Origin of the sequence: Nocardia sp. GP40 (genome assembly GCF_050434125.1) — a bacterium.
GTDB lineage: Bacteria > Actinomycetota > Actinomycetes > Mycobacteriales > Mycobacteriaceae > Nocardia > Nocardia albiluteola.
The window spans coordinates 1-113,096 of record NZ_JBNPVW010000012.1 but is presented as its reverse complement, the minus strand read 5'-3'; the positions used below and the strand labels follow the sequence as shown (position 1 = coordinate 113,096).

At 68.0% G+C, this 113,096-nt stretch carries 106 protein-coding genes, 1 tRNA gene and 3 pseudogenes (1 of these 110 running past the window's edge); 54 read left to right on the top strand and 56 right to left on the bottom strand.

Annotated elements, in window-relative coordinates; translation table 11 throughout:
- Positions 1 to 375 carry the 5' portion of a nuclear transport factor 2 family protein gene (locus ABH933_RS31485; protein ID WP_429423484.1) on the bottom strand. Its footprint begins 48 nt before the window's first position, so the window shows 375 of its 423 coding nt (coding positions 1-375); the start codon lies at positions 373 to 375; the stop codon falls past the left edge of the window.
- Positions 376 to 454: 79 nt separating this feature from the next.
- On the opposite strand from ABH933_RS31485, the gene ABH933_RS31480 reads away from it, so the two are divergent.
- On the top strand, positions 455 to 1,054 hold the full coding sequence (locus tag ABH933_RS31480) for a TetR/AcrR family transcriptional regulator (RefSeq protein ID WP_429423332.1): 600 nt from the start codon (positions 455 to 457) through the stop codon (positions 1,052 to 1,054).
- Between the two features lie 105 nt (positions 1,055 to 1,159).
- Here ABH933_RS31480 and ABH933_RS31475 read toward each other — a convergent pair whose 3' ends face one another.
- The 8 genes from ABH933_RS31475 to xylA form a co-directional block, all read right to left on the bottom strand.
- Positions 1,160 to 2,746 carry an AMP-binding protein gene (locus ABH933_RS31475; protein WP_429423331.1) on the bottom strand — a complete coding sequence of 529 codons (1,587 nt, stop codon included), beginning with the start codon at positions 2,744 to 2,746 and terminating at the stop codon, positions 1,160 to 1,162.
- Between the two features lie 118 nt (positions 2,747 to 2,864).
- Positions 2,865 to 4,085 carry a cytochrome P450 family protein gene (locus ABH933_RS31470; RefSeq protein ID WP_429423330.1) on the bottom strand — a complete coding sequence of 407 codons (1,221 nt, stop codon included), beginning with the start codon at positions 4,083 to 4,085 and terminating at the stop codon, positions 2,865 to 2,867.
- On the bottom strand, positions 4,075 to 5,394 hold the full coding sequence (locus ABH933_RS31465; protein WP_429423328.1) for a cytochrome P450: 1,320 nt from the start codon (positions 5,392 to 5,394) through the stop codon (positions 4,075 to 4,077). The genes ABH933_RS31470 and ABH933_RS31465 overlap by 11 nt, the downstream gene beginning before the upstream one ends.
- Positions 5,391 to 6,005, bottom strand: a complete 615-nt coding sequence (locus tag ABH933_RS31460; protein ID WP_429423327.1) for a GTP-binding protein — start codon at positions 6,003 to 6,005, stop codon at positions 5,391 to 5,393. The genes ABH933_RS31465 and ABH933_RS31460 overlap by 4 nt, the downstream gene beginning before the upstream one ends.
- Positions 5,986 to 6,357, bottom strand: coding sequence for a DUF742 domain-containing protein (locus tag ABH933_RS31455; protein WP_215916774.1), 372 nt, complete (start codon positions 6,355 to 6,357; stop codon positions 5,986 to 5,988). Before ABH933_RS31455 ends, ABH933_RS31460 begins: the two co-directional genes overlap by 20 nt.
- A 61-nt stretch (positions 6,358 to 6,418) precedes the next feature.
- The gene (locus ABH933_RS31450) at positions 6,419 to 6,829 is read right to left on the bottom strand and encodes a roadblock/LC7 domain-containing protein (protein ID WP_215916773.1); all 411 of its coding nucleotides are present in this window, start codon (positions 6,827 to 6,829) and stop codon (positions 6,419 to 6,421) included.
- Positions 6,826 to 8,274, bottom strand: a complete 1,449-nt coding sequence (locus ABH933_RS31445; RefSeq protein WP_429423326.1) for a sensor histidine kinase — start codon at positions 8,272 to 8,274, stop codon at positions 6,826 to 6,828. The genes ABH933_RS31450 and ABH933_RS31445 overlap by 4 nt, the downstream gene beginning before the upstream one ends.
- Before the next feature lie 456 nt (positions 8,275 to 8,730).
- Positions 8,731 to 9,906, bottom strand: a complete 1,176-nt coding sequence (xylA, locus tag ABH933_RS31440) for a xylose isomerase (RefSeq protein WP_215916772.1) — start codon at positions 9,904 to 9,906, stop codon at positions 8,731 to 8,733.
- Between the two features lie 106 nt (positions 9,907 to 10,012).
- On the opposite strand from xylA, the gene ABH933_RS31435 reads away from it, so the two are divergent.
- From ABH933_RS31435 to ABH933_RS31415, 5 genes are all read left to right on the top strand, one after another.
- Positions 10,013 to 11,602, top strand: a complete 1,590-nt coding sequence (locus ABH933_RS31435) for an FGGY family carbohydrate kinase (protein WP_429423325.1) — start codon at positions 10,013 to 10,015, stop codon at positions 11,600 to 11,602.
- 130 nt (positions 11,603 to 11,732) lie between these two features.
- Positions 11,733 to 12,938 (top strand): ROK family protein, encoded by a 1,206-nt coding sequence (locus ABH933_RS31430; RefSeq protein ID WP_429423324.1) that lies wholly within the window; start codon positions 11,733 to 11,735, stop codon positions 12,936 to 12,938.
- Positions 12,939 to 13,088: 150 nt separating this feature from the next.
- Positions 13,089 to 13,511 carry a hypothetical protein gene (locus ABH933_RS31425; RefSeq protein WP_429423323.1) on the top strand — a complete coding sequence of 141 codons (423 nt, stop codon included), beginning with the start codon at positions 13,089 to 13,091 and terminating at the stop codon, positions 13,509 to 13,511.
- An 83-nt stretch (positions 13,512 to 13,594) separates the two neighbouring features.
- Positions 13,595 to 13,759 (top strand): hypothetical protein, encoded by a 165-nt coding sequence (locus tag ABH933_RS31420; RefSeq protein WP_429423322.1) that lies wholly within the window; start codon positions 13,595 to 13,597, stop codon positions 13,757 to 13,759.
- Positions 13,760 to 14,000: 241 nt separating this feature from the next.
- Positions 14,001 to 14,363, top strand: a complete 363-nt coding sequence (locus ABH933_RS31415; RefSeq protein WP_215916766.1) for a DUF1304 domain-containing protein — start codon at positions 14,001 to 14,003, stop codon at positions 14,361 to 14,363.
- Between the two features lie 9 nt (positions 14,364 to 14,372).
- Here the strand turns inward: ABH933_RS31415 and ABH933_RS31410 are convergent, their stop codons facing one another.
- From ABH933_RS31410 to ABH933_RS31390, 5 genes are all read right to left on the bottom strand, one after another.
- Positions 14,373 to 15,275 carry an NADP-dependent oxidoreductase gene (locus ABH933_RS31410; RefSeq protein ID WP_429423321.1) on the bottom strand — a complete coding sequence of 301 codons (903 nt, stop codon included), beginning with the start codon at positions 15,273 to 15,275 and terminating at the stop codon, positions 14,373 to 14,375.
- Positions 15,276 to 15,370: 95 nt separating this feature from the next.
- Positions 15,371 to 16,534 carry a lactate 2-monooxygenase gene (locus ABH933_RS31405; RefSeq protein ID WP_429423320.1) on the bottom strand — a complete coding sequence of 388 codons (1,164 nt, stop codon included), beginning with the start codon at positions 16,532 to 16,534 and terminating at the stop codon, positions 15,371 to 15,373.
- A 190-nt stretch (positions 16,535 to 16,724) separates the two neighbouring features.
- Positions 16,725 to 17,477 carry a glucose 1-dehydrogenase gene (locus ABH933_RS31400; RefSeq protein ID WP_215916763.1) on the bottom strand — a complete coding sequence of 251 codons (753 nt, stop codon included), beginning with the start codon at positions 17,475 to 17,477 and terminating at the stop codon, positions 16,725 to 16,727.
- Positions 17,478 to 17,549: 72 nt separating this feature from the next.
- Positions 17,550 to 18,746, bottom strand: a complete 1,197-nt coding sequence (locus ABH933_RS31395) for an NADH:flavin oxidoreductase (protein ID WP_429423319.1) — start codon at positions 18,744 to 18,746, stop codon at positions 17,550 to 17,552.
- Complete coding sequence (locus ABH933_RS31390) at positions 18,743 to 19,369, bottom strand: TetR family transcriptional regulator (RefSeq protein ID WP_429423318.1); 627 nt, start codon at positions 19,367 to 19,369, stop codon at positions 18,743 to 18,745. The genes ABH933_RS31395 and ABH933_RS31390 overlap by 4 nt, the downstream gene beginning before the upstream one ends.
- 159 nt (positions 19,370 to 19,528) lie before the next feature.
- Between ABH933_RS31390 and ABH933_RS31385 the strand changes: the two genes are divergently transcribed.
- Positions 19,529 to 20,395, top strand: a complete 867-nt coding sequence (locus ABH933_RS31385; RefSeq protein WP_429423483.1) for an alpha/beta fold hydrolase — start codon at positions 19,529 to 19,531, stop codon at positions 20,393 to 20,395.
- A gap of 117 nt (positions 20,396 to 20,512) precedes the next feature.
- On the opposite strand, the gene ABH933_RS31380 is transcribed toward ABH933_RS31385, so the two are convergent.
- The 6 genes from ABH933_RS31380 to ABH933_RS31355 form a co-directional block, all read right to left on the bottom strand.
- Positions 20,513 to 21,493, bottom strand: a complete 981-nt coding sequence (locus tag ABH933_RS31380) for a zinc-binding dehydrogenase (RefSeq protein ID WP_429423317.1) — start codon at positions 21,491 to 21,493, stop codon at positions 20,513 to 20,515.
- 271 nt (positions 21,494 to 21,764) lie between these two features.
- Positions 21,765 to 22,187, bottom strand: a complete 423-nt coding sequence (locus ABH933_RS31375; protein WP_215916759.1) for an organic hydroperoxide resistance protein — start codon at positions 22,185 to 22,187, stop codon at positions 21,765 to 21,767.
- A gap of 1 nt (position 22,188) precedes the next feature.
- Positions 22,189 to 22,635: a MarR family winged helix-turn-helix transcriptional regulator gene (locus ABH933_RS31370; protein WP_429423316.1), complete on the bottom strand. Its 447-nt coding sequence runs from the start codon at positions 22,633 to 22,635 to the stop codon at positions 22,189 to 22,191.
- A gap of 85 nt (positions 22,636 to 22,720) precedes the next feature.
- Positions 22,721 to 23,506: a hypothetical protein gene (locus tag ABH933_RS31365; RefSeq protein WP_429423315.1), complete on the bottom strand. Its 786-nt coding sequence runs from the start codon at positions 23,504 to 23,506 to the stop codon at positions 22,721 to 22,723.
- Between the two features lie 30 nt (positions 23,507 to 23,536).
- The gene (locus ABH933_RS31360) at positions 23,537 to 24,904 is read right to left on the bottom strand and encodes an ABC1 kinase family protein (protein WP_429423481.1); all 1,368 of its coding nucleotides are present in this window, start codon (positions 24,902 to 24,904) and stop codon (positions 23,537 to 23,539) included.
- A gap of 456 nt (positions 24,905 to 25,360) precedes the next feature.
- Positions 25,361 to 26,398: an alpha/beta hydrolase gene (locus tag ABH933_RS31355; RefSeq protein WP_429423314.1), complete on the bottom strand. Its 1,038-nt coding sequence runs from the start codon at positions 26,396 to 26,398 to the stop codon at positions 25,361 to 25,363.
- Between the two features lie 926 nt (positions 26,399 to 27,324).
- Here ABH933_RS31355 and ABH933_RS31350 point away from each other — a divergent pair.
- Positions 27,325 to 28,149 (top strand): hypothetical protein, encoded by an 825-nt coding sequence (locus ABH933_RS31350; protein ID WP_429423313.1) that lies wholly within the window; start codon positions 27,325 to 27,327, stop codon positions 28,147 to 28,149.
- A 398-nt stretch (positions 28,150 to 28,547) separates the two neighbouring features.
- A complete protein-coding gene (locus ABH933_RS31345; RefSeq protein WP_429423312.1) occupies positions 28,548 to 28,799 on the top strand; it encodes a hypothetical protein in 252 nt (83 codons plus the stop codon).
- A gap of 122 nt (positions 28,800 to 28,921) precedes the next feature.
- On the opposite strand, the gene ABH933_RS31340 is transcribed toward ABH933_RS31345, so the two are convergent.
- Positions 28,922 to 29,812 (bottom strand): helix-turn-helix domain-containing protein, encoded by an 891-nt coding sequence (locus ABH933_RS31340; protein WP_429423311.1) that lies wholly within the window; start codon positions 29,810 to 29,812, stop codon positions 28,922 to 28,924.
- A 120-nt stretch (positions 29,813 to 29,932) separates the two neighbouring features.
- Positions 29,933 to 30,559, bottom strand: coding sequence for a DUF397 domain-containing protein (locus tag ABH933_RS31335; RefSeq protein WP_429423480.1), 627 nt, complete (start codon positions 30,557 to 30,559; stop codon positions 29,933 to 29,935).
- Positions 30,560 to 30,597: 38 nt separating this feature from the next.
- Between ABH933_RS31335 and ABH933_RS31330 the strand changes: the two genes are divergently transcribed.
- From ABH933_RS31330 to ABH933_RS31315, 4 genes are all read left to right on the top strand, one after another.
- Positions 30,598 to 30,795 carry a hypothetical protein gene (locus tag ABH933_RS31330; protein WP_429423310.1) on the top strand — a complete coding sequence of 66 codons (198 nt, stop codon included), beginning with the start codon at positions 30,598 to 30,600 and terminating at the stop codon, positions 30,793 to 30,795.
- Positions 30,796 to 30,950: 155 nt separating this feature from the next.
- Positions 30,951 to 31,241 (top strand): hypothetical protein, encoded by a 291-nt coding sequence (locus ABH933_RS31325; protein WP_429423309.1) that lies wholly within the window; start codon positions 30,951 to 30,953, stop codon positions 31,239 to 31,241.
- 11 nt (positions 31,242 to 31,252) lie between these two features.
- Positions 31,253 to 31,855 (top strand): TetR/AcrR family transcriptional regulator, encoded by a 603-nt coding sequence (locus ABH933_RS31320; RefSeq protein ID WP_429423308.1) that lies wholly within the window; start codon positions 31,253 to 31,255, stop codon positions 31,853 to 31,855.
- A gap of 85 nt (positions 31,856 to 31,940) precedes the next feature.
- A complete protein-coding gene (locus tag ABH933_RS31315) occupies positions 31,941 to 32,606 on the top strand; it encodes a hypothetical protein (protein ID WP_429423307.1) in 666 nt (221 codons plus the stop codon).
- On the opposite strand, the gene ABH933_RS31310 is transcribed toward ABH933_RS31315, so the two are convergent.
- The 3 genes from ABH933_RS31310 to ABH933_RS31300 form a co-directional block, all read right to left on the bottom strand.
- Positions 32,607 to 33,506 (bottom strand): class I SAM-dependent methyltransferase, encoded by a 900-nt coding sequence (locus ABH933_RS31310; RefSeq protein WP_429423306.1) that lies wholly within the window; start codon positions 33,504 to 33,506, stop codon positions 32,607 to 32,609.
- A 16-nt stretch (positions 33,507 to 33,522) separates the two neighbouring features.
- Positions 33,523 to 34,737 (bottom strand): PucR family transcriptional regulator, encoded by a 1,215-nt coding sequence (locus ABH933_RS31305; RefSeq protein WP_429423305.1) that lies wholly within the window; start codon positions 34,735 to 34,737, stop codon positions 33,523 to 33,525.
- Between the two features lie 338 nt (positions 34,738 to 35,075).
- Positions 35,076 to 35,363 (bottom strand): hypothetical protein, encoded by a 288-nt coding sequence (locus ABH933_RS31300; RefSeq protein ID WP_429423304.1) that lies wholly within the window; start codon positions 35,361 to 35,363, stop codon positions 35,076 to 35,078.
- Between the two features lie 357 nt (positions 35,364 to 35,720).
- Between ABH933_RS31300 and ABH933_RS31295 the strand changes: the two are divergent.
- Together ABH933_RS31295 and ABH933_RS31290 are read left to right on the top strand one after the other, a co-directional pair.
- A pseudogene (locus ABH933_RS31295) lies at positions 35,721 to 36,190 on the top strand (hypothetical protein); the annotation flags it as partial.
- A 110-nt stretch (positions 36,191 to 36,300) separates the two neighbouring features.
- Entirely contained in the window at positions 36,301 to 37,038 is a 738-nt protein-coding gene (locus ABH933_RS31290; protein ID WP_429423303.1) for an ESX secretion-associated protein EspG, read from the top strand.
- Positions 37,039 to 37,319: 281 nt separating this feature from the next.
- On the opposite strand, the gene ABH933_RS31285 is transcribed toward ABH933_RS31290, so the two are convergent.
- Both ABH933_RS31285 and car read right to left on the bottom strand, forming a co-directional pair.
- A complete protein-coding gene (locus ABH933_RS31285; protein ID WP_429423302.1) occupies positions 37,320 to 38,057 on the bottom strand; it encodes a hypothetical protein in 738 nt (245 codons plus the stop codon).
- Positions 38,058 to 38,141: 84 nt separating this feature from the next.
- Positions 38,142 to 41,660, bottom strand: coding sequence for a carboxylic acid reductase (gene car / locus ABH933_RS31280; RefSeq protein ID WP_429423301.1), 3,519 nt, complete (start codon positions 41,658 to 41,660; stop codon positions 38,142 to 38,144).
- Positions 41,661 to 41,801: 141 nt separating this feature from the next.
- On the opposite strand from car, the pseudogene ABH933_RS31275 reads away from it, so the two are divergent.
- Positions 41,802 to 42,165: pseudogene (locus ABH933_RS31275) on the top strand (FAD-dependent oxidoreductase); the annotation flags it as partial.
- A gap of 199 nt (positions 42,166 to 42,364) precedes the next feature.
- Here ABH933_RS31275 and ABH933_RS31270 read toward each other — a convergent pair.
- Positions 42,365 to 42,838 (bottom strand): annotated as a pseudogene (locus ABH933_RS31270) (helix-turn-helix domain-containing protein); the annotation flags it as partial.
- A gap of 545 nt (positions 42,839 to 43,383) precedes the next feature.
- Here ABH933_RS31270 and ABH933_RS31265 point away from each other — a divergent pair.
- The gene (locus ABH933_RS31265; RefSeq protein WP_429423300.1) at positions 43,384 to 44,256 is read left to right on the top strand and encodes a hypothetical protein; all 873 of its coding nucleotides are present in this window, start codon (positions 43,384 to 43,386) and stop codon (positions 44,254 to 44,256) included.
- Between the two features lie 210 nt (positions 44,257 to 44,466).
- On the opposite strand, the gene ABH933_RS31260 is transcribed toward ABH933_RS31265, so the two are convergent.
- The 3 genes from ABH933_RS31260 to ABH933_RS31250 all read right to left on the bottom strand — a co-directional run bounded on the left by ABH933_RS31260 (position 44,467) and on the right by ABH933_RS31250 (position 49,561).
- Positions 44,467 to 45,726, bottom strand: a complete 1,260-nt coding sequence (locus ABH933_RS31260; RefSeq protein ID WP_429423299.1) for a cytochrome P450 — start codon at positions 45,724 to 45,726, stop codon at positions 44,467 to 44,469.
- A 255-nt stretch (positions 45,727 to 45,981) separates the two neighbouring features.
- A complete protein-coding gene (locus tag ABH933_RS31255) occupies positions 45,982 to 47,154 on the bottom strand; it encodes an aminoglycoside phosphotransferase family protein (protein ID WP_215919577.1) in 1,173 nt (390 codons plus the stop codon).
- A 241-nt stretch (positions 47,155 to 47,395) separates the two neighbouring features.
- On the bottom strand, positions 47,396 to 49,561 hold the full coding sequence (locus ABH933_RS31250; protein ID WP_429423298.1) for an acyltransferase family protein: 2,166 nt from the start codon (positions 49,559 to 49,561) through the stop codon (positions 47,396 to 47,398).
- Positions 49,562 to 49,611: 50 nt separating this feature from the next.
- Between ABH933_RS31250 and ABH933_RS31245 the strand changes: the two genes are divergently transcribed.
- Positions 49,612 to 49,869, top strand: coding sequence for a hypothetical protein (locus ABH933_RS31245; protein ID WP_429423297.1), 258 nt, complete (start codon positions 49,612 to 49,614; stop codon positions 49,867 to 49,869).
- A 20-nt stretch (positions 49,870 to 49,889) separates the two neighbouring features.
- Here ABH933_RS31245 and ABH933_RS31240 read toward each other — a convergent pair whose 3' ends face one another.
- From ABH933_RS31240 to ABH933_RS31215, 6 genes are all read right to left on the bottom strand, one after another.
- Positions 49,890 to 50,396, bottom strand: coding sequence for a nucleoside deaminase (locus ABH933_RS31240; RefSeq protein ID WP_429423296.1), 507 nt, complete (start codon positions 50,394 to 50,396; stop codon positions 49,890 to 49,892).
- Positions 50,393 to 51,481 carry a hypothetical protein gene (locus tag ABH933_RS31235; RefSeq protein WP_429423295.1) on the bottom strand — a complete coding sequence of 363 codons (1,089 nt, stop codon included), beginning with the start codon at positions 51,479 to 51,481 and terminating at the stop codon, positions 50,393 to 50,395. The genes ABH933_RS31240 and ABH933_RS31235 overlap by 4 nt, the downstream gene beginning before the upstream one ends.
- A gap of 47 nt (positions 51,482 to 51,528) precedes the next feature.
- The gene (locus tag ABH933_RS31230) at positions 51,529 to 52,500 is read right to left on the bottom strand and encodes an antibiotic biosynthesis monooxygenase (RefSeq protein WP_429423294.1); all 972 of its coding nucleotides are present in this window, start codon (positions 52,498 to 52,500) and stop codon (positions 51,529 to 51,531) included.
- A 16-nt stretch (positions 52,501 to 52,516) separates the two neighbouring features.
- Positions 52,517 to 55,231, bottom strand: a complete 2,715-nt coding sequence (locus ABH933_RS31225) for a molybdopterin-dependent oxidoreductase (RefSeq protein WP_429423293.1) — start codon at positions 55,229 to 55,231, stop codon at positions 52,517 to 52,519.
- Positions 55,228 to 56,049 (bottom strand): FAD binding domain-containing protein, encoded by an 822-nt coding sequence (locus ABH933_RS31220; RefSeq protein ID WP_429423292.1) that lies wholly within the window; start codon positions 56,047 to 56,049, stop codon positions 55,228 to 55,230. The genes ABH933_RS31225 and ABH933_RS31220 overlap by 4 nt, the downstream gene beginning before the upstream one ends.
- Positions 56,050 to 56,328: 279 nt before the next feature.
- On the bottom strand, positions 56,329 to 57,141 hold the full coding sequence (locus tag ABH933_RS31215; RefSeq protein ID WP_429423291.1) for a hypothetical protein: 813 nt from the start codon (positions 57,139 to 57,141) through the stop codon (positions 56,329 to 56,331).
- A 135-nt stretch (positions 57,142 to 57,276) separates the two neighbouring features.
- On the opposite strand from ABH933_RS31215, the gene ABH933_RS31210 reads away from it, so the two are divergent.
- The 4 genes from ABH933_RS31210 to ABH933_RS31195 all read left to right on the top strand — a co-directional run bounded on the left by ABH933_RS31210 (position 57,277) and on the right by ABH933_RS31195 (position 61,210).
- Positions 57,277 to 57,708 (top strand): VOC family protein, encoded by a 432-nt coding sequence (locus ABH933_RS31210; RefSeq protein WP_215919565.1) that lies wholly within the window; start codon positions 57,277 to 57,279, stop codon positions 57,706 to 57,708.
- A 399-nt stretch (positions 57,709 to 58,107) separates the two neighbouring features.
- Positions 58,108 to 59,412, top strand: coding sequence for an ABC transporter substrate-binding protein (locus tag ABH933_RS31205; protein ID WP_429423290.1), 1,305 nt, complete (start codon positions 58,108 to 58,110; stop codon positions 59,410 to 59,412).
- Entirely contained in the window at positions 59,409 to 60,362 is a 954-nt protein-coding gene (locus tag ABH933_RS31200; protein WP_429423289.1) for a carbohydrate ABC transporter permease, read from the top strand. Before ABH933_RS31205 ends, ABH933_RS31200 begins: the two co-directional genes overlap by 4 nt.
- 38 nt (positions 60,363 to 60,400) lie before the next feature.
- Positions 60,401 to 61,210, top strand: coding sequence for a carbohydrate ABC transporter permease (locus tag ABH933_RS31195; protein ID WP_429423479.1), 810 nt, complete (start codon positions 60,401 to 60,403; stop codon positions 61,208 to 61,210).
- 33 nt (positions 61,211 to 61,243) lie between these two features.
- On the opposite strand, the gene ABH933_RS31190 is transcribed toward ABH933_RS31195, so the two are convergent.
- Positions 61,244 to 62,023: an IclR family transcriptional regulator gene (locus ABH933_RS31190; protein WP_429423288.1), complete on the bottom strand. Its 780-nt coding sequence runs from the start codon at positions 62,021 to 62,023 to the stop codon at positions 61,244 to 61,246.
- Positions 62,024 to 62,191: 168 nt separating this feature from the next.
- Between ABH933_RS31190 and ABH933_RS31185 the strand changes: the two genes are divergently transcribed.
- Together ABH933_RS31185 and ABH933_RS31180 are read left to right on the top strand one after the other, a co-directional pair.
- The gene (locus ABH933_RS31185) at positions 62,192 to 62,938 is read left to right on the top strand and encodes a CoA transferase subunit A (protein ID WP_215919561.1); all 747 of its coding nucleotides are present in this window, start codon (positions 62,192 to 62,194) and stop codon (positions 62,936 to 62,938) included.
- Positions 62,935 to 63,606, top strand: coding sequence for a CoA transferase subunit B (locus ABH933_RS31180; protein ID WP_429423287.1), 672 nt, complete (start codon positions 62,935 to 62,937; stop codon positions 63,604 to 63,606). Before ABH933_RS31185 ends, ABH933_RS31180 begins: the two co-directional genes overlap by 4 nt.
- Before the next feature lie 404 nt (positions 63,607 to 64,010).
- Here ABH933_RS31180 and ABH933_RS31175 read toward each other — a convergent pair whose 3' ends face one another.
- On the bottom strand, positions 64,011 to 64,445 hold the full coding sequence (locus tag ABH933_RS31175) for a T6SS immunity protein Tdi1 domain-containing protein (RefSeq protein ID WP_429423286.1): 435 nt from the start codon (positions 64,443 to 64,445) through the stop codon (positions 64,011 to 64,013).
- A 110-nt stretch (positions 64,446 to 64,555) separates the two neighbouring features.
- Here ABH933_RS31175 and ABH933_RS31170 point away from each other — a divergent pair, with 110 nt between their 5' ends.
- Positions 64,556 to 65,377, top strand: a complete 822-nt coding sequence (locus ABH933_RS31170) for an LLM class flavin-dependent oxidoreductase (protein WP_429423285.1) — start codon at positions 64,556 to 64,558, stop codon at positions 65,375 to 65,377.
- Positions 65,378 to 65,871: 494 nt separating this feature from the next.
- Positions 65,872 to 67,869, top strand: a complete 1,998-nt coding sequence (locus tag ABH933_RS31165) for an APC family permease (protein ID WP_429423284.1) — start codon at positions 65,872 to 65,874, stop codon at positions 67,867 to 67,869.
- Positions 67,870 to 67,948: 79 nt separating this feature from the next.
- Here ABH933_RS31165 and ABH933_RS31160 read toward each other — a convergent pair whose 3' ends face one another.
- Both ABH933_RS31160 and ABH933_RS31155 read right to left on the bottom strand, forming a co-directional pair.
- On the bottom strand, positions 67,949 to 68,338 hold the full coding sequence (locus tag ABH933_RS31160; protein ID WP_429423283.1) for a hypothetical protein: 390 nt from the start codon (positions 68,336 to 68,338) through the stop codon (positions 67,949 to 67,951).
- A gap of 369 nt (positions 68,339 to 68,707) precedes the next feature.
- Positions 68,708 to 69,199 carry a MarR family winged helix-turn-helix transcriptional regulator gene (locus ABH933_RS31155; protein ID WP_429423282.1) on the bottom strand — a complete coding sequence of 164 codons (492 nt, stop codon included), beginning with the start codon at positions 69,197 to 69,199 and terminating at the stop codon, positions 68,708 to 68,710.
- A 156-nt stretch (positions 69,200 to 69,355) separates the two neighbouring features.
- Between ABH933_RS31155 and ABH933_RS31150 the strand changes: the two genes are divergently transcribed.
- Entirely contained in the window at positions 69,356 to 70,549 is a 1,194-nt protein-coding gene (locus tag ABH933_RS31150) for an MFS transporter (RefSeq protein ID WP_429423281.1), read from the top strand.
- A gap of 128 nt (positions 70,550 to 70,677) precedes the next feature.
- The gene (locus tag ABH933_RS31145; protein WP_429423280.1) at positions 70,678 to 72,036 is read left to right on the top strand and encodes a wax ester/triacylglycerol synthase domain-containing protein; all 1,359 of its coding nucleotides are present in this window, start codon (positions 70,678 to 70,680) and stop codon (positions 72,034 to 72,036) included.
- A 113-nt stretch (positions 72,037 to 72,149) separates the two neighbouring features.
- Here the strand turns inward: ABH933_RS31145 and ABH933_RS31140 are convergent, their stop codons facing one another.
- Together ABH933_RS31140 and ABH933_RS31135 are read right to left on the bottom strand one after the other, a co-directional pair.
- Positions 72,150 to 72,575, bottom strand: coding sequence for a pyridoxamine 5'-phosphate oxidase family protein (locus ABH933_RS31140; RefSeq protein ID WP_429423279.1), 426 nt, complete (start codon positions 72,573 to 72,575; stop codon positions 72,150 to 72,152).
- 9 nt (positions 72,576 to 72,584) lie between these two features.
- The gene (locus tag ABH933_RS31135) at positions 72,585 to 72,947 is read right to left on the bottom strand and encodes an ACT domain-containing protein (protein WP_429423278.1); all 363 of its coding nucleotides are present in this window, start codon (positions 72,945 to 72,947) and stop codon (positions 72,585 to 72,587) included.
- A 272-nt stretch (positions 72,948 to 73,219) separates the two neighbouring features.
- Between ABH933_RS31135 and ABH933_RS31130 the strand changes: the two genes are divergently transcribed.
- Complete coding sequence (locus ABH933_RS31130) at positions 73,220 to 73,621, top strand: hypothetical protein (protein WP_245401307.1); 402 nt, start codon at positions 73,220 to 73,222, stop codon at positions 73,619 to 73,621.
- 6 nt (positions 73,622 to 73,627) lie between these two features.
- Here the strand turns inward: ABH933_RS31130 and ABH933_RS31125 are convergent, their stop codons facing one another.
- Positions 73,628 to 74,236, bottom strand: a complete 609-nt coding sequence (locus ABH933_RS31125) for a QsdR family transcriptional regulator (RefSeq protein WP_215919531.1) — start codon at positions 74,234 to 74,236, stop codon at positions 73,628 to 73,630.
- Between the two features lie 158 nt (positions 74,237 to 74,394).
- Between ABH933_RS31125 and ABH933_RS31120 the strand changes: the two genes are divergently transcribed.
- Both ABH933_RS31120 and ABH933_RS31115 read left to right on the top strand, forming a co-directional pair.
- Complete coding sequence (locus ABH933_RS31120; RefSeq protein ID WP_215919530.1) at positions 74,395 to 75,543, top strand: acyl-CoA dehydrogenase family protein; 1,149 nt, start codon at positions 74,395 to 74,397, stop codon at positions 75,541 to 75,543.
- A 54-nt stretch (positions 75,544 to 75,597) separates the two neighbouring features.
- Positions 75,598 to 76,734 carry an acyl-CoA dehydrogenase family protein gene (locus ABH933_RS31115; protein WP_429423277.1) on the top strand — a complete coding sequence of 379 codons (1,137 nt, stop codon included), beginning with the start codon at positions 75,598 to 75,600 and terminating at the stop codon, positions 76,732 to 76,734.
- A gap of 116 nt (positions 76,735 to 76,850) precedes the next feature.
- Here ABH933_RS31115 and ABH933_RS31110 read toward each other — a convergent pair whose 3' ends face one another.
- The gene (locus tag ABH933_RS31110) at positions 76,851 to 77,201 is read right to left on the bottom strand and encodes a hypothetical protein (protein WP_429423276.1); all 351 of its coding nucleotides are present in this window, start codon (positions 77,199 to 77,201) and stop codon (positions 76,851 to 76,853) included.
- A 266-nt stretch (positions 77,202 to 77,467) separates the two neighbouring features.
- Here ABH933_RS31110 and ABH933_RS31105 point away from each other — a divergent pair, with 266 nt between their 5' ends.
- Positions 77,468 to 78,097, top strand: coding sequence for a LysE family translocator (locus tag ABH933_RS31105; RefSeq protein WP_429423275.1), 630 nt, complete (start codon positions 77,468 to 77,470; stop codon positions 78,095 to 78,097).
- Between the two features lie 27 nt (positions 78,098 to 78,124).
- Here the strand turns inward: ABH933_RS31105 and ABH933_RS31100 are convergent, their stop codons facing one another.
- The gene (locus ABH933_RS31100) at positions 78,125 to 79,546 is read right to left on the bottom strand and encodes an amino acid permease (protein WP_429423274.1); all 1,422 of its coding nucleotides are present in this window, start codon (positions 79,544 to 79,546) and stop codon (positions 78,125 to 78,127) included.
- Between the two features lie 155 nt (positions 79,547 to 79,701).
- Here ABH933_RS31100 and ABH933_RS31095 point away from each other — a divergent pair, with 155 nt between their 5' ends.
- Positions 79,702 to 81,078: an MFS transporter gene (locus tag ABH933_RS31095; protein ID WP_429423273.1), complete on the top strand. Its 1,377-nt coding sequence runs from the start codon at positions 79,702 to 79,704 to the stop codon at positions 81,076 to 81,078.
- Positions 81,068 to 81,484, top strand: coding sequence for a MarR family winged helix-turn-helix transcriptional regulator (locus tag ABH933_RS31090; RefSeq protein ID WP_429423271.1), 417 nt, complete (start codon positions 81,068 to 81,070; stop codon positions 81,482 to 81,484). Before ABH933_RS31095 ends, ABH933_RS31090 begins: the two co-directional genes overlap by 11 nt.
- Positions 81,485 to 81,634: 150 nt before the next feature.
- Here ABH933_RS31090 and ABH933_RS31085 read toward each other — a convergent pair whose 3' ends face one another.
- The gene (locus tag ABH933_RS31085; protein ID WP_429423270.1) at positions 81,635 to 83,083 is read right to left on the bottom strand and encodes an ammonium transporter; all 1,449 of its coding nucleotides are present in this window, start codon (positions 83,081 to 83,083) and stop codon (positions 81,635 to 81,637) included.
- 280 nt (positions 83,084 to 83,363) lie between these two features.
- Between ABH933_RS31085 and ABH933_RS31080 the strand changes: the two genes are divergently transcribed.
- Complete coding sequence (locus ABH933_RS31080; protein ID WP_429423269.1) at positions 83,364 to 84,278, top strand: dienelactone hydrolase family protein; 915 nt, start codon at positions 83,364 to 83,366, stop codon at positions 84,276 to 84,278.
- Between the two features lie 32 nt (positions 84,279 to 84,310).
- Here the strand turns inward: ABH933_RS31080 and ABH933_RS31075 are convergent, their stop codons facing one another.
- Entirely contained in the window at positions 84,311 to 84,814 is a 504-nt protein-coding gene (locus ABH933_RS31075; RefSeq protein ID WP_429423268.1) for a gluconokinase, read from the bottom strand.
- 78 nt (positions 84,815 to 84,892) lie between these two features.
- Here ABH933_RS31075 and ABH933_RS31070 point away from each other — a divergent pair, with 78 nt between their 5' ends.
- Positions 84,893 to 85,378: a universal stress protein gene (locus tag ABH933_RS31070; RefSeq protein ID WP_429423267.1), complete on the top strand. Its 486-nt coding sequence runs from the start codon at positions 84,893 to 84,895 to the stop codon at positions 85,376 to 85,378.
- 12 nt (positions 85,379 to 85,390) lie between these two features.
- Here ABH933_RS31070 and ABH933_RS31065 read toward each other — a convergent pair whose 3' ends face one another.
- From ABH933_RS31065 to ABH933_RS31050, 4 genes are all read right to left on the bottom strand, one after another.
- Entirely contained in the window at positions 85,391 to 85,870 is a 480-nt protein-coding gene (locus ABH933_RS31065; protein WP_429423266.1) for a nitroreductase family deazaflavin-dependent oxidoreductase, read from the bottom strand.
- 63 nt (positions 85,871 to 85,933) lie between these two features.
- Complete coding sequence (locus tag ABH933_RS31060) at positions 85,934 to 87,997, bottom strand: neutral/alkaline ceramidase (protein WP_429423265.1); 2,064 nt, start codon at positions 87,995 to 87,997, stop codon at positions 85,934 to 85,936.
- A 359-nt stretch (positions 87,998 to 88,356) separates the two neighbouring features.
- Positions 88,357 to 90,795, bottom strand: a complete 2,439-nt coding sequence (locus ABH933_RS31055) for a beta-glucosidase (protein WP_429423264.1) — start codon at positions 90,793 to 90,795, stop codon at positions 88,357 to 88,359.
- 83 nt (positions 90,796 to 90,878) lie between these two features.
- Positions 90,879 to 91,211, bottom strand: coding sequence for a hypothetical protein (locus ABH933_RS31050; RefSeq protein ID WP_429423263.1), 333 nt, complete (start codon positions 91,209 to 91,211; stop codon positions 90,879 to 90,881).
- Positions 91,212 to 91,305: 94 nt separating this feature from the next.
- Between ABH933_RS31050 and ABH933_RS31045 the strand changes: the two genes are divergently transcribed.
- Positions 91,306 to 92,325 (top strand): sigma-70 family RNA polymerase sigma factor, encoded by a 1,020-nt coding sequence (locus ABH933_RS31045; protein ID WP_429423262.1) that lies wholly within the window; start codon positions 91,306 to 91,308, stop codon positions 92,323 to 92,325.
- A 3-nt stretch (positions 92,326 to 92,328) separates the two neighbouring features.
- On the opposite strand, the gene ABH933_RS31040 is transcribed toward ABH933_RS31045, so the two are convergent.
- Positions 92,329 to 94,068 carry an amidohydrolase gene (locus ABH933_RS31040; protein WP_429423261.1) on the bottom strand — a complete coding sequence of 580 codons (1,740 nt, stop codon included), beginning with the start codon at positions 94,066 to 94,068 and terminating at the stop codon, positions 92,329 to 92,331.
- Positions 94,069 to 94,262: 194 nt separating this feature from the next.
- Between ABH933_RS31040 and ABH933_RS31035 the strand changes: the two genes are divergently transcribed.
- The 8 genes from ABH933_RS31035 to ABH933_RS31000 all read left to right on the top strand — a co-directional run bounded on the left by ABH933_RS31035 (position 94,263) and on the right by ABH933_RS31000 (position 102,434).
- A complete protein-coding gene (locus tag ABH933_RS31035) occupies positions 94,263 to 95,345 on the top strand; it encodes a MerR family transcriptional regulator (RefSeq protein ID WP_429423259.1) in 1,083 nt (360 codons plus the stop codon).
- Positions 95,346 to 95,604: 259 nt separating this feature from the next.
- A complete protein-coding gene (locus tag ABH933_RS31030) occupies positions 95,605 to 96,138 on the top strand; it encodes a hypothetical protein (protein ID WP_429423257.1) in 534 nt (177 codons plus the stop codon).
- Positions 96,139 to 96,224: 86 nt separating this feature from the next.
- The gene (locus ABH933_RS31025) at positions 96,225 to 97,556 is read left to right on the top strand and encodes a class I SAM-dependent methyltransferase (protein ID WP_429423255.1); all 1,332 of its coding nucleotides are present in this window, start codon (positions 96,225 to 96,227) and stop codon (positions 97,554 to 97,556) included.
- Positions 97,557 to 97,653: 97 nt separating this feature from the next.
- Positions 97,654 to 98,592: an alpha/beta fold hydrolase gene (locus ABH933_RS31020; protein WP_429423253.1), complete on the top strand. Its 939-nt coding sequence runs from the start codon at positions 97,654 to 97,656 to the stop codon at positions 98,590 to 98,592.
- Between the two features lie 106 nt (positions 98,593 to 98,698).
- Positions 98,699 to 99,928, top strand: a complete 1,230-nt coding sequence (locus tag ABH933_RS31015; RefSeq protein ID WP_429423250.1) for an acyl-CoA dehydrogenase family protein — start codon at positions 98,699 to 98,701, stop codon at positions 99,926 to 99,928.
- Positions 99,925 to 101,019: a phosphotransferase family protein gene (locus ABH933_RS31010; protein WP_429423248.1), complete on the top strand. Its 1,095-nt coding sequence runs from the start codon at positions 99,925 to 99,927 to the stop codon at positions 101,017 to 101,019. Before ABH933_RS31015 ends, ABH933_RS31010 begins: the two co-directional genes overlap by 4 nt.
- Positions 101,020 to 101,139: 120 nt before the next feature.
- The gene (locus ABH933_RS31005; RefSeq protein WP_429423246.1) at positions 101,140 to 101,967 is read left to right on the top strand and encodes a class I SAM-dependent methyltransferase; all 828 of its coding nucleotides are present in this window, start codon (positions 101,140 to 101,142) and stop codon (positions 101,965 to 101,967) included.
- Positions 101,964 to 102,434, top strand: a complete 471-nt coding sequence (locus ABH933_RS31000) for a MarR family winged helix-turn-helix transcriptional regulator (RefSeq protein WP_429423244.1) — start codon at positions 101,964 to 101,966, stop codon at positions 102,432 to 102,434. The genes ABH933_RS31005 and ABH933_RS31000 overlap by 4 nt, the downstream gene beginning before the upstream one ends.
- Before the next feature lie 144 nt (positions 102,435 to 102,578).
- On the opposite strand, the gene ABH933_RS30995 is transcribed toward ABH933_RS31000, so the two are convergent.
- A complete protein-coding gene (locus ABH933_RS30995) occupies positions 102,579 to 103,820 on the bottom strand; it encodes an MFS transporter (RefSeq protein WP_429423243.1) in 1,242 nt (413 codons plus the stop codon).
- A 91-nt stretch (positions 103,821 to 103,911) separates the two neighbouring features.
- Between ABH933_RS30995 and ABH933_RS30990 the strand changes: the two genes are divergently transcribed.
- From ABH933_RS30990 to ABH933_RS30980, 3 genes are all read left to right on the top strand, one after another.
- A complete protein-coding gene (locus tag ABH933_RS30990) occupies positions 103,912 to 104,772 on the top strand; it encodes a LysR family transcriptional regulator (RefSeq protein WP_429423241.1) in 861 nt (286 codons plus the stop codon).
- A gap of 73 nt (positions 104,773 to 104,845) precedes the next feature.
- Positions 104,846 to 105,409 carry a PASTA domain-containing protein gene (locus ABH933_RS30985; RefSeq protein ID WP_429423239.1) on the top strand — a complete coding sequence of 188 codons (564 nt, stop codon included), beginning with the start codon at positions 104,846 to 104,848 and terminating at the stop codon, positions 105,407 to 105,409.
- Between the two features lie 133 nt (positions 105,410 to 105,542).
- Positions 105,543 to 106,553 (top strand): hypothetical protein, encoded by a 1,011-nt coding sequence (locus ABH933_RS30980; RefSeq protein WP_429423237.1) that lies wholly within the window; start codon positions 105,543 to 105,545, stop codon positions 106,551 to 106,553.
- On the opposite strand, the gene ABH933_RS30975 is transcribed toward ABH933_RS30980, so the two are convergent.
- Positions 106,533 to 107,774, bottom strand: coding sequence for a kynureninase (locus ABH933_RS30975; protein WP_429423235.1), 1,242 nt, complete (start codon positions 107,772 to 107,774; stop codon positions 106,533 to 106,535). The genes ABH933_RS30980 and ABH933_RS30975 overlap by 21 nt on opposite strands.
- 157 nt (positions 107,775 to 107,931) lie before the next feature.
- On the opposite strand from ABH933_RS30975, the gene ABH933_RS30970 reads away from it, so the two are divergent.
- From ABH933_RS30970 to ABH933_RS30945, 6 genes are all read left to right on the top strand, one after another.
- Positions 107,932 to 108,798, top strand: a complete 867-nt coding sequence (locus tag ABH933_RS30970; RefSeq protein ID WP_429423233.1) for an LLM class F420-dependent oxidoreductase — start codon at positions 107,932 to 107,934, stop codon at positions 108,796 to 108,798.
- A 72-nt stretch (positions 108,799 to 108,870) separates the two neighbouring features.
- The gene (locus ABH933_RS30965; protein ID WP_429423231.1) at positions 108,871 to 109,656 is read left to right on the top strand and encodes a uracil-DNA glycosylase; all 786 of its coding nucleotides are present in this window, start codon (positions 108,871 to 108,873) and stop codon (positions 109,654 to 109,656) included.
- A gap of 440 nt (positions 109,657 to 110,096) precedes the next feature.
- On the top strand, positions 110,097 to 110,591 hold the full coding sequence (locus tag ABH933_RS30960; RefSeq protein WP_429423229.1) for a carboxymuconolactone decarboxylase family protein: 495 nt from the start codon (positions 110,097 to 110,099) through the stop codon (positions 110,589 to 110,591).
- A 132-nt stretch (positions 110,592 to 110,723) separates the two neighbouring features.
- Positions 110,724 to 110,936 carry a hypothetical protein gene (locus ABH933_RS30955; RefSeq protein WP_429423227.1) on the top strand — a complete coding sequence of 71 codons (213 nt, stop codon included), beginning with the start codon at positions 110,724 to 110,726 and terminating at the stop codon, positions 110,934 to 110,936.
- A gap of 123 nt (positions 110,937 to 111,059) precedes the next feature.
- The gene (locus ABH933_RS30950; RefSeq protein WP_429423225.1) at positions 111,060 to 111,482 is read left to right on the top strand and encodes a hypothetical protein; all 423 of its coding nucleotides are present in this window, start codon (positions 111,060 to 111,062) and stop codon (positions 111,480 to 111,482) included.
- Positions 111,483 to 111,591: 109 nt separating this feature from the next.
- A tRNA-Pro gene (locus tag ABH933_RS30945) sits at positions 111,592 to 111,665 on the top strand.
- Positions 111,666 to 111,707: 42 nt separating this feature from the next.
- Here ABH933_RS30945 and ABH933_RS30940 read toward each other — a convergent pair.
- Entirely contained in the window at positions 111,708 to 112,919 is a 1,212-nt protein-coding gene (locus tag ABH933_RS30940) for a tyrosine-type recombinase/integrase (RefSeq protein WP_429423223.1), read from the bottom strand.
- Positions 112,920 to 113,096: the final 177 nt, after the last annotated feature.

Sequence of the window (113,096 nt, the reverse complement as noted above, 5' to 3'; positions counted from 1 at the left end):
CAGGTAGTCGCGATACGAGACGACCAGGCCGTCCCGGACGCGAATGACGGCGATGATCGTCTGATGAAACGGTGCGCCCGTAGGGATTACGGTGCCGTGTGCGTCGTATTCGACGATCACCACCTCCGGGTCGGCGGTCTCGTGGACCACGGTGTTGCGGTACTCCTCGAACCTGACCAGACCCGAGGCCTGGCCGGTCATGAACTCCCGGACGCCTTCCCGGCCCTCTACGCGACCCGGGATGCCCTCCGGCCGATACGGCCATTCGATGTAGCCGTCCGGGGCGAAAAGACTCACAAAGGTTTCGGTGTCCATCTCGCGGCCCGCGCGCAGGATCTGCTCGACGACTTCCCGTGACGTGGCGGTCATGGCCACTCCTCTTTCGTTGAACGAGTGTTGATTGAACAACCGTAGAACGAAATGGCAAGCCGGTCAACGGCCGTAGAATCAATACATGACCGAATCGAGCGGCCGGCCCACCCGGGCGCAGCAGCGCCGGCAGACCGAGCAGCGCATACTCGCCGCGGCGCGGCAGATCTTCGCCGAACGCGGCTACGACCGCACCACGATCCGCGCCGTGGCCTCGGCCGCGGGCGTGGACGCCGGCCTGGTCATGCACTATTTCGGCAGCAAGGACCTGCTCTTCGCGCGCGCTGCCGAGGCGCCCGCCGACGAACTGCCCGGCGGCACCTCAGACCAGGTCGCCGAGGCGCTGCTCACCTCGCTAGGCAGACGCCTGACCGACGAGCCGGCCGGCTCCCTCGCGGTCCTGCGCTCCATGCTCACCAATGCCGACGCCGCCGACCGCTTCCGGGCCGCCGCGGAACCCCAGCTCAACCAGCTCTCCGCAGCGATCCCGACCCCCGACGCCGACCTGCGCGCGAGCCTGCTCAGCGCCATAGTCCACGGCGTGATCGCCGAGCGCTACCTGCTGCGCCTCACCCACCTCGCCGACGCCTCCCCCGAGGCGATCATCGACCTGCTGCGCCCGTGCTTCCAGAGCCTGGCCACACCCCCGGACGGCAGGGAGACCGCCCCCACCCCCGCTCCGTGAGATGCCGGGCCACAACTACGCGGCCACACGTTGCGGCACGCAGAAACGAATATGCCGATCGCCCTTCGGAATCCGCTGGGCGACCGGCACATTCGGTAATTGTGCTCAGTTGACCTGACGACCCTCGCCCCAGTACTTCGCCCGCAGCGCCTTCTTGTCCGGCTTGCCCAGCGGGCTCACCGGGATGGACTCGGCGAACTCCACCGTCTTGGGCGAGTACACCGCCCCCTTACGCTCCTTCACCAGCGCCTGCAGTTCCTCGGCGGGCACGGTCTTGCCGGGACGCAGGACGACGATCGCGGTCACCGATTCGCCCCACTTGTCGTCCGGCACACCGATGACCGCGGCCGCGGCCACCGCCGGATGCGCGGACAGCACGTCCTCCACCTCGCGGGGGAAGACGTTGAAACCGCCCGAGACGATCATGTCCTTCTTGCGGTCCACGATGTACAGGAAGCCCTCGTCGTCCTTGCGGGCCACGTCACCGGTGTGCAGCCAGCCGAATTTCGTTGCCTCCTCGGTCTGTTCGGGCTTGTTCAGGTAGCCCCGCATGACCAGCGGGCCGCGCACGCAGATCTCGCCGGGCTCGCCGTCGGCGACCTCGTTGCCCTCGTCGTCCAGCAGCGCCACGTGTAGCCACGGAACGGGACGGCCGCAGCTGGCCAGCCGCTCGGGCTTGGACAGGTCGTGATCCGCGCGGCGCAGCAGCGAGATCGTCATCGGGCATTCGGCCTGACCGTAGAACTGCACGAAGATCGGCCCGAACCGCTCGATCGCCTCGGCCAGGCGTGCCGGGGAGATGGCCGAGGCGCCGTAGTAGACCGTCTCCAGACTCGACAGGTCGTACTTGTCCAGATCCGGGAAGTCGAGCAGCGCATACAGCATGGTCGGGACCAGCATCGTGGCGGTGATCTTGTACTTTTCGATTGCCGCGCACAACTTTTCGGGGTTGAAGCCGGGCAGCACCACGATCGAGCCGCCCATCATGCTGGTCGGATTCCAGAACGCGCCGCCCGCGTGGCTCAGCGGGGTGCACACGAGAAACCTTGTCTCGCTGGGCCATTCCCATTCGGTCATCTGGATGCGCAGCATCGTGGAGGTGCCGCAGTTGGTCATCTGCACGCCCTTGGGCTTGCCGGTGGTGCCACCGGTGTAGGCGAGGCTGAACACGTCGTCCGGGCCCACCGCGGGCCCCCGCAGGCGCTGGGGTTCGAAGCCCGCCGCGGTGGCCAGCAGATCGGTGCCGGCCTCGGTGGGCCCGAAGGCGACCAGATTCTTCAGGCCCGGCACCCGCGCGGCGAGATCGGCGGCGCGCTGCTCGAAGGTGGCCGGGTCGTAGACGAGGGTGTCGATGCCCGCGTCCTCGAGCACGTAGGCGTGGTCGTCCAGCGAGCCCATCGGATGCAGCGCCATCGACCGGATCCCGGACAGCGCGTTGGCGCCCTGCGCGATCAGCACCTCGGGGCGGTTGGCGGACAGGACCGCGATCGCGTTGCCCCTGCCGATCCCCAGCGACGCGTACGCCTGGGCGAAGCGGCTGATCTGATCGCGCACCTGCGCGTAGGTGAGCTCGGCGTCGCCGACGTACATCGCGGTGCGGTCGGCGTGGCGGTCGAGCGAGCGGATCAGGATGTCCACCGGCAGCGGATCACGGTGCAGGAAATCGTCGTGCTGCGGGATGACAGAGGCCATCGGTCATGAGCCTTTCGCTGAGTAACGAATCACCCTCCAAGTTAGAACACGTTACAAAAATCCGATACCCCACCCGCCGCGGCGGGTGGGAAACGCCGCGCCTACCGGGGCGAAGCGGTCAGCCCAGCCGCACCGGAAGGGCCGCCAGATCGTTCTGAGTCAGCACCGGCAGGTTGTGCAGTTCCGCCGGCGCGACGGCCAGGCTCAGGTCCGGGAAGCGCTCGAACAGCGCGGGCAGCGCGATCGCGGCCTCGAGCCGGGCCAGCGCCGCGCCCGGGCAGATGTGCGGGCCGTAGCCGAAGGTGATGTTGCGGTGCGCGGTCGGCCGGGTGATGTCGAAATCGTCGGCGTCCTCGCCGTGCACGGCGGTGTCGCGGCCGATCGCCCGGTAGGACATCACCACGCCCTCCCCCTTCTCGATCACCATGTCGCCGACCGTGATGTCCTCGGTGGCGAACCGCATCAGCAGATGCACTACCGGGCCGTCCCAGCGCAGCGTCTCCTCGATCACCTGCTTCCACTCGACCTCGCCGGCGCGTACCCGCTTCAGCTGCTCGGGGTGGGTCAGCAGCGCCCGCACCGCGCAGACGATCAGGCTGACTGTGGTCTCGTGCCCGGCCGCGACCAGCGCGCGCAGATTGCCCTCGACCTCCTCCTCGGTCAGCGGCTCGCCGCCCTCGTCGGCCTGGATAAGCGCGGAGGTCAGATCGTCGGTGGGGTTCGCGGTCCTCTCGCGCACCATCGCCGAGAAGTACGCGATCATGTTCTCGATGATGCCCAGGCGCTGCTCCTGCGGGGTCAGCAGCGAGAAGAACGCCTTCCACTGCTCGAGCAGTGTCGGATGGTCCGCGCGATCCACCCCCATCAGCTCGCTGACCACCCGCATCGGCAGCGGATAGGCGAAGACGGACTTCAGGTCCACCACCTCGCCGCCGCTGCCCGCGTCGGCCAGGTCGTCGAGCAGCTCCTTGGTGAACCGTTCGATCATGGGCCGCAACGCTTCCAGGCGCCGCGGCGTCAGCGCCTGGGTGGTCTTGATGCGCAGCCGGCGGTGCTCGGCGCCGTCGACGGTGAACATCGACCGGCCCGCGTCGACCATGCCGATCAGCGGCCACTCCCGGGTGACAGTGCCCGAGGCGTAGAGCGACCACGCGTTGATGTCCTTGACCAGCCGCGGATCCACCAGCAGTTGCCGGGCGATCTGATGGTCGGTGATGGACCAGGCGGGCACGCCGAGCAGGTCGATGCGCGCCACCGGGCCCTCGGCGCGCACGCGGGAGGTCTCCCCGGCCAGATCGCTCATCATCGGATCGATGGCAATGGGACATTTACTGGTCATGGGAACCTCCGACTGCACGAACTGGTGTGAAATGAACCGGGAGAGAGGTCATTCCGCGCAGGAACGGTGAGGGGCGGCGCACCAGGTTCTGCGGCGGCACCGCCAGGTCGATGTCGGGCAGCCGGTCCAGCAGCACCTCGATACCGGTCCGGGCGATGATTTCGGCGATCTGCTGCGCCGGGAACGGGCAACGGTATTCGCCGTGACTGAACGCGAAGTGCGCGCTGTTGCCCGTGTGCGCCGGTTCGGTGTCGTCGACCAGATGCGCACGCACGTGCGGATCCAGATTCGCCGCGCCCAGGCCGAGCAGGAGCATGTCGCCCTCGCGAATCACCTTGTCCGCCAAGCGCGTATCGCGCGTGGCCCACCGCCCGGCCAGGATCTGCGTCGGGCCGTCCTCCCACAGCGCCTCGTTCATCGCCTGCCCGACACTGCGCCGCCCGCCGCCGAACGCCGCGGCGAAACGGTCGTCGGTGAGCATCAGGTGCAGCGAATTGACCAGCCAGTCGGCGGTCGTCAGGTGCCCCGCGGCCAGGATGGCCTGCACGTCGTAGCCGTACTCCTCGTCGCTGAACGGCTCGGGGAACCCGAGCATCGCGCCGATCAGAGTGTCCCCCGGTTCGCCGCGCGCGATCCGCTCCCGCTCGAGCTGCACCTGGGTGTGGCTCAGCTCCACGAACCGCAGATACCCCGCCTGCGCCTCGGCACCGCCGTCGGCGAGGGTCTTCATCGTCCACGCGAGCTCGGGTGTCACCTCGTCCGAGAATCCCATGACCCGCGCCAGGGCCAGCACCGGCAGCGCCACCGCGAATTCCGAAACCAGTTCGGCCTCACCACGACCGCAGAACGCGTCGATCAGGTCGTCGGCCAGATCCTCACAGGTGCGCCGCAATTCGAACGGGTCGACCGCCTCCAGCGCGGGCTCGACCATGTCGACATGGCGCCGGTGCTCCGCGCCCGCGGTGAAGTAGATCGAGGGCATGGGCTGGCCGACCATCGGCAGCAGCGGCCAGTCCGGCGGAATATTGGGCCACTGATTCCACAGGGCCACATTGCGCGGGAACAGATTCGGGTCGCTGGTCACCTGGTGCAGCTCGCGGTAGCCGATCACCAGCCAGGCCGGGATCCCGCCGGGCAACTCGACCGCGACCACGGGCCCGTGGTCGCGGCGCATCTCGTTGTAGAGGTGGTGCGGATCGGTGTGGAACCGCGGACCGCTCAGCGGCACCACCGCGGACTCCCGGTGCACCGGACAGGCGCCGGTGTGCTCGAAGGCGAGGTGGTCGAATCCGGCTTCGGGGCTGGTCATGTCGCGGACTCCTGGCTCGGGACGGCACCGGTGTAGAGGTGCTCGACGAGGGTGATCAGGACCTGCTTGCCGGACGCGCGGGAGCGGGCATCGCAATCCAGCAGCGGCACATGGGGATCCAGATCCAGCGCCGAGCGTACCTCGGCGAGATCGGCGGTATGCCCGAAGTCGTTGCAGGCCACCACGAACGGGGTGTGCTGATATTCCAGGCGATCAATGGCGTACCAGCAGTCGGCGATCCGGTGCGGGTCGACCAGCACGATCGCCCCGAGGGCGCCGGTGAACAGCCGGTCCCACAGGAACCAGAACCGCTCCTGGCCCGGCGCGCCGAACAGGTACAGCACGTGTTCGGCGTCGATGGTGATGCGTCCGAAGTCGAAGGCCACCGTGGTGGTCGACTTGCCCGGGACTCGGCTCGAATCATCCACGCCCACACCGGCATCGGTCATCGTCGCCTCGGTGTCCAGCGGGCGGATCTCGCTCACCGAGCGGACCAGGGTGGTCTTGCCGACCCCGAACCCGCCGACGATGACGATCTTGAGGCCCTGCTGAACGGTGTCCCCCAGCGGTGCGTTCGCGCGGGTGGGCGGTTCAGAGATTACGAAGTCCAACGAGCACCTTCTCGAGGGTGGAGGCATCGGCCGTCCCCGGCCAGCGCGCGCCGGGCGCGGCCTGGCCGAAGGTGGGATGCCGCACGGTGATCCGACCTGCGAGCAGCAGGTCCGACAGCAGGATCGTGGTGATGCCGACCGGCAGCCGCAACTCGGCCGCGATCTCGACTACCGCGGTCGGCGCGCGGCACATGCCCAGGATCGCAACGTGTTCGGACTGCATGCCCGGCACGGGAGCGCATTCGCTGACGACGAGGGTGACCAGGTCGAAGGCGTCCGAATCCGGCCTGCTGCGCCCGCCGGTGAGCGTGTACAGCCGATCGGGCCCCTCGTCCCGGACCGATCTGCTCATCTCCGTATCCACGTGCGGGGCGCGTGAATACGCTCCGCCGACGAGCCGTGCTGCGGATACCTCATGAGATCCCCCCGTTCCGCGGCGCCACCGCCAGGTGGTGCCCGAGCTGCTCGACCAGCTCGGCCATGTTGTGCCCCACCAGACCGGCGTCGGCCTCCTCGGCCGCGACCAGCGCGAGATGGGTGCCCTGCCCGGCCTGGACGATGAACAGAATCCCGCCGTGGAACTCCGTCATCGACTGGCGCACACCGCCTCTGCCGTCGCCGAACTCGACCGAGGCGCCGTGCGAGAGGCTTTGGATGCCCGCGGCGATCGCGGCCAGCTGATCGGCCTTGTCTACGGTCAGCTCGGGCGTGTGCGACATCTTGAGCCCGTCGCTGGACAACAGCAGTGCGTGGCGGGACTGCGGGGTGCGGGCCAGCAGCTGCTCGAGGAGCCAGCCCAGCTGAGCGGGCGCGGATGTCGTCATAGTTCGTTCTCCACGGGTGGGGGCGGGGTGGTGGGCGTGTTCCCGGCCACGGCGTCCAGCCCCGCGACCGCGCGCTGAAAGGCCGCCAGCGCGGAGGGCCGCGAGGGCGCCGCCGGCGTGACGTGCGGGACCACGGGCGGTTCGCCCAGGCCTTCCGGATGGACCGCGGCCAGGGTGCTGCCCCGCCGCCGCCGGGGCAGCGGAGCCTCCGAGGGCTCGTCGCGCGCGACCAGCGCGTGCGAAGACGTGTCGGACCGCGCCGCGGGCAGCTGCCGGAAGTCGTTGTGGGAGGCGGTAATCGACGCGGGGGCAGCCGCCGAGCCGGCGCGCTCGGCCCGCGCGGTCAGATCACGCGGCACCACCACGACCACCGCGGTGCCGCCGATGGCCGAGGGCCGGTACGACACCGTCAGGCCGTGCTTGCGAGCAAGGTGCCCGACCACGGCCAGGCCGAGGCGGGTACCGGTCAGGGAGGATAGATCCGAGCCGCCACGCTCGCCCGCGCCCCGGCCCGACACAGCCTGTTCGGCACGGCGCAGCGCGGATTCGCTCATCACCAGCCCGCTGTCCTCGATGGTGATCACTACACCCGCGGGCACCTCGGCGGCGTAGACGTGCACCTCGGTGGTCGGCGGGGAGAAGTTGCAGGCATTGTCGAGCAGTTCGGCGAGCGCATGCATCACGCCCTCGGCGGCATGCCCCGCGACACCGATATCGGTGATGGCACGCAACCGAATTCGCTGATATCCCGCTACGCGGCCCATCGCCCCGCGCAGGATCGATTCCATCGCAATGGGTTTGGCCCAGCGCCGCCCGGTCCGGGCGCCGCTCAGCACGGCGACGCTGTCGGCGAGGCGCCCGGCCTGGGCCGTGCGGTGATCCAGCGCCAGCAGGTCCGCCAGGACCCTCGGATCGCCGTGCCTGTGCTCCATCTCGCGAAGTTCGGCGAGCATGCTGGTGGTCATCGCCTGCATCCGGCCCGCCGCGCCGGCGAATGCGGCCAGCGCGGAGGAGCGGCGGCCGTCGCTCTGCCGGGCCCGCACCGCCTGCTCGCTCACCGCCTGCTCGGCCACGGCGATGCGCATCGCGGCATCGTCGCCGACCGCGACGAGCCGGGACGTGAGCTCCTCGTGCACCGCGGCCAGCCGGGCCGAGGCCTCCCGATGCACCGCCTCGAGGGTCTGTTCGGCCTGTTCGGCAGCGGTGCGGTAGCGACGCGCCTGCGCGGCGTAATACGCACCCGCGGCGGCGATCACGCACACGACCAGCCCCGCGGCCGAACAGCCGAGCGTCAGCGGCGCGCGCACATCGACCGGCGCGCTGAACACCGCGCCCATCACGGCCACGGCCATCACGACCGCGCATGCCCCGAAGACCGCATAGGCCGAGCGGAGCTCACGCCGGGGCGAATGGGCGGGAAGACCGTCGGGCGGATTCACTGACACGGCCAATTTCTGCACTTCCACCCTAGTAACCGAAAAATCGCGGAAACCGATGCGGCGCGCGCAGCGCGAACTCACCCCGATTACGCAGGCCGACAGCTGGTTTCAACCCGGGCAGAGCATAACCCCATGGACACAGTTGTGCCACCCGAGATGGAGGGATCACATCGGGCTACGACCGAGCATTACTTCCGTTGAATGGAATCATTAACGAAGGCATACCTATTGAAATGTGAACGAGATGTACCCGGGATAGGCGCGCAACAAACTCCGGCGTCCCGGTCATCGGCGTGTCGTCCAGGCGACACGCCGATGCCGCAGCGTCAGGTAGCGACGGTCCGGACAACGCGGCGCCGGCCGCCGGCGATGCCGCGCCGGATTGCCATGGGGCATTCAGGAATTCGCCCGCAAACGAACCGTGCCGACCGGACCGTACGGCGCGCCGGTAGGTCGCGGCGCTCAGCGCGCACCCAGCAGGTGTTCCAGCGCAAGCTGGTCGAGCCGTTCGAAGGCCATGCCACGGCGGCCCGCCTCCTCCGGATCGAACTCCTCGAAGCTGGAGCGGTCCGCCAGCAGCGCGGCCAGGCCGTCGGCGGCGGTGGGAACGGCGAGCTCGTCCAGGCGCGCGGCGCGCAGCGCCTCGCGCACCTCCGGGTCCTCGCGGAACGCGCGCGCCCGCGCGGCCAGGATCAGGTAGTTCCGCATGCAGGCCGCGGCGGCGGTCCACACCCCGTCGAAATCCTCGGTGCGCGCGGGCTTGAAGTCGAAATGCCGCGGGCCCCGGTAGTCGCTGCGCTCGAGCAGGTCGACGAGCCAGAATGCCTGGCGCAGATCGCCCGCGCCGAAACGGAAGTCCTGATCGTATTTCGGGCCGGTCTGACCATTGAGGTCGATATGGAACAGTTTCCCGTGCCACAGCGCCTGCGCGATGCCGTGCGGAAAGTTCAGCCCGGCCATCTGTTCGTGTCCCACTTCGGGATTGAGCCCGAAGCGCTCGGAATTTTCCAGTTCCTCGATGAACGCCAGCGCATGCCCGATGGTGGGCAGCAGAATGTCCCCGCGCGGCTCGTTCGGCTTGGGCTCGATGGCGAAGCGGATGTCGTAGCCCTGCTGCTCGACGTAGGCGGCGAGCAGATCGAACGCCTCCTTCAGCCGATCCAGCGCGACCCGGACATCCTTGGCCGCACCGGATTCCGCGCCCTCGCGCCCACCCCAGGCGACATAGGTGCTCGCGCCCAGCTCCACGGCCAGGTCGATGTTGCGAATGGTCTTGCGCAGTGCGTAGCGGCGCACGTCGCGGTCGTTGGCGGTGAACGCCCCGTCCTTGAACACCGGATGGGTGAACAGATTCGTGGTGGCCATCGGCACCGCCAGGCCGAATTTATCCAGTGCCGCACGGAATCTCGCTATCGTCGCGGCGCGCTGGGCCTCTGTTGCGTCGAACGGGACGAGGTCGTTGTCGTGGAAGGTGATGCCGTACGCGCCCAGCTCGGCCAGGCGCTCGATCGACTCCACCGGGTCCAGCGGCGGGCGGGTCGGGTCGCCGAACGGATCGCGCCCCTGCCAGCCGACGGTCCACAGACCGAAGGTGAACCGATCGGCGGGGGTGGGGGTGAACGGGTCGGTGGTGGCCATGGGCAGCTCCGAACTCTGCGCGGGAATCCCTATTTGTAAACTCGAAAAACAAATATACTGTGCTGGGAGCGGGATGGGAAGGCCGTCCGGGAATCAGGAGCGGAACATGGCTGCGCAGCGGGTCGTCATCGGGGTCGACAGCTCGACCCAGGCCACCAAGGCCGTGGCCGTGGACGCCGAGAGCGGGCAGGTGCTGGGCGAGGGACGCGCGCCGCACACCGTCAGTACCGGCGCGGGCCGCGAGAGCGCCCCCGGGCAGTGGTGGTCGGCGCTGTGCGCGGCGATCGAGCAGACCGGGTATGCCGCACGGGCCGAGGCGCTGTCGATCGGCGGGCAGCAGCACGGCCTGGTCACGCTCGATGCCGCGGGCGATCCGGTCCGCCCGGCGCTGCTGTGGAACGACGTGCGGTCCGCGCCGCAGGCCGCCGCGCTGGTCGACCGGTTCGGGGCGGGGTGGTGGGCCACGCGGATCGGGTCGGTACCCAACGCCTCGTTCACCGCCGCCAAGTGGGCGTGGCTGCGCGAACACGAGCCCCACCATGCCGATCATGTTGCGGCCGTTCGTCTTCCGCACGACTATCTCATCGAGCGACTGACCGGCGAGAGTGTGACCGACCGCGGCGACGTGTCGGGCACGGCGTGGTGGACGCCGTCCGGTTACGACGCCGAGGTGCTCGCGGCCATCGGTCTCGATTCGGCAGCCCTGCCGATCGTCGCGTCGCCGGACCGGGCCGCGGGCCACACGCGCGCCGATATTCCGGTGCGGCAGGGCATTCCGGTCGGCGTCGGCACCGGCGACAATATGGCGGCCGCGCTGGGCCTGGGCCTCGCGCCCGGCACGCCGGTGCTCAGCCTGGGCACCTCCGGCACGGTCTATGCCCGCACCCGCGCCCGGCCGCATGACCCCACGGGCGTCGTCGCCGGATTCGCCGATGCGGGCGCGGACTGGCTGCCCCTGGCCTGCACGCTCAACTGCACTCAGGCGATCGACCGCATCGCCGCATTGCTGAGCCTGGACCGGAACGCTGTCGAGCCGGGCGGCTCGGCCGTGGTACTCCCCTATCTCGACGGGGAACGCACGCCGCAGCTTCCGTTCGCCAGCGGCCTGATGCACGGCCTGCGCCACGACACCACCCCGGGGCAGCTACTCCAGGCCGCGTACGACGGGGCCGTCTATTCTCTGCTCGCCGCACTGGATCTCGTACTCAGCCCTTCGAGCGCAATCGGACTCGCCGCCGCACCATCGGCCGGAGGCGAGGCGCACCGGAGCGCCGGCCCGCCTCGGGCCGATTCGTCGGGGTATCAGTCGAGTCCCGCTTCGCCACAATCGAACCCGGAGACGTCGCCCGATCGCAACACTGCCCGATCGGATGGCGATGTGCCCGCGCACGATCCGGCGACGCCCCTGCTGCTGATCGGCGGCGGCGCGCGCGGAACGGCCTGGCAGCAGACCGTGCTTCGCCTGTCAGGGCGAGCGGTGCAGATCCCGCCCGCGGGGGAACTGGTCGCGCTCGGCGCGGCCGCCCAGGCGGCCGGACTGCTCACCGGCGAGGACCCCTACGCTGTCGCGCGCCGCTGGCGCACGGCCGAAGGCCCACTGCTGGAACCGGTCCCCCGCGACACCGAGGCGCTGGAGCGGATCGCCGCGACACTGCGGGCCGCCCAGCCGCTGCTCGCCGCCGGGGGCGCAGCGTGATCTCGTGGGACCCAGCGCCACCGGGCACGGCGGTACCGCTCGTCGGCGGGGCGCCACCCACCAGCGGAGCGTCGGTCGTCGACGGGGCGCCAGTCGTCGACGATGTCTCACATGTCGATGAGGCGCCGCGGTGACCGAAGCCCCGCCCCGGGCGGCCGCATCCCAGTCCGGTATGCGGCGGCAGAATCTGGCGCTCGTATTGCGCACCGTCGCAACGGATTCGGACCTCTCGCGCGCCGACGTCGCGGGCAAGACCGGGCTCACCCGCGCTGCCGTCTCGAGTCTCGTCGACGAGCTCATCGCCTCGAACCTGCTGCGGGAGGGCCCGATCGCCGCTTCCGGCAGGGCGGGCCGACCGGGGCGGACCCTGGCGCTCAGCGATACCGGGCCCGCCGGGTTCGGGCTGGAGATCGGCGTCGGGCACCTCGGCGCCTGCGTGGTGGACCTGCGCGGCGAGGTGCGCGCGCGGCGTCGCACCGAGGTGCACAACGCGCACCGCGCGCCGGTCGCGGTGGTGCGAGAGCTGGCCGCGCTCGCCGCGGCGGTCCGGACGGACGCCGAGGGCCTGGGCCTGCGTCCGCTGCCGCCCGTCTTGTCGATCCCCGGTCTGCCCGGCCAGCGACCCGGAATCGTCACGCACGCACCGCATCTCGGCTGGCACGAGGTCGCGCTCGGCGAACTCTGGCCGGAACCGGATCTCCCGCGACTGGAGAACGAGGCCAATCTCGGTGCGCTGGCCGAACTCTGGAGCGCGGGAGCGCCGGAGAACTTCCTGCACGTCTCCGCCGAGGCCGGCATCGGCGCGGCCCTGGTCATCGACGGCCGCCTCTACGGCGGCGCCCGCGGCTACGCCGGGGAGCTCGGCCACATGACGGTCCATCCGGACGGCCCCCACTGCCCCTGCGGTTCCCGCGGCTGCCTGGAGCTGTACGCCAATCAGGACGCCGTCCTGCGCGCGGCCGGGCTGCGCGAGGAGCCGGGCAAAGACCCGGTCACGGTGCTCACCGCCAGCGCCCGGGCCGGGCACCGAGACACCACGCGGGCGATCGAACAGGCCGGGGACGCACTCGGTATCGCGCTGGCCGGCGCAATCGGCCTGATCGACCCCGCCGCGGTCGTGCTCGGCGGGGCCTACGCCGACCTGGGGTCCTGGCTGCTGCCCCGCATCCGCCACCAGCTCGAAACCCGCCTCACCGTACGACCTTTCGATGTTCGCACGGTCACCGCCTCTCCCCTGGGCCGCAGCGGGCCGATTCTCGGCGCGGCCCTGCGCGCGGTCCAGGAGGTCCTGCGCGATCCGGGCACCCTCTCCACGAGCTCTCGCAACTCGGCGTAATGCCTTGGCCGCGTGGGGCGGGACCCGGCCTCCCGCGGCCGAGCCCACCAATATCCGCCAGCTTGCGGATAATCGCGGCATCTTGCGCCGGATACGCTGCTGCTCGAACCGAGATCGCTTCCGACTCGCACAAAGACTCCGGAGTTCTGCATGAATTCGATCAGAGCCATTGCCGCCGCCGCCCTGAGCCTCACCGCCTTCGCCGGCGGCGAGGTAGCGCTGGGTTCCGGCACCGCATCGGCCGCCTCGTACAACGGCGCATGCGGTGCGGGTTACGCGGTGATCGATCATCAAGACCTGCTCGGCGGCACCACCTTCCTGACCTACAACAACGGTAACGGGACCAATTGCGTTGTCACCGTGCGGGACCAGCCCGGCGCGCCGATCAACGTGATGGCCGGCATCGGCCTCGACATGAACCATATGCAGGAAGACAACGGCAACTACACCACGTACGCGGGCCCGAAGTACCAGTACGCACCGCACACCTGCATCGAGTGGGAGGGGCGTATCCAGCCGCCCCCGCCGTACCAGGGCGGGAACTTCTTCATCAAGGGCGGCCACTGCCAATAGTGCGGCACCCGGGCCGGCCGCACCGACGCCCCGGGCACCGGCCGGAATGTGGTCCGGTGTGGCGCTCAGCGTAATGCGCTGGCGTGTCTCCCGCCCTCGCCGAGCAGAGCTGGTACATCTTCATCGCCTCGCTCGTCAGCTGGCTTGCCGCACAAGAGAATCCACTCCACCTCGGCGAGGCCGCGCCCCGCTTCGACCTGTTCCTCGACGTCCTGCTGCGCGGCCTGCCCGCCCGGGAGCCGGAGTAGAACACGACCTCACGCTGCCGTCATCGCACCCGCACCTCCCCGGGCGGGGAGCCTGTGGCGCGGCCCACCCGCCGAAGCCATAACGGACCGGGGCCGGAGCGGACAGCACCGCACCGACCCGTCCACGGCCCACCTCCGCAAACCGATGCGATCGACGCGGAACGGCGCGTCGGCCGGACGCGGGGCTGCGGGCCGTTCATGCTGGGCCGAGCCGGTGAATTCTCTCCAGAAAGGCGCGCCCATGCGCATCGTCGCCGATATCCTCGTCGGACTGCTCGCGGCCCTGCACGTCTACATCCTCGTGCTGGAAATGTTCCTGTGGACCACGCCGCGCGGGCGCGCCGCGTTCGGCAGCACCCCGGAATTCGCGGAGCAGACCAAGGTGCTGGCCGCGAATCAGGGCCTGTACAACGGTTTTCTGGCCGCGGGCCTGATCTGGGGACTCATCGCCTCGGATCCGGTCGGGTCCGCCGCGAAGATCTTCTTCGCCGCCTGCGTCGTGGTCGCCGGGTTGTACGGGGGCTTCACCGCCAGTCGCCGCATCCTGCTCGTTCAGGCGCTGCCGGGTGCGATCACACTCATCGCGGCGGCGCTGGCCGCGTAGGCGCGGCGGCTAGTCGATCACCAGGACGAGCTTGCCGCGCACCCCACCGGCCTCGCCGACGCGGTGCGCCTGGGCGACATCGGCCAGCGGGAAGGTTTGTGCGACAGGAAGAACGAAGCGGCCCGACTCGATCAGCTCGCCGATCTCGCCGAGCACATGGGTCGCGCGACCCGAATCCCCGCGACTGAACCGCACCCCGTGTTCCTGGGCGCCCGCGACATCGGCGATCGTCACCACGTGCCCCTTCCCACCGGCGAGCTCGATGAGCTCGGGCAGCACCCCGCTTCCGGCGACGTCCAGCGCGAGATCCACACCCGCGGGCGCAAGTTCCCGAACCCGCGCGGCCATGCCCTCGCCGTAGGCGACGGGCTCCGCACCCAGCGAACGAACAACCTCGTGATTGGCCGGACCGGCGGTGCCGATCACGCGCACGCCGCGGGCCACCGCGAATTGCACCGCGGCACTGCCCACACTGCCGGATGCCCCGTTGACGAGCAGCGTGCCGCCGGCCACGAGGCCGAGCTGATCCAGCGCGCGCATTGCCGTCTCGATGGCCGCTGGAAGCGCTGCGGCGCCGGCGAAGTCGAGCGACGGCGGGATCGGCGCATAGTGCGACAGCACCCCCAGCTCGGCCTGCGCCGACCCATCGGCGGCGAATCCGAATACGCGATCGCCCAGGGCCACATCCCGCACGCCCGCACCGAGCTCGTCGACCACGCCCGCCGCCTCGTACCCGAGGGTCTGCGGGAGTTCCTCGTCCATCAGGCCGCGGCGTTTCTTCCAGTCGCTCGCGTTCACACCGGCCGCGCGCACCGCAATCCGGACCTGCCCGGGGCCCGGATGCGGATCGGGCAGCTCGACGATCTCGAGCACCTCCGGACCCCCGAACCGGCTGAAACGGGCTGCCTGCATTGTCGATTCCCCTCTCGAGCCGCATTCCCGGACGCCGACAGCCTACGGACTGAACGGGTCAGGCTCGGCCCGGGCCGCCTTCCCGAGACGCCCGTTCAGCGCAAGACCGGCCGAAGCGCGTCACGGGTCAGGTCCTCCAGCGCAGGATATCCGTCCACGGCCATGATCAGATCCGCCTCGGCGAGCAGCGAGCGCAGCACGTGCACGATGCCCGCCTCGCCCCCCAGGGCCAGGCCGTAGGCGTAGGGGCGGCCGATGCCGACCGCCGTTGCCCCCAGCGCCAGGGCCTTGATGATGTCGGCGCCGCTGCGGATTCCGGAGTCGAACAACACCGGCAGGCCGTCGGCGGCCTCCACGACGCCCGGCAGTGCGTCCAGGGCGGGCAGGCCGCCATTGGCCTGGCGCCCACCGTGATTCGAGCAGTAGACGCCGTCGACGCCGCCGTCCTTGGCACGGCGCACATCGTCGGGATGGCAGAGGCCCTTCACGATCAGCGGCAGCTTCGTCAGCGAGCGCAGCCATGGCAGGTCCTCCCAGGTGAGCGGGTTGCCGAAGACCTGGATCCAGCGCAGGATGGCCGCCTGCGGATCCTGCTCGGGCGGCGCGGCCAGGCTCGCCCGGAAGACCGGATCGGTGAAGTAGTTGGCGAGGCAGTGCCCGCGCAGCTGCGGGAAATTCCCGGTCGACAGGTCCCGTGGCCGCCAGCCGGTCACCCAGGTGTCGAGCGTGACCACGATGCCCTTGAATCCGGCCTGCTCGGCGCGCTGCACCAGGCTGGCCGCGAGGTCGCGATCGGTCGGGGTGTACAGCTGGAAAAGCCCCGGCGTCGAACCGAATTCGGCCGCAACCTGCTCGAGCGGATCGACCGTCAGCGTGGAGGCCACCATCGGCACTCCGGTGCGGGCCGCGGCGCGGGCGGTGGCCAGATCGCCGTGGCCGTCCTGCGCGCACAGCCCGATCACGCCGACCGGCGCCATGAAGACCGGAGCCGGGAGCGTCGTGCCGAACACCTCGACCGACAGATCGCGCTCCTTGGCCCCGACGAACATCCGCGGAACCAGCCCCCACCGCTCGAAGGCGGTGGCATTCGCGCGCTGGGTGTACTCGTCCCCCGCCCCGCCCGCGACATACGACCACACCGACGGCGGCAGGGCCGCGCGCGCCCGTTCCTCGAGCTCGGCGAACTTCATCGGCAGATCCGGCAAGACCCCGCGCAGGCCGTTGAAATAGATCTCGTTCTGAAAGTCCCCGAAGCTCATGCCGCGCTCTCCTGTTCGCCGGGCCGTCAGGTCCACCGCCCGCTCCGGAGCGCGCGTCTACCGGCACCGCCGAAGCGGACGGCGGAGTGTCACGCATGAGCCTAGCCGCCCAGGCGGCAGACCGATACAAGAATGTATCGACAGTGGCCCGTGCGGGGCCGCCGACCGCTCAGGCGCGGGCGCTTTCGGCTCAGCCGAAGGTCTGCCCCGCGGTCAACCCGCCGTCGACGACGAATTCCGAGCCCGTGCAATAGCTGGATTCCTGACTAGCCAGGAACACGACGAGGTCGCTGACCTCCTCGGGAACACCAAGCCGGCCAACGGTATTCGCGGTGCGATCAATATCCGGCACCTGGCCCGCCATGGCCCCGATCATCGGGGTCGCGATGCCGCCGGGGTGCACCGAGTTCACCCGGACGCCATGCGGGGCCAGTTCCAGCGCGGCGGACTTGGTCAGCCCGCGCACGCCGAACTTGGAGGCGGTGTAGGCGTGCATTCCGGACACGCCCTGCATGCCCGCGGCGGAGGAGATGTTGACGACCGCGGCCGGGCGCGCGGCGACCAGCGCGTCCCGGGCGGCGCTCAGGCCCAGGAAAGGGCCGGTCAGATTCACCGAAAGCACTCGGTCCCACTGCTTTTCGGTGTACGTGCCCAGCGGGCCGCCGTCGAGCAGGCCCGCGTTGTTGACCAGCACGTTGAGCAGGCCGAACCGTTCGACGGTCGCCGACACCGCCGCCGCCCACTCCTCGGCGCTGGTCACGTCGAGGTGCACGTACGCGGCGCGCTCGCCCAGCTCGTCCGCGAGCAGTTTGCCCGCATCGTCGGCGATATCGGCGAGCATCACCGACGCCCCCTCGGCCACGAACGCCCGGGCGTGCGATGCGCCCATTCCCGAGGCCGCGCCGGTGATCAGCGCCACCCGCCCCGCCAAACGTCCTGTCACAGTGCGTTACTCCTGTTGATCATTGATGAATCCATTTCTGCCCGTTGATGTTCCAGACGCCCAGGGACCCGGTCACTCGGTTGTGGTCGGCGCCGCGACCGGCCGTGCCAACCGCAGCACGCAATGGGTCCCGGTATAGATCGTGGGCATGCATTCGTTGCAGTGAATGCACGCCGACCGGGTCGCCGGATCGGACTGAATGCGGCGCAACAGGTCCGGCTCCCGCAGCAGCGCCCGGCCCATGGCCATGAAGTCGAACCCCTCGGCCCGTGCGGTCCGCATGGTGTCCAGATTCGTGATGCCGCCCAACAGGATCAGCGGCATCGACAGCTCGCGCCGGAACTGCCGGGCCCGGTCGAGCAGATAGGCCTCGTGATAGGGATATTCGCGCAGGAATTTCTTGCCCACAACCCGAAATCCCCAGCGCGCCGGAATCGGCAGCGTCTTGGCGAACGAACTACGCGGCGCGTCACCATGAAACAGCAGCATCGGATTGAGCAGTGAACTGCCCGCGGTCAATTCGAGCGCGTCGAGGGCGCCGTCCGCTTCGAGCCAGGCCGCCACCTGCAGCGAGCTCTCCATGGACAGGCCTCCGGGCACGCCGTCGGCCATGTTCAGCTTGGCGGTTACCGCCAGCCGCCCGCCCACCGCCTCGCGCACCGCCCGCGCGATCTCGCGAGTCAGCCGGGCCCGCTTCTCGTCCGAGCCGCCGTACCCGTCGGTGCGCCGGTTCAGCTTCGGGCTCAGGAACGAGCTCGCCAGATAGTTGTGCCCGAAATGGATCTCGACCGCATCGAACCCGGCCCGCTCGGCCAGGCGCGCCGCATCGGCATGGGCGGCAACGAGTTCGGCGAGCTCGGGTTCGCTTGGAACCTTCATCATCCGCATGCCGAGCGGACTGAACATTCGGCTGGGCGCGAGCGCGGGCGCGCGATTCGAGGCGGCATTGGCCACCGGCCCGGCGTGGCCGAGCTGCGCGCTCACCGCCGCCCCCTCGGCATGCACCGCGTCGGTGAGCTCGCGCAGTCCCGGCAGCGCCTCGGGGCGCATCCAGAGCTGATGCCGATCGGTGCGGCCACCCGGCGCCACCGCGCAATACGCCACGGTGGTCATCCCGACGCCGCCCGCGGCGACCTCCCGGTGGAAGGCGATCAGGTCGTCCGTCACCAGGGCGTCCGGTGTGCGGCCCTCGAAGGTGGCGGCCTTGATCACCCTGTTGCGCAGCGTGATCGGCCCCAACGTGGCCGGTGCGAAAATATCGTCGTTCATCTGTCTTCTCCTGTACTGCCGATCAATCCGGCAATCACGAAATCGCGCAGCGTCGCAACGGAATTCGCGGAAAGTTCCGAACCTCGCGCTTCGACCGCGCCGAACCGCATGATGATCAGGTTGAAGGCGAGCAGCAGGCGGCGCCGGCCCTCCTCCGCGTCCGGGCCGGGCAGCAGCCCGTCCCAGGTATCGATCCGGAACCACGGGCGGGTCCAGACCAGCGGGGGCCGCCCCAGCACGAATTGCGCGAGCAGCCGCAGATGCAGCCTGCCCACCGGATCCGCGGCCAGCTCGACGAACGGCTCGATCACCGCGTCGACCACCTCGGGCACCGACGCGCCGCGCGCGGCCAGCACATCGGGCACCGACGCGCCGCGCGCGGCCAGCGCCGTGAGCCGCGCATCCCACAGCTCGCCGAGCCGGTCCTCGAGCAGCGCCGCGACCAGCGCCTCCTTGGAGCCGAAATGGTAGTGCACCGCAGCGGGATTCGCGCCCGCCGCCGCGCAGATGCCACGCACGGACACCTCGTCGTACCGCTCGGTCAGCAGCAGGCGCTCGGCCGCGGCCAACAGCCGCTCCCGCGTGCCCGCCGGGCTCTGAAGCTTCTCGCTGCCACTCGCCATGCGCCCAGTGAAACACACTTCAAACGTTGATTCAATCGTTGATTGAATACCGGCTACCGCGATCTCGGTGGCCGGAACGCGCCCTTACCGCGGACCGACCTCATGCCCTAACGTCCGCAGGGAACGACAATGCCCAGCGAGAAAGGCGGATCCACCACGATGGCCGAACTGACGTACGAGAACACGCTGCGGGAATTGCACACGGACGCGGGAGTGCTGCGGTACCACGAGGCCGGGGACGGGCCGCCGCTGTTGATGCTGCACGGTTCGGGTCCCGGGGTGAGCGGCTGGCGCAACTACCGCGGCAATCTCGCGTTCTTCGCCCAGCGTTTCCGCTGCCTGGTGCTGGAATTCCCCGGATTCGGCGTCAGCGATCCGACCGACGAGCATCCGATGGTGGCCGCACCGGCGGCGGTGCTGCGCTTCCTGAAGGGGCTGGGTCTCGACCAGGTCGACGTGATCGGCAACTCGATGGGCGGGATCGTCGCGGCGAATCTGGCCATCGCGCAGCCGAACCTGTTCCGCCGCATCGTGACCATCGGCGGCGTGGGCCGCAACATCTTCAGCCCCGGCCCCGGCGAGGGCATCAACCTGCTGATGGATTTCACCGACAATCCCTCGCGTGAGGCGCTGGTCAGCTGGCTACACTCGATGGTGTACGACCGCAAGATCGTCACCGAGGAGATGATCGAGGAGCGCTGGGCGCTGGCCACCGAGCCCAAGACGCTGGAATCGGCGCGGCGCATGTACAGCCGCGCGGCCATGACCGCGACCGCAGCGGCCGCCGCGGCCTCGGATCAGCCCCCGTACTGGGCGATGCTGCACAAGATCACCGCGCCGACGCTCGTCACCTGGGGCCGCGACGATCGGGTCAGCCCGGTCGACATGGCGCTGCTGCCGCTGCGCACGCTGCCGCGCGGCGAGATCCACATCTTCCCGAACTGCGGGCACTGGGTGATGATCGAGCAGAAGGCCGCCTGGGAAAGCGCGGTCATGGCGTTCCTCACCCGTCCCGACACCGAATAACGCTGGGACACGGTACTTCTCGTAGGTGACGGCCCGGCCCCGAAATCCGGGGCCGGGCCGTCATCGATGCGGAGCCGTGTTGCCGCGCCGCATCCAGATCCACATCGGGAAGGGTGGTTATTTCGCAGTGAGCGCGATCTTGGCGTTGCGACCGGGGCGCTCGCTCGCGGCCGCGGCCTCGGCGGCCGACTCCAGCGGATACGCGCTCTCGACCTCGAGCCGCAGCACGCCCCGCGCGGCCGCGTCGACGAGCTCGCCGATCAGCCTCCGGCGCTGTTCGGGGCCGATCTCCTCGGCGCGCTTGGATCCCCAGAAGCCCTTCACCACAGCCTGTTTGAAGATCATCGCGCCCGGATTGATCGACATCGGCTGCCCGGACAGCGCACCGAAGGAAATCAGCTCGCCGCGCGGGCCCAGCAGCGTCAGCAGATCGTTCGAGGCCGGGCCGCCGACCTGATCCACCGCGCGCGCCACGCCCTCCCCGCCGACCGACTCGGTGGCACGCGCCACCCAGTCGGCGGACTCGGTGTCCACGACTGGCTCGAAGCCCAGCTCCCCCAGCGCCCGCACCGACGCCGGTCCGCGCACCAGGTTCAGCACGTGGACTCCGCGTTGGCGCGCAAGCACATTCAGCAGGCGGCCGACCGCGCCGTTCGCGGCGTTCACCGCAATCCACTGGCCGGGTCGCACATCGAGATCCTCGAGCAGCATCAGCGCGCTCAGCGGCATCGCCAGCAGCTGGGCCGCCGTCTCGTCACTCACCGCCTCGGGCACCGGCACCACCTGTGCCGCGTCGGCCAGGAAGTACTCCGCCCACGCCCCCTGGATACCCGAAACACTCACGCGCTGACCGACTTCCACGCCCGTGACCTCAGGCCCCACCGCATCGACGCGGCCCACGGCCTCGGTCCCGGGAATCGCGGGCAGCGGTGGCCGGTAGCCGTACACGCCGCGCACGATCGCCAGATCGTGATTGTGAATGGGCGCGAGAATCATGGCGACGCGCACCTGCCCCGGGCCCGGCTCCGGCAGTGGGCGCTCCGCGGCCGCGAGAACGCCTGTGGGCTCGCCGAATTCCTCGATTACTACTGCACGCATGCTTTCGCTCCTTCTGTTCGGTTCGTCCTGTCGCGCCCGATCGATCGCCCACGCGTCAGCGCAGGCAGCCTCGGGCAGTCCTGCCCCCTGAGGTCGATATGGTTGGCGCCGAGGGGATTACCAGCTCACGTAATCACCCTCGGCAATGCTGTTCCTCGATTGCTGTCGCCCCGCACCGGATGAGCCTGCGCGGTGAGGCAGGTCCGCCGACACTCGGCTCAGCGTTGCCGATACGAAAGGGGCCGTGCACACGCCCGACCCCAACGTGTCCTCAGTCCTCGGCGATCAGCACCTGGACAGGGATGTTGCCGCGGGTGGCGTTGGAGTACGGGCACACCTGGTGCGCGGCGTCGGCCAGCTCTTGCGCCTCTTCGCGGGACAGGTGCGGCAGCGACACCTCGAGGGTGACCTCCAGCCCGAACCCGCCGGCGTCGTTCGAGCCGATGCCGACCTTCGCGCCGACCGCCGAGTCGTCGATGTTCGCCTTGGCCCGCGCGCCGACCAGCCGCAGCGCGGAATGGAAGCAGGCCGCGTACCCGGCCGCGAACAGCTGCTCGGGATTGGTGCCCTCGCCGTTGCCGCCCATCTCCTTCGGAATCGAGAGTGAGACGTCAACCTTGCCGTCGGTGGTGCGGGCGTGCCCGTTGCGGCCGTCGCCGGTCGCCAGCGCCTCGGCCGTGTACAGAATTGCCATCTCAAATCTCCTTCGCGGTATGGGCGCTCAGCGCCCCATTCAGGCGCTGCAGCAGGCCGCGCAGCGTCCCGAGTTCATCGGGTGACAGACCGGTGACACCAGCCATCTCCTCCGGGATGCCGCAGGCCGCCGCGCGCAGGTCGCGGCCGGTCGGGGTGAGGCGGATCTCGACGCGGCGCTCGTCGGCCGCCGAACGGCTGCGCGCGACGAAGCCTGCCGCCTCCAGCCGCTTGAGTAGCGGCGACAAAGTTCCGGAGTCCAGCGCCAGCGCCGTGCACAGCTCGCCGACACTGCGGCCGTCCCGCTCCCACAGCACCAGCATCACCAGGTACTGGGGGTAGGTCAGGCTCATCGCCTCCAGCTTCGGGCGGTACACCGCGGTCATCGCCCGCGACGCCGCGTACAGCGGGAAACACAGCTGCTGATCGAGTGCCAGTTGATCGGTCACAAGCAATACTGTAGACCACAACTATATTGCGCACAACCATTATGGGTGTGATTCGGCGAACTCCGCGCCGACGGCCCGCCCCGGATTATTCGTCCGCGGGCGGCAGATCCGACGGCGGGATGTTCGCGATGCGCTCGGCCTCCGCCTCGATCGCGGCGGCGTCCACATACGCCTCGGTGGTCAGCTCCAGCATGTTCGCCCAGCGGGCGATCCGCGGACGCCAGCGCAGGATGTAGGCGTGCGCGTGCGCGGCCTCGGCCATATCCCCGCTGGCCTCGGCCCTGCTCCTGGCGGCGGTCGCCGCGGCCACGGTGTTCTCGGCCAGGGCCAGCTGTTCCCGGCAGTGATCCGGGGTGAAGATCTCCTCGCGCACGGTGTCGGCCTCGACCCGCAGGGTGGCGACCAGGCTGCGCAGCCGCGGATCCAGCGGCTGCAGCGTCGGGCGCCCGCCCGCCGCCGCGGCCTTTGCGCGCCGGGCCCGCCGCTCGGCGTCCTTGCGCTCCCATTCGGCCAGTTCCTCGCGGTAGCCCTCGACGGCGTCAGCCGTCACCGTCCGATAGACCAATTCCGTTGTCAGGCTGAACTTCTCGGCGCCCTCGTGATCGAACACCAGCCCGCGCACGTCCCGCACGGGCCGATCCGGGTCGGGCCTGTCCTCCACCCGCGCATCGAGCACGTCGTGATAGTGCCCGTCGGTGACGTCGTCGCAGAGCGTGTCGAACAGCGCGGTCCCGACCTCCACATAGGTGCGGCACACCCGCCCGCTGATTTCCTCGGGCGACCCGAACAGTCCCTCGCCCGTCTCCACCCGGCTCGTGCCGTCGAAGCGGTTGTAGGTGAGCTCCCAGCGGTAGGTGTCCGACCCGTTCATCGTGTCCTTTCGTCGGCCCGGCCCGAGGGCCTAGGCGGGCAGCTCGACACCCTCCGCGGCCGCCTTCGCCGTCACCTCGTCCTGGAAGATGTTCCGGAACAGGTACAGATCCTGGCCCAGACGCCAGCCCGGCGCCAGCGCAACGGCGTAGCGCTCGAAATATCCCAGCTGCTTGCCCATCAGGATCAGCTGCTCGGGCCCGGACGCACCCCGGCGCTTGCCGAATTCGACCAACCGCGCGGCCACCTTGCCCATATCGAGCTTGGCGAGTTTGCCCGACAGCACCGGCGCCAACGCGGTGGCGAGCTGGCGGCCGATGGTGGCATCGTCGCCCGCATCGCCCTCGACGAGATCCAGCTCCCGCAGCGCCCGCGCCACCGGGCGGAAGTCCCCGTCGATCGCGCTGGCATGGAACAGCGCCCGCACGAAGTTGCGCCACTCGGGGCCCATCTTGCCGACGATGCCGAAATCGAGCATCGCCGCGCGACCGTCGTCCAGTAGCCACAGGTTGCCCGCGTGCACGTCGCCGTGGAAGAGCCCGTGCACCACCACGCTCTCCAGCCACGCCTTGACCAGCCGGCGGATCAGCAACTCCGGATCCGGGTGCGCGGCACGGATATCGTCGAACCGGTCCAGCGGCATTCCGCTCATCCGCTCCATGCACAGCACCCGCGGCCCGGAATACTCCCAGAACACCTCCGGCACCACGACACTGGCGTTGTCGCCGAAAGCCCGCAGGTTCGCGCGGGCGCGGGTCTGGTTGTCGGCCTCGTTGCGGAAGTCCAGTTCGGCCACGGTGGTCTCGTACAGATCGCGGACCACGCCCTCGGCGTTGGCCACGCGCGCGTTCTCCGAGCGGCGCTCCATCAGCCCGGCCAGCCGGAAGGCCGCGCGCAGGTCGACGATCATCTTCCGGCCGATATCGGGGCGCTGCACCTTCACCACCGCGGGGCGGCCGTCCGCGAGTACGCAGCCGTGCACCTGGGCCACGGACGCGGCGGACAGCGGTGTGTCGTCGAAATCCCGGAACAGCTCCGCGATCGGGCGGCCCAGATCCGCCTCGATGATGTTGCGCGCATCCACGGCCGGGAACGGCGGCACGTCGTCGAGGCAGCGCAGACACGCATCGGCCAGCTCGGCCGGGAAGGCGCCGGGCGAGGACGCGATCAGCTGGCCGAGTTTGACGAACATCGGGCCGAGCACCTCGAAGCCGTCGACGGTGCCGTCGGCCATCGAGCGGCGGCGGGCGGACTTGCGCAGCCCACCGCGCAGCACCCGGCGCACCACGCAACCGCCGAGCACCGAGCCGATGACGACGGTGCGCCTGAGCTCGGCGAAGCCGAATTTCTCCAGGGCCGGGCGCAGCGCCTCGCCCTCCGGCGGGGCCGCGGCGGTCATCGATCCGGCGGTCACAGCGCGGCTCCCGCGCCCGTCCGCCCGGACCGCACCGCACTGTCCGCTATGCCCGCACTGTCCGCCACCTCGACCAGAAGGCCGCCCGTCATACGCATCGCTCCCGACCGCCCTGTCCGTATCCGCAACGTCCATATCGCCACGAAACACCTGTTCGTGACGTCTACCCGAGCGGCGGCCGCCGTCGGCGAACACCGGCATCCAGGTCTACGGCACAGAGTCTACGACCCGACCACCGGGGTACCGGTGATCGGCGACACGCCGCGTCACACACCCACCGCCTCATCGACGAGCTCGCCGATGACCGGCAACCGTAGGTCGCGCGAGTTCATCCGGATCAAGGACGTTCGCACTTGCGCAATGCGGTCGCCAATGGGCCACGGTTTCACCGATTTTCACACCCATGCCCGCCAATCACGAACCAATCACGGAAGATCACGCTCAGCTCGGCCCGTAATCGAGCCTGATTGCCTTGCCGTGGAACGCCTGAGCGATCGCATTCCACGCCGCGGGCAGCTCCGCGGCGAAGTCGGGCCAGGAGTGGGTTCCGGCCGGCTCCAGGTTCACCGTGGCCGGAATGTGCAGCTGCGCAAGGCGTTGCGCGAAGCGCTCGGTGCACTCGAGCGCACCGGCCTCCAGCGCCGCGCCGCCACCCACCGCCCGCAGTGCCGCGGACACGTCCGGCGCATCGGCGACCGCCTCGAGATCGGGCACGCTGGGCACTCCGGTGGCGGCCGAGAGGTAGAGGGCGGTGCCGCGCAACGTCGCCGCGCCCAGGAAGCTGTCGTGGGCGACCCACTCCGGGGAATCCGGCGGCCCCCACAGGTTCTCGGGGTCGCCCCCGCGCGAGGCGACGGTGATCCGGGTCACGGCCTCCCCGACATCGCCCGCGGTGGAATAGCAGCCGCTGATTCCAGCCACCGCGTGGAAGAAGCCCGGATGCCGCTGGGCCAGCATCATCGCACCCTGTGCGCCCATCGACACGCCCGCGATCGCCCGGCGGCCGTCCGAGCCCAGATACCCCTCCACGATCGGCGGCAGCTCCTTGATCAGGAACGTCTCCCATCGATTCAGGCCGAGGGTGTGGTCGTAATGGTCCCAATCGCTGTACATGCTGCCCACGCCACCGCCGGTCAGCACCACGTCGACCGGCTTGTCCGCGAAGAATTCGGCCGCGCGGCCCTTGGCCAGCCAGTCCGAGGTCGGCTCGCCGTCGACGCCGTCGAGCAGGTACAACACGGGCCGGGGCCCGGATCCGGTCCCGTGCAGCACATCCACCGGGATGGCCCGCCGCATGGACGCGGATTCGACGTACAGCCGATCCCACTGCGGTCCGCGAGATTCGATGCGCAACAGGCCGGATCGGGTGATCGCCGAGTTCACCGGGGGTGGCCCGGGTTGCGGATCGGCCGCGGCGGGTGCGGCCAGCACCGCGCTGGCCGCCAGTGCCGCCAGCGCGGTGATCGTCGTCCGCGACATCGAGCACTCCTTACGACCGAGCATTAACGATTGGCAGGCTAAGGGACCGGGATTCAGTTGTCATGCGGAGGCCCCGCCGGACGCTGGGGTAAGGGTGACATCCGGCGGGGTTGTCCACCACGACGCACACGCACCGGGTGGCGGGAGGGGTTGGAAGTCCAGTTGCCCAGGTGCGAGGTGTGTTACCGGACGGATGATTTCGGAGCGCCGCCCGGCAGTGGATGGCGCGGCGACCGGACGGGCCCTCCTTCCTGTTCCGGGTGCGGTGCCGACACCTACCGCGGCACCGACCGCGCAAACACCGGCGCCGCGTTGCAGATCACGATACGGCCACGGAACCATCGAAGTCACGAAACCGTGATGATCCACTGACAATTCATCAACCATCGGCCACAAGCCTAGTTGCACAACACAAATCCGACTCGATCGATATCTCGAAATGCAATTTCATCGTCAATATCACCAGTTACGGACGGGCCCGAGCGAGCGAAATTCCTACGGGCACGTATCATTTGCTCGCCACCATGCCGAGCTCGCGCAGCGGCCGCCGCACGTGCGCCGGCGTGGCCGCCGAACCCGCTGGCAGAGCGCAAGTCGGTGAGCGTAATCTCGATATCGGGGAATATCGCCACCGGCGGTAGCGGCCGCGTTGCGATCACGACGCCCGGACCGAAGCTGGCGGTAACGACGGGTGCTCACAAACCGATTGGAATAGGGTGTCGGGCAGATCGGCTGCGCCGGCGTGGTTTTCGCTACGCCGGAGAAGCACAGCGGGCTCCCGGCGCAGGCGCACGGCGCCCGGCGGATCGAGGAGTACCCATGGCGCACGACGTCACCGCGTGCGCATCTTCGGTCGCGGCCGGCCTGCGGCCGTTCGAGTTCGTTTGCCTGGGTAGGGCATTCACGGTAGATGTTCGAGGGTGAACGTGGATCGGGTACAGACCTCGGCGCTGCGGCGCAGCTGGACCGAGTTACCGCAGGCCACGCGGGCCGAGGTCGACAAGGTGGCCGGTCCCGTAGTGCGCGCGGAATCCGTGGATGCCGGGTTCAGCTCCCACCTCGCCACCGTGATCGAGACCGCGGCGGGGCGCACGTTCGTCAAGGGCATTCGCGCCGACGACCCGGAGGTGTGGACCCAGCGGCGCGAGGCCGCGCTCGGACCGCACGTCGTGCCGATCGGCCCGGCGCTGCGCTGGCGGCTCACCGCGGGAGGCTGGGATCTGCTCGGCTTCGACTACATAGCCGGACATTCCGCCGATTACCGGCTCGACTCGGACCTGGCGGCGACGGCCGCGACGATGACCACGCTCGCGCGCCTGCGCCCCCCGCCCGACGTCGAACTCAACGATGCGGTAAAACGCTGGGGCCACTACGCCCCCGACTCCGCGGACCGGGCCCTGTTCGGCGGAACCGCACTCCTTCATACCGACTGGAACTACAGCAACGTCATCATCGAAGACTCCGGGACGGCACGGCTCGTGGACTGGCCGTGGGCCACGCGCGGCGCGGCATGGATCGATCCGGCGTGCTGGATCGTCTGGCTCATCTTCGCGGGCCGCGAACCCGTCGAGGCCGAACGCTGGGCCGCCCGGGTACCGGTTTGGCACACGGCGACACACGGTGCGTTACGGGCCTTCTCGGCGGCGCTGGCGGGCGAATGGAGTGCCACCGCGGACCGGCGGCCCAACGTCTGGACACAGGGCCTGCGCGATGCGGCACAGCAGTGGGCCGACCACCGCGCCACGCCGTGACGGATCGCGATCACACCGCGACACGCCCGAAGAGCGCGACACGACATGGGCTCCGCGACACACCGCGACACACCAGCGACACTCCGGACAATTTCTCAGGAAGTCGAACGCACCCCCGCTACCGTGCGACGATTGAACCGGCGTCCAGATAGCAACACCATAAACGCGGTAACGGTAGCCCCGAGACACACCGCAATCAGACAACAGCAACCGTTCAGCAGCCGAAATGCAGTCTGCGACTGCATATTCGATGTTGCAGATGTGCTTGCATCTGCTCGCTACACGGTCATAGACTCTGCATGCAAGGCAATACAGGGGACTACCAGACAGCCGTAGGGTGAACCCGAGACCAATTCAGGCCTTCGGTCAGCTCACGGCGTGGCGTCAGGGGCGTTCGAATGAACCAGCCATTGGACCTCAGCCGGCTCGGAATTATCGATAGAAACCGGACCGAGCATCAGATTTTTTCGCGGGAAACCGCAACGTGTTTCGTCATCGAGGCGGTCGAGTCCACTGGCGCGGCCACACGCGATGATTTCGATGTCGAGCGAATCGTCAGTACGGCCCACGCGATGGTGAACGATTGGAATCTCACCTCGCTCCAGCCGGAAGCATTCTGGCGCATCGCCTCAACTTGTATAAAGCAATAATATTTCACTAGAGAGTTGTGGATGGCGAAGGGGCCATCGGCGAAAGCCGATGGCCCCTTCGTGATCAACGAGTCGTCCCACGCGACGACGAAGGGATACCGCACTCCCCCGCCGTATCGGAATCAGCGCAGCTTGGCGGCCTCTTCGACCAGCATCCGGCGCGAGCGGTCCGGTGGCTCGGCCTGCACGCTCAGCCGGTCCATGACCTGCCGGTACATCTCCAAGTCCTGCTGCCGATCCAGATACAGCGCACTGGTGAGTTGCTCCAAATAGACAATATCGGGCAATTCCGGCTCGGCGAATCGCAGCATCGTGAACGAACTGCCCGCTGCCGCATTACCGCCCGCGGCGTACGGCAGCACCTGAATGGTCACGTTCGGCCAGGACGACGCCTCGACGAGATGCTCGAGCTGGGCCCGCAGCACATCGGGACCGCCGATCGGCCGGTGCAGCACGGACTCGTCGATGACCGCCCACAGCGTGGGACCGTCACGCCGCTCCAGGATGTCCTGCCGCTTGCGGCGCAGCTCGACACGGCGGCTGGTCTCGACGTTCTCATGGCCCAGCGCAACGACGGCGCGGGCATACTCCTCGGTCTGCAACAGACCGGGAACCAGTTGCCCTTCAAAGGTTCTGATCGCCTTGGCGGCGTGCTCGAGGCCCAGATAGGTCTCGAACCAGGGCGGCAGCAGATCGCTGTAGCGATGCCACCAGCCCGGCTGATTGGCCTTGCGGACCAGATCCAGCAGCGTCTCGCGCTCATCCGCATCGTCGATGCCGTACAGCGTCAACAGATCTCGGATGTCACGTTCCTTGAAACCCGTGCGCCCGAGCTCGAGCCGGCTGATCTTGGCGTGCGAACCTCGGATGTACTCGCCGGCCGCCTCGCGCGTGATCTGCGCCTGCTCCCGCAATTTGCGGAGCTGACCGCCGACCGCGATCCGAAGGGCCGTCGGACCGCGTTCGGCGACAAGCGATTCCACGCGGCCGATCCGAACGGGTTCTGCGATCATGAAATCTACTCCGATGCTCGACAATCACCGGCAGTGAAGGTCACAACCTCATACACGGCAGTTGCCGAATACATACCCGCTCGTCGCGAACCGACACCGCGCCGAGGCCAATGTTACCGTTCACCCTGCGAGATCGTCGAATTCCCCACTCTTTGCTCCGCGCAGGAATGCATCGATCTCCGGGCGCGTATAGACCAGTACCGCACCCTCGGGATCCCGGGAATTGCGGACGGCGACCAGACCGTTCGCCATGTGGGCGACCTCTACGCAGTTTCCACTGGGATTACTGAAGGTGCTCTTGCGCCAGGACAGGTCGGACATACGACCAACACCTGCTGCTGTCCTCTCGGTCATTTCTGCCTCCTCGCTTGACGTGTGATGAACCGCCGCCCGGTGCGGCACCGCCGGTTCTTGCAGATGTTCACGCAGATGTTCTTGCATTTGAACCGACAATCCGACGATAGCACGTCGGTTGCCAGAGATCGAGAGTTCGGCGCATCGAAACCGTAAGGGCGGCAACAATATCGATCTTGATATGTCAAGACGGGAGAGGTTGTGGATCCCGAGGCGAATAACAACCGGACAGTCGGTTTTAGGCCGAAAAAACGACCCATAGAGCGCCAACGCCCCCTGGACAAGTACATTCGTCTGTGCAGATGTTCTTGCATTTGCATGCGACATCGTCATAAAATCTTCAACAACGACACGACCGGACAACGCCGGACGGTTTAGGCCCCGCGCCACCATCACCACCGCAAATTCCCAGCGAACGGCTAGAGGCGTCCATGACCCATACGATTCGGCCCCCAGGTCTCCGCGAACCACACGGCGGCCCCGCATCATCCGGCGATTGCGGCAGTGAACCGTGGGATCTCACCTACGCTCGCGCCCGCACCATTCTGGGTGCGCACGACCGCCATGTCGGCTGCCGGCAGTGGATTGCGGCCGCGGCGTATCTGTCGGCCGGTCTCGACGACGAATAGCGCCGAACTCGACAGCCCCGCAGCACCGTACCCGTCGGTCAAGCCCGATCTACACGAAAGACATTCGGTAGCAACCGTTCCGACCGGGCGCCGCGAACGCAGTTGCGTCCTACCATGTATGTGACGCACCATTCGCCCCGCGGAACGAGCTCACCATGATGATGTTGGCCGTGCACGAGGTCATCCTCGCCCAGATTTCGAACCCGACGCCGGAGACCCCGCCGTTGGCGGACAAGATCATGCAGCTGGTGCATTACTTCACGTGGTTCATGCTGCTGTCCGGGACCACCGCGATCATCTATGCCGGCGGCCGGTTCGCCTGGGAGAAGTGGAGCGGGAGCAGCCTCGACTCGCCGAAGATGGTGGCGGGCGCGCTGATCGGCGGCACGGTCGCCACCAGCGCCGGTACGCTCATGCAGTCGATTATGGGACAACTCGGGCATTGAGGTAGGTGCGGGTGGCAGGGCGAAAGACCGACACCCGCGGCCGAATCCGTTCGGTGGCAATGGAGTTGTTCTCCGCGCAGGGGTACGACCAGACCTCGATCCGGCAGATAGCCGAGCGCCTCGGCATCACGAAAGCCGCGGTCTACTACCACTTCCCCGCAAAGGAGGACATCGTCGTCAGCCTTGCCGACGATCTGCGGGCCGGGGTCGACGAGATCCTCGTGTGGGCCGCGTCGGCGAATCTGCCACCGCGCGAGGCGGGCCGGGAGATCCTGCGGCGCTACGGCACGGTGATGCACGAGACCGGCCGCGACATGACGCGCTTCATGTACGAGAACCAGGCAGCCTTCCGCCGGCTGGGCGTCGGCGCCGCGCTGCGCTACCAGTTCCGCCAGATCGCCGACGCCATCACCGCGCCGGACCGTGATCCGCTGGCGATTTTCCATGCGCGCCAGGCACTCGCGGCGATCTCCTGGAGCGTCGGCATGATGGGCGATGTCGAGCTGACCGACGAGCAATGCCGTGACGCGGCCGTCAAGATCGCCCTGGACATCTACGAATCCGCCCAGGCAACCCCCGAAACCGATGCTGAGGACCCAATTTCGCCTCGATAGCAAACTGGTCGCGTGTCTAACGCGGGCGTTTCGCGACAAATGCCCCACAATGAGCACGCAAAGCTCGTCGGTTAGAGGGAAGTTCATGTATACGCGCAAGACCCTGATCTCGCTGTCCGCGTCCATACTCTGCGTTCCGATGCTCATCGCCGGGTGCTCGTCCGCCCATGCGACGAAATCCCCCGTCGCGGCCCACCAGCCCGGCCCCGGAGCCAAGACCGCCTCGTCCGTTCCGGTGGGTCCGGGCCCCTCGGGCACCTACACCGTGCATGCCCAACCGGCCCCCGGCTCATGCCATTACGGCAAGACCTCCGACGGCCAGCCGCTTCCCGACCCGAACTGCACTCCGGGCGCGACCAATCCGAAGGTCACCTCCGCCGATCAGGCCCAGACCATCTGCGCGAGCGGCTACACCTCCTCGATCCGCCCGCCCGCCAACATCACCAGCCGCGAGAAGGACGCCAACGCCAAGTCCTACGGCTTCACCGGCGCCATGCACGATGCCGAGTACGACCATCTGATCTCGCTCGAACTCGGCGGTGACCCCAACGATCCGCAAAACCTGTGGGTCGAACCGCCCTCGCCCGACCACACGCCCGGTGCGGGCCCGAACAACCCGAAGGACACCGTAGAGAATCAGCTGCACTCGCTGGTGTGTGCGGGCAAGGTCAATCTCACCGACGCCCAGAGCGCCATCGCGACCAACTGGACCACAGCGCTGGCCACCGTCGGCCACCCCGGCGGCAAGTAACTACTCGCGTATCCCCGTGACGAGGCTGACCCGCGCGGGCAACAGCCTCGCCTGCGGGCCGAGGCCGGCCGTCGAACGACCGTGTGTGCGAAGATAATCGCCCACATAGGTCCGTTCGGCGCGCCAGCCACGCTCGGCCAGCCAGGCCGCGACCTCCTGATGCGGGTCGTTGTAGATCAGCTTGGTCCACTCCCCGGCGCCGGTGTCGTTGCTCTCGGGCGACTCGTCGATCGCCGCGAGGTCCTGCGGTGTCAGGGGATCCATCTGCTCGACCGCCACGCGGCTGCCGGCGGCGCTGAGCGCATCGAGGGCGGTGAACAGTTCGTCCTGGGCGGCGGGCTGCAGGTAGATCAGCAGGCCCTCGACCAGCCAGGCGGTCGGCGATGCGGGGTCGAATCCCTGCTCGCGCAATGCCTTCGGCCAGTCTTCGCGCAGGTCGGCCGCGACCTCGCGACGATCGGCCCGGGGCTTGTCGCCCTTGGCGGACAGGGTTTCGCGCTTGAATTCCAGCACCTGCGGTCGGTCCAGCTCATAGACGACCGTGCCGTCCGGCCAGTCCAGGCGATAGGCGCGCGCGTCCAGGCCCGCGGCCAGGATCACCACCTGCCTGATGCCCGCGGCCATCGCCGCGGCGAAATAGTCGTCGAAGTAGCGGGTGCGGGCGATCTGGAATTGCCGGAAGACCCGAGCGAATTCGGAGTCGGTGACCGGATTGCCCGAGTGCGCGCCGTCGAGCATCGCCACCCACTCCGGCCCCGCGGCCCGCACGAACACCTCGGCGAACGGATCGACGGCCAGCGGATCGGGCTCGCGCCCGCCGATCGCGCGGGCCATCGCGACGTACAGCGCGGTGGATCCGACGCCCGTGGTGATGCTCCAGGAATCTCCCTCGGTACGCATATCACCACGGTACCGATCATGATCGATACGTGCGCGCCACCAGGGCCGATCGCAGGTACCACAGGCCCGAGGGCCGATTCGGATCGATGCCGGTCAGCTGCCCGACCCGTTTGAGCCGGTAGTCGATGGTGTTGGTGTGCACGTGCAGCCCGCGCGCGGTGCGCTGGCGGTTGAGGTTGTTGGCGATGTGATGCTGCAGCGTGGTCATCAGGTCGGGGTGGTCGTCGAGGGGGTCCAGCAGCGAGCCGAGATGTTCGCGGCCCGGGCCCGGCCGGGTGAGCTGATATTCCAGGGCCAGATCGTCGAACCGGTACAGCCCGTCCAGGCAGTCCAGCCGGTGCACGATGTCGAGCAGTTCGTGCGCGCGGTCGGCGGCGCCGGAGATCTCCTCGGCCCGTTCGTGCACCACCGCGGCCCGGATCGGTGCCTGGGCGGCGCGGCTGAGCCTGGCCAGCAGACCATCGAGCGCGTCGTCGTCGATGGTGGACACAGGAATCAGCACCGTGCCGCCGTCGACGCTCAGCAGCGACAGCGCCGACTCCCCACAGCACGTGGCCAATTCGGCCTGCACCCGCCGAAGCTTGCGGCGCGCCACCACCTTCCCGTCCAGCCGCGGGTCGCGCTCCTGTTGATGTGGCGAAATCGACAGCGCCAGCACGTGATAGGACGGTGCGATCTCCAGACCGCATTCCCGGGCCATCGTCGCGGTGGAATGCCCGCCCAGCAGTGCGGAGGTGAGGGTGTGCACCGCGGTGTGATGCTCGCTCACCACCGCCCGGTACTCCTTCACATACGCAACCGACACCGTCGAGGTCAGGATGCCCAGAATCTCCAGCATCCGGCGCGCGGTGGCCAGCACGGTCAAATAGTCCTCGGCGGTGGCCTGCGCGAACACCAGATCGAAGCCGATCTTGAAGCCCTCGTGGACCGCCAGGTGGATGGTGTCGATCGGAATGCCCTCGCGGGCCCATTCCGCCGCGGCCGCCTGCACCCGTTCGGTTTTCGCGGCGATGTCGCCGCCGTCGAGCATGCTGGTGGTGATCTCCACGCAGAGCCGGGTGATGGTGGCGACATCGCCGTGCAGCACGTCGTCCGGCAGCGTGCCGCAGGGCGCGACGTTGGCGATGAAGTGGTCGACCATCCGGCGCGAGAGGGCCCAGACATCCTGCAGCGGCTGGGAAGCCGGACGGCCGGAGACGATCAGATCGGGGGCCGGGGGCGTGACGGACATGGTGGCTCCTTCCGCGCTCGCCGTGGTAGCGCGCACCGATTACGGTATCCCGCAATGCTTCCCATATCCGGTGCCATCGGATTGCCTTGTGGCCGGGAAATATCCCCCGCCGCGGATGTTGTGACGGATCACAAGGCGCGGCGGGACGGCGGTAGGTCATCCCCGACGGTGGCCGACCCATACGGCCCCGCTGCGACGGCGGCATGCCTCGTTGCTGCGCCCCCGTGGGCGCAAGAGCCGTTCCACCGGGTAGCTCCCGCCCACAGGATCCAGACGGAACTCCCGGTCCGTAGGGCGGAACCGGGATGGTGCGCTCCCGGCGCCCCGGGCGAGCGGCTTCACTGCGTCGGCGGCAGCGGGCTCGGCGTGAAGAATTCTTCGAGTGGCGTGGGCCCGGTGTAGCGGCGGCAGTTGCAACCGACCCATTCCTTCATACCGTGACCATTCTTCCGAAAGATCTCGGCGTGGCAGGCGCCGCTGTCGCGATCGTGCAGCGCCAGGTCGTGTCCGCAGCCGCACGGCGCGGGCAGGGGCGCCGGCTTGGGGGCTCGGCGGCCCAGCCGGCCGCCGAGCCATCCGGCGCCGACGAGTGCGGCGCCGACGGTGAGGGTGATGGGATCGAACATGGCTCTAGTATATTTATACGTATACCGAAGTCGATAGGGGTTCGCCCTGATCCGTCCCCCGAGCGCAATCGACATCTCGAGCCCTGCGGGTATGTGGTGGAGGTGCACGCATGCGCCGCCTATTGCCCACTCTCGTAGCTGAGCATCGTCGCTGAGCTGGCTGTGACAGCCTGATTTGGCCCCGGTGTGACGGTCTGATGTGGCCCCGGTTGCGGCGCGCCGGGCTGGCTGTGACGGTTTGATTTGGCCCCACTTCAAGCTCGATTTCGACATGGTCGTTTTCGAGCTGGTGGAAGGGGTCCGGGATGGAGCCTCGGGTGGAGTTGTTTGCCGCCATTCGGCGTGATGCTCGTGTCGAGGGCCACCCTGCGGCGAGTCGAAGCCGCCGGGTTCCCGCGCCAGAAATGGCTCGGGGACTTCGACTTCGACGCAAACCCCAACATCAACGCCGCGACCATCCACACCCTCGCCGCAGCCGAAAAAGGCTACCGAGTCCGCTACACCCCGCCACGAAACTGGTCAACGAACTCGTCGAAGCCGCCGACGAGAAACAACTCGCCAAAACCATCAACCGCTACGGGCGAGTGGACCGGACGAAAACCTTCACCAACCCACGGCTCTGCGCCGCAATCGTCGACAGACTCACTTACGGCGGAACAATCATCAACACCGGCACCGACAGTTACCGACTCGCCCACTCCAAGACGCAATACATCAAGACACGGCCGGGTCAAAGCTCCTCTACCGCAACCCCTTCTACGCGATCACCGGCACACAACACGTCCGCGAGCCGATCCAAATCACCGCGTAAACCCTCGGGCGAATAGCCCGAGGCTTATTCAAAGTCGGCGTGCTGTAATCAATGCATACGAGAGAAGATGCCGTCGAAACGCTTGACCCACCAGTTTGGCTCCGAGAACGTTGTCATATGTGACGGATGGCCGTATGCGGAGTTTGGCGAGCATCCAGCCCAGTGGTTGCCACAGTGTCGCAGCCGAGGAGAGGCGTTGGATGGAGGGGTAAACATTCGACGAGATATCACGTTTTCCGACGTCGGAAAATCCAACTTCTTCTGATCGGCCCCCAGCTCTACGAGGCCCTCACCACCCTGCTCGAACCCCAAGTGCGCGTGGAGGTGCACGGCTACTACGGCCCCAACTTCGCGGGAGCGGTCCGCATGCACGCGGGCGTCGCCAACCACAGGGCCACCCTCGCTCTCCAATTACCCGGCCGCACACCGGAATACGGCGGCGACATCATCCTCATGCACGGCATCGCCAATTCCCTGCCCGCCCGGATCGCCGCCAGCCTCCCCAAATGCGCTCCGGGAGGCCACCCTTCGATCCGAGGCCGCCGCTCCGACCTGCAAACAGCCGAATACTCCCGCAACCCCCTGTACCTCTCCCACACCGAACAACTCAACCGCATAATCCGCCGCCCCCGCTCCTCGGTAGGCGAAATCGCCGTCCACCCCGGCCCCGCAACGGACTCCCGCCCCACCGACGACGGCCGCAGCGTCCACTGGATGGACTACCTCCCCGCCGACGGCCGCTACCTCCTCCACCACCACCGCGGCAACGAATTCACCCTCACCCCAGCTCAACCCGAAGAGCTCACCCGAACCATCCACAGTCTGATAGCCGCCACGCAACACACCCTCACCTCCCCCCGCTAACGGCCCCGCCCGCCCGAGTGAATGTGAATCCTGGGCGGGGCCGTATCGACACCCGCTTACCGCACTGTCAGTGGATAATACGAAGCGACTCTCGGCAGCGGTAGCCCCCGTTCGATGGGCTCGGTCTGCTCATCACCTCGAATGTGCATGCTGAGATGCCATGTGCCCGAGGCCATGTAGGTGGCCGGGATGTCGTCTGCTCCGCCACCAGCCCCATGAAGCACTCCGCCCGCGGGGTATAAACCCGCCCGCCGCGAACGATCGACAACGGGCCGAGCTTTTTACCTGCGGCCGAGGTCACGAACCAGATCCACCGCCAGAACCCGATCCAGATACGCGAACGTCTCGAACTTCGCGCCGGGCTCGATCCCGGCCGAATCCTCGAGCTCTTCCAGCACCGACCGCACCGCCGCCAGATCGAGATCATCATCCAACGCCGCGATCACCGCCGAGAGCCACGCCGGTGGGATCGGGCGGCTCGGGTATCGGCTCCACTCCGCCAGCCGGGTCCGCCACCGATCCAGGGTTGATTGTGCGTGCTCGAGCAACGTCGCGGTGAGCGTCAGCTCGTCGGCATACGGCGTAGTCGCCAGCACGAACCGGAGGGTGGACCGATCCCGCGGCTCCGGACCGCGCGTGCGGCGCACTACGCCGACCCGGATCGTCCGCGGCACCGGAAACCGCTGGGCGGGAACAGGGCTCGTGGCGGTGACTACCAGGCTCAGACGGTGCCCCAGTCCGGTGGCGGCCGAGTCGAGCGAGCCGAACGGACCGGACACCGGACGGATCAACAGCCCGTCGTCGACGCGCACGTCCGGCTCGCCGGTGACCAGCGCCGCGAGCACCTGCGCGCCGTGCACATCCTCGAGTACCCGGCGCAGCACGTCACCGACGACCAGCACCCGGGCCGCGCCGAACTCGTCGCCGGGCGGCGGCGCGTAGCCCACCCCGACCACCGCTCCGGCGAACGCCGCTACCGGCTGCGCCGACGCCCGATCCGCACCACGCAAGGTCAGCATCGTGACTATCATCTCGTGCTTTTCTGATCCCAGCAGCCCTTTGCGGTGGATGCGACGTCCCAGAGGCCGTCGGCGCAAATCCGGTCAGAGCAGACCGAGCAGCTTCAGGTCGGTGATGTACTTGACGATCACCGGCGCGGAGACGGGCGGGATGTCCTTTTCCGGCCCGATCTTGTTGTTGCGCACAGCCGCCCGGAAGTGATCCGCGGGCGCGAGGGACCCGTTGACCGGATGTTCGGGCTGCTGATAGTTGTGCAGCAGCGGCAGCAGCGACGCGTGACGCTGCCTGTCGGGCAGGCCGCGCAATTTTGTCTCGAACTGCGCCAACCAGGCCGCATATTCGGGTACCCGGGTGATGCCGTAGCCGGCGTCGGTCAGCCAGTCGACGTAGGTGTCCATGCTGATGCCGTCGTCGTAGGGGTTCATCACGTGGTAGGTCTCGAAGCCGCTGACCACGTCGGCGCCGAGGGTCGAGATGGCGTCGGCGATGAATTCCACGGGCAGCCCGTCGAAGTGCGCGCGTTGCCGGTTGCCGTCGGCGTCCAATTCGTAGAACGAGTACGGCGCGATCCCGGTGGCCACCAGCGAGAGCATCATCCGGGTGAACATGTCCGGCACGTTGAGCTGTCCGGCGTAGGTGGTGTCGGCCATGATCATGTCGCAGCGGAATACCGACACCGGCAGACCGCACAGGTCGTGCGCCTCGCGCAGGAGGACTTCGCCGCCCCACTTGCTGTTGCCGTATCCGTTGGCGTAATCGTCGCTGATCTTGCGGGCGGGGCTCATCTGCCGAATGTCGGCATCCTCGATGAACGTGCCCGGTTCGATGCCGTCACCGACACCGATCGTCGAGACATAAACGAATGGCTTGATCCGGGTCGTGATGGCGATTCGGATCAGCTCCGCCGTACCGACGACGTTCGGCCCGAACAGCTGGCTGTAGGGCAGAACGTGGTTGACCAGCGCGGCGGGGTCGACGATCAGGTCGACGGTATCGGCCAGCCGTTGCCAGGCGGCGTCGTCGAGTCCGAGGTTCGCCTCACCCTTGTCGCCGGCGAGCACTTCGAGATGATCGGCCGCCAGCGACCGATAGTGCTCCAGCAGTTTCGGATCGCCACTGTCGAACGTCGCGTCGAGGCGCTGCTGGGCAGCGGCGTCGTCCCTGGCGCGCACCAGGCAGATGACCTTGCCGTCGACCAGATCCATCCGTTCCAGCCAGTACAGCGCCAGATAGCGCCCGAGAAAGCCGGTCGCCCCGGTCAGCAGCACGGTACGTACCTCTGGGTTCGCCTTGGGCAGCGACGGCGCGGACGCAAGCGTAGCCTCGTCGAGGAACTTGTCCAACGTCAGATCGCGGGCATACACCTCGGTCGCGTCGCGACCATGCACCGTGTCGTACGTCGCCCGCTCGGCACCACCGGCACGCTGCGCGTCGATATAGCCCGCGATCGAGGCGAGGTCGCTGGCCGGGCTGACGATCACGCCCACGGGGACGTCGACGCCGAAGATCTCGTGAAGCAGATTGGCAAAGGTCAACGCCGACAGCGAATCCCCGCCGAGATCAGGGAACGCTGCGTCGGGAGCCACCTCGGCCGTGGCCGCACCGAGCAGCGCACCGGCGGCCCGGGTCACGGTGTCCACCGTCGGCCGGTGTGCACCGTCCTTGCGCAGCGAACGCAGCACCTCGGTCTGGCCGTCGGCCAGATCACTGTAGAGCCGTTCGAGGGCTGGGCCGTAGTGCTGCACGAGCTTGGGGCGGGCCAGTTTGCGGATGCCGGTCAGCAGGCCGTTTTCCAAGGTGAACGGTGTCGTCTCGACGAGGAAGTCACGAGGAATCTCGTAGGACTGCAAGCCTGCTTCCCGAGCGACACTCTGCAACGCATCGCGCAGCAGCGGCTTGACCGCGGCCACGTCGCCGCCGACGCTGTCGAGTGCATCGCCGGTCGGGACGATCACCGCGAGCAGGAACGACCGGGCGCTGTTGCCGTATACGAAGATCTGCCGCACCAGCGGGTGTCCACCATAGGCCGCCTCCAGCTTCGAGACGGTGACGAACTCGCCCTGCGAGAGCTTCAGCACGTTGTTGCGGCGGTCCACATAGGCCAGCTGATCGTGGCCGATCTCGGCCATCACATCGCCGGTGTGGTACCAGCCTTCGGCATCGAACAGTTCGGCGGTGACCTCGGGTCGCTTGTAGTAGCCGGGGATCAGATTCGGAGACCTGACCAGTAATTCGCCGCGTGGATGCGGCCTATCGGTAGCGAAGTAGCCGAGGTCGGGAACGTCGAGCAGCTTGTAGTCGAGCACCGGCGGGCGCTGGATCAGGCCGTCGACAAGGATCATGCCGTCCTCGGTCGAGCCGTAGCCCTCCGTCAAATGGATGTCGAGGAACTCCTCCACCCAGGATCGCAGATCGGGTGAAATGGGTGCGGAGCCCGTCATCGCCGAGAACTGGCGTCCGCCGATGAGCTTCTCGCGCTGCTCAACCATGACCTGCCGTTCGACGGCCTCCCGGTCGCCGCCGTTCCAACGACGGTCGACTTCGCTCTGCACCTCCTGGAACAACATCTCCCAGATACGCGGCACGAGATCCAGCTTCGTCGGACGGACCAGCGCGAGATCCTCGAGCAGGGTCGACAAGTCACTGCGGGCGGCGAAGTACGCCGTTCCGCCCGAGCCCAGCGTGGAATAGAGGATCACCCGACCCATCACGTGGCTGATCGGCATGAAGTTCAATGTGATCGCCGGCAGCTTGCGATCCAGGTCCGAGTCGAGGCTGAACCAGCCCCGCCAGCAGTTGGCCATCAGGCGGTCGGTGTACATCGCGCCCTTCGGCGCCCCCGTTGAGCCGGAGGTATAGATCAGCAGGCGCAGCGCGTCGTGGTCGCCGCCCGGAATCTGGGGCCCGTCGGTGTGCTGGGGGGCCTGTTCGATGACGTCGCCGAGCGCCTCGACCGTGACGTGCCGGTCCGCCAGGCGGGCGACGGCCGATGCCAGGGCCTCTCGGTGGTCGTCGACCTGAGGGTGGTAGTCGAAAACCACCAGGCGCTTCGGCGTGTCCGCGGTGAGTGCGAGTTCGACCGCGTCCGCGAGGTGGTCGACGCTGGAGAGCATCGCAACCGGTTCCGTCTCGACCAGGATCGGGTCCAGTTGCTGCACCGGCGCACTGGTCTGCAGCGGAACGGCGACGGCTCCGGCCAGCGATAGCGCCATGTCGACGATCGCGTAGTCCACGCTGGTGAAGCCGAGAGTCGCCACGCGGTCGCCCGGCTGGACGGGGTTGCCGGCCAGGGCATCGGCGAGGGCCCGGACGCGAGACCAGGTCTCGCGGTAGGTCAGGGTGTCGAAACGAGGCTGCAATTCGGCAACGGTGCGCCCGTTTGCGCCGGTCACGAATTCGACGGCGCGCTGGCCGAGAGCCGGCCGGTCGGCATAGCCGTTCAGCACTGTGCGTATCACGTCGGTGAGTAATACGTCCGGTTCGCCCGGTTCGGCGGTGATCGCTGGATCGGGCTGCGCGGAACCGAGTTGCGCGTCGCTCGAGATCAACTTCTCGAATCGATTTTGTCGCCGTGCTTCTCGAGCCTTGACAGAAGTCGACATATCGAAATCTCCTTCAATGTACAAGAATTGAATTCCGGAGAGGCCAACCGCTCTGGTCGATGCAACCACTTAGCATGAATAATTATTCCCGGGCGCTCGCTGTGCGCGCTCGGACTGGGCGTGAAATTGCTCACGTAGACCCGTACGGCGAGAACCGGGTCGCCGGCCACCGTCACCATCGACGGCTGCACCGACGCCGGGCGGCCCGGGGTCCTGTGCGTCATTTCCGAGGGACCCATCGCACGGCAGATCGGCCGCCTCGACGCAGCCGAACGCAGGACGGCGATACTACGCGAACTCATCACGCGATTCGGCGAAAAGGCCGGTACCCCAGTCGATTACGTCGAGCAGGACTGGAGCGCCGAGCGCTACTCCGGTGGTGGGCCGTATCCACTGGGCCGAAACCGAGCGCTCGGCCGTCATGTGCGGTTGGGTCGACGGAGCCATTCGCTCCGGTGAACGCGCCGCAAGCGAAGTGCTGCGCCACGAACTCGCCGCGGTATGACCAGACCCGCCACGACCACCACGAGGCCACGGTCTACATCGCCGCCATCCGAACCCCGCCCCGACGACCCGCCCGAACCCCGACAAAGGAAACAGTCCGCGCTCAATGCGCCAGGCAATGTGGCAATGTCGGACACATGGTCGAATTCCAGGTTGGTCACCGGGTCGTCATTACCGACGGAGCATTCACGACGCTCGAGCCAGCCGCCGCCATCGGGGATGCGACCCACTTTCTTGATGTCCACGTGAACCATGTGCCCTGGCCGGCGAGCGATGATGCGGCGTGGGGCCCGATTGGTTTCACCACCGGGGTCAAGGAACCGGCGCCGGTTCAGCCCGAGCCGGGCCAAATGCCGACTCACGGTGCGCACCGACACCAACTGGCCTTCGACGGCCAGTTCGGAGGCGATACGCCGTGCCGGCCATTTGCGGTCCCGCCGCAACTGCTCGATCCGCACGAGGACTTCCACGGGGGTCGCGGTGGGCTGCCGACCCGGCGCTGAGGACCGGTCGAGTAAACCGAGTTCCCCGAACCGGTGAAATCGGTTGACCCACTTGCTTGCACACTGGCGCGAGATCCCCATCTCGGCCGCGACGTGAGCGATCGGGCGGTCCTGGCATCGCTGGACCAGTCTTCGCCGACCTTCCACCGACAACGGAGCATTAGCGTGCATCGGCGCGCACCTGCCCGGCCGGGCTCGTGACACGCCAACGCTGGCCCATCACACCGTTGGCCGAGCGCTTGACCGATTTGATCCCACGGCACGGGCCGCCCAGGCTCGATCGTCCAGTCTCGTCGAAGCCGCTCGCGTCGCCGTGCCGAGACGATGTGGCGGTCGATCATGGAATCGACTGCGTTGGCGATGCTCGCCAACGCGTCGAGTGCCGCCAGGTCGGGATCGGCGATAGGGGGTTCGTCGAGGGCGCGTGGGGCGTGGTCGATGAGGCCGACGATCAGGGGCGCCCCTCCCACTCAGGGTCAGTCCTCGGTGATGGGATACATGTCGGCGTAGGGACTGGGTTCGCCGGCCTGCGGGTCCAGGCCGGCCAGGGCGACATCGGAGAGCTCCGACAAGCCACGTTAGTTGTGCTCGCTTCGGTGGTGCTTCTCATTGGTGATGAGGCGGCGCCGGGCTGGCGATGGTGTAGTCGCGGCCGGACGTCAGTCAGCACTTCCTCTCTGCCGGTGCCGGGAGTCGGAACGCGAGGCTATGCCCGCGTGGCCGACGACAAACACATCCATGCCCAATCTCGGCGGCCGCCATGCCTGCCGCACCGGCTGGTGCCCGGCTGCCTTACCTGGAGGAATGCGCGGTGGTTGGGAAAGGTCAGCAAGTCTCGCCGCGATCTCACCTGGTTCGATGATGAGATGTCGAATCCATTCGATCCAGAGATCGAGGCGCTCTTGGCTGGGCTTCCCGTTGAAGGTGCGGACGCCACGGCGCGGGAGAAGCTGCGAGACGTGCTGCTTCATCGGTACGACATCGATCTCCCCTTCTCGGTATTGCCCGAACTGGCTGCCATCGTCAGCGACGGCAGCCCGAGCGATCGAACCCAAGCCGTTCTGGTAGCAGGCGCACTCATCGCCGACGCCGACCCATACACCGCCGAGATTCGAGACCAATACGCCGACAGCATCGCGGTCTTACTCGCCGAGGTGCAGTCCGAGCTGGCCGAAAGCCGTCCCGGAGAGCAGGATCATGAGCCGGACACTTTCATCGCCCGGGTGGAGGCCATGCTGACCTTCGAGGACGCGACAGTGTGGTCGCGCAGGCTGGACGGGTTGATCGATGAGGAATTCGAGATCGAATGTCCCGTCTGCTGGGCCGCGATGATGGTGTACCTCGGCGGGCCGGGATTCTTCACCTGTACGAGTGGTTATCCGCTCGACAACGTCACCAAGCGACCGCTGATTCCGATAGACCCCGACCAGATGACCGATCTCGGTGCCCGTCTCCACCAACTCGCCCTTATCGGCCGGCAGCACACGATCGCTCGGCAACTCACCTTTCTCTTCGGTCGTGCCACATGCACCGAGAACGGCCATGAGTTCACACCTGCCGACGCCATCGAAAAGGCAGCAATGTCCTAGAGATGACAGTCACAGCACTGATTGATCTCGGCCAACTCCTGATGCCGCGCCACACGCACTGGAAGAGGTTGCGGTGAACTCCGGTTTCGGTTCCGGCGGCAACCGGAAACGAGGCACCGTGTCCGCGACTCCCCCGGCCCCGAGACGGCCCGAAGTAACCGGCCCGGTGCGGCCGAAACGGGTCTGCCCGGGCGGCCCCGCCGGCGCGGCCTAATTCCGCACGTTCAGCGGTGGGGTCGCCGGGAAAGTGACCGACAAGGCGGTCAACGCACGGTGGAACGGACCCGGTCGCCAGCTCGGCGTGTCCTTCGTGGTGTCGAGCTCCATTTCGGGCAGCGCGTCCAGCAGCTGGTCGATGGCATCCTGTGCGACCAGGTAGGCCAGCGACTGCGCGGGGCAGGCGTGCGGGCCGATCCCCCACGCCAGGTGGGAGCGATTGCCGGTGAGGTCGTCGGCCCGGATGGACGGATCGGTATTGCAGCCCGCCATGCTGATGACGACCGGCTGATGCGCCGGTAGCCACACGTCGTCGACGATGATCGGCTGGCGCGGATAGGTGATCAGCAGATTCGCCAGCGGCGGGTCGTTGAACAAGACCTCGTCCAGGGCATCGCGCGAGGACAGGTTCCCGCCCAGGACACTGCCGCCGAAGCGCTCGTCGGTGAGGATCAGCAGCAGGGTGTTGACGATCAGATTCAGTTCGAATTCGATGCCGGTGCCGTAGACCTGGGACACATGATGCGACACCTCGACATCGTCCAGCGCGGCCGAATGCTGTTGCAGGACAGTGACGATGTCGTTGCCCGGCTCGGATCGCTTGAGGGTCACCAGGTCCATCAGCGCCTGGCCGAGCATCTGATTGCCCTTCTCGGCGTCGACGCCCTCGAGTAACGCTGCCGTTCCCGCGGCGACCCGCTGTCCGATCTCCGGCGGGCAGCCGAGCATAACGTTGACGACCTCGAACGCCAGCGGATACACGTACTGGCTGATGAGTTCCGCGGAGCCGGTGCCGCAGAACCCGTTGATCAGCCGGGTCGCGATGCTCTCCACGATGTCGTGCATGGCATAGAGATCCACGGCCCCGATGCCGGCCGTGATGGCCTGCCGGTACCGCTCGAATTCCGCACCGGTACAACGGCTGGCCATGGGCCGCCACTCCAGCAGCGGCAGGATCGGGCAGTCTGCCGGGACCGTCTCCTGCCAGGTGCGCGGATCGGCCGGGAAATGTTCGGGATCGTTGAGGATTCGCACGGCGGCGCGGTAGCCGATCACCAGCGTCGCGGGCACGCCCGGAGCGAGTTCGACCGGAGCCAATGATCCGTACTGCCTTCGCATCTCACTGTAGAAGCGGTGCGGGTCGGCAGCGAACTCGGGCGAATACAGTGACACTCGCGGGTCGTCGGAATCGATCGGCGAGCCGTGAACGACCGGGCACGATCGGGCGCGGACCTCGGACTGCGGCGTAGTCAACAAGAAACTCCGGACTGTTCGTATGACACATCGGCTGTAGTTCTGCATCGTGGCGAATCGTTGCTCGGCAACGACCGGTCGATGGTACAGCGACAACCACCGCACCGTGTAACGTGACGAAAACCAGCCTGACGGAATATTTTTCGCATGTCATGACAGGGAGGGCGGCGGCGAGGAGATCGAGTGTGATCACCGCCGGTCAAGGACACGGCCCAACGGTCGCGCCGAAGACGGCGCAACCGTCGGGCCGTACATCTAGACGCCGAGCGCGTCCAGCGAATCGTGATCGTCGATCGCGGTGGTGATGCGCTTCAGCAGCGCCAGGCAGGTCTCGTTCGACTGCATCTTCGGCTGATATGCCGCCCGCCCGATCGTGAAAGCCCATGCGGCGTAGGCGAACATGGACTGCTGCCGATACAGCAGCCAGGCGTCGTCGAACGACGGCGCCTTACCGCCGGCCTGCGCAAGCTCGTCCAGATATGCCTGCAGCAGTTCACGATCCCAGGCCCTGCGGTCCTCGGGCTCACAACCGGAGTTGATCGTGTAGGCGAAATCGTGTGCCCAGCCGCCACGCATCACGACCTGCCAGTCCACATATCCCATGCGCCCGTCGCGCGTGCGATACGTCTGCCCGATGTGCGGGTCGCCGTGCAGCAGCGTCGCGGGCATGTCGTCGGTGGCTATCGCGATGGCCCGCTCGACCCCCGCCCACAACCGATCCGCTTGCCCCTGCAGAGCTTCCGGGACGACCTCGGCGGCCCGGCGCAGGCCGACCTCGCAGCGCTTCTTCATATCGATCGCCGCGAGGTACACCCCGAGCATGTAGGCCGGCGTGTTCAGGGCCTCGATCGCCGGGTCCTCCCAGAAGGTGCCGTGCAGGCGAGCGAGATTGCGGACCAGATCCTCCATCTGGTCGCGGGCGATCTGCGCGGTCGGTTCGCTGAACACCGCGTCGCGGGTGGCGGCGATGTCCTCCATCAGCGCGATCGATCGCCACGACGACGGGTCCGACGCGCCCCAGTAGCCGATCGGCGCCTCCATCGTCACGCGCGGCCGAAAGTCCTTGAAGAATTGGGTCTCTCCATTGATCATCTTGCCGCCGCCGAGCAGGATGCGCTGACTGAAGGCCGTGGTCGTCTTCGCGAACAGCTCGCGCGGCAGCCCGGCCGCGGCGCCCGCCTCGTTGTATTCGACCCGGATCGCGACGCGGGTGGAGGTGCCGCTACTGCCGTTGGAGGTCTCGAACGACAGCACCTGCGCGCCCGGAACATTGCGGCACAGTACGGCCGTGAGCCATTCGGGGGTAAGGCGCTCACCGGAGACCGGGACATCATCGAGTGAGCGTGCCTTCGGCCGGGTGATCATCTCCCCCGCCATGTGAGCACCGACCGTGGCCGATCGCCCGAGCAACCAGAGCTTGTGGTTCATAAGAAGCCTGCCTCGATTCCGAAGTACGACAACACGAACGCGCCACCGACCGACCGGCCGGCGCCCGCAGACAGTACCTCACAATCGCGTAACACGTTGTAAGACATAGTTATTGCCGCAGTATATGGTGCGTGCGATACACCGAATCCCGCACGCCGGAGTCCGATCCCGCGTCGTGTGTTGCCGAGTGGTCGACTTCGAAGACATCGACCGGCAGCAACTGTAGGCAGACCGAACCGGCTCAGCTGTGGGCAAGTTCGCGGTCGGTGAGTGCGCCGATGACCGGTCCGAGTGCCTGGGCGTAGCTGACGGTGAGGTGATTGTCGTCGCGGTACACCAGCGTGTTGCCGACAATGAGGGGACAGCGGATCGCGGTGCAGAACAGCGAGGTGAGATCGGCGAACTGCCCGCCGCCCGCCGTGGCTGCCGCCTGCTCGGCTGCGATGCCGGCGGCGTTCACCGCGACCGGGCGCGCCGGGCTGCAGGCCGACGCGTCGTCGATGTGTTCGGACAGGCATGCCGGCACGGTGGTGTGTGGATCGGGGACGGGGCCGAGCACGAGGACGGCCGAACCGATCGTGCGTAGCTGGGCAACCAAACGGGTCAGGGCATCGATCCAGGCGTGGTCGTAGGAGACGAAGCCGAAGTCGCCGCCGTAGCGTCGAGACATATCCACCACGATCAGTCGCGGGCGTTCGGTCCGTAGCCGGGACATCACTTGGCCCCGCCATTGTTCGCATTCGGTGTACTCGCGGTCCAGATAGGGGCTGGTGATGGGCAGGTCGAGCAGTGGGCAGGTGACTTTGGCCATGGTTTCCAGCCGCCAGTGCCGCGCCTGGGCGATCGGCTCGAACGCCGGGTTCCACATCCCCGCATGCGAGTCACCGACCAAGGCCACCGTGGTGGGCGAGGCCGGATCACCCGAGGCGCACTCGGGTTGGCCCACCTCGCGCCAGGAGCGGACACAGCCATTGGTGAATACGCTTGCCTTGTCACCGGACGCGGTGCCGAGCGAGGGGGTGAGATTCGATGGAACAGCTCCGATTTCGGCTGAGGCGGCGACTGTGGCCTGAGTTTGTGTCATCAACTGCCCGACCACCTCGTCGTGCGGGTCGACCACGGGAGGGGCCGGCGCGGGCGCCGTCACGAGTGCGAGGGGCCGCTCCGCCTTGCCGCGACCGACCGGGGCAGGCACGATCACGAGCAACGCCAGGGCCACGCAGAGGGCGACTGTGGTGCACACTCCGCCACAGGCCAGACTGAGGCCGGCCGAATTCCGCAACGGGGCGACGAAACGAACCGGGTTCTCCACCGACCACCGGGTCAGCATGGCGAGCCCGCCCGCCGTCACGACTGCGCCGAGCGCGCCGACCTGCCCGAGCGGGTGGCCGAGTACGTGCGGCGCCAGTAGCAGCACCGGCCAATGCCAGAGATACCAGGCGTAGGACACACCGCCGATCGCCCGCACCTGCGTTCGCACCAATACCCGACCGACACCGAATCGTGTTTCCGCACAGCCGGATACGATCACCAGGGCCGCGCCCAGGACAGGCAGCAGTGCCGCGACGCCCGGAAACGGTGTCCGGCCGTTCAGATGGGTGCAGGTGGCCACGATCAGGGCCAGACCGATCCATCCGGCGAGCCCGGCAACCGATTTCGGCAACCGAGACCACGCGGTGGCCGAGAGCGCCACTATGCCGCCGGCGGCCAACTCCCAGGCCCGGGAGGGCAGCGAGAAGAAGGCCCATGATGGCTGCGTGCCGGTCCAGATCAGCGAGATCGTGAACGAGATGGCGGCGACAAGCGCCAGGAGCATCAGGTACGGGCGCACCGTGGCCGCTCGGGATCGGCGCCATCGCACCAGCCAGACCGTGGCGATGATCATTACCGGCCACAGCACATAGAATTGCTCCTCCACACCGAGCGACCAGAAGTGCTGAAAGGGCGACGGCGGCGCGTCGGCGGCGAGGTAGTCGGTGCCGCGCAGGGCAAGCCGATAGTTCCCGGCATACAGCGCGCTGGCAATCCCGTCGCCGAGAACCTGGCGGGCCTGCAGTGGCGGCAGCAGCACCGCGGCGCCGATCGCGGTGGTGACCAGCACGATGGCCGCGGCGGGCAGCAACCGCCGGGCCCGTGCACCGTAGAACCGGGCCAGTGCGATAGTGCCGGTGTCCGTTGCCTCGCGGTAGAGGATGCCGGTGATGAGGAAGCCGGATATTACGAAAAAGACGTCCACGCCGACGAATCCACCACCGAACCCGGGCGTGCCCGCATGGAAAAACACGACGGCCAGCACGGCGACCGCTCGCAATCCCTCGATATCGGGCCGAAACCCCTTTCGGGGCGACGCAACATAGATCGGGTCTGCCTGCCGATCTATCAATCCGCTTTCGGCCGTGTCCGTCATGGGGCTGCATTTTCATCGATATTGTCGGCGGTGGCGCGAAGACTCTCCGCGTGTCGATCCTTCCGATCTCTATTCGTTGCGCAGGCGATGTGATCGCGGTCGAATGGGGAGGTTTGCACCGCATGTCGGACAGCGACTTAAACCCTTTCGAAGAAATGCGGAACGGCGCTGCTGCTCTTTTCGGCGAACCTTCCGCCATCGCCGCGGAGATCATCGTGCGCAGCCGCGGCGGCGGTGGTCGCCCGCTGACCGAGAGCGACGGGCGCATTCACCACGACCGCACGCCGGACGAATGCGGTCCGCGCTGAGCGACCGAGTCAGGCAGGTGTCATGGCAGCGGTTGCCCGCCGCTGTTGCGTGACCGGAAGAGTTTGTACACCGCGACGGCGTCGTCGCGGGGCAGATAGCGCATGGGCAGACGCCGCTGGTCCCACGGCTTGGCGAACTCGCCGTAGAAGGTGCTGGGTTCGAAGTATTTGTCCTTTCCGCCGGCCAGGTAGGGCGCGGTGGCCTCGCGGGTGGCCAGGAAGACGACCTCGTCGGGCGCACAGTGATACAGCGCCGCGAGGCACATCGGGCACGGATGGGCGATGGCATAGACCGTGCATCCGGTCAGGTATTCCGAGCCCAGCTTCCGGCACGCCTCGCGGATCGCGCGGATCTCGGCGTGGTCGGTCGGGTCGTGGGTCTGCGGGACGCAATTGCTGCCCTCGGCGAAGATCTCCCCGTCCTTGACGACGACGGTCCCGAACGGCAACCCGCCCTCGGCGACACTCCTGTGTGCGATCTCGATCGTGCGATGCACGAAATCCGTGGAAATCGTCGAGCCGGTCATCGGGCGACCGGTTCCGGGCGGACCGGGCAGTTCACCGGGACGTCCTCCAGCCGTGCCGGGCCACTTCCCTTGTTGGGGTTCGTCTTCCACGGCCAATCGTTGGAGTGGAACGGCGCCAGGGTGGGCAGCTTCGCTTCACGTCCGCGCTGGGCCATCTCGCGGGTGATGGCCGCGCGCCCGCCGCCACCGAGCAGCTCGACGTCCATGAGGAAGTAGTCCTGGAAGAAGACCATGCCCAGCGACCGATCGGCGACGATGCGGCCGAGCACGTCGAGCAGCGTCTCGGGCGTGGTCTCGAATTGCGGCGTCTCGATGAGCAGCAACCGGTCGCCCATCGTCTCGGTGCCCATGAACTGGACCAGGACGCTGTAGAGGATGTTGTTCTGCCGCGCGACGTACAGCGAGTTGCTGACCGCGTAGGCGTGTTCCCAGTCGTCGCCCAGTCGTTCCTTCCATTCCTCGACGACGCTCATCCAGTGCCCGACCTGGGCGCTGGAGCCGATGCCGATCGACTTCGCTGAATAGGGTTCGGTGTCGCGGATGAAACGCTCCACGTCGTCGTAGCTGTATCCGCCCTTGGCGAGGCATCCGTCCATGAAGGCCATGTTGCGTTGCAGGATCGAGCGCAGGATCGAGCGGTCGTCGTCCGACATGTCCAGATCGTCGAGGGATTCGAAGGCGGTCTGATGCTGCGCCCGGTACATCTCCATCGGCGGCCGCCACAGTTGGTTGGCATACGCATTGGACACGTACGGTGAAACGATCTCGTAGATCGCCATGGTGCTGTGGCCCACCGATTTCGCCAGCTGGTACACGATCGGCACCGGTGGCGCGTACTCGGGTTCGTGGCCGGGCCGGTACAGGATCATCTGCCCGCCGGCGCCGGAGAACAGCGCCAGGATGATGGGCACCTGGTCGCGCATGTTCTTCTTGAATTTCTCCAGGGAGGTCTCGTACAGCTGAATCATCGACGCGTTCAGTGCCAAGACCGCCTGTTCGGCGACGGTGCGCGCGCTGGCGGATGGTTCGTCGGCGACGACCGGGCGCATGAATTTCGGGACTGCGCTGCCGTTGGATTTGCTCATTGTGGTCACTTCTCCTTAATCGGTTGTGGCGGGAGCGCATACCCGTCTCATGGCAGGTGCCAGAACACGGCGGTCACCAGCCAGATCAGCACTCCCCAGAACGCCATGACCGCGGCGATCAACAGGTAACCGCGAACGTTGGTCGCCGTGGGCGGCGCATCGGGCGCCGGGTCCAGCCAGCGATCCAGCAGTGGATTCACATAGAACGGCATGACCACGAAGGTCATCACGAAGCTGGACAACAGATTTCCGATCAGCATGCCCAGCCACAGCGACAGCTTCGCCGGCGCCATCAACAAGGTGAGCAGCACGACCGTCGGATAGAGGCCGACCCACACCGCGATCGTCGTCTTGGTTCGCGACGGTGTGCGAGTGCGGCCACCGTCCTCGTCGAACGCGAACCAGCTGCCGAACGAGTTGTCGATCGTGCGCAACCGGAAGTCGCTGAACCGCTTGCCTTCGTCGAGCAGCCGGCGTCGCTCGCTCGAGGTCAGCCAGCGGTCCAGATCGGCGGCGCTGTCGTATCGGTAGAGCATGGTCCACTCGTCCTGCACACCCTCGATCGGGCGGAAGGTCTCCGAACCCCGGAATCCTGGAAACTTCTTCTCCGCCAATCGAAGCCGCTGCTGCCAGGACAGGAACTCGGGCATCTGATCGGGAGGAACCCGATGGGTGACCACGGCGGTGACGAGGGTATCGGCGGGCATGGCGGCGCCGGTCACGATCTGCTGCGTGGCGGGACTGTCGAGGTAGCGTTGGCCCTCGGCGAGTCGATCCTGGCGTGCGGCGCTGTTGATCCAGGCCCGCAGATTCGGGATCGAGTCGAATCGGTAGATCACCGACCACTGCGACTGCGTGGGTGTCGGCGGGTTGATCTCCGCGGCAATGAATCCCGGATAGTGTGCGGCCGTGTTGTTGAGCCCCTCCGCCCAGGACCGGAAGGCCTCTTCGCAGCCGGGGCGGACCGTTTCGCCGATGATGACGGTGGCGACGTCGACCGCAGGCTTCTCGCGGGTCATCGATCTGCTCCGGCGATCAGCCGGTCGGGGTCAGCCGGGCCGGCCGCAGGGCCGCGAAGATCCGGTCGGGGGTGAGCGGCAGCTCGCGGTATCGGACGCCGGTCGCGTCGTACACCGCGTTCGCCATGGCCGGCGCCACCGGATTGATGCAGGATTCGCCGATCCCCTTGGCCCGTACCGGGCCCACCGAATCGGTCGAGCCGACCACGATGACCTCGGTGCGCGGCGCATCGGCATAGGTCGGGATGCGGTAGTTGCGCAGCGTCGGGTTGACCACGACGCCGTTCTCCATGAGATGGTGTTCGGTCAGGACGGCGCCGAGGCCCTGGACCACGCCGCCCTCGATCTGACCGCGAACCTGTGCGGGATTGATGACGACCCCGGCATCGGCGGCCTGCACGCTGTAGAGGACGCGGATCTCACCGGTGATTCGGTGCACCGCAATCCGGAAGCCGTGCGCATTGCAGGACACGCTGCGCGGCGAGCCGTACGCCTTGCGTGATTCGGTCAGCCGCCCACCCCGGTCCCGGGCGGCCACCGCCAGTTCGGCCAGCGGAACGCGGGTGTCGCCGCAACGCACCGCGTCGTCGTCCATCGCGCACGACGTCAGCACGATTCCGGTGTAGGCGGAAGCGAAGCGCAGGATCCGGTCGCGCAGCGCGGCCGCACTCCGCTGGACCGCGTTGCCGGCGACGAACAGTCCGGCGCTGGCGAACGCGCCGGTGTCGAAACGGGTGCGGTCGGTGTCGGCCTGGATAAGCCGGATTCGCGCCGGCGTGGTGCCGAGCTCGTGCGCGGCTATCTGCACGTGCGCCGTCGAGGTGCCCTCGCCGAACTCCACCGTGCCCACGGCGATCTCGTAGATGCCGTCGTCGCCCAGCGTGGCGAGCCCGACCGAGATGTGCTCGGTCGGCGGCGCGGTCTCGTGCAACGAACTGGCCGTGCCGACGCCGATCAGCCAATCCTCGCCCAGCGCCTGCCCGTTCGGGTGGGCGCGCAGCGCGGCATCGACGCGGTCGATGCACGCGCCCAATCCGTCCTCGGTGAACGACACGTCGTCGGCCTCGTCGTGCATGGACAGCAGCGCGTCACCGGGCCGGACGATGTTGCGGCGGCGCAGTTCCAGCGGATCCATGCCGAGCGCGACGGCCAGCTCGTGCATGGCCGACTCCACCGCGAACACCGGCTGAGTCATGCCGTAGCCGCGCAGCCCGCCACTGGGCAGGGTATTGGTGTAGACGACATAGCCGTCGAATTTCTTGTTGGGACAGCGGTAGGCCGCGATCGCGGAGCCACCGGCGAACAATGTCTCGCCGCCGTGGTTGCCGTAGGCGCCGGTGTTGGAGATATTGCGGAACTGGAACGTGGTCAAGGTGCCGTCGGCCCGGGCGCCCAGTTTCACGGTGATCTTCATCGGATGTCTCGTGGGGGCGGTGGTGAATTCCTCCTCGCGGGTGTACTCCAGGCAGGTCGGGCGGCCGGTGTCCAGTGTTGCCAGCGCCACCAGGTCCTCGCTGATCACCTCCTGCTTGCCGCCGAAGCCGCCGCCGACCCGCTCACAGAACACCCGGATCTGATCGGGGCGCAGGTCGAACAGGTGCGCCAGCTTCCCCTTGGCCACCCACGGGGATTGCGAACTGGTCCGCACGTGCAGCCGGCCCGCTTCCATCCAGGCGATCGATCCGTGCGTTTCCAGGTGTACGTGTTGTATACGCGGTGAGAAGTAGGTGCCTTCGTGAATGACGTCGGCGTCGGCGAAACCTTGTGCGACATCACCGATTTCGCCGTGCATCTCGAGCAGGATGTTGTGCATCGGGTCGTGCACGAACGGGTCGTGCGAGCCGTGCAGTTGCGGCGCGTCGAATTCCATCGCCTCCTCGGGATCGAATACCGCGGGCAGCATCTCGTAGTCGACAACGACCCTGCGGCAGCCCTCCTCCGCGGCCCCGATCGATTCGGCGAGCACCGCGACCACGCGTTGGCCGGCGAAGCGCACGACGTTATCCAGGATGTACGTGTCGTCGGGGTCGACGAGATGATCGGTGTGGACCGCGGTGGTGAACAGCTTGCGGGGCACGTCTTCCCACGTGTACACGCGGTGCACACCGGGCACGGCGAGCGCCGCGGTCTTGTCGACGGAAACGATGCGCGCATGGGCATGAGGGGAGTGCAGCACCTTCAGATGCAGCATGCCCTCCGGCTCGATGTCCATCGTGTACTCGGCGCGTCCGGTGACCACTCCGGTCCCGGCGGGCGCGCTCACACTCGCGCCGATCACCCGACCCGCCGTTGCCTCTTCGATCTCGCCCACGCCGTTGATCGCGTCTTCGATCGCCCGGTAACCGGTGCAGCGGCACAGATTTCCCTTCAATGCGTGCGGCAGGTCCCGCTTTTGCTCATCGGTCAGCGCGGCTGCCGTCATGATCATGCCGGCGGTGCAGAAGCCGCACTGGAACCCCGGGGCATCGCGGAACTGCTGTTGCATCGGATGCATGTTCTCGGGTGAACCGAGCCCCTCGATCGTCGTCACCGCATGCCCGTCGGCGCGGAACGCGGGCGTGATGCAGCTGTGCACCGGACGGCCGTCGAGCCAGACCGTGCACGCGCCGCAATCGCCTGCGTCACAACCCTTTTTCACCCCGAACCAGCCGAGGTGGCGCAGATAGGTTCGCAGGCATTGACCGGGGCGCGGCTCCTGCGAGAACGTCTTGCCGTTGACGGTGTAGCTCATGTCGAGCCCCCGAGTTCAGTCCGGATTTCTTCGGCGTAGTGCTTGGCCAGGTGCCTGCGATGATCCGGTGTGCCGTTGGGGTCGGCGAACCAGACCCCGGGCGGGATGGCATCGATGCGGTCCTGCATGGTTTCGGCATCGGGCACGGAATCGAACTGCAGCACAACCGGATACGTCGTACCTGCGGTGATGGTGAGCAGCAGATCGCCGGCGTCCGGCGTCCGGGTCGCGATCATGAATATCGTGGAGCGGCCGAGCTTGGTGAGGGTGAATCTACGGTGCGTGTAGCGCTTGCGCAGCGCGTCGCCGGGGATGTGGACGCTCCGCAGGATTTCCCCGGGCTGCAGCACGTTCTGATGGTTTCCGATGACGAAATCCCTTGCCGCGACCGTCCTTTCGGTTCCGTCGACGGCCCACAGCCGGTAGGTCGCGGCGAGCGCCACGGTCATGGTGACCATCGGTCCGGCCGGCAGGGACATGCAGATGTTGCCGCCCACCGTGGCGGAATTCCCAATCTTGAACGACGCCAGAAACGCCTCGCAGCTGGTGCGCAACAAGCAGGCGGCCGGCCAGCCGCCGGGTGGCTCGAATTCGTGCAGCGTCCTGATCTTGCAGGTCGCGCCGATCTCGAGACCCTCGCCGTCGGGTGCCAGGGCGGGCCAGTCGAGTTCGGTGAGGTCGACCAGCCGGCGGACGGTGGGCTGCGGCTCGGAAAACAGCCACGTGCCCCCGGCCAGCCACGCGTCTCCGGTGTGCCAGTCCGCACCCGGCCGGGGAGCGGGCCGGCGGACGACGTCGACGACGGTATTCAGATCCATACCAGCCTCCACCGGCTCGCCCTCAGGCTCCGCTGGACCGACCGGCTGGAGGGTTCCGAGTCGATGCAGGAGTCGTTTCGGACATTTCGGATACGCGGATCGAATTGTTAGACAATTCAACTTGTCTGCGGCGTCGTTGCCGATCGCGGACGTCATCAACGCTGGAAAGCTTGATATGCCTCCAGTTTACAACCACACACGAAACGTCATCGCGGCTTTATCAGGTTGGCAGTCCGGCCGAGTGGGTGTCAATACCTGTTTTGCGCCCAGGGTTGTCGATCAGAATTGGCAGCTCTGGTGAAACGCGAACTTCCTGCCGAGCGCAGGAGGGTTACCGCCGGTCGAAAGATCGACGAGATATTCGGTTGCGCGACCTTCGGCGGGGTCGTCTCGGAAGCGCGTGCGGCAGCCTGGAGGTATCAGATATACGTGCTCGCCGCGTTCCTGTAGGCGGTCTCTGATCTCCGACAGGATATCCAGGGTATCGGCGATCTCGATCGGCGGACCCGACCGGTCCGGGTTCCGGAAGGTGGTGGTTAGGGAATTCGCGGGGGCAAAATTGCCGTAGATCGCGATCTCGGCTGCCTCGGTCTCGATGGCAGCCCCTCGAATGATCTGAGTGGCGATGCTCGCCAGCCCGGCATCCCCCTGTTCGATCCCGACGGTGGCGACGAGGCAGTCGAAAAACCTTCGGGTCCCATTGGCCGCCGACGGTTTGTCTGCCGATAGTTCGGCAGCTGTGGTCTGCGTGCCGGTGCTCGTTACGGTGTATTCGAACGAGCGGCAGCGGCGACAGTGCAACTTCATGTCATCTCCACTGGTGATCGAGTAGCGTCCGGACCGACGTCGTCGGGAATCGGTGGCGTAGGGCTCGATGGTCGCCGATGACGCTGATGAAACCTTAGCCAGATTAAAGCTGGATTCGCAGTGTCGCGCCCGACAGATCTGGCACTGTTCGCGACAGATGTCACGGACCTCTCGATATCTCGGATCGAGCGATGGTTCGGCTCCGTGCCAGTGCGAGGGTTGGTGGCAGCCGGCGGTCGCAACCGGGGTTGCGCCCTGTCGGAAACGATGCGAAACGTGTCGCATCCGACGCTACCCTCGAGGTGAGCTCGAGCTTATGGTTCAACCGAGGCGCGCCGGCGAGGGGCACGCCCGGTGCGGTTCTCAGGTCCGCCGTCGGTGTATCCACCGCACGCAACAACTACTACCTTCGGAGCTTGCATGCCTGTTCTTGCAACCATTGGGACCCATCACGTTCGTCTGACGGTGACCGACATCGAGCGATCCCGCGCCTTCTACCGGGATGTGCTCGGTTTCGACGTTGTCGCGGAATCGCCGGGAAGCGCGGACGATCCGGATGTCCGGGCGGACCCGTTCCAGCTATACGGCGGATGCGTATTTCAGGCCAACGGAATGTTGCTGGGGTTGCGTCCGGTCGCCGCGACCACCGATCGTTTCGACTCGGAAAGGGTGGGACTGGACCACATGAGTTTCTCGGTCGGATCGAAGGACGAGCTGTACCAGGCAGCGGCGCGCCTCGGTGCAGCAGGTGTCGAGCACGGCGAGGTCATCGACATGGAGCAGTTCGCCATCGCGATCCTGTCGTTCGACGATCCCGACGGAATTCACCTGGAACTCACAGCACCGCTGTGAGGTGACCGTGGCGCGCCGAACGGCCCGCCGACGCCGCGAGACGGGAGTTCCGGGAGGGACTCGGTCTCGCGGTGCCCGCGGTGGGGTGGATACCGCTCGGGCCCCGCGTTCACTTCAGGACTGGGAACATCTCGGGCCATATCTTGCCGTTGTGTAGCGGTACGTTATATAACGCACCGCCATATTGGGTTGTGGCGGTTGCTCACCACCTTGCCGACACAGCTTTGATGGAGGATTGCGTGCTGCCGAGTTTCTTTGTGGCCTGGTTGTACGGTATCGGCGTCCTGCCACCGAAGTTCGAGACTCCCAACCATGAGGGGTGGGCGTCGTCCTGAACGGGAGGACGCTGCGCTCCCGGCGTTCGAAGCCGCCGGTACACCTCACAGAATCTGGGCTGTAATGACATTGGGACGGCGGGCGCTGCTGCGCGGCGCGGGGGTTGTGGGGGCGTCGCTGCTGGTTCCGGCGTTGGAGGGGTGCGGTCACGACGATTCGCTCACCTTCTTCTTTCAGGCCAATCCCGAAGAGACCGACGGGCGTATGCGGGTCATTCGCGAGTTCGCGCGCCGGCATCCGGACATTCCCGTGCGGACGGTGCTGTCCGGCCCGGACCCGATGCAGCAGATGCTCACCTTCTGCGCGGGCGGCAAGTGCCCCGATGTGCTGATGGCGTGGGAGCAGACCTACGCCGGCCTGGCGGACCGGAAGGTGCTGCTGGATATGAACACGATGTTCGGGCAGGACCCCGGCTTCCGCGACACACTGAAGGCCGACAGCATTCCCGCCCTGTACGACACATTCGGTTTCAAGGGCGGCCAGTATGCGCTGCCGGAACAGTGGTCCGGGAATTTCCTGTTCTACAACAGAAAGCTGTTCGATCGGGCCGGGATCACGCCGCCCGATCGCTGGTCGACCGGTTGGAGCTTCGACGAATTCCTCCGTGCGGCACAGGCTCTCACCAAGCGCGACGCCTCGGGGAAGGTGACCCAGTGGGGGTTCGTGGACACCTGGGTGCCGTACTACTCGGCGGGGTTGTTCGGCATGAACAACGGGACCGAGTGGACGACTCCGCGGACCGACCCGTCGCGGTCCAACTTCGCCGACGACGCGTTCGTCGACGGTGTTCAGTTCTACGCCGACCTGGCCAACAAGCACCGGGTGGCGCCCACCGTCGCCGATCAGCAGTCGATGTCGACGATGGACCTGTTCACCCAGGGGAAAGCGGCAATGGCGATGGGCGGGCACTGGCGATGGAGCACGTTCTCGAGCGCCGATGACCTGGATTTCGATGTCACCGCCCTGCCCGGCGGTCCGCGCGGCCGGGGCGGGCGGTCGAATATCGGCACGACCGGTCTGGCCATCGCGGCCGGGAGCCCGCGCAAGCGGCAAGCCTGGGAATTCGTGAAATTCGCCTGCGGCCCCGAGGGACAGGCCGTGATCGCCGAATCCGGCCTGTTCGTTCCGGTGCTGAAGTCCGCGGTGCAGTCGGCCGGCTTTGCGAAATCACATTCCCGGATCCGCAATCTCGACATTCTCACCAACGGGCCGTCGTACTCGAGTCCACTTCCGGTCACTCCCGCGTGGGAACGGATCGACGCCCTGATGGACCGCGACTTCGGGCCCGTGCTCCGGGGGACCGCCGCGGCGAATTCGCTGCGGCACGGGCTCACCCACGACACCGACGAGGTGCTTCGCAACCAATGACACCGGCCGAACAATCCGACCCGAGTGCTCCCGCACCGGCGCTCTCCCCGCACCGCACGCACCGCTCCCCGCTCGCCGGCCGAAATGCGCGGGCCGGACGCCTGTTCGTCGCGCCGAACCTCCTCGCGGTCGCCGTATTTCTGCTCTTCCCAGTGGGATTCTCGCTGCATCTGAGCTTTCAGCACTGGGATATGTTCGGGCCCAGCACATTTGCCGGTCTCGCCAACTTCCGCCGACTGCTCACCGCCGATCCGCTGTTCTCGATCGCGTTGCGCAACACGGTCGTCTACACCCTCGGAACGCTGATACCGACCGTTGTCATCAGCCTGCTGTGCGCGCAACTGCTGAACCGGCACATCAAGGGCATCGGCGTATTCCGGACCGTGCTGTTCCTGCCGCTGGCCGTCTCGGGCGTGGTCATGGCCGTCGTATGGCGTTTCGTCTTCGACACCAACAACGGGCTGCTCAACATCATGCTCGGCTGGATCGGCCTCGGCCCGGTCCCCTGGCTGGTCGACCCGCACTGGGCGATGGTCTCGCTGTGCCTGGTCAGTATCTGGAAGAGCGTCCCGTTCGCCACCGTCGTGCTGCTCGCCGCCATGCAGGGCGTGCCCGAGAACCTTTACGAGGCAGCGAAAATCGACGGTGCCGGAGAACTGCGGCGGTTCTGGTCGATCACCCTGCCGCTGATCCGCGGGGCACTGTCGTTCGTGTTCGTCATCTCGATCATCAACGCGGTGCAGGCGTTCGACCAGGTCTACGTCCTGACCGGTGGTCACGGCGGCCCGGAGAGCGCGACCTACGTCTTCGGAATCATGATCTTCCAGAACGCCTTCGCGTTCGGTGACATCGGCTACGCCTCCGCCATCGCGTGGCTGGTTTTCGTGTTCTTGCTGGCACTCACCGTCATTCAACTGCGCATTGCTCGCAGGCACGCCACGGAGGACTGATGCCGATAATCTCCCAGAGGGCCGGCGCCCGGGGCATCATGCGGGCGTTCGCCGTCTATGCAGCGCTCATCGCCACGGCGTGGTGTGCGCTCTTCCCCATTCTGTGGGCGCTGTCCGGCTCGCTGAAAAAGGAATCCGAGGTCACCACGCCGAACCTGTTACCGCCCCACCCGCAGTGGTCCAACTATGCCCAGGTGTTTCACCTGATGCCGTTCGCACGGATGTTCCTGAATACCCTCGGCTATGCGGTGTGCATCACCGCGGGGCAGGTGTTCTTCTGCTCGCTGGCCGGATATGCCTTCGCCCGACTGACATTCACCGGCCGTGAGGTGCTGTTCGTGGCCTACCTGGCCACGCTCATGGTGCCGCTCACGGTCACCGTCATCCCTCAGTTCATCCTCATGCGGATCTTCGGCTGGACCGATACCCCGTGGGCCATGATCGTGCCCGGCCTGTTCGGCAGCGCCTTCGGCACCTACCTGATGCGTCAGTTCTTCCGTACTCTGCCAACCGAACTCGAAGAGGCCGCGGTACTGGACGGATGCACACCCTGGCAGATCTACTGGCGAATCCTGCTCCCCCATGCCAAGCCAGCGGTCATGGTCCTGGCCGTACTCACCTGGGTCAACGTCTGGAACGATTTCCTCTGGCCACTGATCATGATCCAGCGCAAGGACATCTCCACGGTCACCCTCGGCCTGGTCTGGATGCAGGGTCAGTACATTTCCCAATGGCCCGTGCTGATGGCCGCGTCCATGCTCATACTCCTTCCGCTGCTCGTCACCTACGCCATCGCCCAGCGGGCATTCATCAAGGGAATCGCGATGTCCGGGTTCGGTGGACGGTAGAACCGCCGCCGGCGACCGCGTTGACCGCCTCGATCAGATAGTGCTCGCTCGCGACTTCAGTCGGTTGGACAGCACGTGCGCGTGTTCCAGGAGCAATGCGCCCAGCTCGGCGTGACGGGAGGAACGGAACCGAGTTTCCACGCCCGTCAGGCTCAGCGCCCATGCGGGACGCCCGCCGGGATCGAACACGACCGCTCCCATCCCCCAGCTTCCTTCGACGATGAGCGCCGGATTGACCGCGTACCCCGTGTGCCGTGTCGACTCGATGCGAGCGCGCAGGGCTGCCTCACCGTGCGCCTCGCCCCACTCCGCTGCCAGGTCCGTCCCCGCAAGATAATCGTCGACCTCGCGGTCCGACAGGTGGCTCAGTATCACCAGGCCGGCCGAGGCGACCCCGAGCGGGAATCGCTTGCCCTCGTACAGAACGTGCGAGCGGACCGGGAAGCTGCCTTCCTCGCTGAGGACGCAGACGGTTTCGTCGCCGCGCCGGGCCGAGAGAAACGCGCTCTCCCCGGTGGCACGCGACAGACGGCCGAGGATGTCACGGGCCTGATCGGTGATGTCGTAGCGGCTTCCTGCCGCCGCGCCGAGCAGGTACAGCTCCGGTCCGAGCGACCAGCGACCGGTCTTCGAGTCCCGGTCGATCAGGCCCTCGGCGGCCAGCGAGGTGAGCAGCCGGTGCGCCGTGGGACGGGCCAGGTCCGCCTTCTTCGCGATCTCGGTGGTGGACGCGCCGGCCGGCTCGACCGAACCGACCACTCGAAGCAGGGTTGCCGCTCGGCGGACTACATGAGATCCATCGGGTGCCGCCATGTCCCGAGAGCGTACTCCGTTCACATATTGGACACATCGACGAGCCGCGACCGGTTGTTGAACAGTTTCGGCTGTAAGTGCGAGCGGCTCTTCCGGTGATCTCCCGGAACGTTGTTCACTGGCACCCGCAAAGTTCGACGTTTATTCAGTGAACGAAGAGGAGGGTCGGTGCGGAAGGTTCGCAATACTCCGGCCGAGGCCGTGGCGGACATCGCGGACGGGTCGTCGCTCGCGGTCGGCGGCTTCGGATTGTGCGGAGTACCCGATGCGTTGATCGCGGCGCTCGCCGATCGCGGTGTTACCGGGCTCGAGGTGTTTTCCAACAACTGTGGTGTCGACGACTGCGGTCTGGGAATCCTGTTGTCGGCCGGGCAGATTCGTCGCGTCACCGCGTCGTATGTCGGCGAGAACAAGGAGTTCGCCCGCCAGTATCTGTCCGGTGAGCTCGAGGTGGAGCTGACCCCGCAGGGCACGCTCGCGGAGCGGCTGCGCGCCGGGGGCGCCGGGATCCCGGCCTTCTACACGCCCGCCGGTGTCGGCACCCTGGTCTCCGACGGCGGCCTGCCGTGGCGCTACGACGCCGACGGCTCCGTGGCGATCGCGTCGCCGCCCAAGGAGACTCGTGACTTCGGCGGCAGGACGTATGTGCTCGAGGAGTCGATCGTGACCGACTTCGCGCTGGTGCACGCCGAAATCGGGGACACCGAGGGCAATCTCGTGTTCAACAAGTCCGCGATGAACTTCAATCCGTTGGCCGCGATGGCCGGCCGGACCACCATCGCGCAGGTCGAAAAGCTGGTCGCGCCGGGCGAACTCGATCCCACCCAGGTACATCTACCGGGCGTGTTCGTGCAGCGCGTGGTGCATGTGGGCGTGGTGGACAAGCGAATCGAGAAGCGGACGGTGTCGGCATGAGCTGGTCACGGGAGCAGATGGCCGCGCGCGCCGCGGCCGAGATGATCGACGGCGAGTACGTCAACCTGGGAATCGGGCTGCCGACCCTGATTCCGAACTACCTTCCCGAAGGTGTCGAGGTAGTTCTGCATTCGGAGAACGGCATTCTCGGTACCGGCCCCTACCCGGCCGAGAATGCGATCGACCCCGACCTCATCAACGCCGGCAAGGAGACCGTCACGGTGAACCCGGGCGCGGCATTCTTCGATTCGGCGTTGTCGTTCGGCATGATTCGCGGCGGGCACATCGACACCGCGGTTCTCGGCGGCATGCAGGTCTCGCAGGACGGCGACCTCGCCAACTGGATGGTGCCGGGCAAAATGGTCAAGGGCATGGGCGGCGCCATGGATCTGGTGCACGGCGCCCGCCGCGTCATCGTCGTCATGGAACACACCGATCGCGACGGCGGCGCCAAACTCGTCGAGCGGTGCACGCTGCCGCTGACCGGCAAGGGGGTGGTGCAGCGCGTCATCACCAACCTCGGCGTGATCGATGTGCGCGACGGTGCGCTGGTACTGCGCGAACTCGCACCCGACGTTACCGTCGATCAGATCGCGGCGGCGACCGAGGCCGAGTTGATCGTCGAGCTGATGATCGGCGAGGACGCCGAGGAGCGCGTCGCGCAGTAGGGCGTTCGCCGGCCGCGGTGGACCGCCGAAGGTAGCCCGGAGTTGATTTCAGCTGTGCTGCATCCATGGGCAGCAGCGAGGTATCCATCAAGGCCACCGCCTACAATCTGACGATGCTCCGGGACGACGCGGCGAGCCAGGCGTACAGGACCGTTCGTCTTCGCCAACCGCTGAACCAGTTCCTGGCCTCCGGCTACAACGCCGGCGGAACCACCGAACGATCCCTCGATGTTGCCAAAGACGGCAGACCATTCCAGCCCAACGAGATCGCCTACGGCCAGCGCGCGATGCAGTGCTATCAACTCGCGGACAAGATCCTGTGCGGCAGTGGTGCATACAAGTGCACGACGAACAGAATCGGCGATTCCGCTGGCGGCCATGGATGTCGCGATCTACGCCGGCCGCTATTCGAGGCCCTGAGCCTGCGCGACGAGGTCGAAAGAGACCCACACACCGCCCTTGTGATACGACTCGGGGTCCTCCGAGCCGCCCAGGAACGGGTAGGGAGTGGCGATGTACACCTCGTCCGGATCGAGCGGCCCGAGCCGGTTGCGAATCGCGTTGACGTGCGGCGGCCGCAGGATGTGGGTGATGACGTTCGGATCGAACAGCACCCGGTCGATGAATTCGGTGAGGTCGGCGCACGCCCCGTAGCTGTTGAAACCAGGACTGTACGGGTCGAGGATCGCATACTCGCCGGTGCGGGTGCTCATCAGAAAGGCGTGCCCGAGGTCCGAGTACCCGACCACGGTATCGAACCGCGCCAGGTGGTCGGTCCAGGCGGGCATGACCTCGTCGATTCGGTGCGGGCCGATGAAGCGATACGGGACGGTGGTCACCGGCACATCCAACCAGAGCGGACCTCAGTGGCCGGACCTCGCCGCCGATGTGTATATCGGACAGGGTGGAACTTCGATTCGGTATTCAGCTCGCACCCACTGCAGCAGACTTGACCCAGATTCGGGCTCTCGCTCGGCTGGCCGACCGGGAGGGGTTGGATCTTCTCGGCATTCAGGACCATCCGTATGCCGGGGCGCTGGCGGACACGATGTCGGTCATCGCGACGGTGCTCGCCGAGACCGAGCGGCTGCGGGTGTTCCCGGACGTCGCGAGCCTGCCCATGCGCGGGCCGGCGGTGCTCGCCAAACAGGCCGCGACCCTGGATCTGCTCAGTGGCGGCCGGTTCGAGCTGGCTCTGGGTGCGGGCGCCTTCTGGGCCGGGATCGCCGCGATGGGCGGGCCCACGCGGACGAATCCCGAAGCGCTGCAAGCGCTCGAGGAGGCAACTCGGATCATTCGTGCGCTGTGGCACGAGGGGACCAAGGCGCACGAGACCGGCACCTACTACGCGGTGCACGGCGTGCAGGCCGGTCCGGCGCCCGCACATCCGGTCGGGATCTGGTACGGCAGTGTGGGTCCCAAGGCGCATGCTCTGACCGGACGCCTGGCCGACGGCTGGGCCGCGCCCATCCCGCATTACCTGCCGTACGAGAAATGGCAAACGGCACAGGACATCATCTCGGCCGCGGCGGTCGACGCGGGCCGAAGCCCGGCAGCGATCACCCGGATGGCCCAGTTGGTCGGCCATATCACCGAGACGCCCGGCGCGGTGACCCTGCGCGGCGAGGAACCCATCCGCACCGACGCCGCGGGCTGGGCCCGCATCCTGGCGGACCTCGCCACCGAGACCGGCTTCGACACCTTCGTCTACTGGCCCGAATCGCAGGACGAAACCAGCTCCGCCGCTGGATCGGCGAGGTGGTCCCGCTGACCCGCCGGCTCCTGCACGCCGAGTAGCGACTCATCCGGCTCCGACACCCGGGCAGCAAGTCGGCTCGGGTGCCGGAGTCAGGCACAGATTGCGGCCGCGAACCCTCCGACCTCGATCTTCTCGGCATGTCACCTGGACCTGTCGCAGGTGGAAAGCGCGGTCCGCGCCCCGATCGGCCCGCCGGCCGGCAATCGCCGCGCCTTCCCGGTCCGCGGCCTCCCGGCTCCGGACGGCCGTGCTTCCCCACCTGCACCGCCTGGTTGAGCAGCTCGGCGAGCAGGCAAGTACTGGACCGGGCATGGTGACCGCGGCGCCCACCCACCTGTAGCCCGTATGTTGTCGCCGCCGTGCTCACGAAGGCAAGCCAACCTAGCGGTCCAGCTGGAAATCCGGTGCCGTCCCGACGAGGTCTATACGATCAAGAGGCAACTTTTACCGTTTTCCCTACGTCCCGCTTCCCATCAGCAACCGCACACGCTTAAGGCTGGCTCATCGTGGTTTCACCTATCGATGTCGCGAAGCGGCTGGTGCTGGGGCTTCCGTTTCGCAGCGATCGGCTCGGGGAGACACTGCTGTCGAAGCGGATTGCGCTGCCGATTTTCGCCAGTGATCCACTTTCCTCGGTCGCGTACGCGACGCAGGAGATTCTGCTGATTCTCACCCTGGCCGGGGTGGCGTATCTGCATCTGGCGTGGTGGGTTGCGGCGGGGGTGGTCGTGCTGCTGGCCGTGGTGGTGCTGTCGTATCGGCAGGTGGTGCAGGCCTATCCGTCGGGGGGTGGGTCCTTCGAGGTGGTCGCGGAGAACCTCGGGGCGGGGGCGGGCCTGGTGGTGGCCGCGGCGTTGCTGGTGGACTACATCATGACCGTGGCGGTGTCGGTCGCCTCGGGCGTGGACAACATCATCTCCGCGCTGCCGGGGCTGAATCCGTACCGGGTGGCGATCAACCTCGGGTTCGTGGTGTTCCTGACCGCCATGAATCTGCGCGGCGTGCGCGAATCCGGGCGGATGTTCGCGATACCCACCTACGGATTCGTCGTCGGGGTGCTGGCGATGACCGCGGTTGGACTGGGGCAGACCTTCTTCGGGCACACCCCGGTCGCCGAGAGCGCCCACTATCAAATCCACCCCCAGCAGATCGGGCTGTCGGGCGCGGCGGTGGCCTTCCTGCTGCTGCGCGCCTTCTCCTCCGGTTGCACGGCGCTGACCGGCGCCGAGGCGATCTCCAACGGCGTGCCCGCCTTCCGCAAACCCAAGGCGCTCAACGCCGCCCGCACCATGACGGCGATGGGCGTGCTGGCGATCACCATGTTCGTCGGCGTGACGGCGCTGGCGATGCTCACGCACACCAAGGTCACCGAGAACACCTGCGACATCACCAATTTCCCCGGCAACTGCAACACCGACGCGCAGAAGACGGTGATCGCACAGATCTCCGCGGCGGTATTCGGCGGGCACAGCATCGCCTTCTACTACCTGATGGTGACCACGGCGCTGATCCTGATCCTGGCGGCCAACACCGCCTACAACGGCTTCCCGCTGCTCAATTCGATTCTCGCCCAGCGCCGCTACATGCCGCGCCAACTGCACACCCGGGGCGATCGCCTGGCCTTCTCCAACGGCATCATTCTCCTAGCGGTGGTGGCGGCCGGACTGATCTACGCGTTCGGCGGATCGACCACACGACTGATCCAGCTCTACATCGTCGGGGTGTTCACCTCGTTCACGCTGTGCCAGGCCGGGATGGTGCGGCACTGGAACCGCGAACTACGCACCGCGACAACGGCCGCCGAGAAGGCGCGCATCCATCGGGCGCGCATCATCAACGCGTTCGGCTCGTGCTTCACCGGCGTGGTCCTGATCGTGGTCATGATCACCAAGTTCGCCCACGGCGCGTATCTGGTGGTGTTCGCGATTCCGGTGCTGGTGGCGGTCATGGCCGGGATTCACCGGCACTATTCGCAGGTGCGGTCCGAGCTCGAGATAGACCCCGGCGAGGTCGAGACCCTGCCCGGGCGGGTGCACGCGATCGTGCTGGTGTCGGGCTGGCACAAGGCGACTCGGCGCGCTGTGCTGTTCGCGCGGGCGACGCGCCCGGACACGCTCACCGCGCTGTCGGTGAACGTCGACGACTCCGACACCCGCGAGCTCACCCGGGACTGGGAGCGGGCCGGTATGGCGATTCCGCTGAAGGTCGTGGAATCGCCCTACCGCGAAATCACCAGGCCCGTCATCGAATACATCAAACGAGCGCGGCAGTCCCGCCCGCGCGACGTTGTCGCGGTGTACATTCCCGAGTACGTGGTGGGCCGCTGGTGGGAAAACCTGCTGCACAACCAGAGTTCACTGCGACTGAAGGCACGGCTGCTGTTCGTGCCGGGGGTGATGGTGACGAGCGTGCCGTACCAGCTGCGATCCTCGCGCACGCGGTCGCCGGAGCGAATCCAGCACAGCCCCGGGGAGATTCGCCGCGGCATCACCCGAACGCACTGAGATCGGCGAACCGGCCGACCCCACCATCCCGAGCCTCGATCGCCCCGCATGCTGAGCCCTCCGAGATGCGCTGCCGCCCTCAACGGATCAGGGTGGAACACAACCAATCCGCGCCGATACCGAGCAGCAGGTACAACGCCGAGCACACCCGCAACCAGCGGGTAATGGCATCCAGGCGGCGCGCCTGCGCGCACAGCATCACGTAGGCCTGTTCCCCCACGGCCGGTTCGCGATCGATCGTGCGCTCGGCCGGCTCGCGGTCGATCGTGCGCTCGGCCGGCATGATCGAACTCGGCGGCGGCAGTTCCCGCGACCAGGCCGCGCCCGGCCCGAGCCGCCGCGGTTCCGGTCCCACCGCGGGGCCCATCGACTCGGCGGCGTACCGGGCGTCCTGCGCCCACGTCTCGGTGAAGAAGGAGCTGAACAGTATCCCGGTCGCGAGGGCGATGACGAGTACCCCCCAAACCATATGTCCTTTAAAGCATGCCGCCCGCCTTCGATCAAGCCCGCCTTTCCACCCGCCACGGCGAACTTCCCGATCGCACCGCCCAGCCTGCGCGCCTGACCGCGAAAATCCTCGGCCCACTCGGGAATCGCGCGATTCGGGCACCAGACCGAACCCGCCCGGCAGCCGCCACGCCCGCACCGACGGCTGGTCACCGTCCGCAACGGCCATATTCAGCGCCTTCTGGGGCCCCGGCGCCCGCCTGTCCCAGCACACCAAGCAGCACCTCATCAGCCGAGGCGACACGCGCACGGCCGATCACCATCCGCAACAGCCACATTCAGCGCCTCCGGACCGTCGGCCGCCTGAATCAGCGCACCAAACGGCACGTCATCAGCCGGGGCGATACGCACGCGGCCGATCACCGTCTGTCACAGCGGCATTGAGCGCCTCCACCGCCGACACCAGCGGCGCGAGGCCGGGATCCGCGGCGGCCTGGCGCAGCGCGCCGGACAGCGCCTCGTCGTGCGTGGGCCGCGCGGCGTCGAGCAGCTCCAGGCCGGCCGGCGTGACGTCGGTGTAGATGCCGCGGCGGTCGTCGGGGCACAGGTAGCGCTGCAGCAGGCCGCGATCCTCGAGGCGGGTGACCAGGCGGGTCGTCGCGCTCTGACTCAATGCGACCGAATCGGCGACCTGATTCATGCGCAGGTGCCCGCCCGGCCCGTCGTGCTGGCGGCTCAGCACGACCAGCAGCGAGTACTCGCGCACGCTGAGCCCGTGACCGGCCTGTAGCGACCGCTCGATCTGCGCCTCGATGCGGTCGTGCAGCACCGACAGCGCGTACCAGCCGTCGGCAAGCCCGGTGAGGGCGGCGTCGGCGGTCATATCTGCACCTTTCTTCGTCGGTCGCGAGGCCCGTGGACCGGCTCGGTTCCAGGATAGCCGCTCTCCGAGATATCCGGCGCTTGCAAATATAGAGCGTTTGCAATTATTGTGTGGGCTTGCAATCATCTTGTGCACAAAACTTAGGAGGCTCGTCCCATGCCACTGGCACTCCTGGCCCTCGCGCTCGGGGCCTTCGCCATCGGCACTACCGAATTCGCCGTCGTCGGGCTGCTCCCCCACATCGCCGGTGGCTACGGGGTGTCCATTCCCACCGCGGGACTACTGGTCAGCGGCTATGCCATCGGCGTCCTGGCGGGTGCGCCGATCATGACCGGCCTCGGCACCCGCGTCTCCCGCAAGCGGATGCTGCTGATCAGCCTGGTCCTGCTCGTCGCGGGGAACGCACTGTCCGCCGTCGCACCGACATTCGGCCTGATGCTGACCGGCCGGATCGTGGCCTCGCTGGCCCACGGCGCGTTCTTCGGGATCGGCTCGGTGGTCGCCGGATCGCTTGTGCGCCCCGACCGGCGCGCCGGCGCGATCGCGCTCATGTTCACCGGCCTCACGGTCGCGACCGTGCTCGGCGTGCCCCTGGGCACGCTGCTCGGGCAGCATTTCGGCTGGCGAATCACGTTCTGGCTGATCGCGCTGGTGGGGGTGCTCGCCATGCTCGGCATCGCGGCGCTGGTGCCCGATACGCCCGCGCCGCGCGATGCCCGGCTGCGCCGCGAGCTCGCCGTGCTCGCCAACCCGCAGGTGCTGCTCGCGATGGCGATGACGGTGCTCGGATTCGGCGGCGTCTTCGCCGCGATCACCTACCTCGCGCCGATGATGACCCGGGTCAGCGGGTACGCCGACGGCTCGGTCACCTGGATCATGGCGCTGTTCGGCCTCGGCTTCCTGATCGGCAATCTGATCGGCGGCCGGTACGCCGACCGTCATCTCATGCCCATGCTGTACACGACTCTCGGCACGCTGACGGTGGTGCTGGGCCTGTTCACGGTCACCGCGCACAACAAGGTCGCCGCGGCCGTCACGGTGGTGCTGATCGGCGCGCTCGGCTTCGCGACCGTACCTCCGCTGCAGAAGCGCGTCCTGGACCAGGCGGCCGGCGCGCCGACTCTGGCCTCGGCATTGAACATCGGCGCCTTCAACCTCGGCAACGCCCTGGCGGCCTGGCTGGGCGGCCTGGTCATCGCGGCCGGATACGGTTACACCGCACCGAATTGGGTCGGCGTGGCGCTGTCCGGGAGCGCCGTGATGCTGGCGGTGGTGTCGGGAGTGCTGGAGCGCCGGGACTCCGCAGACGCCACCGAGCGACCGGAATCCCTTGTGACGGCGGCACACTGAGTCCCGCCCACAGCCGCCCGCCCTACCGATTCGGCGGCCGTAACGTTTGCCCCTCCTGGATCCGATCGGTGTGTGGGCGCGGCCCGACGCTACAGTGACGGAAATCGACGATCGACGGGGACACACGGATGCACGCAGCGCAGTTGGTGGCCAATGACGCCGTCTACTACTACCTGGCCAGGTCGGGGCGCAATACCGATTGGCCGATGTGGTGGGTGTTCGACAGCGCGGACGGCCCGGCGCCGACCGCCCAGGAGGTCGTCGCGCACTTCACCACGCGCGCAGCGGTATTCGAGCCGCTGCGGCGCCGAATCCACGAGGCGCCCGGCGGATTCGCGCATCCGTTCTGGGTCGCCGACGACAGTCCGGTCGAGGATCATCTGGTGGCCCATCCGGCCGGGATGACGTGGGCCGCGTGTCAGCACGCGATGGCCGAGCTGCTCATCGAGCAGCTGGATGCGCGGGAGTGCGCGTGGCGGCTGCACATCTTTCCCGATGTGTCGGGCATCGACACCCTCACCGGCGCCGGGACGGTCGTGCTGATGCACACCTCGCACGCGCTGATGGCGGGCCCGGCGATGACGTCGCTGTCCGAGGCGCTGTTCGCCGCGACGCCGGCGCCCGTGCACATCGACGGGCAACCTGCTGCCGCGCAACGGGTTCGGGCCTGGCCCGCGGCGGTCGCCGGTGCGCTGTCCACGCCCTGGCGGCTGGCACGCTTCATCGGCGCGGTCGGCCGCGAGAACCGGAACATCGCCCGCGACGGCGGGGAGGGCTGGCTGACGCAGCGGCCGCGGACGAAGACGGCGCTGAACCGGCGCGTCGGCCGCGGGCGCGCGATGCGCACTGTGCCGCTGGATGTTTCGGCCGTCCGGGTGCCGGGCGTGACCGTCACCGCGGTCGGGCTGACCGCCATATCCCTTGCCATGCAACGGTATTTCGGCAAGCACGATGCGCCCTGCCCGGACGATCTCGCGGCCTACGTCACGATCGCGGTGCCGGAGGCGACGGTGATGGGCGTCAACCGCGTCGGCGCGGACGTGATCGATCTGCATCCCGGCGAATCGGGACTCGCGGACCGCGCCCGTGCCGTGGACGCCACGCTGCGCGCCCGCCGCGGTTCGGCGTCGAGTCCCCGCGAGCTGATCCGGCTCGGCCTCGTCGACGGACTGCCCAGCCGCAGCTATCGCGCGCGGTTCGGCACCCTGCCGGCCGCCGATCCGAACGCGCCCGACCCCGCCCACACGATCCTGACCAGCATCCGCTGCGAGCTGTCGGCGGAATTGTCCTTGCCGGGCAGTAGATTCCGGTTCGCGGGCATGCTGCCGCCGGTCTATCCCGATATCGCCCTGGCGCATTCGTTCGTCGGCGCCGACAAGGCATTCGCGGTCTCGGTGGCGTGCGATCCGGACATCGTCCCGGATCTGGACACCTACTGCGATCTGCTGGTGGACGCGTTCGGCGAACTCGCTGTGGCGCTGGCCTGACACCGTCCGCGCGGCGCGTCGTTTTCGGCCGCGTCCCGAGGCCTGCCCGATGCGTGAACCTCGCGGCAGGTGAACCTCGGGACAGCGGCGATCCACATATCCTGCGGGTGAACTCAGTCGAGCCAGGCGCCGCTGCCGCTGACCTTCGTCAGCCGGACCCGCACCAGATGGCCCTCCCCCACCGAGGGATCGGACAGGAAGTCCACGTCGGGGCCGATGTAGGCCTTGGCCAGCTCGCGCAGCAGGGTCCGCGCACCGCCCTCGGTGATCTCGGCGCGGCCCTCGGCGACCAGGTATTCGGCGAGACCGTGATCGTCGATCCGGCCCGACTCGTACGAGATGCTGACGCGCGGATCCCGTTGCAGATTACGGACATAACGCTTGTCCAGGCCGATGGTGCCGATGGTCAGGGTCTCGGCCTCGGCCTTGGTCCACACGCACCGCACGTACGGCGCGCCGTCCTCATCGATGGTGACCAGGTGAGCCAGCAGGCCGCCGTTGATACCCGCGACGGCCTGGGCGGACAGAGTGGTTCGCATCAGCAGAGACTACCGCTCGTCGATCCGGTGACCGGCTTCTCGCAGGGTCGCGGTGGCCTCGGCGAGCCGGTGTTCGGGCACCAGGACCAGATCGGCGTGATAGGTGGAGGTGACGAATACCGGAATACCGGCCTCGGCCAGCGGCCCGACAATCGCGGCGGGCATCCCGGTCTCGCGCCCGTGCTTGGCCGGATCGCCGTACAGCCCGATCCAGCTCTCCCCCTCGGCCCATGATGGCGCGTCGCGCACCACGGTCAGCCCCTCCGGCGCCCGTACCAACGCGATCCACTCGTCGTCCTCGGGGAACGTGGCCTCGGGAAAATGCTCGACCGCGAACCGGGAGGGCACGATGTGCAGGCGTTGGGCACTCATGCGGGCAATCCTAGGTGGGCGCGGATGCCATCCGGACCCCGTGTCGGCAACCCGAGAACGACTGGGCCGCGCGGGAACAGGTGACGCCGCGTCGGATCGTCGGTGCCGCGGGGCAATCTGCCCGATGCCGCGGAGCGTCTACCCGGCGCTGTGCGGTGTCCAGCTAGCGTCGTGGGGCAACTACCCAGTGCTGAGCGTGAGGTGTCGGTGGTATGCGAGACACTGGCGGTGCGCAAGGATTCGCAGCGACATGGCGAGGAGGTGGGCGGTAGATGGCCGACGGTGACGGGCCCGACGACCCAGGGCCGGATGACATGGCGCGCGACGATGTCGAGAAGCGCTGGCACGATCCGGAGATGTACCGCCATGCGGCCGGTTACTGCGTCGGCGTGCTCGTCGTCGCGGCGCTGGTGTTCGCGGGGGTCGACGAGTGGGCCGGACGCCGGGAGCCCTGCCGACAGGTGGCACATACCTTCTGCGACACCACATCCCGCATCGCGATCCTGCTCGGGCCCGGGCTGATCCTGGTCGCCGGTACGGTCGGCGCGTTCATCGCCACCTATCGCGCCTGGCAGCGGCATCGGGCGTGGCCGATCTGGCAGGGCGCGGGCTGGTTCCTGATGACGCTGAGCCTGGGCTATCTGGCGATCGGCTCGGGCACGATCATGAGCTGACGCCCCTTACGGGGTGACCCCGAGCAGCGCCTCCTGCACCTGGCGCAGCCGGTCCACCTCGCCGCGGAATCCGGCGACCGCGTCGTTGTAGAGGAATGCCTCCACCAGCCGGACCAGCGCGTAGGCGAGGGTCTCCCGGTCGATCGGCGGCCGGTAGCCGTCCTGCTCCTGTGCGCGCTGGATCAGCTCGCCCAGCGCGCGGACCGTCGCCTGATGCACCGCCCCGTCGCTGCGCGTGATCAGCCGCAGCGCGGCGGTGGATTCGTTGTCGAAATACGTTCGCACCGAGGGGTCCTCGGCCAGCCAGCGCACCGTGCGGTCCAGCACCTGCGACACCCGATGGGCCCCGCGGGCCTGGCAGCGGCGGTCCGCGGCCACGACCATCCGTTCGAGCTGGCGGGCCAGCGCCGTGCCCAGCAGCCCGTCGCGGGAACCGAACCAGCGGTAGATGCTCGCGCGGCTCACACCGAGCCCGGCGGCAATCGCATTCACATCGACGCGCTCGCCGGCACGGAACGCGGCCAGGGTGACATCCAGTACCGCCTCGGGGCTGGCCGTCGCCGGACGCCCGCGCGTTCGCGCGGTCTCACCGCGTGCTGTGTCACCGGGCGTCATTCGCCCAGCATAGGTGCCGCAGCCCGGGAGAACGCACCTCGCATCGCAGCACCTCCCCACTCAATTTGATACACACCACTCTATGTGTACCATTTCCGGTGTACGGATGGTCCGCCGCCGAGTCGAGGTGACCGGTGCGACCACGATTTGGAGGTCTCATGCAACTGGCGCTCACCGACGACGAGCTCGCCTTCCGCGAGGAACTGCGCGCCTTCTTCCGCCGCGAAATCCCCGCCGACATCCGCAATGCCTACCGCCAGGGCCAGGAGATCGGCCGCGACGGATTCGTCACGACACAGCGGATCCTCAATGCCCACGGCTACGCCGTGCCGAACTGGCCGGTCGAGTGGGGCGGGCGGGACTGGACCCCGATTCAGCGCCACCTGTGGCACGACGAGATGCAGCTGGCCTCGGTGCCCGAGCCGCTGACCTTCAACGCCAACATGATCGGCCCGGTCATCGCGCACTTCGGGTCGCAGGAGCTCAAGGAACGCTTCCTGCCGGCCACCGCCAACCTCGACATCTGGTGGTGCCAGGGCTTTTCCGAGCCCGACGCCGGCTCGGACCTGGCCTCGCTGCGCACCACCGCGGTGCGCGACGGCGACTCCTACATCGTCAACGGCCAGAAGACCTGGACCACCCTGGCGCAGTACGCGGACTGGATGTTCTGCCTGGTCCGCACCGACCCGAACGCGCCGAAGAAGCAGGCCGGGATCTCGATGCTGCTGTTCCCGGTGGACACCCCCGGGGTGACGGTGCGCCCGATCAAGCTGATCGACGGCGGGTACGAGGTCAACGAGGTGTTCTTCGAGAACGTCCGCGTTCCGGCGGAAAACCTTGTCGGGCAGGAGAATCAGGGCTGGACCTACGCCAAGTTCCTGCTCGGCAACGAACGCACCGGCATCGCCGGGGTGGGCGCCACCAAGGTGCGGCTGTGGCTGGCCAAGGAATACGCGCGCGAGGCGGGACTGCTGAGCGACCCGCTGTACACCGCCCGCATCGCCGAGCTCGAAAACGAGCTGCTCGCACTGGAATTGGTGCAGCTGCGGGTCGCCGCCGGATCTTCCGACGGCAAACCGAATCCGGTGTCCTCGATCCTGAAGCTGCGCGGTACCGAACTGCAGCAGGCGGTCACCGAGCTACTCGTGGACATCGCGGGTCCGCAGGCCCTGCCGGTCGAGGGCGATACTCCGGACTGGGAGCGGCATTCCACCGCCACCTACCTGAACTATCGCAAGACCTCGATCTACGGCGGGTCCAACGAGGTGCAGCGCGGCATCATCTCCGGCACCATCCTCGGGCTGTAAGCCGCTACCACCCCCGACCCGCACACCCGAACCGGCTGAATGAAAGGGCCGTTCATGGATTTCGAACTCACCGATGAACAGCGCATGGTGCAGGACACCGTGCGCGATCTCCTCGCCCGCGGATACACCGCGGAGCGGCGCAACGCGGTCATCGCCACCGACCTCGGATACGACCCGGCCATCTGGCGCACCCTCGCCGAAATCGGCGTGCTGGGGCTCACTTTCGCCGAGGACGACGGCGGCATGGGCGCCGGACCGGTCGAGGCCATGCTGGTGGCCACCGAACTGGGCCGCCGGCTGGCGCCCGAGCCGGTGCTGACCGCCGCGCTGATTCCGGGCGGGCTGATCGCCGCGGCCGGAACCGAGCTGCAGCGCAAGGAGATTCTGCCGAAGGTCGCCGAGGGCGAGCTGCGGCTGGCCTTCGCCCACACCGAGCCGGGCCATCGATACCCCGCACCGGCCACCGCCACGACGGCCGTGCGCCGGGGCGATTCGTGGGAACTGAGCGGCCGCAAGCATCCGGTCGCCGCGGGCGACAGCGCGGATCTGCTGATCGTCAGCGCCGCTACCGAATCCGGCACCGGGCTGTTCCTGGTCGATCCGGCCGCTGCGGGCGTCACGCGTCGCCCGTACCGCGCTCACGACGGATCCCGCGGGGCGGATATCGAATTCGCGTCCGTGCCCGCGATTGCGCTGGGCGCGGTGGGCGATTCGGCGCCGGATGCGGCCGAGCACATCGACGCGGCCACCGTGCGCGCGCAGGCGCTGCTGTGCGCCGAGGCGGTCGGCGCGATGGAGGAGGCGCTGCGCCTCACCACCGAATATCTGAAGACGCGCAAGCAGTTCGGCGTGGCGCTGCGCACCTTCCAGACGCTGACCCAGCGCGCGGCCGACATGTACGTCTCGCTCGAGCTGGCCCGCAGCATGAGTTACTACGTGACCATGTCGCTGGCCGACGGCGCCGTCGATCCGATGATCGCCGCGCGCGCGAAGCTGCGCGTCGGGCGTTCGGGGCGGCACATCGGCCAGGAGGCGGTGCAGCTGCACGGCGGCATCGGCATGACCGCGGAGTATCCGGTCGGGCACTACCTGGCCCGCCTCACCGCGATCGAGCACACGCTGGGCGACTCCACCGATCACCTGCGCCGGCTGGCCGCCCACGTCGGCGACCATCAGCTGGCGGAGCTGTAGGGCCCGAATACGCAAGGGCCCCTCGGCATGACGTTCATGCCGAGGGGCCCTTTGCTGCGGCATAGATCGCCGTTCGGCGCGCGATCGGTGACAGTTGGAGCGCCGCCGGTTCGCCGCTACCCGCAGTGCTTGTTGTCGCCCGGGTGGTTGTTGATCCACATGTTGTCGGTACCGCCGATCAGCCCGCCCCAGTCGATGCACTGATGCTGCGCCTGCAGATAGACCGGGCCCGCGTACCAGGTGTACGGCTTCTGATCCTGCGCGAAATCGCGATGGTTCTTCGACAATTCCACGCCGGCGGCCATGTTGATCCGTCCGCCCTGCTGATCCCGGATCGTCACGACGCAATTCTTGTCGCCGTTGTAGGTGAGGTAGATGGTGCCGCCCCGCAGCGGGTGCGAGTCGATCACGTTGTAGCCGTTACCGCATTGATTGCCGTAGGCCGCCGCGGACGCGGTCGCCGGCACGAGAGCCGCTGTCGCGGCCACAATTCCGATCGCCCCCCGCGCACGCGGCCGCAATCCTTTTCACTTCGATCATGGAAAACTTCCTTCATCGGTTGTGGTTTCGTGCGAGCAGATCTTTACCACAACCACAAATGAAAGAAACCTCCCAGAAATGGGAACCATTGCGGCGCATCGCATTTCACGTGAATAGTTCAATTACGGTGAAAATAAAAGGTTACCCCGCAATTGAATTGTGTAAACATTGACCTGGTAGGTACCGTGATGGAATGCTCCACGCTCTGTTGTCGTTCGCCGCTGTCGCCGGTCTGCTCACCGTTGTTCCCGGACTCGATACCGCGCTCGTACTGCGCGCCGCGGTCGGACGAGATCGGCGCTACGCCTTCGCCACGGCGGTCGGGGTCGGCAGCGGCACCCTGATATGGGGAGTCGCCGCGGCCGCGGGCATTACGGTATTGCTCAGCGCGTCGGAGATGGCCTACACCGCGCTGCGGATCGTGGGCGCGATGTATCTGGTCTGGATGGGCCTGGGAATGGTACGCGGGGCACTGCGCAGGCGGGCCGCGGCGGTCGGGACCGAAGCCGTCGAGGTGTCCGGCGGTGTGGTCCGGGCCTGGGCGCGCGGCCTCGGCACGAATCTGCTCAATCCCAAGGTCGGCGTCTTCTATATGGCGATGCTGCCGCAGTTCATTCCGGCCGGGTCGTCCCATCTGCTCATGGGTACGGCGATGGCGACCGTGCACGACATCGAGGGTCTGATCTGGTTCACCGTCATCATCTGTGCGGCGGGTTTCGCCCGGACCTGGTTGAACCGGGACGGCGTGCGCCGGGCCATGGACGCGATCACCGGAACGGTGCTGGTGACCTTCGGCCTGGATCTCGCGTTCGGCCGCCGGTAGCGGCGGCCGAACGCGAGCGGTAATTCCCTAGGCGTTCACCGAATCCGGCCGCCGGACAAGACGACTCACGATCGGATATCCGGCGCACACCAGCGCCGTCCACACCACGCCCACGACGACGGCGGTGCGGCCGCTGTCGGTGAAGAACAGCAGCACCACCACCAGGCCCAGGAATCCCAGCGCCAGCACGCTGGACACCGGGGCGCCGGGCAGGCGGTAATCGCTGGCCGGGAGCTCGCCGCGGCGCACCTTGGCGCGATACACCATGTGGCACACCAGGATCATGCCCCAGACGACGATGATGCCGATCGTGCTGACCGAGGTGATGTAGTTGAACGCCTTGTCCGGGGAGATGACGTTCACGATCACGCCGATTACCATCGCCGCGGCCGAGACGATGATGCCCGTGTACGGCACCTGCCGGCGGCTCAGCGCGCCCAGCGCGGCCGGGGCCTCCCCGTGCAGCGCCAGGCTGCGCAGCATGCGCCCGGTGGAGTAGATCCCCGAATTGCAGGAGGACAGCGCGGCGGTCAGCAGCACGAAGTTGATGATCCCGGCCGCCCCGGGAATGCCGATCTGCTGGAACACCTCGACGAACGGGCTGGTTCCCGAGTGGAATTTGGTCCAGCTCACCACCGACATGATCACCAACAGCGCGCCGATGTAGAACAGTCCGATCCGCACCGGCAGCGTGTTGATCGCCTTGCGCAGCGTGGTACGCGGATCGCGGGCCTCACCGGCGGTCACGCCCACCAGTTCCACGCCGACATAGGCGAACACCACGATCTGCAACGCCAGCAGCGCCTGCCCGAACCCCTTGGGGAACACCCCGCCCTGATCCCACAGATTGCGCACCGACGGATTCGGCGCGTGCCCGAACCCGATGACGAGCACGCCGATGCCGATGACGATCATCGCGACGATCGCGGTCACCTTGATCGCGGAGAACCAGAACTCGCCCTCGCCGAACAGGCGCACCGAGATCAGATTCGCGGCGAACAGCACGCCGAGCACCACCAGGGCGGTGGCCCACTCCGGGACCGCGAACCAGTATTTGACGTACTTGCCGGCCACGGTGATCTCGGCCATGCAGGTGGACACCCACACCGCCCAGTACGTCCAGCCGGTGACGAAGCCGGCGAAGCGGCCGAGGAATTCGTGGGCGTACTCGGCGAAACTGCCCGAGACCGGGCGATAGGTCAGCAGCTCGCCCAGCGCCCGCATGATCACGAAGATCGCCACGCCCGCGGCCAGGTAGCACAGGATCAGCGCGGGCCCGGCCTGCTGTATGGCCCCGCCGGCGCCGTAGAACAGGCCGGTACCGATGGCCCCGCCGATCGCGATCATCTGAATCGTGCGGGGGCTGAGCCCTCGCTTGTAGCCCTCTTCCTCACCCGTGGGTTCGGTCGCCGGCGCGCTCGGCGCCCCGGCTCTGCGGTCCGTCGTCATGGCACGCACGGTACCGGGTGGGTCCGCCGGTCCGCCCGGCTACCGGAAAAATGGCCCGCCAATTAACGGCATGGTCTACATGGCCCGCCATACGGTGGCATGGTTCATAGTTTTCGTACTTGCATTCAAAACAGTTGTAGATTCACAATCCTTGTGTGTCCACAACGATTGCGGGGCTGAGCTCGCGCCGAAAGACCATCGTGCTGGTGACGTGCTGCCTGAGCCTGCTGATCTCGTCGATGGACGCCACGATCGTCAACGTCGCGATCCCGTCCATCCGGGCCGACCTGCACGCGCCGTTCTCGCGGCTGCAGTGGATCGTGGACATCTATACCCTCACCCTGGCCAGTCTGCTGATGCTGTCCGGGGCCACCGCGGACCGCTTCGGCCGCAAGCGGATATTCCGCATCGGCCTGTTGGTCTTCGCCGCCGGCTCACTGCTGTGCAGCCTCGCGCCCAGCATCGACGTGCTGATCGGGGCGCGGTTCGTGCAGGCGATCGGCGGATCGATGCTCAATCCGGTGGCGATGTCGATCATCACCACCGTCTTCACCGATCGGGTCGAACGCGCCCGCGCGGTCGGCATCTGGGGCGCGGTCACCGGCATCTCCACCGCACTCGGACCGATGGTCGGCGGCGTACTCATCGACGCGCTGGGCTGGCAGTCGGTGTTCTGGATCAACCTGCCGATCTGCGCGGCGGCCCTGGTTCTCACCACGATCTATGTGCCCGAATCCAAGTCGATCACCCGGCGCGGCATCGATCCGGCGGGCCAGGTGCTGGCGATCGCGGTGATGTTCAGCCTGGTCTTCGGGCTCATCGAGCACCGCCCCGCGATCTTCGTAATCACGGCGATCGCGCTGGCCGCGTTCTGCTACGTCGAGTCCCGGCATCGCTCGCCCTTCATCGATCTGCGCTTCTTCCGGAGCTTCCCGTTCGCCTCGGCGACCGTGATCGCGGTGTTCGCCTTCGCCTGCCTGGGCGCGTTCATGTTCAGCGCCTCGCTGTATCTGCAAGGGACGCGGCACTATTCGGCCACGCACACCGGGCTGCTGTATCTGCCGATGGCCGTCGCGATGCTCGTCTGCTCGCCGCTGTCGGGCCGGCTGGTCGGCCGCTACGGCACCCGGCCCTCGCTGCTGATCGCGGGCACCCTGATGACCGTGGCCACGGTCGCGCTGACCACCCTGAGCGCCGGCACGCCCATCGGGGCGGTGGCGGTGATGTTCGCGGTCTTCGGCATCGGCTTCGGCATGGTGAACGCGCCGATCACGACGGCGGCCGTGAGCGGCATGCCGCTGGATCGAGCGGGCGCCGCCTCGGCGGTGGCGTCCACGAGCCGTCAGGTCGGAGTGAGCATCGGTGTCGCGCTGTGCGGCATCATGTCCGGCGCGAGCCTATGGTGGGTGCTGGCGGGCCTGGCGGTGGGCGTGGTCGGGCTCGGAGCGGCGGCCAACACCGCGTGGGCCGAACGGTCCCGCACCGGGATCTCCCACCTGCTCGAACAGAAGGTTCCCACCCATGCCGGATGACGGACCCACACCGGATGAGGTGTGGCAGTTGCTACTTCACGTCGTGGGCACCCGCGACAAGTGGAAGCGGGCGGTCACCGAGCGCACGGGCCTGCCCTTCAGCCGGATCAAGATCCTGCGGACGCTGCGATCGGGCTCGATGACGGTCAAGGAGCTCGCCGCCGCGGCGGCCATGGATTCCCCCGCGGCGACGGTGACAGTGAACGATCTCGAGGAACGCGGGCTGGTGCTGCGCACGGTCGATCCGGGCAACCGGCGCTGCAAGGTGGTGTCGATCACCGATCACGGGCGCGAGGTCGTCGCGGAGGCGCTGGCGACGCACGAGCCCGCGCCGGAATCGCTGGGGGTGCTGACGGATTCGGAGCTGCTCGCACTCCGAGACCTGCTGCGCAAGATCGATCGCTGACACCCGGAGTCCCGGACCGGCCCGTACCGAATCCCCGGCCCTCCGTGCCGGCGAGAGGCTCGAGCGCACCCCGGCGGCGACGCACACGCCGCCGCCCCGGGACGCGAACCCGGGGCGACAGCTATCGGACTTGCCCGTGTTATCGTGCCGCTATTCCTTGCGGGACAATCGCTCTCGCCACCTCGAGCGTGAAGGTGGTGCGCTGCTGCCATTTTCCGCAACCGCCGCTCTCGCGCCCGCCACACTCGCCACGCCCGCCCCGATCAGGCTCTCGTCGGGATAGGCCTCCTCGTCGTGGGCCGCGATATCGCCGCTCTCCAGGGCCGCGTCGTCCATGCGCAGTTTCATGAACAGCGACAGGAACTTCAGCAGCACGAACGTCACGAAGGCATCCCACACGATCACCGTCGCCGCGGCCCCGGCCTGCCACAACAGCAGCTTCGGGTGGTGCCCGTAGAGCCAGCCGCCGTAGGACACGTCCTGCACGTCCTTGCCATTACCCAGGTACACAATGATTTTCGGGTCGGCCAGCACGCCGACGAGCAGGCCGCCCGCGAGTCCTGCGACGCCGTGGGTGTGGAAGACGCCCAGTGCGTCGTCGACCTTCTTGAACAATCTGGTGCGGCCCAGCTTGTTCCACGACAGCCACACCAGCGTCGCGGCGACGACGCCGATCACCATGGCGCCGAAGCTGTTCACGAAACCGGCCGCCGGGGTGATCGCGACCAGGCCGGTGATCATGCCGTTCACCGCGCCCAGGAAGGTCGGCTTGCGCTGCGGGCCCGCGAACAGATCCCAGATCACCCACGTCAGCAGCGCCACCGCGGTGCAGAGGTTGGTATTGATCACGGCCTCGGAGGCATTCGCGCCCGAGAAGTACATGTCGCCGCCGTTGAAGCCGTTCCAGCCCAGCCACAGGATGCCCGCACCGGCCGCGGCCATCGGCAGATTGTTGGGTACCGCGCGTTCGCGGTCGCGGGCCAGCCTGGGGCCGATCACCGCCGCCGCCACGAAGCCGGAAGTGCCTGCGGCCAAATGGATCACGTACCCGCCGGAGTAGTCCAGTGCACCCATCTGCGACCACCAGCCGCCACCCCACAACAGAAAGGCGTTGACGCCGTAGGCGAACGTCGCCCACAGCGGCACGAACAGCAGCCACACCCGGAAGTTGATCCGGCCGATCACGCTGCCCAGGAACAGCAGCGGGGTGATGCCCGCGAACACGAATTGGAAATAGGCCAGCGTGGTTTCGCTGAACCGGAACTTCGGCATCGTCCCGTCGAGCAGTGGGATCAGTGCCTGATTCTGGTTGTCGCTGCCCAGGATCGTGTGCGGGACGCCGACGGCCGCGCGCAGGATGCCCGGCCCGAGCTTCATGGGTTCACCGAACCCCATCTTGAACACCCACAGCACCCACACGACCAGCACCAGGGCAAACCCGGTGAAGGCCATGAGCATGGTGTTGACGGCCCACTTCTTCTGTACGAGACCGCCGTACAGGATGGCGATGCCGGGGATACTCATCAGTCCGACGAGGGTGGCCGCGACCAGCTGCCACGCGTTGTCGCCGGGGTTGAGCCAATCATGATACGGAGTCATGTTCGGCGCCCTCTCTGCCGACACTGGGGCAGGCTCGCGAGGGGCCGCCCGGGACCTTGCCGCGCTCGGATGCCGCACGTGGGCCGCGTCACAAGCGGTGAGCTAAAGTCTGGCCAGATCAGGTTTCGACCACGTTAGGCCGCGTTAACTCTGGATGTCTCCCGGCGTGGCGACGGAAATCCGCCAGCGGTACAAGATCATCCCCGACCGTTGTCCACAGGATACCTCGAGCTTCGATGGATGCCCGCCGGGCCCTGCGACCTCGCATTAGGGTGAGCTCATGGAGCCGTTGCAGCAGTACATCGCCGAGGAGATCGCGACCGACCACGCCGACGGCATACTCGACCGTCGCGAGGCCATGCGCCGCCTGGGCATGATGGGACTGGGGGCCGCCGCGGCCTCGGCGCTGCTGGCCGCGTGCTCGTCGTCGAACCGCGACACGAACCAGGCGCCTTCCTCGCCCGCCGCCGCGCCGACGACCACACCGCCCGGGCCGCCCGGCGCGGCGGGTGCGCTGCCCTCCTCCCCCATCACCTTCCCCGGCCCGCAGGGCCGCACGCTGCAGGCGGCCTGGGCGGCGGCGCCCTCGCCGCGCGGTGGCGTGCTGGTGATCCACGAGAACACCGGGCTCACCGACTTCATCCGCTCGGTCACCGGCCGCTTCGCCGGGATCGGGTACAGCGCCCTCGCGGTCGACCTGCTCTCCGAGGAGGGCGGTACCGCAACGTTTTCCGAGCCCGCGGCGGCCACCGCGGCGCTGGGCAAGATCCCCCAGGACCGCTTCGTCGCCGATCTGCAGGCGGGGGCGGCCGAGCTCGGGCGGCGAGTGCCGGGAAAGAAGCTGGGCGTCACCGGTTTCTGCTTCGGCGGCGGGCTCACCTGGATGGTGCTTACGGCGGGCACCCCGAATATCGCGGCCGCGACGCCGTTCTACGGGCCGTTTCCACAGGGCGGCGACCTGTCCGGGACCAAGGCCGCGATCCTGGCGATCTACGGCGGCCTCGACGCCAGGGTCGGCGCGACGCGCCCGGCCGCGGAGGCTGCGATGGCCAAGGCGGGGCTGACGCACGAGACGTACATCGCCCCGGGCGCGGACCACGCCTTCTTCAACGACACCGGGCCGCGCTACAACGCGGCCGATGCCGCGCAGGCCTGGCAGAAGGTGACCGCCTGGTACGGACAGCATCTCGGCTGACCGGTTCCGCCGATCGACCCGCCGGATGGGCCCTACTCGGTGGGAATCTCCAGTGCGGCAAGTACTTCCATGACGATACTGCTCGGCTCGGCGATGGCGTCCACGGAGATGCCCGGCTCGTCCGGGTCCAGCGGCTCGAACGTGGCCAGCTGCGAGTCGAGCATCTGCACCTTCATGAAATGGCTGCTGCGCGTGGTCATCCGGCGGACCAGCTCCTCGCGCGGGGCATCGAGTTCGACGAAGTACACCCCGGGCGCGGCAGCACGCAGTCGGTCCCGGTAGGACCGCTTGAGCGCGGAACAGCTCACCACCCCGCCGTGACCGGCCAGCCACGCGCCCACCGCATCCAGCCAGGGGATCCGGTCCGCATCGTCGAGCGGGTGACCGGTCGCCATCTTCGCGACATTGGCCGCCGGATGCAGGTCGTCGCCGTCCTCGTACTCCACACCCAGCGCCCGCGCCAGCCGCACCCCGACGGTCGACTTACCAGCACCGGACACACCCATGACGGCCACTGGTAGCCGATATTTAGCCATTCGGCGACCCTACCGGTACGCGCCGGGTCCATGCCCCACCACCCAGACGACCTCGCGCCGCTCGATTAGGCTCGAATCGTGGCGCAGGAGAAGACTCCGGAATGGTCGGCCGACGCGAGGTCGGGATTCGAACTGGGCACCGACGGACCCCGGGTGGTGCTGGCGGGTGTGGACGGCAGCGACGCGTCGTGGCGCGCGGCCGCGTACGCCGGCGGGCTGGCCCGCCGCCAGCACGCGCTGCTGGCGATCGTGTACGTGCAACCGTTCATGGCGATGCAGAGCGCCTACGGCGCCGACGTACAGGGCGTGACCGCCGAGATGGCCGACGACATCGCCCGCACCATCGCCGAACACGCCGAGCGGGTCAAGGACGTGTACACCACGCGGTGGAAGTTCCTGACCCGCCGCGGCGACGCCTACACCGGCCTGGCCGCGGCCGCCGACGAGCTCAAGGCCGACGCGGTCATCGTCGGCGCCTCGGAGAAGGCCGGGCACCGGCTCGTCGGATCGGTCGCGGTGCGGCTGGTGAAGGCTGGTCGCTGGCCGGTAACCGTGGTGCCGTGACCACCTGGCGAATCAGATTCGGGTGAGCTCGTAGAGGCGAAAGGGCCGGTCGGGGGCCAGGCGCTGTTCCATCGCATAGCCGGGCCACGCGGCGAGCGCCCGATTCCAGGCGCGGTACCGGTCGGGACCGGACAACCGCCGCACCTTGACCTCGAAACGCTCTCCGCGGGTGTGGATTTCGGCGAATTCGGCGGCATTCAGGTTGGCCGACCAGGACGGGTGCTGCGGGCGTCCCCAATTCGAACCGACCAGCAGCAGCGCGTCCGGCCCATCGGGCACATACAGTAGCGAAACCGTCCGGGGCACACCGGTTTTCCGGCCCGGGACGGTCAGCTGCATAGACGGCAGGCCCGCCAGGTCCAGCACTCCGTGGCGGCCCCGGGTGACGCGCCGGACCAGGCGTTCCAGGGCCAGGATCGCGGGCGCGGCCCGCATCACCAGCGGGCGACGCCCGATCGCACGACCGAGGGCGGGAAGTGGACTCTTGGGCACCCGCACAACGGTAGTCGCTGCCGATGTCGCGCCTGTCGCCGACACGTTACCGGGCCCGGGAATTCAGGCGACGGTGAACTCCGCGGAGGTGGCGGTGAAACGGGTCAGCGTGCCGGCGGCGTCGCGGATGTCGCCGGTGTAGCGGATTCGGTAGCGGCCCGGGCGGGCGTTGGCGGGGATGGTCCATTGGATGCGGACGATCGAGGCGGCAGGCTGAGCGTCGGGGCGGCGCCAGTGCAGTTCGGTGCACCAGTCGTTGTCGTCGTGGATTCGCTGCCAGTCGGTTCCGCCGGCGCGCTGGATCTCGAAATAGGTTCCGCCGGTGTGGAAGTCGTTGGTCGGGTAGGCGCCGCAGAACTCCGCGGCGACGGTGCGCCCGGGGACGGAGTCGCCGGGCTGGGTCAGCACGTCGCCGAAGGCATGGCCGGCCACGGGGGCGTCCGGCGGTGCCGCGGGCAGGAAGTTCGGCTGCGGGCCGGAGGCCCAGTCCAGCGGTGCGGGGCCGCGGCCGAGGTCGGTGCGGGCGGCCAGCGCCCGTGCCAGCCGGTCGAATTCCTGCATGTACGCAGGCAGGGTGTAGCGGCCGAACTGAGTTTCCCCGCCCTCGTACTGCTGCGAAACGTACTCCTCCGGCGTGGTCACGTACTGGCTGTAACCGTTGGCGTAGCCCTGCATCAGCACGTTCTCCAGCGGCACCCCCAGCGCGTGGGCGACCAGGCGGCGGATCCGGTAGCCCGCGGTGATGGTGTATTCCGCGGGGCCGCAAGCCAATACGAGATCGCCGATGCGCATGATCTGAATCATCAGCACCTGCGGATTCCACGGTCGCGGCGGCATGACGCCGAGCGGCAGGATGATCAGCTTGGGCGCCTGCATATCCCGAATCCACTGCTCGACAGCTGAATTCACCCCACCCAGCGCCGCCACGACCGGATTCGAATCCCCCTCGTGCAGGAACCACACCTGCGAGTTGAAGTTGTCCTCCTCGCTGGTGGCGACCGCGGCGGCGCCCATCATCGCCGGGGTGGTGCGCCCGGGTTTGCCGTCGGGAGTGTACGAGCCGTCGACCGCGACATCGGCCATGTTCACGTAGTGCGACACCGCATCCACGCCGCCCTTGGTCATCGGCCGCGCTGCCGCGAAGGCCTTGCGCCCGGCCTGATACTGGCGCTCGCCGATGATCGAGCAATTGAGCCGCTGGTCCGTGGTCGGCCCGGACGGATGCATCTTCGTGCAGTTCAGATTCGGCGTCATATCACCCGCATTGGTCTGCGGGAAGGCCGCGAGGAAGCCGGGCTGCCCGTCCTGATGACGCATGCCCATCTCGTCGTGCTCCCAGCGATAGCTGGCGTAGCCCTTGTTGTCCACCGAGATCAGGGTGTTGCGGTCGGTCAGCGAGGTGCCGTGGGTGGCGAACCAGGTGATCGCGCCGACGTCCCGCCCACCCTGACGCAGCCGCAGCACCGTGACCTGGGGGTCGATCGCGTGCGGAAACAGCGCCTTCTCCTCGGCCGGGTTCAGCGCGAAGGCCTGGATGGAACGATTGGCGCTGGCGTCGTGCAGTTCGCCGTGCCCCAGCAGGATGGTCCCGGGAGCCAGGCGGGCGTGGGCCTGGGCGATCGCGGAGACGATGCCGTTCACCTCGGCCTCGAAGGAGTTCTGCTGCCACCCGTACGCGGCGGCGGAGTACGCGTATTCGCGGGCGGTGCCGCCACAGGAGTTGTGGTTGTGGGTGGCGTTGAGGTTGACGTTGCGTTCGGTGTACAGCTCCCCGAAGCGCGCGGCCAGCCGCCGCAGCACCTCGAGCTGCACCGACTGGAACAGGCACGCGTTGTCGGTGTTGACGAAGGCGATGCGGCCGCCGGTGGCCCGGTCGACCACGATGTACGCCCGGGACCAGCAGCGCATCAGCAGGCCGGTGGTCACCTGGTCGGTCTCGGAGTAACCCATCATGCCCTGACCCGCGGGGGCGCCGGTGATATCGCCGATGCCGCAGCCGATCAGATAGTCCTGGCCGTCGGCGTCGCGGTGGAGGGGCTGGGCCGCAGCGGGATTCGTTCCGGCTACCCCGGCGGTCAGCGCCGCGGCCGCGATGCCCGTCAGTACCGATCGACGCGAAACCGTCAACGCCGCGCTCCTTCGTTCGTGTGGCAGGGCGGCGCCGCCCCTGTGGGCGCTCGCTGTGTCCTGCGTCATGCTGTAGACCTGTTCGGCGCAGCGTACTGGTCAAGTGACCAGTACGCCAGCCCGCGGGTCCATCATCGGCGGCGGCAGGGCTGTTCACCAGCGGACACACCCGGAAATCTGCTACGGGAACGGCGATGGCGCACACAGCAAAACGAGGGGTATCAGATGTTTCCTGACAGGATCCCGGCCCAGGCGGCCAGTCCAGCGCTGGCGCTACCGGTGGCGCAGAGGGCAGACAGTTCGCAGCCAGGCCGAACCCGCACCGCACGCGTGGTCCGGGCGCATGCGGCCGGGCGCGCTCAGCGGACGTCCGCACCGAATGGCAGATCCTCGACAGAGCCGCCGACATGCAGGGTGAAGACGCCGGGTTCGACCTCCCAACCCTCGCCGGTCCAATGCTCGAACGCCCGCTGCGGCAGCGCGATCTCCACTCGCCGTGATGCGCCGGGTTCGAGGGTGAGCGTGGCGAATGCGGCCAGCCAGCGCACCGGCCGGTCGATGGCGCTGTCCGCGCGCGACAGGTAGGCCTGCACGACGTGCTTGCCCGCCCGCTCGCCGACGTTCCTGACGGTCAGCGACGCGACGCGGCCGGTGACCGTCAGGTCGCTCAATTCCCACTCCGTGTAGCCGAGTCCATGCCCGAACGGGTATGCGGGCCGCACGCCCGCACGCAGCCACGCGCGGTAGCCGATGTGCACGCCCTCCTCGTAGACCAGCGCGCCGTCCTCATCCGGAGTGGTGCGCAGCACCGGGACGTCCTCCATCCGGACGGGCCAGGTGGTCGGCAGGCGGCCGCCGGGTTCGCGCACGCCGGTCAGCACATCGGCGAGCGCGGCCCCGAACTCCTGCCCGGGGAACCAGGACAGCAGCACCGCGGCCACGTCGTCGCGCCACGGCATCTCCACGGGCGCACCGGAATTCACCACCACGACGGTTAGCGGGTTCACCGCCGCGACGGCCGCGACGAGTTCGTCCTGGCGTCCTGGCAGCCGCAATGTGGTCCGATCGATGCCCTCGCTCTCGATCTGTTCGGTGGTGCCCACGACAACCACCGCGACGTCGCTGGTGCGCGCGGCCTCCACCGCCGCCGCGAACTCCTCCGCCGCCGGGCGGCGCGGGCGCATCGCACCGAAAGTCACGCCCAGGAATACGCCCAGGCCCGGCAGCGGCGTCAGATTCCCGATGGTGATGCGGATGTCGACCTCCTGCCCGGCGGACAGGGTCCTGAGCACCGTGCGCTGCGGTGGATCCAGCAGTGCGGCAACGGGATCGCCGCCGGTCATGACCAGCTCGCCGGAATCGGCCAGGTCGCCGTCGATTTCGAGCCGGACCCGTCCCATCGCGCCGACGCCGATGCGCCAATCCCCCGCCACGTCGGCGCGCAGACGGGTCCTCAGCTCGATCTCGGTGGCCTCCGCCGCCGCGGGGTCGCCGAACAGCACGAGGTTGCCCGCCGCACGATGCTGAGTGTCGATCACGGTGTCGCCGTTCAGATATCGCAGTGACAGACCCGGGGTGCCCGTCTCGGGATCGGTGATCAGCTCGAGCGGCACCGGGGTAAGCGCGTCCGACAACCGGACGCCCGGGGTGTGCACCACCGGCAGCACGGCGCTCAGCCCCTCCAACGGTGAGGTGGTGTGAGCGGGGATGACGGTCGCGCTACCGCCACCCATGAATCGCGGTTCGGCCGCCCCCGGGCCGAGCAGCGCGATCGTAGGCCCCGATCTCCCGGCGGACGATGCCGAATCCCTCTCGCCCGGTGCGGCATTCCCGATGTCCAGCGGCAGGACGCCCTCGTTGCGCACCAGCACCATCGCGTCGGCGGCCGCGCGGCGCACGAGCTCTCGCGCCCGCTCGTCGTCGAATTCGGGCACGGCACGCGGTGTTCCGTCCAGGGCGCCCACTCGCATGGCGAAACGCAGTATGCGCCTGACCTTCTCGTCGATCGCGGATTCGGGCACCCGGCCCGAACGCACGGCCTGCTCGAGTGGCTCGCCCCACAGCATCGGCGGTCCCGGCATGCACAGATCGGTGCCCGCGGCCGCGCCCTCGGTGGACCGCACCGCGGTCCAGTCCGACACCACGACGCCGTCGAAACCCCAACTGCCCTTGAGCGGTTCGGCCAGTAGCGGATTCTCCGTCATGGTGACACCGTCGACCGAGTTGTAGGCCGCCATCACCATCCAGGCCCCGGCGGCCACGCTGCGCTCGAACGGGTACAGGTACAGCTCGCGCAGCGTGCGATCGTCCGCGCGCACGTTCACGGTGAAGCGGTCGGTCTCCGAATCGTTGGCCACGTAGTGCTTCGGGCAGGCCGAGACCCCGTGCGCCTGCACGGCGCGCACGTAGGCCTCGGCGATCTCCGCGGTCAGCATCGGATCCTCGGAGAAGCATTCGAAATGCCTTCCGCCCAGCGGGGATCGATGCAAATTGACCGTCGGCCCGAGCACCGCGTACACGTTCTTGCGCCGGGCCTGCGCCGCGATCAGCGCGCCGATCTCGCCGAGCAGCTCACGATCCCAGGTCGCCGCCAGGGCCGTGCCCGAGGGCAGGCTCACCGACGGGTCGCGTTCGTCCCACAGCTCGCCGCGCACGCCCGACGGCCCGTCCGAGACCGGCATATCGGCGAGCCCGATGGCCGGATCGCCCGCCAACCGGAACATGCTCGCGCCGGAGATCAGCCGCACCTTTCCCGCCAGATCCAGCTTCGCCAGCAACTCCTCGATCCGGTCGTTCATGCACACGGCCCCGTTCGTCTCGACTGCGAAAGAATCGCTTCCGAGACTACCCGACCGAGTGCTCGGTTGGTTAAGAATCGCCGTCAGCCGACCTTGACCGACCCGGCCTCGTACGTGCCCGATCCGCCCGGCGGAACCGTGCCCGTCGTCGGGCCGGTGCAGTTGGTGGCCGTGTACACGGTCAGGGACGCACTGGAATTGTCGGCAATGGCCTGTGGGACCGTGGCGTTGCCGAATGCGAGACATCCGGACGGATCAACATAGGTATTGCCATTGATGATCACCGTGCCCGTGGCGGCCTGCGCCGGCGCGGCCGCGAGCGCGGCCAGAAACAGGCCACCCATCAGGATCGGATGCACTGTCGGGCCCCACGCGATCGCGGAAATCCCGCCGGCGCGATGAGTTCTACCGCCCACGATTGTCTCTATAACGAAGACCTCTGCCCGGAGCCGGGCGGCACGCAGAACAACGGGTGCGGCCGCAGACGTCCGGCCGAATCGAAGGAGCGTCATGGTCCTGCGGGATTCCGTCGAACGCGAGGGCGCGCCGGTGGCGCTGTCCGACTTCGAGGAGCTCACCGGCCGTTATCGGCCCGAGCTGCTCGCATACTGCTACCGGATGCTCGGATCGATCGACGAGTCCGAGGACATGGTGCAGGACACCTACCTTCGAGCCTGGCGCTACTTCGACCGATTCGAGGGCCGCTCGTCGGTGCGGCTGTGGCTCTACAAGATCGCGACGTCGGCGTGCCTGACGGCGCTGGAGACCCGCAAGCGCCGCCCGCTGCCGTCGGGGCTCACAGCGGTCGACACCGTAGGCGCCTCGGCGGCGAATCCGGAGCGGGGCATCCCCTGGCTCCAGCCCGCGCCGGACAGCATCCTGCACGCCGCGACGGGCGACCCCGCATCGGTGGTGAGCCACCGCAGCACGATCCGATTGGCGTTCATCGCAGCGCTGCAACACCTTTCGGCCCGGCAGCGCGCGGCCCTGGTGCTGCGCGACGTCCTGGGCTGGCGGGCGAGCGAGGTCGCCACGATGCTGGACACCACGACCGCGGCCGTCAACAGCGCACTGCAACGCGCCCGCACCCAGCTCGCCGCGGCCGGCCCGGTACCCGACGAGCTCAGCGAGCCGGACGAGCCGGGAATCCGGACCCTGCTCGACCGCTACGCCGCCGCATTCGAACACGCCGATGTTCGCGGCCTCGCCGAGTTGCTGCGTGCCGAGGTGGAATTCGAGATGCCGCCCGTCCCCACGTGGTATTCGGGCCGCGAGGCCGTCTGCGAATTCCTCGCCGACAACGTCCTGCGGACGCCGGGGCGGTGGCGCATGGTCCCCATCCGCGCCAACGGATCGCCCGCGTTCGCGGTCTACGAACGCGAACCGGACGACACCTACCGCCTCTTCTGCATCCAGGTGCTGTCGGTGGTCGAGGGCGGCGTCGCGCGAGTCGTGACCTTCCTCGCCCCCGGTCGGCCGGAAAGGTTCGGAATCCCTGAGACTTTCACCGCAGCAGGCCGGAGCGACTAGACCTCACGCAAGCGTGTCGCCGTGGGTCTGCCGGCCCATCAGGTAGGTCGCCTGAACGGTCAACTCGCGCAGGCGTTCCGGAGCCGTGGTGCGCGGATTGCCGGACAGCACGACGAGATCGGCGCACTTGCCCGGCTCGAGGCTGCCGATATCGGAGTCGAGATGCAATTGCCATGCGGCGTCGATGGTTTGGGCCCGAATGGCCTCGTCGATGCCGATGCGCTGCTCGGGCGCCAGGACCCGGCCGCTGCCCTTGGCGACACGCGTGACGGCGGTCGCGATGTTGCCAATCGGGCCGGGCGGGGTGACGGTGCCGTCGTTGTGGAAGGAGATCCGCAACCCGGCGTCCAGGGCCGCGCGCGCGGACATCCAGTGCGCGCCGTGCTCGGCTCCGAACAACTCGTCGATGAGCACATCGCCCCAGTAGTAGACGTGCTCCATGAACAGGCTCACCGTCGCGCCTGACCGCCGTGCCCGGGTGAACTGATCCGGGCGCATGGCGCCGCAGTGTTCCAGGCGCGCCCGCAGATCGCTCGGCATCCCGGTCAGCGCGTGTTCGTAGGCGTCCAGCACCACATCGATGGCGGCATCGCCGTGCACATGGCACGCCAGCTGCCAGCCCTGACCCACGAAGGCCGTCGCCAGCTGCCGGACCTGCTCCGGGGTGTAATTCATGCCGCCGTGGTGATGCGGGCCCAGGCCCATCCGGGCGGTCGTCTCGTCGGTGAGATACGGGAAGGTGGTGTCGATATTGCCCTGCCAGGGCGAGCCGTCCGCCCACATCTTCATCCCGATCTGGGCGAACAGCGTGTCCCCACCGGGCCAGGTGCGCGGCGCGAGGTGTCCGCGGTCGGCGGCCAGCTGCGGGGTGCCGATCTCGTAGGCGCGGATGCGGAGCTTGCAGTCCGGGTCCGTGGCCATGGCGGTGTACAGCCCACGCTGGGAGTCCTGGTAGCCGTGCTCGCTCGCGGTCGCGATTCCCGCCCCGGCCAGCTGCCCGTAGGCCCAGCGCATATTGCCCGGCATCGCCGACTCGGCGTTCTCGGCGAACGGCGCGCCCAACCGCATGATCGCGGCGACCTCGAGCACCTCGCCGGTGAGCTGCCCATCCGGGCCGTGCACATAGCGCGCGCCGGTCGGGTCCGGTGTCCGGGCGGTGATTCCCGCCAGCGCGAACGCCGCGGAATTGGCGTAGGCGGCATGCCCGCTGTTCGCGACCAGCACCACCGGATTGTGCGGTGCGAGCGCATCGAGCTGCTGCATCGTCGGCAGTTGTAGATCGGTTTGCAGCAGAATGTCGATGCCGTACAACAACACCGGCGTGCCCGCGGGCGCGCGGTGCACCGCATCGGTCAGCTTCCGCAGCACCTCCGCACCGGTCGGCACCACGAACGGCCGCACATCGACCGCAGGTGGCGCCAGCGCGGCGGCGATCTGCGAGGGATGACTGTGCGGCTCCACGAACGCGGGCAGCACCGCGCGCCCGGCCAGATCGACCACCTTCGTGTGCGGGCCCCGCAGCTCCATCACCCCGGATCGGGTCCCGACGAGCGTGATCCGCCCACCGGTCACCGCGAGCGCCTCGACCTCCGGCGCGCCGGGGCCGGCGGTGACGACGGGACCGCCGACAAAGATCATGTCGGCCGCCCTGGCGCCTCTCGAGGCCGAGCACGCCGCCGCACCACCGAGTGCCGCGGCCGCCACCGCACCGCCGACCATGAGCCCGCGTCGTTTGATCCCCATGCCGCGCTCCTGTTCATTCGTCGGACACTGAAACGGTATTGCACCATGACCGCAATAGGGTCGAGCTCCCGGGAACTACGCCCGGCCGATTGTCGCAGGCACAACGCTTATCGCCGGGCCCACAGCACCGGTCATGCGCTGCAACCCGCCCCGGACTTGACCTTCGGGTTACCCGAGGCTTCAGGATGGGTCGCGTGACCGATTCCGAGTACATCACAATCGGGGCGCTGGCCCGGGCCAGCGGGCTGACCGCAACGGCCCTGCGGTTCTACGACGACTGCGGGCTGCTCCCGCCCGCGCGCGTCGACGCCGTCACCGGGTACCGCTACTACACCCCCGACCAGCGGGATCGCGCCGCGACTATCCGGCGGCTGCGTGAGATCGACGTGCCGCTGGATACCGTCGCGGCGGTGCTGAACGGCGACGCCGCGCGCGCCGGGCGGCTGCTCGACACCCACGTGGACACGCTGGAGCGGCGGGCCCGGGCGGCCGCGGCGGCCGTCGCGCGGATCAAGGATGCGCTGGTCGCCGAATCCGATCCGGATCTCGTCGCGCTGCAGGCCGCCGACCTGGCCGAGGCGATCGAGCAGGTACGGTCCGCGGCCGCACGCGATGCCGGAATACCCGCGCTGACAGGGATTCTCGTCGAGGCGGCCGGCGATTCGGTGACCCTGACCGCAACCGATCGCTACCGGCTCTCGACCCGGTCGCTCGTTCCGACACGGGCGCCCGCGCGCCCCTGGTCGCTGGTCGTGCGGGCACACGCCCTCACCACATCGATCGAACCGCTCCGGCGGGCCGGACAGGTCCGCCTGGCGCCCGCCCCGGACGCACTCACGGTGACCGGTCTCGACTCCGAGCATCGCTGCCCGAGCATCGACGAGCCGTTTCCCGACTACCGGGCGATGCTCGCGGCCCTCGCCCCGCCCCGCACCCGGGTCGTGGTGGACCGCGACGCATTCCTGGCCGCGGTGCGCGAGGCCGGAGACGGCACGCTGCGCTGCGTCGTCGAGACCGACGGGAATGCCGGGACCGTCACGGTATCCGCCGACCCCGTGGGTGCCGCACGACGAATTCCGGCCGCCGTCAACGGATCCGGCGTTCGGCTGGCCTTCGACCCCGCCACCCTGTCCCCCGCGATCGCCGGCGCCGTCGGCCCCGAAATCATGCTCGATATCGCGGGCCCGGCCGACCCCATCGTCATCCGATCGGCCACCGCCGGCGAGCTCACCACCCTCGCTATGCCGTGTGCGCCGGGCAGCAGCGCCGGAGCCTAGGTCCAGACCCCGATCGGCCGGACCGCAATTATCGAGACGCCACAGCGCTCGGCCGCGCCAACCGCTCAGCGCGAGGCACGACCCGACGCGCTCACCACGCTGAAACCGGCCCAGCATGGCACTCTCGGTCCTCACCAGCGTTGGCTCGCCAACGCCGCCTGCGCCTTGCGCCCAGCTCCCCGGCACACCCGGCGCCCGGGACTCGCTCCCCACCGTACTGCTCGCCCCCGAACACCTGGTCCAGCAAGGAGAATCAGAGATGTACACCGCTGCACAATCGGCGCCCGGCGGTCCCACGTCGAGCGCCGACGATACGATGGCCGCGATCACCCGAGCCGTGACGGCGGGGCGCGCCGGAAGTCCCGACTCCGCTCGCGACGCCCTGCGGCGGATCTGGGATTCGCTTGGGCCGCAGGGTGATCCGCTACATCGCTGCACGCTCGCACATTACCTGGCCGACCTGCACGACGACGCGGCGCAGGCACTGAGGTGGGACACCCGCGCACTGGACGCAGCGGACTCCCTCACCGACGACCGCGCCCAGCGGCATCACGCCGGGCTCCACGTTCGCGGGTTCTACCCGTCCCTGCACCTGAATATCGCGGACAATCTGCGCCGGCTCGGCTCGTTCGACGCCGCGCAGCACCACCTCGCCGCCGCCCGGGAGTACTTCGACGCCCTCGGGAACGACGCGTACGGCGCAACCATTCGCACCGCCGTCGACGAAGTCGAAGCGGCCATCGACGCAAACTCCACCGAGCGCCGGGCGAGCGCACCCGACGGGCGCGCATAGCGCACCGGGGCACGGCCACGCCCGTTAATACCCGGCCCCGGCCCGCCGCCGGGCCCCGCGCGAAGATCGCGGGCATAGTGGGAAGTATGGGACAACACGCAACGGTCGCCGAGGCATGTCACCCACTGATCCGGGCCATGCTGGGGCCCGCGCCCGCGATCGGCTTCGAGTTCTGGGACGGCAGCACAATACAACCCGAGGGTGATTTCCCCGGCACGCTGCGGGTGCTGTCCAGGGATGCGCTGCGCCATCTGGTCTGGGCCCCAGGCGAACTCGGGTTCGGGCGCGCATATGTCTCGGGCAGTGTGGATCTCGACGGCGACATCTTCGAAACCGTTCGCGCCCTGCGGTCTACCGCGCCGCGCAGTACGGACATCACCCCCGCTTCCGTCCGGCGAGCCCTGGCAACCACGCGTGACGCCGTCGGTGCCCTCCTGGAGTTCGGCGCGCTGGGGCGGCGGCCGCCGGTACCGCCCGAGGAGGCCCGGCCGCGGCGCGGCCGCCTGCACACCAGGGGGCGCGATGCCGCGGCGATCAGCCATCACTACGACGTCGGCAACGACTTCTATCGCCTCGTGCTGGGCCCGAGCATGACCTACTCCTGCGCGCGGTTCGCCGCACCCGGGGACCTCGATCGCCACGGCGCGAACCCCGCGGTCGACCTGACCGGCGCCCAGGCGGCGAAACACGATCTGATCTGCCGCAAGCTGGGCCTCGGTGAGCGGTCCGGCATGCGTCTGCTCGACGTCGGCTGCGGCTGGGGTTCCATGGCGATGCACGCGGCCTCGGTGTACGGTGCGCGGGTCGTGGGCGTCACGATCAGCAGGGCCCAGGCCGAGCTCGCCCGCAAGCGGGTCGCCGAGGCGGGCCTGTCCGACAGCGTGGAGATCCGCCTGTCCGACTACCGCGAGCTGCGCGGCGAGCGATTCGACGCGATCTCCTCGATCGGCATGTTCGAACATGTCGGTACGAAGCGCACCGCGGAGTACTTCGACACCCTGCGCGCCCTGCTGGACCCGCGGGGCCGCCTGCTCAACCATGCGATCTCGGCGGCAGGAGGCTCGGTGATAGGCGGGCGGTCCTTCGTCGGGCGTTATGTCTTCCCGGACGGGGAGCTGATCGACGTCGGACGGGTCGTGCTCGCGATGGAACGCGCCGGTTTCGAGGTGCGCGATGTCGAATCGCTGCGTGAGCACTATGCGCTGACACTGCGCAGGTGGGTGGCGAACCTCGAGGAGGACTGGGATCGCGCGGTGTCCCTGGCCGGTGCGGGCCGCGCCCGGGTCTGGCGGCTCTACATGGCCGCCTCCGCGGTCGGCTTCCAGGACGGCGAGCTCGGACTGCACCAGGTGCTGGGCGTGGTACCCGGCGAACGCGGCGACGCCGATCTCCCCGGCACCCGCCGCCCGTGGTTCTGAGCGCTTTACACACCATACTTGAATTCGACGTCAAGTTTGAATACCGTAGCGGGCACCGCGATCGGTACACCGCCCTCGCGGGACGAATGGGGCGAGGATGCAGGCGAATACGAGGGTCCAGGACTGGCTCGGACTGGGCACCCGCACGATCGCGACGAACGGCGTCGAACTCCGCATGGTGGACCACGGCCAGGGGCCGCCGGTGGTGTTCTGCCACGGCTTTCCCGAGCTCGGATTCTCTTGGCGACACCAGGTCTTCGCGCTCGCGGCGGCCGGATTCCGCACGCTGACCCCGGATATGCGCGGCTACGGCGGCAGCTCGCGGCCCCCGGAGGTCGAGGCGTACGCGATGGCGACACTCTGCGGGGACATGGTCGGGCTGCTCGATGCGCTGGAGCTCGAGGATGCCCTCTTCGTCGGCCACGACTGGGGCGCCTCGGTGGTCTGGCAGACCGCGCTGCGCCACCCCGGCCGGGTACGTGCGGTCGCGGGTCTGAGCGTCCCGATCGCACCGCGCCCGCAGGCCCCGCCCCTATCGATCCTGCGCGCCCGGCTGGGCGAGGACTTCTACATGAACTGGTTCCAGCAGCGGGACATCCCCGACGCGGCGATGGCCGCCGACGTCCGGCGATCCCTGCTGCACGACGATGTCCTCACCGTCGCCGACCTGACCACGGGCGACGGCGCCGACCGGCCGCTGCCACCATGGCTGAGCGAGGCCGAATTGGATTACTACACAGCAGTATTCAGCGAAACAGGCTTCACCGGCGGGCTCAACTACTATCGCAATCTGGACCGCGACTGGGAGCTGTCCGCGCAGCTGGCCGACGCGAAGATCACCTGCCCCGCGCTCTTCATCGCCGGCGCGGACGACGCGGTGCTGCGGTTCTCCCCGCCGTCGAAGCTCGCGGCGGTGCTCACCGACCTGCGCGGCACCCTGCTGCTCGACGGCGCGGGCCACTGGATTCAGCAGGAGCGCGCCGCGGAGGTCAACACCGCGCTGATCGACTTCGCCCGCGACGTCCACGGCGCCTGACCCGCAACTCGACGTGGGATTCGTTTCTCGAGATTAGATTCGGTGTACGGCCGATGTCACCACCCGATCCGGTCGCGACGGTGCGGCCCGTAGGAAGGAGAGCCCGATGGACCTGTTCACCGGTTCGGACCGCGCACAGGGATATGTCAAGACCCTCACGGCCTTCATGGACGAGTGCGTCTACCCGGCCGAGTCCGTCTATGCCGAGCAGATGCGCGCGGCGGGCGACCCGCACCACCATCCGCAGATCCTCGAGGACCTCAAGGCCCAGGCGCGCGAGCGTGGGCTGTGGAATCTGTTCCATCCGCATCCGGAATGGGGTCCGGGCCTGACCAATCTGGAGTACGCGCCGCTGGCCGAGATCATGGGCCGCAGCCCGGCGCTGGGCCCGGAGGCGTGCAACTGCGCGGCCCCGGACACCGGGAACATGGAGGTGCTGACACTGTTCGGCACCGAGGAGCACAAGCAGCGCTGGCTGGAGCCGCTGCTGGCCGGAACCATCCGCTCGGCGTTCGCGATGACCGAACCGGCCGTCGCGAGCTCGGATGCCACCAATATCGAGATGAGCATGCGACGCGACGGCGACGAATACGTGCTGAACGGGCGGAAGTGGTTCGCCTCCAACGCAATGCACCAGAACTGCCGGGTGCTCATCGTGATGGGCAAGACCGATCCCGCCGCGGCGCCGCACCGCCAGCAGTCGATGATGGTGGTTCCGATCGACGCGCCCGGCGTCACGGTGGTGCGCAACTTGCCCGTGTTCGGATACAACGATCGCGAGGGACACGCCGAGATCACCTTCGACAACGTCCGGGTGCCGCTGCACGACGTACTCGCCGGCGAGGGTGAGGGTTTCGCGATCAGCCAGGCCCGCCTGGGGCCCGGCCGCATCCATCACTGCATGCGCGCCATCGGCATGGCCGAGCGGGCCCTGGAATTGCTGTGCCGCCGTGCCGAATCGCGAACCACCTTCGGCGCCAAGCTCAGCGACCGCGCCAACATCCAGGACTGGATCGCCGAGGCCCGCATCGAGATCGAGCAGACCCGCCTGCTGACCCTCAAGGCGGCGTGGATGATGGACACCGTCGGCAACAAGCAGGCGCGGGTGGAGATCGCCGCGATCAAGGTCGCGGCCCCGAATATGGCGCTGAAGATCGTCGATCGGGCGATCCAGGTGTACGGCGCCGCCGGTGTCACCGAGGATTTCCCGCTGGCGAGCTTCTGGGCGCATCTGCGCACCCTGCGCCTGGCCGACGGCCCGGACGAGGTGCACAAGCGCAGCATCGCGCGGGCCGAGCTGGGCCGGTATCGGCAGCGCGGGGTCGCCGGCGCATGACGGACGACACCTCGCCGCACGCGGGATCGGATCAGCTACAACAGGATTCAGGTTCGGTCATCCGGCCCGACGGCAAGGGCGGCTTCGATCTGGACGAGGCCGCGATCGGCGGCCGGCTCGCCGACGCGGGCCTCGAGCACCGGCTTCCGTTGCGCGCCACCAGGGTTGGGCTCGGCCAATCAAATCTGACCTTCGAGCTCGGCGATGCCGACGGCCGTCGCTGGGTGTTACGCCGTCCGCCGCTCGGCCGGCTGCTCGCCTCGGCGCACGACGTGGCGCGCGAGGCGCGGATCCTGTCCGCGCTGGAGGCGACCGAGGTTCCGGTCCCCCGCGTGCACGGGGTGTTCCGCGACGGCGAAACCCCGGTGGTACTCATGGAATTCGTCGACGGCCTGGTCGTCGACAGCGTCGCCATCGCCGAATCGCTGACGCCCGAGCATCGCCACGCGATCGGAACGGCATTGCCGCGCACGCTGGCCCGCATCCACGCGGTAGATCTCGACGCGACCGGCCTGACGGATCTGGCCAGCCACAAACCGTATGCGGGCCGTCAGCTCGCGCGCTGGTCACGACAGTGGGAACAGTCGCGCACCCGCGAGCTGCCGCAATTGGATCGCCTCACCCAGCGGCTGCGCGACGCGATTCCGGAGCAGCATGAGATCGCGCTGGTGCACGGCGATTTCCACATCCGCAACGTGATCACCGATCCGAAGTCCGGCGCGATCGACGCCGTGCTGGACTGGGAGCTGTGCACGCTCGGCGATCCGCTGGCCGATATCGGCAGCCTGCTGGCGTACTGGCCCGAACCCGGCGAATCCGGGGTGGGCAATTTCGCCATGTGCACCCTGCCCGGCTTCCCCTCGCGCGCCGAGATCGCCGCGGAATATCTCGCCGCGACCGGCAGAGACACCGCGGCACTGGGATTCTGGCACGCGCTGGGACTGTGGAAGATCGCGATCATCGCCGAGGGCGTCATGCGCAGGGCACAGGACGATCCGCGCAACCGGGCCGCCGCGGGCACGCCGACGGCGGAACAGATTGCCGCGGTGGTGGATACGGCCGACCGGGTGGCGACCTCCGCCGGGATCTAGCACCCGACTACTCCCCCGGCGGCAGCTGCAGCGCGTTGACCCACGGCCGGGAACGAACCCGCGGCCGTTTGTGACCGATCGCGCGCGGATGTGGCGTGCGCCCGGCGGTAATGTGACGCCATGCAGACCGGCGAACCGAGCAAGACAGCGATCGCGGTGGCCTGGGCCCGGGCCGATCACCAAACCCTCGACGAGCCACGGATATTCACCGATCCCCTGGCGGCGAAGATCGTCGGCCCGCCCACCGGCCGGCCGGAGATCTTCGACACCGCCCTGGATCCGGATCGGATCCGCACGCGGCGGCTGCTCATCGCCGCCCGCAGCCGCTTCGCCGACGATACCGTGGCGGCCGCGGTCGCCGCCGGAACCCGGCAGGTGGTCGTGCTCGGCGCGGGCCTGGACACCTCGGCCTACCGCAATCCCCACCCCGACGTGCACTTCTTCGAGGTCGACCACCCCGACACCCAGGCGTGGAAACGCACCCGGCTGGCCGAGGCGAGCATCGCAATCCCCGGCACGCTCAGCTACGCTCCGGTCGATTTCGAGCGGGAATCCCTCGCCGACGGCCTGGCCGCGGCCGGATTCGATCGCGCGCGTCCCGCACTGTTCCTGTGGCTAGGGGTGGTGATGTACCTGACCGCGGCGGCGATCGAGAGCACCCTGAGCTATATCGCCGGACAGGGCGGCGGCGGGGAGGTGGTGTTCGACTTTCTGGCTCCGGCGGTGGTGGACGCAGCGGCGCAGCGGGAACGGGCCGAGCGTGTCGCCGCGGTCGGCGAACCATGGCTGACCGCCCGCACCGCCGAGGAATACCGGGCGCAGTTGCATGCGCTGGGCTTCACGCGGGTCGAGGTGCTGTTCGCGGTCCAGGCCATCTCGGGCTATTCCGGGCGCCCGGATCCGGGCCCCGCCGACGGACCGGGCCTGATCCACGCGAGCACGGTGTGACACCGCGGCCGCCGGACGAACCCGCCGAAAACCTCACCAGCCAGCTCGAGTTCGAGACGATGCTGCTCGGGCGGTACAGCCTGACCACACAGCGCAGCGCCGCCCGTCTCGATCGCAGCGCGTACACACTGCTGTCTCGGCTGCGCGTCGAGGGCGCGATGTCCATCGGACAGCTGAGCGAGGCCCTGGGCCTGGACACCTCGACGGTGAACCGGCAGACCGCGGCCATGCGGCGCGCCGGGCTGGTGGACCGCATCCCCGATCCCGAGGGCGGCATGGCCCGCAAGTTCCAGGTCAGCGCGGAGGGCGCCCGGCAACTGGAGGCCGACCGGTCGGAGTCCGTTCGACACCTGGACGCCATCCTGGCCGAGTGGTCCCCCGAAGAGCTGAGCGCCCTCGTCGGCTACCTCGAGCGGTTCAACACGGACATCGAGCGCTACCACGGCCGCCCGTGGCCCCGTCCGTAGCCTGGCCCCGACCGACTCCGCGCCGGGGCCACGCGCCTGCCGCCGGGTGTCGTGCCTGTCCACGATTCCCGCGCGGTCGCACTCAGATCCCTGACGTCGGAGGGATGACGGCCGAGACGCATGCCGCGGACGGCAGCCGCCGACTCAGTCCGGGGTATCGGCGGTGGTCGCCCGCGCGGGAATGTGCCGGGCGAACGCGGCCCACAGGATGGTACCGAAAACCGTTGCCGCGAAACCGATCTCGCACACCCTCGCCCAGCCACCGGACTGGTAGGCCCAGCCCGCGGTGACCGATCCGGCAACGCCGCCGAGGAAGTAGGTCACCATGTAGGCGGTGGTCAGGCGGCTGCGCGCGGCCGGATCCAGCGCATAGATCGCGCTCTGGTTGGAGAGCTGGATCCCCTGGATGCCGAAGTCGAAGACCAGCAGCGCCACGATCAGGATCGCGAGTTCGTGCCCGCCCCAGGCCAGCAGCGCCCAGCTGGCCAGCAGCACCACCCAGACCAGCGTCGTCACCGTGCGCAGATGTCCGCGATCGGCGAGCCTGCCCACCACCGGCGCACCCAGCGCACCCGCCACCCCCGCGATGCCGAACAGTCCGATCACGAACTGGGAGTAGTGATATGGGCTGCCGTGCGCCCCCGACAGCAGGAATGCCAGCGCGGTCCAGACCGCGGAGAAGCACGCCATGCCGATGAAACCGAGCGCCATGCGGTGGCGCAACATCGGGTGGCGCCGGATCAGCGCGAGGATCGAGACCAGCACCTCCCCGTACCGCTCCCCCGACGCGGCGCGACCGGTGACCGGCGTGAGCAGATAGACGCTCACCGACATCGCCAGCTGAATTGCCGCGGCGGCGATCAGCACCGACCGCCAGCCGCCGAGCTGCGCGACCGCGCCCGCCAGCACCCGAGACAGGAGGATGCCCAGCAGCAGCCCGCTCATCACGGTGCCGACGATCTCCCCGCGACGCGCCGGTTCGGCCAGCGCCGACGCCCACGGCACCACGACCTGGGCGGCCGAGGCGGTGACGCCGGTGGCGAACACGGCCATCAGCAGGATCGGGAAAGTCGGCGCCGCCGCGGAGATCGCCAGCGCCACGACCGAGGCCGCCAGCAGCGCGGGCACCATCCGGCGGCGCTCGACGAAGTCGCCGAGCGGCACCAGCAGCGCAAGGCCGGAAAGGTAGCCCACCTGCGCCGCGCTGATCAGCAGCGCCGCGGTGGCGGTGGAGATCCGAAGGTCGCCCCCGACCTGATGCAGCAGCGGCTGCAGGTAGTAGAGACATCCCGCGGACGAACCGGCCGTCACCGCGAAGATGAGCACGAGCATCCGGGTCAGCCGGGCCTGGGCGGAGGCGGGAGCCGGGGCGGTCGAAATAGTCACTTGTCCATGATCGGCCGCTAGGGCAATCAATGGAAGCGATGAATTTCGATACCCCCATCGACAATATAGATACGCAGGTAGGCTGACAGCCATGGAGCTGCGTCAGATCGAATGCTTTCTGGCCTGCCGCGACCTCGGGTCCTTCACCGCGGCAGCCAGATCGCTGAACCTGGTGCAGTCCGCGGTGTCGACGAGCATCGCCAAGCTCGAGCGCGAGCTCGGTGTGCGGCTGTTCGACCGGACGCCCCGCGCGCTCGAGCTCACCGAGTCCGGACGGGCCATGGTCGTGCCCGCCGAGTCCATGCTGCGGGCGCGGCGCGAGATCGTCGATGCGATCGTTGCCGCGCGCGGCGAGGTCCGCGGCGAGGTGGTGCTCGGCAACCTCATGAACATCCGCTCCCTGGACCTGGCCGGCGTGCTCGCCGATATGCACCGGCGCTATCCGGGGCTGACCGTGCAGATGCGCCAGAGCATGGCGGGCGTGCGCGGCAATGTCACCGGACTGCTGGACGGCAGCCTCGACATCGCGCTGCTGGCAGGCACCGAGGACGAGATCGCGGGGCTGCGGCTGTATCCGATCAGCGAGGAGACCATCGTGCTGTGCGTACCGCCGCAGCATCGACTCGCGAATATGGCGATCACACCGGAGGCGGTCGCGGGCGTGCGGTTCATCGACTATCCCCCCGGCTGGGGCATCCGCCGCATCGCCGAGGAGTGGTTTCCGCTGCGCCACCCCGTCATCGAGGTGGCCGACCAGGAGTTCGCGCTCGAGCTGGCGGCCAAGGATTTCGGCGTCGTACTGGTCCCCCGGTCGGTGGCCGGACGACATCCAGCGCTCGTCGCACTGGATCCGCAGGCCGGGGCGATTCCATGGAAATTGACCGTGGCGCACGACGCCCAGCGCACGCCCTCACACGCGGCGCAGACGGTAATCGACACGCTCCGAAGGTAATTCGTGCGTTGGCACGCATCGTCGGCCCAGCGACGCGGCCGACGCCCTCACCGCGCTGAGCGATATCGGCGCCGTGCGCCGCCTGCTGGATCAGCAGGAACTCGACGCGGTGCGGATCGCGCGACGCGAGTCGAAGTCGTGGGCCGAGATCGCCACCTACCTCGGGGTGACCCGGCAGTCGGCCTGGGAGCGCTGGCGCGACCTCGACGAGCAACCGGAGCGCAAGGGACACCAGGCCGAATCCACAAGCGCCGCGGGCGAAGTCGATATCGATGTCGAAGGCGACACGGTCTCCGACGTGGTCAGCGCCGTCATGCGGGAGCGGCGCAGGCGATCGACGGCTCAGGTGCCCAGCGTACTGGGCCTGGAATACGAGAAGGCCCGGGAGGTCTTGGCGCACAACGCCTTGACGGCCATCAGCGGCGATCCCGGCACGCCCCTGCCGGGTCCGGGCGAATCCGGCTGGATCGTCACCGATCAGAGCCCCGAAGGGGGCGCGCGGGTGCCCGCCGGGTCGCCGGTGCGACTGTGGTTGCGGCGAGACGGCGGCAGCGGCGTGCGCGAACCCCGTCACCCGTTCCCGCCGTTGCGTTCCATTCCGGAACTGCCCGAGCCGAGCGGCCGCACGGCGGACTGACGCGAAATCCTCAGTGCCGCTTGAGCCGAGGCCGAACCGGCGGCCAGTGCGGCTACCGCGTGACAAGGAGGCTTGGCAGCAAGCTGTCATTGCGCTCCCAGCCTGCTCACAGGCCCCCGCGGATACATTAGGTATGCAGACGAAGTCGCCACGCGGGGCACGCCGTGGAAAGTTGTGGTTCGTCGTCGGCGCGGTCGCCGCCGTCGCGCTCGTCGCCGGAGCCGTGGCGACACCGCTGGCACGAGCCGCGGTGCACGGAACGGTTGCCGCACACCGTAATTCGGCGCCCGCCGCCGCGCCCGCGCCACTGCCGCCCGGGCTGCCGGCCATACCGGGCCTTCCCGCACTGCCGGCGCTACCCGGGCTGCCGTCGACCGGCTCCGCGGGCACCGCCCCCGCCCCCGCGCAGCCCTCGCCCCAGGCGCTGGCACAGCAGATGCAGTCCGCCATCGTCGCGGCCTCGCCCGGCACCCAGGTCGGCATCGACGTCGTCGACACCGGCACCGGTGCCACGGTCGCCGAGCTCAACAGCGGCGGACAGTTCTACACGGCCTCGGTGGTGAAGCTGCTGATCGCCCTGGACGAGCTGAATTCCCAAGGCTGGCAGGCCGATCCGGCGACCGCGTCCCAGCTGGATCAGATGCTCTCGAGCAGTGACGACGGTATCGCGGATGCGCTGTGGGACACCGACGGCGGCGGCGCGATCGTGAGCCGCATGGCCGGACTGATGGGGCTGACCGCCACCCAGCCGCCCTCGGATCCCGACCAGTGGGGCGAAACCCTCACCACCGCACAGGATGTCGTGGCGATCTATCGCTACCTGGACACCGCGGTGCCCGCGCCGGCCCGCGACGTGATCATGAACGGCCTGCAGGGCGCGCAGCAGACCGCCGCCGACGGCACCGATCAGTATTTCGGCATCCCCGATGGGTTGTCTGGCACCGACTGGGCCATCAAGCAGGGCTGGATGTCCCTGGACAGCGGCACCACGCTGGACACCACCGGCCTGGTCGGCGCGGGCCCCGGTAAGCCGATGCACTACGCGGTCGTCGTGCTCAGCTCGCAGCCCGCCTCGGTCAGCTGGAGCAACGGCGGAGCCGCGCTCACCGCGGGCGTGCGGGTCCTACAGGGCAGGCTGGTCTGACCGGACCAGTTCCTCGCGGACGGCGATGATGCCCACGGTCACCTCGCGGAAGCTGGTGGACAGCGGACTCAGACCCAGTCGCAGGCCGCGGGGCGGCCGGAAGTCCGGAATCACGCCCCGATTCCACAGCTTCGCCGTGAGCTCCGCGAACCTCGGGTGGTCGATCATAAGGTGCCCGCCGCGCCGCTCCGGCTCGAGCGGCGAGCTGATCTCGGCACCCAGCGGCACCAGGTGCTCGCGCACGAGCTCGAGCGCATAGCCGGTCAGCGCAACGGATTTGGCGCGCACCGCGGCCATGCCGGCCGTGTCGATCAGTTCGAGGGTGTCCTGAATCGCGAGCATGCCCAGGATCGGTGGCGTGCCGCTGAGCATCCGTCGGATCCCTTGTGCCGGTTCGTATCCCTGCGCCATCTCGAACGGCTGGTCACGCCCCATCCAGCCCCACACCGGCTGGCGGAAGTCGTCGAGATACTCCGCCCGCACGTAGGCGAACGCGGGCGACCCCGGGCCGCCGTTGAGATATTTGTAGGTGCATCCGACCGCGAAATCCACTCCCCAGGAATCGAGTTCGAGCGGCACCGAGCCGACCGAATGACACAGATCCAGCAGCAGCAGGGCGCCGGCGTCGTGCGTCACCTGCGCCGCGGCCGCGGCATCCAGCAGATAGGCCGACCGGTAGGCGACGTGGCTGAGCACCACCAGCGCCGTGCGCTCGGAGACCGCGGCGGCGAGTTCCTGCGCGTCGACCCCGCCGCGCGGGTCCGATTCGATCCAGCGCAGGGTCAGGCCGAGGTCGTGCGCGATGGACTCGAGCACATAGCGGTCGGTGGGGAAGTTGTCGCGGTCCACCACGATCTCGGTGCGCCCCGGGCGCATCGCGAGCGCGCCGCGGGCAAGTTTGTACAGCAGGACCGTGGTGGAGTCGCCGATCGTCGTCTGCCCGGCGGCCGCACCGAGAACCGTGGCGGCGAGCATGTCTCCCATCGCGATCGGCATGTCGAACCACTGCTCGTCCCAGCCGCGGATCAGGCGTCCGCCCCAGTCCTCCACGATGAACGCCTTGATCCGGTCGAGGCTGGCTCGCAGCGGGCGGCCCAGCGAATTCCCGTCCAGGTAGGCGGGTATCGACGAATCCTGCGCGCCGACGAAGAGATCGCGATACGAGTGCAGGGGATCCGCGGCGTCCAGGGCCGCCGCCCGGGCGAGTGCAGGTGTGGTCATCAGCGTCCGATCTCGTGGTGTACGGGCGAAGAGTATCGAACGGCCGCCCGGTCCGACGCGGAGATGCGGTTTCCGGGATCATGACAGCTGAACTGTTCAGTTCTAACTGTTTAGTCTAGACTTGTGATTGTCACAGCCGACGAAAGGGACCACCACCATGCACTTCGGCATCCACTACATCGACTTCCTGCCGGGCGATCCCGCCGCACTCGGCCCGATGCTGGGCCGCACCGCGGTCGCCGCCGAACAGGCGGGCGCGGACATGTTCACCCTCGCCGACCACTTCTTCCAGATGGAGACCTTCGGCAAGGCCGAAGATCCGTTCCTCGAGGGCTACACCAGCATGGGCTTCCTGGCCGCGCAGACCGAGCGCATCGCACTGACCATGCTGGTCACCGGCGTCACCTACCGATATCCCGGCCTACTCGCCAAGATCGCGACCACCCTGGACGTGCTCTCGCAGGGCAGATCCATGCTCGGCCTGGGCGCGGCCTGGTACGAGCGCGAGCACATCGCGCTGGGCGTGCCATATCCCCCGCTGCGCGACCGGTTCGAGATGCTCGAGGAGACGCTGCAGATCTGCCTGCAGATGTGGAGCGAGAACGACGGCCCCTACGAGGGCAAGCACTACCGGCTGGCCGAGACGATCTGCCGGCCGCAGCCGATCCGGCGGCCGCCGATCTACCTGGGCGGGAGCGGGGAGAAGAAGACCCTGCGCATGGTCGCGCAGTACGCGGACCTGTGGAATACCACCTCTCCCCTGCCGGAGCTGCCGCACAAGCTCGATGTGCTGCGCCGCCACTGCGACGCCGTCGGCCGCGACTTCGCCGAAATCCGGCTGACGGGAGGCCAATTCATGGACCCGTTCGCCGATCCGGACACCTATCTGAAGACCGCCGAGGAGTACGCCGCGCTCGGCTTCGACCTGATCAACATCGGCCCGCTGCCCGGCAATCCGGACCCTGCGGGCTGGGTCACCCGGTACGGAGAAGAGATTGCTCCACGGCTGGCCGATATCGGCTGAGCATCGGACCGATTCGCCGCACGGTCCACCCCCGCGGCCGGCGGGTGAGCATCCGGCCGGGACAATGGTTTCGTGCCCCGATGCGAGTCGATCGCCGAATTGGACGGCGCGGTGGCAGACTGCCGCGCCTGTCCTCGGCTGGTCGCATGGCGCGAGGAGACCGCACGCACCAAGCGGGCCGCGTATCGCGACGAAACCTATTGGGGGCGACCGGTTCCCGGGTTCGGCCCGGCCGACGCGCCACTGCTGATCGTCGGCCTGGCCCCGGCCGCGCACGGCGGCAACCGGACCGGACGCATGTTCACCGGCGATCGCAGCGGCGACGTGCTGTACGCGGCGATGTACACCGCGGGACTGGCCAATCAGCCGACCGCGACCCATCGCGACGACGGCTTGCGCCTGCTGGGCGCCCGGGTGACCGCGCCGGTGCACTGCGCACCGCCGGACAACAAACCCACCCCGTCCGAGCGCGACAACTGCCGCCATTGGCTGAAGATCGAACTCGAACTGCTGGCGCCCACCCTGCGGGCGATCGTCGTGCTGGGCGGATGGGGCTGGCAGGCGCTGTTCCCCACGCTGGCCGAAGCGGGCTGGAGCGTGCCGCGTCCACGTCCGAAATTCGGCCACGGCGTGCGGTATCGGATCGAGCCCGAGCTGCCGGGGCGGTCCGAACTCACCGTCTTCGGCTCTTATCACGTGAGCCAGCAGAACACCTTCACCGGGCGCCTCACCCCCGCGATGCTGGAGGCCGTGCTGATCGATGCCGCCCACGCCGCGGGGTTGCCCACCCACCGGACTGACGCGGCCAGTGCATCCCGGCAACGCACAGAACCCCGGGGTGGCCACCCGGGGTTCTGAGGCATGGGCCACGTTGTGCGCGACCCGGATTCGACCGAATCGGGATGAGGGACCGTCCGGTCGAAGTTGGTGAGCGACTATCCGAAGGATCCCGTCCACAGGGTGCCGAGAATCCCATTGACTGCGGCACTTCCCGTGCCGAGCAGACCGGAAAGAGCCGCACTGCCGGTGTCGATGATTACCGGGATCATATTTCTACCTCTCGTCCAACGGAATTCATGTCACTCTCGCAAGCTGGTGTTGCTTCCGATTGACACCACTCTGCCGTCCCGAACTGACCACGAGCCGTTCGGAAGCTGACAGTTAGCTGTCAGCAGCTCCGCGGCCGAAGAAGGCGTTCGGCCGCCATGTGACCCTCCTCACTCCGCAGAGCTGTCACAAGAACGGACTCGCCGCCATCTCATGGGCATCCTCGGAAAACGGAAATACAGGAGACAGTCATGAACCCCAGAATCGATATGATGGGCAACGAATTCGCGGCCAAGTTCGGCAAGCGGTTCGCCGGAGTCAGCCTGATGCTCGATCAGTCCACGCTGCCGAAAACTGTCCAGGAGCTGGTAAAGATCCGCGCCAGCCAGATCAACGGATGCGGATTCTGCACCGATATGCACACCAAGGACGCCGCGGCCGCGGGCGAGACGCCGGTTCGCCTCAACCTGATCGCCGCATGGCGCGAGGCCACGGTGTTCACGGACGCCGAGCGCGCGGTCCTGGCATTCACCGAGGAGGGCACCCGCCTGGCCGACCTGCACCAGGGCGTCAGCGACGACACCTGGGACCAGGTGCGCAAGCATTTCGACGACGATCAACTCGTCGCACTGGTGTGCCTGCTCGGCATGATCAACGCCGCCAACCGGATGAATGTGATCGTGCGGATGCCCGCGGGCTCCTACGAGCCCGGAATGTTCGCCGAAATGGTGAAGAGCGCCGGGTAATCAATGCCGGAGCCAGGTCCCGGATCCCCTGCGATCCGGGACCGGTGACCATCGCCACTTTTCATTCGACGCCACCGACCGCTCGGTCTGCTTCAAGTAAAATTGATTCTTTCCGTGCAATGAAGGAATCCCGTGGACGATCTCACCGTGACCCGAGCAATTTCCGATTTCGACAAGGCGGTCGTCGAACTGCTGCGAGCCTCGGGATGGCTCCACCACGTACACAACTCCGCATCCGGCGCCCCCGCGGCAGCGCCCGAACTTCTGGCCGCCGCCAGGGACCGGCTCGAGGCGATAACCCTGCAGCCGGGCGTCTTCGACCACCTCTATCACGAGGCCGCCTGACGCGAATCCGCACACCGCACTCCACATCTCGCTCGCCGGAAGTGCTGCCGGTCCCGCGCAATGCCGCTACCGTGTTGGGCGACAAGCCTGTTCCGCGTGGTCTATGTGAACAAAGGAATACAGATGCGACGTGCAGTGTGGATTCTCGCCGCGGGAACCGTGGCGCTCGCAGCGCCCGGCTCGGCCTCGGCGGCCCCCGCATTGGCCGCGCCCGACGTGCAGTTCACTGCCTCGGGCCCCGGCGCGATCACCGCGACCGTACACAACAAGAACACCCAGAAGGGCACGGTCTGCTGGGCGGTGGACGCCGACAGCAACGCCACCTTCGGCTCCGGCGGCGCCGATTCGTACGCCGGCCCCGGCCAGACGATCAGGGTCTCCCTCCTGAACCTCCCTGCCGGCCCCGTCCACGCCGTGGCGTACTGCGCCTACCACACTCCCCCGCTCGGCTCGCACGACTACACCTCGTCCGCCCCCACTCCGCCCGCGACGATCAACGTCACCGCCGGCGGCGGCGGAATCCCCTCCCTCAGCAGCGGCATGTAGCCCTCGCCCCACCCCCGAACCACCCCCCACAACCCGCCGTACGGTGGCGATTTGGCTGAACCGGGGGGTGGTGGGGTAATCTCGTCGAGCACCGCAAAAGCGGAGGCCACGGGCTGTGGCGCAGCTTGGTAGCGCACCTGACTGGGGGTCAGGTGGTCGCAGGTTCAAATCCTGTCAGCCCGACAACGAAAAACCCCTTCCGACCTCGGTCGGAAGGGGTTTTGCTTATTGGACTGCTCGAAGCCTTGGGACCAATTTGGGACCAGATGGCGCTCTCAGATGGATAGACAACCTGGCCCCGTCGCCTTGCAACGCCTCGTTGTCAGGATGGAGGTAGCGCTCTGTGATTCTGGGATCGGTGTGACCGGCAATCTGCTGAAGACGGTGAAGAGGAACGCCGGCGTCGGCGAACCAGGTCAACCCGGTGTGCCGCAAGTCGTGCCGACGCAGATGCTCGTAACCGAGCTTGGCGACGACGTCCGGCCAGTGCGTCGCTCGGCGAAGCACACCCGTCTGGATCCGACCGCCGCGCGGGCCGACGAACAGGCGAGCGTCCGCCTTGCCGTTGGCCGCCTCGATTCGGTTGAGCACCATCGGACGAAGGTCCTCGATGATCGGAACCTTGCGCGACCGTTTGCCTTTGGTGCCCTTGTCCTTCAATCCACCTGGCCCCGGTGAGGTTTGGCGCCGCAAGGTCCAAATCCACTGCTCGGTGTCGATGTCTTGCACTCGGCAGCCGGACACCTCTCCGATTCGTGACGCGGTACACGCTGCGAATATCACTACATCACCCCAGACCGCGTACTGGTCGGATGACGCAGTGACCAACGCCCCCGCCAGCTTGGTCAGAGTGTCCCAGTTGGGCAACGCGAGCGACCGTGGATCATCCAACTCGTCCTCGTATCGGTCATATTGCCGCTGCCACCCGGTGACCTCGACTCGATTCCGCTCGATCACCTCGTCGCGAACGGCCTGGTCGATGACCCGGGATAGTGCCGCGAGACTGTTCTTGACCGCGGATCTGCTGCAGCCGTCAGCAATCCAGCCGCTGACTGCACGGTCGGCAACACCCGCTGTGATCATGGTGACGGGGAGATGGCCGATCGTTGGAACGACTCGCAGCCGCCAGGCTGGCTGATAGGCATCTCCCGCAGTCTTGCCCTCGAGACCTCGCATTGCGGTGTCCCAGTTGGCATTTCCATAATCCTTTAGCGTCGCGGACGCCATCGTCGGGTCTACGCCGCGTGCCGCGGCCTGCCGAATGTTCTCGATCCATTCTTCGGCATCGTCTCGGGAATCGAACGACTCAGACTTCGAGTGCGGCGTGTTGCGGGTGTTGTTCGGCGGCCCAGAGGAGTCGGGCTTTGGCGACGGGGTAGCTGCGGGCGTAAAGGGTGGTGGCAAGGCGCACACCGCAATACCGACGAGACCGACCACACGAAGCCGCCCGAGACCACGATAAGGACACCACCACGCTGCGGCCACGCGCCCCGATAACGCCGGCCGAACCCACTCCGATATCGGTTGCCGCCTACCTCATTACCCGCACCGGCACCGATGACGACCCCGACCACATGCCCATCCCACACGGTTTCGAGCACCACTACCCGGACG

Bases quoted from the DNA above. Each gene is read 5' to 3' on its own strand.
- ABH933_RS31480 (WP_429423332.1), top strand. From the start codon at position 455: ATGACCGAATCGAGCGGCCGGCCCACCCGGGCGCAGCAGCGCCGGCAG.
- ABH933_RS31475 (WP_429423331.1), bottom strand. From the start codon at position 2,746: ATGGCCTCTGTCATCCCGCAGCACGACGATTTCCTGCACCGTGATCCG.
- ABH933_RS31470 (WP_429423330.1), bottom strand. From the start codon at position 4,085: ATGACCAGTAAATGTCCCATTGCCATCGATCCGATGATGAGCGATCTG.
- ABH933_RS31465 (WP_429423328.1), bottom strand. From the start codon at position 5,394: ATGACCAGCCCCGAAGCCGGATTCGACCACCTCGCCTTCGAGCACACC.
- ABH933_RS31455 (WP_215916774.1), bottom strand. From the start codon at position 6,357: ATGAGCAGATCGGTCCGGGACGAGGGGCCCGATCGGCTGTACACGCTC.
- ABH933_RS31450 (WP_215916773.1), bottom strand. From the start codon at position 6,829: ATGACGACATCCGCGCCCGCTCAGCTGGGCTGGCTCCTCGAGCAGCTG.
- xylA (WP_215916772.1), bottom strand. From the start codon at position 9,906: ATGGCCACCACCGACCCGTTCACCCCCACCCCCGCCGATCGGTTCACC.
- ABH933_RS31435 (WP_429423325.1), top strand. From the start codon at position 10,013: ATGGCTGCGCAGCGGGTCGTCATCGGGGTCGACAGCTCGACCCAGGCC.
- ABH933_RS31425 (WP_429423323.1), top strand. From the start codon at position 13,089: ATGAATTCGATCAGAGCCATTGCCGCCGCCGCCCTGAGCCTCACCGCC.
- ABH933_RS31415 (WP_215916766.1), top strand. From the start codon at position 14,001: ATGCGCATCGTCGCCGATATCCTCGTCGGACTGCTCGCGGCCCTGCAC.
- ABH933_RS31410 (WP_429423321.1), bottom strand. From the start codon at position 15,275: ATGCAGGCAGCCCGTTTCAGCCGGTTCGGGGGTCCGGAGGTGCTCGAG.
- ABH933_RS31405 (WP_429423320.1), bottom strand. From the start codon at position 16,534: ATGAGCTTCGGGGACTTTCAGAACGAGATCTATTTCAACGGCCTGCGC.
- ABH933_RS31395 (WP_429423319.1), bottom strand. From the start codon at position 18,746: ATGAACGACGATATTTTCGCACCGGCCACGTTGGGGCCGATCACGCTG.
- ABH933_RS31390 (WP_429423318.1), bottom strand. From the start codon at position 19,369: ATGGCGAGTGGCAGCGAGAAGCTTCAGAGCCCGGCGGGCACGCGGGAG.
- ABH933_RS31385 (WP_429423483.1), top strand. From the start codon at position 19,529: ATGGCCGAACTGACGTACGAGAACACGCTGCGGGAATTGCACACGGAC.
- ABH933_RS31380 (WP_429423317.1), bottom strand. From the start codon at position 21,493: ATGCGTGCAGTAGTAATCGAGGAATTCGGCGAGCCCACAGGCGTTCTC.
- ABH933_RS31375 (WP_215916759.1), bottom strand. From the start codon at position 22,187: ATGGCAATTCTGTACACGGCCGAGGCGCTGGCGACCGGCGACGGCCGC.
- ABH933_RS31365 (WP_429423315.1), bottom strand. From the start codon at position 23,506: ATGAACGGGTCGGACACCTACCGCTGGGAGCTCACCTACAACCGCTTC.
- ABH933_RS31360 (WP_429423481.1), bottom strand. From the start codon at position 24,904: ATGACCGCCGCGGCCCCGCCGGAGGGCGAGGCGCTGCGCCCGGCCCTG.
- ABH933_RS31355 (WP_429423314.1), bottom strand. From the start codon at position 26,398: ATGTCGCGGACGACGATCACCGCGCTGGCGGCACTGGCGGCCAGCGCG.
- ABH933_RS31345 (WP_429423312.1), top strand. From the start codon at position 28,548: ATGAACCAGCCATTGGACCTCAGCCGGCTCGGAATTATCGATAGAAAC.
- ABH933_RS31340 (WP_429423311.1), bottom strand. From the start codon at position 29,812: ATGATCGCAGAACCCGTTCGGATCGGCCGCGTGGAATCGCTTGTCGCC.
- ABH933_RS31335 (WP_429423480.1), bottom strand. From the start codon at position 30,559: ATGGTGGCGCGGGGCCTAAACCGTCCGGCGTTGTCCGGTCGTGTCGTT.
- ABH933_RS31330 (WP_429423310.1), top strand. From the start codon at position 30,598: ATGACCCATACGATTCGGCCCCCAGGTCTCCGCGAACCACACGGCGGC.
- ABH933_RS31325 (WP_429423309.1), top strand. From the start codon at position 30,951: ATGATGATGTTGGCCGTGCACGAGGTCATCCTCGCCCAGATTTCGAAC.
- ABH933_RS31315 (WP_429423307.1), top strand. From the start codon at position 31,941: ATGTATACGCGCAAGACCCTGATCTCGCTGTCCGCGTCCATACTCTGC.
- ABH933_RS31310 (WP_429423306.1), bottom strand. From the start codon at position 33,506: ATGCGTACCGAGGGAGATTCCTGGAGCATCACCACGGGCGTCGGATCC.
- ABH933_RS31305 (WP_429423305.1), bottom strand. From the start codon at position 34,737: ATGTCCGTCACGCCCCCGGCCCCCGATCTGATCGTCTCCGGCCGTCCG.
- ABH933_RS31300 (WP_429423304.1), bottom strand. From the start codon at position 35,363: ATGTTCGATCCCATCACCCTCACCGTCGGCGCCGCACTCGTCGGCGCC.
- ABH933_RS31290 (WP_429423303.1), top strand. From the start codon at position 36,301: ATGGCCGTATGCGGAGTTTGGCGAGCATCCAGCCCAGTGGTTGCCACA.
- ABH933_RS31285 (WP_429423302.1), bottom strand. From the start codon at position 38,057: ATGCTGACCTTGCGTGGTGCGGATCGGGCGTCGGCGCAGCCGGTAGCG.
- car (WP_429423301.1), bottom strand. From the start codon at position 41,660: ATGTCGACTTCTGTCAAGGCTCGAGAAGCACGGCGACAAAATCGATTC.
- ABH933_RS31255 (WP_215919577.1), bottom strand. From the start codon at position 47,154: ATGAACCACAAGCTCTGGTTGCTCGGGCGATCGGCCACGGTCGGTGCT.
- ABH933_RS31250 (WP_429423298.1), bottom strand. From the start codon at position 49,561: ATGACGGACACGGCCGAAAGCGGATTGATAGATCGGCAGGCAGACCCG.
- ABH933_RS31240 (WP_429423296.1), bottom strand. From the start codon at position 50,396: ATGACCGGCTCGACGATTTCCACGGATTTCGTGCATCGCACGATCGAG.
- ABH933_RS31235 (WP_429423295.1), bottom strand. From the start codon at position 51,481: ATGAGCAAATCCAACGGCAGCGCAGTCCCGAAATTCATGCGCCCGGTC.
- ABH933_RS31230 (WP_429423294.1), bottom strand. From the start codon at position 52,500: ATGACCCGCGAGAAGCCTGCGGTCGACGTCGCCACCGTCATCATCGGC.
- ABH933_RS31225 (WP_429423293.1), bottom strand. From the start codon at position 55,231: ATGAGCTACACCGTCAACGGCAAGACGTTCTCGCAGGAGCCGCGCCCC.
- ABH933_RS31220 (WP_429423292.1), bottom strand. From the start codon at position 56,049: ATGGATCTGAATACCGTCGTCGACGTCGTCCGCCGGCCCGCTCCCCGG.
- ABH933_RS31215 (WP_429423291.1), bottom strand. From the start codon at position 57,141: ATGCGACACGTTTCGCATCGTTTCCGACAGGGCGCAACCCCGGTTGCG.
- ABH933_RS31210 (WP_215919565.1), top strand. From the start codon at position 57,277: ATGCCTGTTCTTGCAACCATTGGGACCCATCACGTTCGTCTGACGGTG.
- ABH933_RS31205 (WP_429423290.1), top strand. From the start codon at position 58,108: ATGACATTGGGACGGCGGGCGCTGCTGCGCGGCGCGGGGGTTGTGGGG.
- ABH933_RS31200 (WP_429423289.1), top strand. From the start codon at position 59,409: ATGACACCGGCCGAACAATCCGACCCGAGTGCTCCCGCACCGGCGCTC.
- ABH933_RS31195 (WP_429423479.1), top strand. From the start codon at position 60,401: ATGCGGGCGTTCGCCGTCTATGCAGCGCTCATCGCCACGGCGTGGTGT.
- ABH933_RS31190 (WP_429423288.1), bottom strand. From the start codon at position 62,023: ATGGCGGCACCCGATGGATCTCATGTAGTCCGCCGAGCGGCAACCCTG.
- ABH933_RS31180 (WP_429423287.1), top strand. From the start codon at position 62,935: ATGAGCTGGTCACGGGAGCAGATGGCCGCGCGCGCCGCGGCCGAGATG.
- ABH933_RS31160 (WP_429423283.1), bottom strand. From the start codon at position 68,338: ATGGTTTGGGGGGTACTCGTCATCGCCCTCGCGACCGGGATACTGTTC.
- ABH933_RS31155 (WP_429423282.1), bottom strand. From the start codon at position 69,199: ATGACCGCCGACGCCGCCCTCACCGGGCTTGCCGACGGCTGGTACGCG.
- ABH933_RS31150 (WP_429423281.1), top strand. From the start codon at position 69,356: ATGCCACTGGCACTCCTGGCCCTCGCGCTCGGGGCCTTCGCCATCGGC.
- ABH933_RS31145 (WP_429423280.1), top strand. From the start codon at position 70,678: ATGCACGCAGCGCAGTTGGTGGCCAATGACGCCGTCTACTACTACCTG.
- ABH933_RS31140 (WP_429423279.1), bottom strand. From the start codon at position 72,575: ATGCGAACCACTCTGTCCGCCCAGGCCGTCGCGGGTATCAACGGCGGC.
- ABH933_RS31135 (WP_429423278.1), bottom strand. From the start codon at position 72,947: ATGAGTGCCCAACGCCTGCACATCGTGCCCTCCCGGTTCGCGGTCGAG.
- ABH933_RS31130 (WP_245401307.1), top strand. From the start codon at position 73,220: ATGGCCGACGGTGACGGGCCCGACGACCCAGGGCCGGATGACATGGCG.
- ABH933_RS31125 (WP_215919531.1), bottom strand. From the start codon at position 74,236: ATGACGCCCGGTGACACAGCACGCGGTGAGACCGCGCGAACGCGCGGG.
- ABH933_RS31120 (WP_215919530.1), top strand. From the start codon at position 74,395: ATGCAACTGGCGCTCACCGACGACGAGCTCGCCTTCCGCGAGGAACTG.
- ABH933_RS31115 (WP_429423277.1), top strand. From the start codon at position 75,598: ATGGATTTCGAACTCACCGATGAACAGCGCATGGTGCAGGACACCGTG.
- ABH933_RS31105 (WP_429423275.1), top strand. From the start codon at position 77,468: ATGCTCCACGCTCTGTTGTCGTTCGCCGCTGTCGCCGGTCTGCTCACC.
- ABH933_RS31100 (WP_429423274.1), bottom strand. From the start codon at position 79,546: ATGACGACGGACCGCAGAGCCGGGGCGCCGAGCGCGCCGGCGACCGAA.
- ABH933_RS31090 (WP_429423271.1), top strand. From the start codon at position 81,068: ATGCCGGATGACGGACCCACACCGGATGAGGTGTGGCAGTTGCTACTT.
- ABH933_RS31085 (WP_429423270.1), bottom strand. From the start codon at position 83,083: ATGACTCCGTATCATGATTGGCTCAACCCCGGCGACAACGCGTGGCAG.
- ABH933_RS31080 (WP_429423269.1), top strand. From the start codon at position 83,364: ATGGAGCCGTTGCAGCAGTACATCGCCGAGGAGATCGCGACCGACCAC.
- ABH933_RS31075 (WP_429423268.1), bottom strand. From the start codon at position 84,814: ATGGCTAAATATCGGCTACCAGTGGCCGTCATGGGTGTGTCCGGTGCT.
- ABH933_RS31055 (WP_429423264.1), bottom strand. From the start codon at position 90,795: ATGAACGACCGGATCGAGGAGTTGCTGGCGAAGCTGGATCTGGCGGGA.
- ABH933_RS31045 (WP_429423262.1), top strand. From the start codon at position 91,306: ATGGTCCTGCGGGATTCCGTCGAACGCGAGGGCGCGCCGGTGGCGCTG.
- ABH933_RS31040 (WP_429423261.1), bottom strand. From the start codon at position 94,068: ATGGGGATCAAACGACGCGGGCTCATGGTCGGCGGTGCGGTGGCGGCC.
- ABH933_RS31030 (WP_429423257.1), top strand. From the start codon at position 95,605: ATGTACACCGCTGCACAATCGGCGCCCGGCGGTCCCACGTCGAGCGCC.
- ABH933_RS31025 (WP_429423255.1), top strand. From the start codon at position 96,225: ATGGGACAACACGCAACGGTCGCCGAGGCATGTCACCCACTGATCCGG.
- ABH933_RS31020 (WP_429423253.1), top strand. From the start codon at position 97,654: ATGCAGGCGAATACGAGGGTCCAGGACTGGCTCGGACTGGGCACCCGC.
- ABH933_RS31015 (WP_429423250.1), top strand. From the start codon at position 98,699: ATGGACCTGTTCACCGGTTCGGACCGCGCACAGGGATATGTCAAGACC.
- ABH933_RS31010 (WP_429423248.1), top strand. From the start codon at position 99,925: ATGACGGACGACACCTCGCCGCACGCGGGATCGGATCAGCTACAACAG.
- ABH933_RS31005 (WP_429423246.1), top strand. From the start codon at position 101,140: ATGCAGACCGGCGAACCGAGCAAGACAGCGATCGCGGTGGCCTGGGCC.
- ABH933_RS30990 (WP_429423241.1), top strand. From the start codon at position 103,912: ATGGAGCTGCGTCAGATCGAATGCTTTCTGGCCTGCCGCGACCTCGGG.
- ABH933_RS30980 (WP_429423237.1), top strand. From the start codon at position 105,543: ATGCAGACGAAGTCGCCACGCGGGGCACGCCGTGGAAAGTTGTGGTTC.
- ABH933_RS30975 (WP_429423235.1), bottom strand. From the start codon at position 107,774: ATGACCACACCTGCACTCGCCCGGGCGGCGGCCCTGGACGCCGCGGAT.
- ABH933_RS30970 (WP_429423233.1), top strand. From the start codon at position 107,932: ATGCACTTCGGCATCCACTACATCGACTTCCTGCCGGGCGATCCCGCC.
- ABH933_RS30960 (WP_429423229.1), top strand. From the start codon at position 110,097: ATGAACCCCAGAATCGATATGATGGGCAACGAATTCGCGGCCAAGTTC.
- ABH933_RS30950 (WP_429423225.1), top strand. From the start codon at position 111,060: ATGCGACGTGCAGTGTGGATTCTCGCCGCGGGAACCGTGGCGCTCGCA.